Consider the following 113496-nt stretch of genomic DNA (forward strand, 5'->3'; position numbering starts at 1 on the left):
CGATGCCGCTGGCCGGGTTGTCGAGCGACGCAAGATCCGGCTGTCGCGGAAGCCCGACGTGTGGCGGTACTCGTGGGATGCCGAGGACCGTTTGACCTCCGTGGTCACACCGGACGGGACTGTGTGGCGCAATGAGTACGACCCTCTCGGCCGTCGCATCGCCAAAGAGCGCCTTGGGGAAGACGGTCGTACCGTCACGGAGCGGACGGACTTCACGTGGGACGGTCCGGTACTCGCCGAACAGACCGTGGTCGACCCTGGGTTGCCGCATCCTGTCACGCTCACCTGGGACTACGACGAACTGAGGCCGATCAGTCAGACTGAGCGATTGAGGGACTCCGCGACGCAGGAGGAGATCGACTCCCGGTTCTTTGCGATCATCACCGACTTGGTCGGTGCGCCCACCGAACTGGTGGACCCTCAAGGCGACGTGGCCTGGCGAGCCCGGCGGACCGTTTGGGGGGCCACCTCGTGGTCCAAGCAGAGCCAGGCGTATACGCCGCTGCGTTTCCCTGGCCAATACCACGACCTCGAATCCGGCCTGCACTACAACTATCACCGTCACTACGACCCGGAGACGGCGCGCTACACCTCTCTCGACCCGCTCGGTCTGGCGCCCGCTCCCGACCCCTACGGCTATGTCACCAATCCGCTGCGCCAGGTGGATCCCTTCGGCCTCATGGCATGCGATGAGGAATCGGTCGTCCTCTACCATGGGTCGCGTAACTGGAGCGGGAACGAATTCTCGTTGGGCCGTTCCAATGATCTGCAGCGTGATTACACCCCGGACGCCGGGGTGTATCTGACGGACGACTTCAACCGGGCTGCGACGCAGTATGCAGGTCCAGACGGTGTGGTGGTGCGGACCGAAGTGCCGCGGTCTTTCGCCGACTCTGTGCTGCGGGAGCACAGCGGCCCTGCGGGGAGACAGCCCGAATACTTCGTGGACACGCAAACGGGAGTGGACGTCCTCAACGCAGGATCTCCCCGCGCCCTGCCGCAACGGGACGCGGTTATTCAGCACATGATGGGACAGTTCTAGACGGATGCGAGGCACAAGGTAGTGGCAGGTCAGGTTGTTCCCGTTCCGGAAAGTGTGCTGGCACGCGAGATCTTCGGCCCGCTCGGCGGGGTCGTGGAGATCGGGGCCGTGTCGGCGACCGGTACGTGGAGTGTCGGGGAGGCCTCCGTCGGTGAGTTGGTGAACCGTCGGCGTGGAGAGGTCGATCGGCTTCTCGAACTCGTGCGAGGCATCGGCGGCTTCTCTTCAGCCACGATGGCTATCGCCGATGAACTGGGCTATCTGCGCGAGCATGAGGTGACGGCACCTTCGTTGCTGCTGTGGTCGGGTGCGGTCGAGGGGATTCCGTCGCGGCTCGACGAGCTCGAACGACCGGATGTCGTTCGCCGCATGTGCCACATGGCCGCCGACCTCCAACTGACGTACTTCCTGCAGGCTCTGGTCACAGCCGCCGTCGCGGCTGAGACGGAAGCCCGGCAGGGTGCCGACGAAATCGCCGAGGTTCTGGCGATCGCGGCAGCCCTCGCGGACACGACGGGCAGAAGCGCTCCGGCTACGGTCTTCCGGATGTGGCGAGTTGCTCATCTCCCGCGCCTTCTCCGCCCGGAGGCGGACACGCCCGAGTACGGGAAGGCAGGTTTCCGGGCTTACGAGCGCGCGCTCGAAGCCGTGGTCGCCTGAGCCTGATGCTGTGTTCCGGCTCAGGCTTCCGTCAGCGGTTGATCGACTGGATCTCCTGGACGTTCATGTCCTGAGTCGTCTCGAAGGTGCCGTCGGGCAGGTCACCGCCGGTGCCGCCCGAGCCTTCCCAGCTGATCTGCCAGGTGATGCTGGCGGAGAGTTGGTAGGGGGTGCCGTTCGTGGCGCGGAGGTAGCGGATGCCGCAGGGTGGGGTCTTGTCGGCGTTGCCCTTGGTGTACGGGGTGCCGATGGAGTCGTCGTCGTTGATCTGGCAGTCGCCGGAGGCGGGGTAGACCTCGGCGTCGTCCGTGCCCGGCTCCAGGTGCAGGGCGACGGGCTTGGCGGTCGTCTCCGCCCAGAGGCCTGTGCCGGGGAGTTCGGCGCGGACCTTGACGTCCTGGAAGGTGCCCTTGTCCAGCCACACCCACGTGGGCAGGTTCACCGTCGACCTGGCCGCCGGCTTCAACTCAACCTTGGTCTCGGGAACCTTGACCTTGTCGTAGGCGTAGTCGGCGAGGGTCTCGGGCGTGGGGGCGTTCGGCACGTCGGGTATCTCGCCGGCGTCCTGCCAGAACATGAGGCGGCTGCACAGCGAAGTGTCATCGATCTCGGTCACGTCCGGAGCCACTCCGCGCCAGAAGTAGCCGTCCTTGCCCAGGTTGTAGTTCTTATACCCCTTCACGGTGCCGGGCTTCGTGAAGATGGTGATGGCGTCCTTCTCGTCCCTGAAGTGGTCGGTCCAGAGCTCCGAGCCGTACCAGCCGTCGCGCAGACCGGCGTCGCCGCTGCCGTCGTTCTCCGAGAAGTTCTTCAGCTGCTCGGGGGTGAAGACGGGCTCGTACCAGCACGGTGGAGGTTTCCAGTTCGCATCCGTCGACGCGACGGTGCCCTGCTTGCCGCCGGTGGGGCCGCTCACTTGGCTGACCTTGATCCGGGACTGCGAGGCGGAAGCGGAGATCTCGTTGTTCTTGGCTCCGCCGCCGTAATTGCCTTCGCCGCCGAGGGCGACGGCAGGCACGGGTGCGAGGAGAGCGGCGGTGAGCGAGAAGACCGTGAGGGGCCGGGAGACGTGTGAGGACCTCACTTGGCGCAGCCACCCCTCTCCGAATGGGCGGACACTGCCTGCCACACACCATGGGCGTTCTTGCCCATGGAGATCACGTACAGGACCTCGGGGTCCGTGCCCGCCGGGTTCCCCTTGACCTCGCCGGTCTTGCGGTTCTTCGTGGAGGCCTTGCTCTCGTCGGTGCAGTAGGAAAGGGACGCCGCTGCCTTGTCCTTGGCGAGGGTGACCTTGGGGTCGAACACGGGCAGCTTGCCGATGACGGTGAGGTTCTTGTCCGTGTAGGTCCTGATCCACTGCTGGCTCTGCAAGAAGCCGTTCTTCGTGTCGTAGAACGCGCGGTCCTTGCTGTCGGGGTCGTTCTCGATGATCGCCTCGTACCCCGCCCGGAGCTGTTCCTTGCCGTCGTTGAGGACCGCCTGCTCCACCGGGTCGCTGCTCGTCCAGTTCTCGAAGGGCAGCTGGAAGCTGCTGGGGAGCTTGATCTCCGGGCGCTTGACCCCGGGTGCCGCGGACGACGCCGAGGCTGATGGGCTGCTCGACGCGTTGCCCGCTCCCTTGATGTCGTCCGATGACAAATCGTCGCTCCCGCCGCAGGCGGTCAGGAGCAGCGCCGCCGTCGTGGCGAACGCTGCGGCAGTGGTGGTCAGTGCGCGGCGGGCCACAGTTGATCTCCCCCGTAGTTTCGGTGTACGCGACAGAGAACGAAGCTATCAGGGGAGGGGATTCGGCCCTTGAGAGGCAGGAGTGGATTGTGTGGGGAAGGTGAGGAGTGTGGCGTGGCGGTTGCGAACGACTTGGGATCCGGTGGTCAGCGGTTGATCGACTGGATCTCCTGGACGTTCATGTCCTGAGTCGTCTCGAAGGTGCCGTCGGGGAGGTCGCCGCGGGATCCGTCGGAGCCCTCCCAGCTGATCTGCCAGGTGATGCTGGCGGAGAGTTGGTAGGGGGTGCCGTTGGTGGCGCGGAGGTAGCGGATGCCGCAGGGTGGGGTCTTGTCGGCGTTGCCCTTGGTGTACGGGGTGCCGATGCTGCCGTCGTCGTTGATCTGGCAGTCGCCGGAGGCGGGGTAGACCTCGGCGTCGTCCGTGCCCGGCTCCAGGTGCAGGGCGACCGGCTTGGCGGTCGTCTCGGCCCACAGGTCCGTGTTGGGAAGTTCGGCGCGGACCTTGACGTCCTTGAAGGTGCCCTTGTCCAGCCACACCCAAGTGGGCAGATTGACCGTGGACTTGCCTTCCGGCTTCAGCTCGACCTTGGTGTCCGGAACCTCGACCTTGTTGTAGGCGTACTCGGCGAGCGTCTTCGGGGTGGGTGAATTCGGGTCGTCCGGGACCTCGCCGGCGTCGACCCAGAACATGATGCGGCCGCAGTCCCAAGAGTCGGAGGCCATGGGGTCGGGCGCCACACCACGCCAGAAGTAACCGTCCTTGCCGAGGTTGTAGTTCTTGTACCCCTCGGCCGTGCTGTTCTTCGGGCTGTGCATGTCGAAGTTCTCGGCCGGCTTGCCGTCGCGGTAGTGATCGGTCCAAAGTCCCTTGCCCCACCAGGACTCGTGAATGCCGACATCACCGCCGCTGTCCGTGTCCACGAACCTCTTCAACTGCTCGGGACTGAGGGCGGGCTCGTACCAACAGGCCGGCGGCTTCCAGTTGGGGTCGACCGTACCGAGGTTGCCCTTCTTGCCGCCGCCACCTCCACCGCTCGGGTACGAGAGCTGGATGTTGGAGACGGAAGCCGACAGTCCGCCCTGGTCATCGGCTCCGCCCTGCGGGCCGTTGGCGGGCTTCGCCTCGCCAGGGACCGGCTTGTTGGCGTAAGCGGGGCCGGCGGTGCAGACGAGGGATCCCGCGGCCAGGGCCACGATCAGCTTCGCTCGCCCGGATGCGGTCAGCCCCGGCATTCCTCCGCCTTCCCCTCGACGGTGACCTGCTGGGCACGCCACACCGGCTTGCCCTGGACGGACGCCATGAGGATGGTGAACTTCTGGTAGCTGTCCAGGCTTTCCTTCGTACGGTGGATCTTCTCCGACTTGACTTCCTTGCCGTAGACCTTGGACTGGTCCTCACAGAAGGTGACGTTGACCGTCTTGACCTTCTCCGACTCGTCAACCGGGTTGGTTTCGGCCTGGTAGTACCGGTCCTTGCCCGTGAGGGTCCAGCCGCCGTCCACGTACTCCTTGATCTGCGAGTTCGCGTACTGGGCGGCCTGGCCCGACGAATAGAACTGGAAGGCGGGGTCTGCCGGATCCTGCTTCGTGATGCCGTGGTTCAGCGCGCGGATGTAGTTCGCGGCGTCCTCGAGAGCTGCCGCGCTGTCCTGGTCCGACGGCTTCTCGAAGTCGAAAGCCAGGTCCAGATCCTTGGGGAGACTCACGTCGGGCCGGTCGACATCGGTCGGCGTCGAGCCGGAGGCCGAGGCGGAAGGACTGCTTGCTCCCTTGTCCGCTCCCTCGATGTCGTCTGACGAATCGCCGCCCCCGCCGCATGCGGTGAGCAGAAGTGCCGCCGTCGTGGCGAACACGGCAGCTGTGGTGGTCAGAGCGCGGCGGGCCACGGTTTCTCCCCCGAGGTTGGCGTGTGCGACAGGGAACGAAGCTATCAGGGGGTGGGTGTGCCCCCCTGGGTGGCCATGGGGGATTGTGTGGAGTGCGTGAGGGGTGTGCGTGGCAGTTGCGAAGAGGGCTGTGTCCGTGATCCGCCCGCCCGTGCCACCTCAAGCAGCAACAGGGGCAAATCGGATGTCAACCAGGTTCCTCCCGGCCGCCCTTCGACGACCTCCATACGAGTCCATAAGATCTCTGTAGGCTCAGCACACCCCTTACTTCACAGCTCTGCCTCACGGCACTCCACACACGACCCCAGGACACCCGCCATGCCGCGACGCCGCACCTCAAGCTCGTCAAGCTCGACGGGAAGTACGACGGGAGCGACGGGCCCTGCGACCGCCCCGACCACGGCCCCGAGGAATCGGACGCCGCAGCCGGTGAGGATCCGGCGGCGGTCGTTCGGGGACTTCGTCAAGGCGTTCTTCGCCTTTGTCGCCCTGGCCGTGCTGCTCGTCGGCGTGCCGGGTGCGCTGGCCACGCAGATCGGGTGGCCGTTGCCGAACGGGGTGCCGAGCCTCGACTGGCTGCAGCAAGAGATCACCGTTCAGACGTTTCTGAACATCCTCACCGTCGTGGTGTGGCTGGCGTGGGCCCAGTTCACGGCCTGCGTGCTCGTCGAGATGAAGGCCGCGCTGTCCGGTGTCGGCGTGCCGGGGCGCGTGCCGGGCGCCGGGCCCAGCCAGTTGCTCGCGCGGCAGCTCGTCGCCGCGCTGCTGCTCGTCGGCGCCACGGCCGCCAGCTTCGCGCCCGGACTGTCGCAGCTCGGGCAGACGTACGACGCCAACCAGAAGCCCACCGTCGCCTCGGCCCAGCAGACCCCGGGCGGTCTCTTCGCCCAGCAGCAGGAGCAGGCCGCCGACACCGCGTCCGCCCTCGCCGAGCAGGCCTCGCACGCCGCCTCGCACGCCGAGGCCGGCGGCAGCACCGCCAAGCAGGGCGACACGAAGTACTACCGGATCCAGCCGCCCGAGGGGCGTCACCACGACTCCCTCTGGGAGATAGCCGACCGGCACCTCGGTGACGGGCGTCGCTACAAGGAGATCTTCGAGCTCAACAAGGACCGGGTCCAGCCGGACGGGTCCAAGCTCTCCGAGGCCAGCCTCATCCGGCCCGGCTGGATCATGGAGATGCCGGGCGATGCCCGCGGCGGCGACCTCGTCGAGATGCCCGACGAGGCTCCCAACGTGTCGCCCGATGTGCAGCAGCAGATCAGCGACTACGCCCAGAGCGGCGATCACGCCCAAGGCGGAGGGGGGTCCGGCGCACAGGGCGGTGGGAATGAACACGCCGGCGGTGGTGCCTCCCAGGTCTCGCTGCCCGAGCAGCGGCCCGCCCCGGACACCGGTCACCAGCAGGCCACCAGCGTCGACGCCGAGTCCGACAGCTCCTTCGGCCTTCCCGAAGCCCTTCTCACCGCGCCCCTCCTCGCCGCCGGTCTCCTCGGCGCCCTGGGCCGGCGGCGCCGGCAGGCGCTGTGGCAGTCGGCGTTCGGGGCCGTCGGCGGGCGGCGCGGTATGGAGCCGCCCACGCCGACCGGTGACGCCCAGGACGTCCAGGACGCGCTGCTCGTCGGCGCCGACCCCGAGGGCGTACGGCTGCTCGACCGGAGTCTGAGGGGGCTCGCCGCTTCCCTCGCCGAGGAGTCGCGCGCGCTGCCGGTCGTCTACGCGGCCTGGCTGAGCAACGGCGACCTGCACCTCCAGCTCGCCCAGCCCGCCGGGAAGCCGCCCGCGCCCTGGCAGCAGGGTCAGGACCAGACCTTCTGGATGCTGGCCAGGACCGACGCCGAGCGCTACGAGGACGTGGACACGGCCGCTCCGTACCCGGGGCTCGTCAGCCTCGGCACCATGGACGACTCGCGGCTGCTGCTCAACCTGGAGGCGGTGCCCGGCATCGTCTCGCTGAGCGGCCGGGAGGCCGACCGGGCCGCCGTCTTCTCCTCCGTCGCCGCCGAGTTGGCGACCAACGGGTGGTCCGACCGCATGACCATCACGCTCGTCGGCTTCGGCGAGGACCTGACGCCGCTCGCCCCGAACCGGATCCGGCACCTCGAAGACATCGAGGCGCTCGTCGAGACCATGGAGGCCGAGACGCGGCAGCGCCGCGGCGCCCTGGGCGCGGCCGGGCACGACTCCGTGCTCACCGGCCGCACCGGCCCGGCCCAGCACACCCGTTGGGCCCCGCACCTCGTCCTCCTCGCCGCCCAGCCGTCCGCCGAGGACGCCGTCAAGCTCGCCGAACTCGCCGCCGACGCCGGCCGCCTCGGCATCGGCTACCTCGTCGGCACCGAGACCGGCGATCTGCCGGGCGCCGCCTGGGAGATGGAGATCACCGGCCAGGGCAAGCTCCTCGCGCCCCTCCTCGGGCTCGAACTCGACGCCCAGCTGCTGCCCGCCGCCCAACAGCGCGCCGTGGTCGAGCTGTTCACCGACGCCGACCCCGAGCGTGAGACGAACGGGCCCGTGACCACCCCGCCGTTCCTCGTCGACATCAGCGAGCACGGGCGGCCGGCGGTCTACGCCCGTCTCGTCGGGCCGTACGAGATCATCGGTCTGGACACCCCGGACGGGGAGCGCAGCCCGCTCCTGCACGAGGCGCTCGCCATGCTGCTCCTGCACCGCGAGGGCGTCCACCCGCGCGTGCTGGCCTCGGCGCTGTGGCCGCGCGGCGTCACCGACGACGTACGGGAAGCGCTCCTGGACCGGCTGAGGGTGTGGCTCGGCGCCGACCCGGACGGCACGCCCCGCCTCGGCCGGGACGGAACGGGGCGGCTCACGCTCGCCAAGTCCGTCGTCTCCGACCTGGACGTGCTGCGCTCGCTCTACCACGAGGCCACGCAGGGCAAGGGCGTAGACAGCCGGGCCGTGCGCGGGCGGCTGCTCACCGACGCGCTCGTGCTGGTGCGCGGGCCGCTGCTCGCCGACCGGCCCGAGGGCCGCTACCGGTGGCTCACCCACGAGATCGTCGACGCCCAGCTGCCCCTGCTGGTCGCGGACACCGGGCTCGCGCTGTGCGAGTTCCACATGGAGAAGAACCGCGCGGAGAAGGCCATCGAGGCCCTGAACGCGGCCCTGCGCACCGCCCCTGCCGACGAGCGCCTGTGGCACGAGCTGCTGCGCGCCACCCACGCCACCGGCGACACGTCCCAGCTCACCGCGCTCGCCACCGACCTCATCGGTCGCAGCGGGGCCCGGGGCCTGCCGCCGCGCACCGAGGCACTGCTCGACGAGCTGCTGCCGACCTGGCGCGACGCGATCGCCGCGGTGGGATGAACACCGGGCTGCTGATCATCGCCGCCGCGCTCTGGGGCGCGGCGGCGGGGTCGTTCCTGCCGCGCGCGGCCTATCGCTTCTCGGCCCCGGCGGGCGAGCCGTGGCGGGACAGCTGCCCCGGGGAGCATGCCCTCAAGGGCTGGCTGGGACGTGCCTCGTGCCCGGAGTGCGAGGAGCGCGAGGAGCGCGAGGAGGCGGCGGCCGAAGCGGCCGCATACGGGCCACGCACCGCCCCCCTGGTGATCGCCACCGCCCTCGTCTGCGCCGCCCTCGCCGCCGCCACCGGCACCCGCCCCGAGCTCGGCGTCTGGCTGCTGCTCGCCCCCGTCGGGGTCCTGCTGACGGCCGTCGACTTCCGGGTGCGGCGGCTGCCCGACCCGCTCACACTCCCGTTCGCCGGGGCCGCGCTCGCCCTGCTCGGCCTCACCGCGCTGGTGCCCGAGCACGCGGGGGAGTGGACGACCGCCCTGCTCGGCTCGCTCGCCCTCGGCGGCGGCTACTTCGTGCTGTTCCTCATCAACCCCGCGGGCATGGGCTTCGGCGACGTCAAGCTCGCCCTGGGCACGGGGGCGGTCCTCGGCTGGTACGGCTGGCCGACCGTGATGCTCGGCACCTTCGCCGGGTTTCTGCTGGGCGCACTGTACGGCGGTGCCCTCGTCGTCGCACGGCGGGCCTCGCGCAAGACGGCGATCGCGTTCGGGCCGTTCCTGATCACGGGCGCCCTGCTGGGACTGCTCGTGGGTGCCTACACGGCCTGACGTCCTGCTCTCAAGAGCCCTGGCGTACGCTGGGCTGGTCCGTCCACAACCCTTACGAAAGGGACGCCCGGTGACCGAGAAGGCCGACCTTCAGCCCATCCTCGACCGCGCAGCCGCCGGTGGGCGGATCACCCCGGACGAGGCGCTCGTGCTGTACCGGGACGCCCCGCTGCACGCGCTGGGCGCCGCCGCCGACGCCGTACGCCGCCGCCGGTACGCCGGGACCGAGCACATCGCGACGTACATCATCGAGCGCAACATCAACTACACGAACGTGTGCGTGACGGCGTGCCGGTTCTGCGCCTTCTACGCCGCCCCCAAGGACACCGCCAAGGGCTGGACGCGCGACCTCGACGACATCCTGCGCCGGTGCGCGGAGACCGTCGAGCTGGGCGGCACGCAGATCATGTTCCAGGGCGGGCACCACCCGGACTACGGCGTCGAGTACTACGAGAAGCACTTCTCCGCCATCAAGCAGGCCTTCCCGCAGCTGGTCATCCACAGCCTGGGGGCGTCCGAGGTCGAGCACATGGCCCGGATCTCCAAGGTGAGCGTCGAGGAGGCGATCCAGCGCATCCACGCCGCCGGGCTCGACTCCTTCGCCGGTGCCGGTGCCGAGCTGCTGCCCGAGCGGCCCCGCAAGGCCATCGCCCCGCTGAAGGAGTCCGGCGAGCGCTGGCTGGAGATCATGGAGATCGCGCACGGGCTGGGCGTGGAGTCGACGTCCACCATGCTGATGGGCACCGGCGAGACCAACGCCGAGCGCATCGAGCACCTGCGGATGATCCGGGACGTCCAGGACCGCACGGGCGGCTTCCGCGCCTTCATCCCGTACACCTACCAGCCCGAGAACAACCACCTGAAGGGCCGCACGCAGGCCACGCTCTTCGAGTACCTGCGGATGATCGCGATCGCGCGGCTCTTCATGGACAACATCGCCCACATCCAGGGCTCCTGGCTGACCACGGGCAAGGAGGTCGGCCAGCTCTCCCTGCACTACGGCGCGGACGACCTCGGCTCGATCATGCTGGAGGAGAACGTGGTGTCGTCGGCCGGCGCCAAGCACCGCTCCAACCGGCTGGAGATCATCGACCTGATCCGCAAGGCCGGGCGGGTGCCCGCCCAGCGGGCGACCACGTACGAGCACCTCGTCGTGCACGACGACCCGGCGAACGACCCCGCCGACGACCGCGTGGCCTCGCACATCTCGTCCACGGCCATCGAGGGCGGCACGGCTCACCCCGAGCTCAAGCTGCTCGCCCCCAACTAAGGCGCTGCGGGGAAGAGTTGGAGACGATCCACACGGCGGACGCGGTCCGTGTCACCTGGGACTCCGATCCCGTCAAGAACGGCGCCGTGGTCGTCGGGCGGGACCGGATCGGTGCCGTCGGGAAACTCGACGACGTGCGCGAGGCGTTCCCGAAGGCCCGGGTGCGCAGCTGGCCCGGGACCCTCGGCCCCGCCCACGTCCACGAGGGCCCGCTCCCGGACGCCCCGAGCCCGCGCGAGCGTGTCCACGCGGTGCTGAAGCTCGGCGCGGTGGCGGTCCTTGAGGAGTACGTCGACTCGGCGGAACTCCGGTCCGCCGCCGAGCGCAACGACGTCGTCGTCCTGCCGCGTACGCGCCGCACCGTCCTCGTCCCGACCGGCCGGGCCGACCTCGCCGTCTTCGACGAGGCGGGGGAGTGCGTCGCGACGGTGTGCGCGGGGCGGCTGGTGCACCGGCGGCGCTGAGCCGACCGCCCTTGACACCGCGTCAGCCGGCGAACTCCTCGGCGAACGCCCCCGAACTCTGCTTCACCCCGCTGCAGTCGGTCGCCGGCTTGTCGGTCTTCGACCCGTCCGCGCACTGCCGGTCCCGGGCCGCCGACCACATCGACACCCACCCGATGCCCTTGCCCTCGGCGAAGGTTCGGACCTCGGCGGCGTCGGCGAGTGTGAAGGTCTCGTTGGCGACGTCGTTGACACCGATCATCGAGGTGAGCGCCATGCCCCGCCAGGCGGCCGTGTCCGATGTGCCGAAGACCTTCTTCAACTGGGTGTGCGAGGCTTTCGCGGCCGCGAGGGCGTAACCGCCCATGTCGCCGTCGAACGAGCTGCCGTAGTTCATCGTCATCAGGTTGACGGTGGCGACCTGCACGCCGTTGTCGTTGGCGGAGGCGAGGAGCGCCAGGCTGTCCTTGCCGAAGCCCGAGGGCATCACCGGCAGCGTGAAGGAGACCTCCAGGCCGTCTCGCTCCTGCTGCAACCGGGCGATCGCCTTCGAACGCAGGGCGATGGAGGCGGAGTCGGCCAGTTCGTCGCCCTCGATGTCGAAGTCGGCCCGGGTGGCACCGGCCGCGTCGAGGGCCTTGCCGTACGCCGCCGCCAGCTCCGAGGCGCTGTCGCAGGCCGTCGCGAGTTCCTTGCCGGAGGCGCCGCCGAAGGAGACCCGGACCTGGGCGCCGTCCTTCTTGAGCGCTTCGATACGGGACTTCACCGCCGGGTCGCCGAGGGCGTCCGTGCCGTTCCAGCGCGGAGTGCAGCCGCTGCCGCCGGCCAGCACGAAGGCCAGGTTGTACGTCGTGGGAGAGCCCGCGGAGTCGGTGGCGGCGGAGTCCTTGGCGTCGACGTACGGGGCGTACGCGGTGCCGGTGCCGGTGCCGGACTCGGAATCGGAGTCGGACTCGGCAGGGGACGAGGCGCTGGGCGCGGCTGACGCCGGGGGCGCCGGGCGGGCCGCCTCGCCCTGCTCGGAGCAGGCCGTACCGGCCAGGGCGAGCAGACAGCTCAGCCCGACCGCCGCCCGCTTCCGGTGACTCCTCATAGCGCACGCTCCCGTTCTCGTGAGGTCATAAAGGTCCAAACCCCCAGTACGTTTCCCGGCAGCAAACGTCTCACGATGATGGGCGCTCAGAACGAGTTCCGCAGGAGTTCCCGACAACTCTCAGAGAAAGGACAGCTTCGGTCGTTTCTCATGGGTCTCTCACATCAAAACCCAAGTTTAGGGCACATAAAGCCCGCCTAATGTCCTGGGAATGCATTCCGAGCCTGCCATCGAAAGCCGCGTCACCCGCGGTCGCCGCCGCAAACGCGGCAACGAGTCCGCCGAAGGGCCCGTGTTCGTTGACAACTCCGGACGCCGGGCCCGGCTGCTGCGCCGGATCGGTCTCCTCCTGGGAGTCGTCTGCCTCGGGTACGCGGCCGTGCTCGGCGCGGCCTTCATGGGCTGGGGCACCTCGCTCACACCGTCGCAGCTGCTGCCGTTCGCGGGCGCGGGTCCCGGCGGCGGCCGGCCGCAGGGCGGAGGGCCGCAGGGCGACGGGCTGGGGGGCAACGGGCTGGGGGGCCCGGGCGCCGCGCCGCCGAGCGGTGTCCCGTCGGCTCCGCCCCAGGTCACCGAAGACGGCGCCGCAGGTGCCACCACCTCCCCGTCCACCACGTCCCCGTCCACCGCATCCCCGTCCACCGCATTCCCGTCCACCGCATCCCCGTCCGCCTCGGCCTCCGCTGCCGCGGGCGCGGGCACCGACTGACCGGGGGCCGCCGAATGACCACGACCACCCCCTCACGCGGCCGCCGCCGCGCCCCCTCCCGTATGGAGCGGGCCGCCGGCAAGGCCGCCGCGCTGCAGAAGCCGCGCGTCATCCTCGCCCTGCTGCTCCTGCTCGCGCTGATCTGCGTGATGCTCCTCGACGGCTATCTGCGCGCCGAGGTCGGAGGCGACCAGCGCGTGCGCACCGGGGCCAGCTCCAGCGACGTACCGGACGACGTCCTGGACGGCGGGCCGATCGTCACCTTCCGCGGCGGACAGGCCACGACCGTCTCCGTCCCCGACAAGACGATCGCGCTCACCTTCGACGACGGACCCAACCCGACCTGGACGCCCCAGGTGCTGGCGATCCTCGAGAAGTACGACGTGCCCGCCACGTTCTTCCTGGTCGGCTCGATGGTGTCGCGCTACCCGGGCATCGTGCGGGACATGGTCGAGCAGGGCCACGAGGTGGGGATCCACACCTTCACGCACGTCGACCTGTCGTACCAGAGCGACGCCCGCGTCCGGCGCGAGATGGAGCAGACCCAGCTCGCGCTGGCGGGCGCGGCCGGCATCACGACCACCCTGTTCCGGGCGCCGTACTCCTCGGAGACGGACGCCATCGACAACTACAGCTGGCCCGTCTACAAGAAGCTCGGCCAGGACGGCTACACCAGTGTCTTCGTCGACACCGACAGCGACGACTGGAAGCGGCCGGGCGCCTCGAAGATCGTCCAGTGGGCCACGCCGAAGAAGAACAAGGGCGCGTCGGTCCTCTTCCACGACGCGGGCGGCGAGCGCTCGCAGACGATCAAGGCGCTGCCGGTGTACATCGAGAAGATGCGGGCGAAGGGGTACACCTTCACCACCATCAGCGGCGTCATGGAGCAGGGGCGCGGCACCGGGCAGCAGCCCGGAACCGGAGGCCCCCAGAGCACCGCGAACGGCCCCCAGGGCACCGCGAACTCCCTCCAGGCCGCCCACCGCGAGGCCACCGGCGCGATCCTCTACGAGGGCAAGGCCCTGGTCGCGGCCGTGGCCGTCGCCGAGTGGGCCGTGCCGGCGCTGTCCGTCGGTCTGATGGTGGTCGGCGTGGCCGTCATGGGCCGCTTCGGGATGATGCTCGTCCTCGCCCGCCGCCACCACCGCCTGCGCAACAGGCGCCGCTTCAGCTGGGGGCCGACGGTCACCCGGCCGGTGAGCGTGGTCGTCCCGGCGTACAACGAGAAGGAGTGCATCGCCAACACCCTCGACTCGCTGGCGCGGAGCACGCATCCGATCGAGATCATCGTCGTGGACGACGGCTCCACGGACGGCACGGCCGACATCGCCGAGTCCCTCGGCATGCCCAACGTGCGCGTCATCCGCCAGACCAACGCGGGCAAGCCGGCCGCCCTCAACAACGGTGTACGGAACGCGGCCCACGACATCGTCGTGATGATGGACGGCGACACCGTCTTCGAGCCGGACACCGTACGGCACCTCGTCCAGCCCTTCGCCGACCCGGAGGTCGGCGCGGTCGCGGGCAACGCCAAGGTCGGCAACCGCACCACCGTCATCGGCGCCTGGCAGCACATCGAGTACGTGATGGGCTTCAACCTGGACCGGCGCATGTACGACCTGCTGCGCTGCATGCCGACCATCCCCGGCGCGATCGGCGCGTTCCGCCGCGAGGCGGTGCTCCAGGTCGGCGGCATGAGCGAGGACACCCTCGCCGAGGACACCGACATCACCATCGCGATGCACCGCGCGGGCCGGCGGGTCGTCTACCAGGAGCACGCGCGCGCCTGGACCGAGGCGCCTGGCTCGCTCAAGCAGCTCTGGTCCCAGCGCTACCGCTGGTCGTACGGCACGATGCAGGCGCTGTGGAAGCACCGCAAGTCCCTCACGGACAAGGGGCCTTCGGGGCGCTTCGGGCGGGTCGGCATGCCGCTGGTGGTGCTGTTCCAGATCGTCACACCGGTCTTCGCCCCGCTCATCGACGTCTTCACGGCCTACTCGATGATCTTCATCGACTTCAAGGCGGCACTGCTGGCCTGGCTCGCCGTACTCGGAATCCAGCTGGTGTGCGCGGCGTACGCCTTCCGCCTGGACCGCGAGAAGTACCGCTACCTGCTGATGATGCCGCTCCAGCAACTCGCCTACCGGCAGATGATGTACCTCGTCCTCATCCACTCCTGCGTCACCGCCCTCACCGGCGGCCGGCTGCGCTGGCAGAAGCTGAAACGGACCGGCGAGGTCGGCACCCCGGCGGGGGCGGGCTGATGGGGGCGCACAGCAGAACGGCCGAGCGAGCACTCCCGGAAGCCGCCGTCGCCCGCCCGGTGCGGGACCGCTATTTCGACACCCTGCGGGCCGTCGCCCTCGTCCGCGTCGTCAGCTACCACACCTTCGGCTGGGCCTGGGCCGGGCTGATCTTCCCCTCCATGGGGGTGATGTTCGGCCTGGCCGGCACCCTCATGGCGAGGTCCCTGCAGCGCCCCGCGCTCACGGTGATCAGAAGCCGCGTCCGCCGGCTGCTGCCGCCCTTCTGGTTCTGGGGCGTGTTCGTGGTCGGCGCGATGCTGGTGCACGGCTGGATGCCGGGCTGGCAGATCGTCTACTGGGTGGTGCCGCTCGGCGACCCGCCCGGCAACGCCTGGGGCGAGCAGGCCTGGGAGATCCTCTGGTACCTGCGGACGTACCTCTGGTTCGTACTGCTCTCCCCGCTCCTGCTGCGGGTCTTCCGGCTCGCCCCCGTCCCGGTCCTGGTGCTGTCGCTGACACCCGTCCTGGCCCTCCAGTTCGTGTGGCAGCCGCCGGACGACCGGCTCGGTGCCGCGCTGTGGGACCTGGCGACGTTCCTGTTCTGCTGGCTCCTGGGCTTCGCGCACCACGACGGCGTCCTGGCCCGGCTGAAGCCCGCCGCGGTCGTCCCGCTCGCGCTCGGCGCCCTCGCGTACGGCGGCTGGTACGCCCTCGCGCACCAGGCCGAGTACGGCACGTACGACCTCGACGAGAACCCGCTCGCGCAGGCCTTCTGGTCGGCCGGGTTCGTGACGCTCCTGATGTACGCCAAGGCCCGCTTCCGGACCGACTTCGCGGGACTCGCCCGGTTCCGGCGGCTGGACCGGCTCGTCACGGTGTTCAACGCCCGGGCCGTGACGCTCTACCTCTGGCACGAGATCGCCCTGATCCTCGCCGTACCGCTGATCGACCGGTTCTGGGACGTGCCGGCCTTCGAGGCGTACCTGCCGCTGGACAGCCAGTGGTTCATGTTCGGTGTGGGCTGGGTGCTGATCGCGGTGTTCGTGCTGCTGTGCGGGTGGGTGGAGGACGTGGCGGCACGGAAGAAGCCGAGGCTCCTGCCGTGAGGACCCTCCGGGGCCCTGCGCGGGGGTACTGCAAGAATGGGCGCGTGACCCGCGCATCCCTGGACAAGCAGCCGCACGAAGTCGCCTCGATGTTCGACGACGTGGCGGAACGGTACGACCTGACCAACGACGTGCTGTCCCTCGGCCAGGACCGGCGATGGCGCAAGGAGGTCGCCAAGGCGGTCGACGCGCGCCCCGCGCAGAAGGTCCTCGACCTGGCGGCGGGCACGGGCACCTCCTCGCTGCCCTTCGCGCAGACCGGTGCCTACGTCGTCCCGTGCGACTTCTCCCAGGGCATGCTCCAGGTCGGCAAGCAGCGCCGGCCCTGGCTGCCCTACACCGCCGGCGACGCCACGCGGCTCCCCTTCAAGGACGACACCTTCGACGCCGTCACCATCTCCTTCGGGCTGCGCAACGTGCAGGACACGGACGCGGCCCTGCGGGAGATGCAGCGCGTGACCCGGCCCGGCGGGCGGATCGTGATCTGCGAGTTCTCGCACCCGACGTGGGCGCCGTTCCGCACGGTCTACACCGAGTACCTGATGCGCGCCCTGCCGCCGGTCGCCCGGGCCGTGTCCTCCAACCCCGACGCCTACGTCTACCTCGCCGAGTCCATCCGCGCCTGGCCCGACCAGCCCGCGCTGGCGGAGCGGCTGGGCAAGGCCGGCTGGTCGCGGGTGGCCTGGCGCAACCTGAGCGGCGGGATCGTGGCCCTGCACCGGGGCTTCAAGGAGAGCTGAACCGGCAAGCGCCCGCTACGGGGAGCTGAGGACCATGTAGGGGTCGCCCGGCTCGTCCAGCTCCCGTTGGAGTCCGCCCCTGGGCGGTCTCGGGATCCGCGGCTCGTGCACGCCTCCGCCGCCCTCGCCGGGGCCGAAGTCGAACCACACGTAGACCATCGAGTCCCGCGGCACCTCGGCCTCGGGCTGCGGGTACTGGCGTACGACGTAGTCGACGACGGCGAGATGGAAATCGGGCCGGTCCGGCGCGTTGAGCAACAGGCCCCGCGCCCTGGCCGTCTCGCGCGCGTCCACGGCCATCAGACCGACCAGACGCGGTACGCGCACTTCGGGTGCTTTGCGGGATATCTGCACAGATGTCACCCCCAGCGGTACAGGAAGGGTAACTCCGGTCTCACGCCGCCCGGAAGCGACGGGTGTCTTTCTGTGACAGTCGACTACGCTCCGTCAACAGGGGCTCGGTTCGCGTAGGCAGCCCTTCAGCGGGGTGATCAACACCGCTGCATAGACTGCCCGTGTCCTGTGCCCGCCGGCACACAGATCCCGAAGCTTGGGGAGATCCCGCCGTGACCGTCGTGACCGAGCCTCTCTCCGAGAACACCGCCGATGTGATCGTCGTGGGCGCGGGGCCGGCCGGCTCCACGACCGCCTACCACCTCGCCAAGGCGGGACTCGACGTCCTCCTGCTGGAGAAGACCGCGTTCCCGCGCGAGAAGGTCTGCGGCGACGGCCTCACCCCGCGCGCCGTCAAACAACTGGTGGCGATGGGCATCGACATCTCGGAGGAGGCCGGCTGGCTGCGCAACAAGGGCCTGCGGATCATCGGCGGCGGAGTACGGCTCCAGCTCGACTGGCCGGATCTCGCCTCCTTCCCCGACTACGGCCTCGTCCGTAAGCGCGACGACTTCGACGACCAGCTCGCCCGGCAGGCCCAGAAGGCGGGCGCCCGGCTGTTCGAGCGCTGCAACGTGGGCGCGCCGATCCTGGACGACCGCACGGGCCGGATCACCGGCGTGCACGCCAAGCTCGGTGAGGACAAGCGCGAGGTCACCTTCCACGCGCCGCTCGTCGTCGCCGCCGACGGCAACTCCACCCGCCTCTCCCTCGCGATGGGCCTGCACCGCCGCGAGGACCGCCCGATGGGCGTGGCCGTACGGACGTACTTCGAGAGCCCCCGCCACGAGGACGACTACCTGGAGTCCTGGCTGGAGCTCTGGGACCGCCGCGGCCCTGGGGAGGACCGGCTCCTGCCCGGCTACGGCTGGATCTTCGGCATGGGCGACGGCACCTCGAACGTCGGCCTGGGCGTGCTCAACACCTCCGACTCCTTCAAGGAACTGGACTGGCGCGAGGTCCTGAAGGCCTGGTGCGCGTCCATGCCGGAGGACTGGGGCTACACCCCCGACCACATGACCGGGCCGATCCGCGGCGCCGCCCTGCCCATGGCCTTCAACCGCCAGCCGCACTACACCAAGGGCCTGCTGCTCGTCGGTGACGCCGGCGGCCTGGTGAACCCCTTCAACGGCGAAGGCATCGCCTACGCCATGGAGTCCGGCCAGATCGCCGCCGACGTCATCGTCCAGGCCCACGCCCGCTCCACCCCGGCCCGGCGCGAGCTGGCGCTCCAGCACTACCCGCGCGTGCTCAAGGACACCTACGGCGGCTACTACACGCTCGGCCGTGCCTTCGTGAAGCTCATCGGCAACCCGAAGGTCATGCAGATCGCCACCCAGCGCGGTCTCACGCACCCGATGCTGATGAAGTTCACGCTGAAGCTCCTCGCGAACCTCACGGACCCGACCGGGGGCGACGCGATGGACCGCATCATCAACGGACTGAGCAAGGTGGCCCCGAAGGCCTGATCACGCGCGCGGCGCTCTGCCTGAATCAGGCACTCAGCGCCTCGACGTTGGCGGCCCGGCGCGCGAGCACCTCGTCCCGCCGGTCCGCCACCTGCCGCAGCGCGTCCTTCCGCTCCCGCGTGGAGAGCCGGTCCAGATAGAGCTGCCCGGCGCAGTGGTCGGCCTCGTGGGCGAGGCAGCGGGCGAAGTACCCCGTGCCCTCGATCACGACCGGCTCGCCGTCCCTGTCGAACCCGCGCACGACGGCCCGGTCCGGCCGCGGTACGTCCATCGTGGCGCCCGGCACCGACAGGCACCCCTCGCCCTCGTCGAGCAGCCTCCGGTGGGCGGCGTCGAGCGGCTCCAGGACCGGGTTGACGATGTGCCCGACGTGCCGCACCCCGTCGTCGTCCGGGCAGTCGTACACGAACAGCCGCAGGTCGACACCGACCTGGTTCGCGGCGAGTCCGGCTCCGTCCGCGATGTACATCGTCAGGAACATGTCGTCGATGAGCGCGGCGAGGTCCGGGCCGAACTCGGTGACGTCCCGGCACGGCTTGTGCAGGACCTCCTCGCCGACCTCGGTGATGCGCCGGACCTTGCCCTGCCGGGCCTCGGGCGCGAGCCGCGGGTAGGAGTCGACGGGCCGTCCTTGCACGAAGACGCTGGGCATGTGGCTCTCCTCGGGTGTCGGTTGTGGTGACCGGCACTCATCACAGCAGAGCCCGGGTGCTCGTCCCAGGAGGAGTCCGGCCACAGCGGACCGCCGGGCGCGGGGACGACCGTAGGGGCCAGAGGGCCGTCTGAGCTCCGCGCCACGGCTCGGCCCGCCCCGGGCACACCGCGACCCCGAAAGGCCGGGAGACGGCCCGTGAGGGCGGCAGGAGGGGGTGCGGACACGCCGGGAGGGCCGCTGCCATCAGTGGCAGCGGCCCTCAAACCCGTGTGCGTGACGTCAGAGGACGCGCACCGCGCCCGACGCCGGGTAGCCCGACAGGTCCTGGATGACGACGCCCTTGGACGGGTTGGCCGCGTCCAGGTACTGGCCGTCTCCGATGTAGACACCCACGTGGTACGCCGAGCCCTTGCCACCCCAGTAGAGGATGTCGCCGACCTGGACGTTGGACAGCGACACGTCCGTGCCGGCCATCGACTGGTCCTGCGAGACGCGCGGCAGGTCCACACCAACCTGCTTGTACGCGGCCTGCACGAGGGAGGAGCAGTCCCAGGCGCTGGGACCGGTGGCGCCCATGACGTAGGCGTCGCCCACCTGTGCCTTGAGGAAGGCGATGACGGTCGCGACGCTGCCGCTGGCGGGCGCGGTCGTCGAGGTGGACGTCGACGCGGAGGCGGAGGCGGAGAGGGTGGCGCGCTCGGCGCTGCGCGTGGCGCGCTCGGCGGCGGCCTTGCGGGCTTCCTCGGCGGCCTTCTTCTTGGCCTCCGCCTTCTTCTTCGCCTCGGCGAGGTCCTTCTTGGCCTCGGTGGCGGCCTTGGCGGCGGCGGCGTCACGCTCGGCGCGCAGCTCGTAGTTCGCGGCCGCCTGCTGGGTGGCGTCCGCGGACTGGGCGACCTGAGTGGCCATATCGGCCGTCAGGGTGGGCAGTTCGATGGTCTGCGTCACCGGCTCGGCGGCGCTCGCCGAGGCCGACGCACCCGCCGCTGCCAGGCTGAGGATGCCACCGGTGACTCCGGCACGCACGGCGATCGTCGAGGTCGCACTGCGGCGGGGTTTCCGGTGGCTGCGTATGTGAGCGGTGTGGGACATGGGAACAACCGGTACCAGGGGCTCCTTCATATCTTCAAGAAACGTGTGCTGCGCCACAGTTGTTCAATCGAGCCCTCAAAATCCCCGCTCGAGACCCTTTATTGACGCCGTAACGGACATTGCGGGCGCACCGTGATCGGCCTGTGATCACGGTCTTTGATCAATACGCCCGAATTGCCCCGCACCTACCACCGGTTGGGTTGGTTGGCCAAGCCCCGTTCTCATGGGCTTCTCATCCATGTGACGGAGGTCACGGAACGGTCGGCCCGGCGGTCGCGTCGCGCGCCGTAGATCACGACCCGGTCACGGCCTCGCGAAGATCGTGAACGCATGCACGTGTCCACACTCCGCTCCACACGCCCTCTGATGTGTGAACGCGGCCTCTATCAAGAGATCGAGTCCACCACCAATTTGCATGCAAGGGAACCCTCTTGATATTGAGACGGCCCTTCTGGCCTGCGCTGACTAGGTAAAATGTCACGTCTGGTGATCGCCCGGACGCTTCGCGTGTGAAGATCACCGCTCATCCGACTTCATGATCCTTCGTCAGGTGGTGGAGATCACAAAGGTTGAGTAATACCCCGTGTCGCAGATCACAGAGCGACAGGCATAAGATGCACGCGGTTGGGCTTGTGACCTGCTTCACATGTTCCCGATCTTCGCCGGGGCGGGCGGGGTTCGCGGGACGGACGGGGCGGAAGTGAGCCCGATGCAAACCGCCAGCAGTCAGTGCCGACTGAGAGGAGCGAGGAGCGGTGAACGCGTATGCGCCCATCCTCGTACTGGGAGCCCTCGGGGCAGGCTTTGCGATCTTCTCCGTGGTCATGGCCACGTTGATCGGGCCGAAGCGGTACAACCGGGCCAAGCTCGAGGCCTACGAGTGCGGGATCGAGCCGACCCCCACGCCGGCCGGCGGCGGGCGCTTCCCCATCAAGTACTACCTGACGGCGATGCTCTTCATCATTTTCGATATCGAGATCGTCTTCCTCTACCCCTGGGCCGTCACCTTCGACGCCCTGGGGATCTTCGGGCTCGTGGAGATGCTGCTCTTCGTGCTCACCGTCTTCGTCGCGTACGCGTACGTATGGCGGCGCGGCGGCCTGGAATGGGACTGAGGGGCCACACGTCATGGGACTCGAAGAAAAGCTGCCGAGCGGCTTCCTGCTGACCACCGTCGAGCAGGCCGCGGGCTGGGTGCGCAAGTCGTCCGTCTTTCCCGCCACGTTCGGCCTCGCCTGCTGTGCCATCGAGATGATGACCACCGGCGCCGGCCGCTACGACCTGGCGCGCTTCGGCATGGAGGTCTTCCGGGGCTCGCCCCGGCAGGCGGACCTGATGATCGTCGCCGGCCGGGTCAGCCAGAAGATGGCGCCGGTGCTCAGGCAGGTCTACGACCAGATGCCGAACCCCAAGTGGGTGATCTCCATGGGGGTCTGCGCCTCCTCGGGCGGCATGTTCAACAACTACGCCATCGTCCAGGGCGTCGACCACATCGTGCCGGTCGACATCTACCTCCCCGGCTGCCCGCCACGGCCGGAGATGCTGATGGACGCCATCCTCAAGCTCCACCAGAAGATCCAGACCTCCAAGCTCGGCGTGAACGCCGAGGAGGCGGCCCGCGAGGCGGAGGAGGCGGCGCTCAAGGCCCTGCCCACGATCGAGATGAAGGGGCTGCTGCGATGAGCGACGCGAACGGCACGGGCGGCGCCAACCCCGAGAAGGACCTGTCGGCCTCCAACCTCCCCGGCCAGCGCGGCCAGGGCGGCGAGGAGATCCGCGTCCAGCGCGGCATGTTCGGCGCGAACAACGGCGGCGACACCTCCGGCTACGGCGGCCTGGTCCGCTCGGTCCGGCTCCCGGGCCCGGCGAACCGTCCCTACGGCGGCTGGTTCGACGAGGTCGCCGACGAACTGGAGGGAGCCCTGGAGGAACAAGGGCTGCTCCCGGAGAACGCCATCGAGAAGACGGTCGTCGACCGCGACGAGCTGACCTTCCACATCGAGCGCGAGCACCTGGTCCGCGTCGCCCGCACCCTGCGCGACGACCCGGCCCTGCGCTTCGAGCTGTGCACCGGCGTCAGCGGCGTCCACTACCCGAACGACAAGGGCCGCGAGCTGCACGCCGTCTACCACCTGCGCTCGATCACCCACAACAGGCTGATCCGCCTGGAGGTCAGCGCCCCCGACAGCGACCCGCACATCCCGTCGCTGTTCTCCGTCTATCCGACGAACGACTGGCACGAGCGCGAGACGTACGACTTCTTCGGCATCGTCTTCGACGGTCACCCGGCCCTGACGCGGATCATGATGCCGGACGACTGGCAGGGCTTCCCACAGCGCAAGGACTACCCCCTCGGCGGCATCCCCGTCGAGTACAAGGGCGCCCAGATCCCGGCTCCGGACCAGCGGAGGTCGTACTCATGAGCACTTCGCACGCCTCCCCTCGCGAGACCACCGAGGGCACCGTCTACACCGTCACCGGCGGCGACTGGGACGAGGTCGTCGAGTCGGCGGCCCGCGCCGACGACGAGCGCATCGTCGTCAACATGGGCCCGCAGCACCCGTCCACGCACGGCGTGCTCCGTCTGATCCTGGAGATCGACGGCGAGACCGTCACCGAGGCCCGCTGCGGCATCGGCTACCTGCACACCGGCATCGAGAAGAATCTCGAGTACCGGACGTGGACGCAGGGCACGACGTTCGTGACGCGCATGGACTACCTGACGCCGTTCTTCAACGAGACGGCGTACTGCCTCGGCGTCGAGAAGCTCCTCGGCATCGAGGACCAGATCCCGGACCGGGCCTCGATCATCCGTGTGCTCCTGATGGAGCTCAACCGGCTGTCGTCGCACCTGGTGTGCATCGCCACCGGCGGCATGGAACTGGGCGCCACCACGGTCATGATCTACGGATTCCGTGATCGTGAACTCATTCTCGATATCTACGAGCTGATCACCGGCCTGCGGATGAACCACGCGTACATCCGCCCCGGCGGACTCGCCCAGGACCTGCCGCCCGGCGCGGTGGACCACATCCGCGAGTTCGTGAAGAAGATGAAGAAGAACCTCCCGGAGTACGACAAGCTCGCCACCGGGAACCCCATCTTCAAGGCCCGCATGCAGGACGTCGGCTATCTGGACCTGGCCGGCTGCATGGCCCTCGGCGCGACGGGCCCGATCCTGCGCTCCACCGGCCTGCCGCACGACCTGCGCAAGACGCAGCCGTACTGCGGCTACGAGACGTACGACTTCGACGTCCCGACCGCCGACACCTGCGACTCCTACGGCCGCTTCCTCATCCGGCTCGAGGAGATGCGCCAGTCGCTGAGGATCGTCGAGCAGTGCCTGGACCGGCTCCAGCCCGGCCCGGTCATGGTCGCCGACAAGAAGATCGCCTGGCCCGCCCAGCTCGCCCTCGGGCCCGACGGCCTCGGCAACTCCCTCGACCACATCAAGAAGATCATGGGCACCTCCATGGAGGCCCTGATCCACCACTTCAAGCTGGTCACCGAGGGCTTCCGCGTCCCGCCGGGACAGGCGTACGCGGCGGTCGAGTCGCCCAAGGGCGAACTCGGGGTGCACGTCGTGTCCGACGGCGGCACCCGCCCCTACCGGGTCCACTTCCGCGACCCGTCCTTCACCAACCTGCAGGCCATGGCGGCGATGTGCGAGGGCGGCCAGGTCGCCGACGTCATCGTCGCCGTCGCGTCCATCGACCCCGTGATGGGAGGCGTCGACCGGTGACCACCTCTTCTTCCGAGCGGGGCGTCAGCCTGGGCATGCCCGAACTGCCCGCGCCCGCCTACCCGGACGACGTCCGAGCCCGTCTGGAGACGGACGCGCGCGAGGTCATCGCCCGCTACCCGGACTCCCGGTCCGCCCTTCTGCCGCTGCTGCACCTCGTGCAGTCGGAGGAGGGACACGTCACGCGCACGGGAATGCGGTTCTGCGCGGACATCCTCGGCCTGACCACGGCCGAGGTCACCGCGGTCGCCACCTTCTACACCATGTACCGGCGCCGGCCGAGCGGTGACTACCAGGTCGGGGTGTGCACCAACACCCTGTGTGCCGTGATGGGCGGGGACGCGATCTTCGAGGAGCTCCAGGAGCACCTCGGCGTCGGCAACGGCGAGACCACCGACGACGGCAAGGTCACCCTGGAGCACATCGAGTGCAACGCGGCCTGCGACTTCGCGCCGGTCATGATGGTCAACTGGGAGTTCTTCGACAACCAGACCCCGGGCAGCGCCAAGCGCCTCGTCGACGACCTGCGCGCGGGACGGCCGGTCACGCCCACGCGCGGGGCGCCGCTGTGCACCTTCAAGGAGACCGCCCGGGTCCTGGCCGGTTTCCCCGACGAGCGGGACGGGGCCGTCGAGTCCGGAGGAAGCGCGGGACACGCTTCCCTGGTCGGCCTGAAGCTCGCCAAGGGGGAGGCCGCACCCGCGCGCGTGGTGCATCCGCGCGGTGAGGCCGCCCGGACCGAGGCACCCCACGACCCGTCACCGACGGAGCACTTGAGCTCGCACGACGCGCCGCAGGACACGTCGGCCTCCGACCCGGCACACCCGGCCGGGCCCGCCGCCGAGGAGGGGGAGTGATGACCTTGGCACCCGAGCTGAAAGACATGAGCCCCGAGAAGCTGCTCGCACCGGTGCTGTCGGCCTTCTGGGACGAGGACAAGTCCTGGACGCTGGACGTGTACCGAAGGCACGAGGGGTACGAAGGGCTGCGCAAGGCGCTCGCCATGTCGCCGGACGACGTGATCGCGTACGTCAAGGAGTCCGGACTGCGCGGCCGCGGCGGCGCGGGATTCCCCACGGGGATGAAGTGGCAGTTCATTCCCCAGGGGGACGGAAAGCCGCACTATCTGGTTGTCAACGCCGACGAGTCGGAGCCCGGGACGTGCAAGGACATCCCGCTCCTCTTCGCGAACCCGCACAGCCTCATCGAGGGCATGATCATCGCGTGTTACGCCATCAGGTCTTCGCATGCCTTCATCTATCTGCGTGGTGAAGTCGTCCCAGTGCTGCGGCGGTTGCACTCCGCTGTGCGCGAGGCGTACGAGGCGGGCTTCCTGGGCGAGAACATCCAGGGCAGCGGACTCGACCTCGACATCACCGTGCACGCGGGCGCGGGCGCGTACATCTGCGGTGAGGAGACCGCGCTGCTGGACTCGCTCGAAGGCCGCCGGGGCCAACCGCGGCTTCGTCCCCCCTTCCCCGCTGTCGCGGGCCTCTACGCGTGCCCGACTGTGGTGAACAACGTCGAGTCCATCGCGTCGGTTCCCGCGATCATGACCCGGGGCAAGGACTGGTTCCGGTCGATGGGGAGTGAGAAGTCGCCAGGCTTCACGCTCTACTCCCTGTCCGGCCATGTCGCGGGCCCCGGCCAGTACGAGGCGCCGCTCGGGATCACGCTCCGCCAGCTCCTCGACATGAGCGGCGGCATGCGCCCCGGGCACCGCCTCAAGTTCTGGACGCCGGGGGGCTCCTCGACCCCGATGTTCACCGACGAGCATCTCGACGTCCCTCTTGATTACGAAGGAGTGGGCGCCGCGGGTTCCATGCTCGGCACAAAGGCTCTCCAGTGCTTCGACGAGACGACCTGCGTGGTGCGGGCCGTCACGCGCTGGACCGAGTTCTACGCCCACGAGTCCTGCGGCAAGTGCACGCCCTGCCGCGAAGGCACCTACTGGCTCGTGCAGCTGCTGCGCGACATCGAGGCCGGCAAGGGACGGATGTCCGACCTCGACAAGCTGAACGACATCGCCGACAACATCAACGGCAAGTCCTTCTGCGCCCTCGGCGACGGCGCCGCCTCGCCGATCTTCTCCTCGCTCAAGTACTTCCGCGAGGAGTACGAGCAGCACATCACGGGCCGGGGCTGCCCCTTCGACCCGGCCAGGTCGACGGCCTGGGCCGACCGCACGGAGGTGAACGCATGACCGTGACCACCAGCTCTCCCTCCGGCGGGGGAGAGGCGGCGGTCCCGCCGGAGGACCTCGTGTCGCTGACGATCGACGGCGCCGAGATCAGCGTGCCCAAGGGCACCCTGGTCATCCGGGCCGCCGAGCAGCTCGGCATCGAGATCCCCCGGTTCTGCGACCACCCGCTCCTCGATCCGGCCGGCGCCTGCCGCCAGTGCATCGTCGAGGTCGAGGGCCAGCGCAAGCCCATGGCGTCCTGCACCATCACCTGCACCGACGGGATGGTGGTGAAGACCCACCTCACCTCGCCGGTCGCGGAGAAGGCCCAGAAGGGTGTGATGGAGCTCCTGCTCATCAACCACCCGCTGGACTGCCCGGTCTGCGACAAGGGCGGCGAGTGCCCGCTGCAGAACCAGGCCATGTCGCACGGCGACGCCGACTCCCGCTTCGAGGGCCGCAAGCGCACCTACGAGAAGCCCGTGCCGATCTCCACGCAGGTGCTGCTCGACCGTGAGCGCTGCGTGCTGTGCGCCCGCTGCACCCGATTCTCCAACCAGGTCGCGGGCGACCCGATGATCGAGCTGGTCGAGCGGGGCGCGCTCCAGCAGGTCGGCACCGGCGAGGGCGACCCCTTCGAGTCGTACTTCTCCGGCAACACCATCCAGATCTGCCCGGTGGGCGCGCTGACCTCGGCGGCGTACCGATTCCGCTCCCGCCCCTTCGACCTGGTCTCCTCCCCGTCGGTCTGCGAGCACTGCTCCGGCGGCTGCGCCACGCGCACCGACCACCGGCGCGGCAAGGTCATGCGGCGGCTCGCCGCCGACGACCCCGAGGTCAACGAGGAGTGGATCTGCGACAAGGGGCGGTTCGGGTTCCGGTACGCGCAGCAGCGGGACCGGCTCGAGACGCCGCTCGTGCGCAACGCCGAGGGCGAGCTGGAACCGGCCTCCTGGCCCGAGGCGCTGCAGATCGCGGCCCAGGGGCTGCTGGCCTCCCGGGGCCGCACCGGTGTCCTCACCGGCGGCCGGCTCACCATCGAGGACGCCTACGCGTACAGCAAGTTCGCGCGCGTGGCGCTCGACACCAACGACATCGACTTCCGCGCGCGCGTGCACAGCGGCGAGGAGGCCGACTTCCTCGCCGCCCAGGTCGCAGGCCGCGGCCGGGACCTCGACGGTACGGGCGTCACGTACACCGCGCTGGAGAAGGCGCCCGCCGTCCTGCTGGTCGGGTTCGAGGCGGAGGAGGAGGCGCCCGGCGTCTTCCTGCGGCTGCGCAAGGCCTGGCGGAAGCACGGGCAGCGGGTCTTCTCGCTGGCCACGCACGCCACCCGCGGTCTGGAGAAGGCCGGTGGCACGCTGCTGCCCGCGGCTCCCGGCACCGAGACCGAGTGGCTGGACGCGCTCGGCAGCGGCGCCGGCCTGGAGGACGACGGTGCGACGGCAGCCGAGGCGCTGCGCGCCGACGGCGCTGTGATCGTCGTCGGTGAGCGGCTGGCCGCGGTGGCCGGTGGACTCACCGCCGCCATGCGCACCGCGACCGCCACCGGGGCCCGGCTGGTGTGGATCCCGCGCCGGGCCGGGGAGCGAGGCGCCATCGAGGCGGGCGCGCTGCCGTCGCTGCTGCCGGGCGGACGCCCGGCCACCGACCCACGCGCGCGCGACGAGGTCGCCGGCGTCTGGGGCGTGGCCGGCCTCCCGCACCGCTACGGCCGCGACACCGGCGAGATCGTCGAGGCCGCCGCGACCGGCGAGCTGCAGGCCCTGCTGGTGGCGGGCGTCGAGATCGCCGACCTGCCCGACCCGGCACGCGCGCGTGCGGCACTGGACGAGGTCGGCTTCCTGGTCTCTCTCGAACTGCGGCCCAGCGAGGTCAGCCGCGAGGCCGATGTCGTCCTGCCCGTCGGCGCGGTCGCCGAGAAGGCCGGCACCTTCCTCAACTGGGAAGGCCGGGTCCGCTTCTTCGAGGCCGCGCTCAAGCCCGACCAGATGACCCGCCGCCTCGCGCCGTCCGACGCGCGTGTGCTGCAGATGCTCGCCGACGCCATGGACGTCCACCTCGGACTGCCGGATCTGCGCACCGTGCGCGCGGAGATCGACCGGCTCGGCGCCTGGGACGGCCCGCGGGCCGGCGAACCCCTGGAGACCGCGGCGGCGCTGCCCCGCCCGGCCGTCGGCGAGGCCGTCCTCGCCGGGCACCGGCTGCTGCTCGACCAGGGCCTCCTCCAGCACGGTGACGAAGCGCTCGCCGGGACCCGGCACGCCGCACGCGCGCGTGTGTCGGCCGCGACCGCAGCCGAGGCGGGCGTCAAGGACGGCGACCTCCTCGCCGTGACCGGCCCCCAGGGCGCCGTGGAACTCCCGCTCCAGATCAGTGAGATGCCCGACCGGGTGGTGTGGCTGCCGCTGAACTCCACCGGCGGCGGCGTCGCCTCCGACACCGGGGCGCGGCCCGGCTCCCTCGTCCGCATCGGCCCGGCGACGCTCGCCGGCGAGGCCCCCAAGGAGGTGGAGGCATGAGCCCGTACCTCGCCGCTGAAGACCTCTCGATGTTCGGCCAGGACCCGTGGTGGCTGGTCGTCATCAAGGCGGTGTTCTGCTTCGCCTTCCTGATGGTGACCGTGCTGATCTCCATCGTGATGGAGCGCAAGGTCGTCGCCTGGATGCAGCTGCGCATCGGCCCCAACCGGCACGGCCCCTGGGGCATGCTCCAGTCGCTCGCCGACGGCATCAAGCTCATGCTCAAGGAGGACGTCGTCGTCAAGCGCGCGGACAAGGCGGTCTACGTCCTCGCGCCGATCATCGCGGCCATCCCGGCCTTCATGGCGATCGCGGTGATCCCCTTCGGCCCGGCCGGCAACGAGATCTCGATCTTCGGCCAGCGCACCACGATGCAGCTCACCGACCTGCCGATCGCGATGCTCTACATCCTCGCGGTCGCCTCGGTCGGCATCTACGGCATCGTCCTCGCGGGCTGGAGCTCCGGCTCGACCTACCCGCTGCTGGGCGGTCTGCGCTCCTGCGCGCAGATGATCTCCTACGAGATCGCGATGGGCGCCGCCTTCGCCTCCGTGTTCCTCTACTCGGGGTCGATGTCGACGTCGACGATCGTCGAGCAGCAGGCCGACCGCTGGTACATCCTGCTGCTGCCGCTCTCCTTCATCCTCTACATCGTCACGATGGTCGGCGAGACCAACCGCGCCCCCTTCGACATGCCGGAGTCCGAGGGCGACCTGGTCGGCGGCTTCAACACCGAGTACTCGTCGATCAAGTTCGCGATGTTCATGCTCGCCGAGTACGTCAACATGGTGACCGTCTCGGCCGTCGCCACCACGCTGTTCCTCGGCGGCTGGCGGGCCCCGTGGCCGATCAGCACCTTCTGGGAGGGCGCGAACCACGGCTGGTGGCCGATGCTCTGGTTCACCGTCAAGGTCCAGCTGCTGCTGTTCATGTTCATCTGGATCCGCGGCACGCTCCCGCGCGTCCGCTACGACCAGCTGATGAAGCTCGGCTGGAAGGTCCTCATCCCGGTCTCACTGGTGTGGCTGATGCTCGTCGCCACCGTGCGGGCCCTGCGGAACGAGAACTACGACTTCGCCGACATCGTGCTCTACGTCGGCGGCGGTGTGCTGGCCCTGCTGCTGCTCTCCTTCGTCGTCGACATGTTCCGCGAGAAGTCCAAGCGGGCCGAGCGGCCGGCCGAGACCCCGGCCGCCTTCGACCCCATGGCGGGCGGATACCCCGTGCCGCCGCTGCCCGGACAGGAGCTTCCGCCGGCTCCCAGGCGCCGCTCGCGCCGTGAGCGGGAGCTGATTGTCAGTGGTGGGCCCGATACTCAGAGTGACGAATCTCTGGGCGGATCTACGGATGGAAAGGAGGCGTCCGATGACTGAGGAACCGAAGGACACCAAGCCCGGTTTCCAGAACCCGGTGGCCGGCTTCGGCGTGACCTTCAAGGCCATGTTCAAGAAGCGGCTGACCGAGCAGTACCCGGAGCAGCAGAAGACCACGGCTCCGCGCTTCCACGGACGGCACCAGCTCAACCGCCATCCGGACGGCTTGGAGAAGTGCGTCGGCTGTGAACTGTGCGCGTGGGCCTGCCCCGCCGACGCCATCTATGTGGAGGGCGCCGACAACACCGACGAGGAGCGCTACTCGCCGGGTGAGCGGTACGGCCGCGTCTACCAGATCAACTACGCCCGCTGCATCCTGTGCGGCCTGTGCATCGAGGCGTGCCCCACGCGCGCGCTCACGATGACGAACGAGTTCGAGCTGGCCGACTCCAGCCGGGCCAACCTCATCTACACCAAGGAGCAGCTGCTCGCCGGTCTCGAGGACGGCATGGTCGACTCGCCCCACGCCATCTACCCGGGGACGGACGAACAGGACTACTACCGGGGCCTGGTCACCGAGGCCGCACCCGGCACCGAGCAGCAGGTCGCCCACTCCAAGGGTGAGGTGGTGCAGGAGTCCGACTCCACCTTCGGCGGGACCGAACCGGCGTCGGAGAAGGTGATCGGCCGATGACCGCCCAGCTCGCCGCCTACTCCACCTCCACCGGAGAGGCCGTCCAGTTCTGGATCCTCGGCACGATCGCGGTGATCGGCGCCCTGTGCACCATCCTCATGAAGAGGGCCGTGCACAGCGCCCTCTGCCTCGCCGGGACCATGATCATCCTGGCGGTGTTCTACCTCGCCAACGGCGCCTACTTCCTGGGCGTCGTGCAGATCGTCGTCTACACCGGCGCGATCATGATGCTGTTCCTGTTCGTGGTGATGCTCGTCGGCGTGACCGCGGCGGACTCCCTGAAGGAGACCATCAAGGGTCAGCGCTGGCTGGCCCTGCTGTGCGGTCTCGGCTTCGGCGTCCTGCTGATCGGCGGCATCGGCAACGCCTCCCTCACGGAGTTCAACGGCATCGGCCAGGCGAACGCCGGGGGCAATGTGGAGGGCATCGCCGCCCTCATCTTCACCAAGTACGTCTTCGCCTTCGAGATCACCGGCGCCCTGCTCATCACGGCCGCCGTCGGCGCCATGGTGCTCACGCACCGCGAGCGCACCGAGCGTGCCAAGACGCAGCGTGAGCTCTCCGAGGAGCGGGTGCGCGAAGGCAAGCAACTGCCGCCCCTGCCGGCCCCCGGTGTGTACGCCCGGCACAACGCGGTCGACATCGCCGGCCTGCTCCCCGACGGCACGCCCTCCGACCTCACCGTCAGCAAGACGCTGCGCGAGCGCGGCCAGATCCGCGATGTGTCGCAGGAGGCGCTCAACGACCTCAAGGCCCTGGAGCAGCGGGCCGAGGACCGTCTGGAGCGCGGGGCGATCGGGCCGGCGAAGTTCAAGCGGTCCGAGGAGGCGTCGAAGTGAACCCCGTCAACTACCTCTATCTCGCGGCCCTGTTGTTCACGATCGGCGCCACCGGCGTGCTGATCAGGCGCAACGCGATCGTCGTGTTCATGTGCATCGAGCTCATGCTCAACGCCTGCAACCTCGCGTTCGTCGCCTTCTCCCGGATGCACGGCAACCTCGACGGCCAGATCATCGCGTTCTTCACGATGGTCGTCGCCGCCGCCGAGGTCGTGGTCGGGCTCGCGATCATCGTGTCCCTGTTCCGTGCCCGTCACTCGGCCTCGGTCGACGACGCCAGCCTGATGAAGCTGTAAGGGGTCGGAAGAATCGTGGAGAACCTGATTGCGCTGCTGGTGGCGGCGCCCCTGCTCGGAGCGGCGGTCCTGCTGTGCGGCGGACGCCGGCTGGACGCCGTCGGCCACTGGATCGGCACGGCCCTCGCCGCCTCCTCCTTCGTGCTCGGCCTGGTGCTGTTCGCCGACATGCTGGGCAAGGACCCGGACCACCGCGAGATGGGCCAGCACCTGTTCAGCTGGATCCCGGTCGAGGGCTTCCAGGCGGACGTCGCCTTCCAGCTCGACCAGCTGTCGATGACGTTCGTCCTGCTGATCTCGGGCGTCGGCTCGCTGATCCATCTCTACTCCGTCGGGTACATGGAGCACGACGAGCGGCGCCGCCGCTTCTTCGGCTATCTGAACCTGTTCCTCGCGGCGATGCTGCTGCTCGTCCTCGCCGACAACTACCTGCTGCTGTACGTCGGCTGGGAGGGCGTCGGTCTCGCCTCCTATCTGCTGATCGGCTTCTGGCAGCACAAGCCCAGCGCCGCCACGGCGGCGAAGAAGGCCTTCCTGGTCAACCGCGTCGGCGACATGGGCCTGTCCATCGCGATCATGCTGATGTTCCTGTGGTTCGGCACCTTCGCCTTCGGGCCGGTGCTCGGCAGCCACGAGGAGGCCGGGCTCGCCGGTGCCGCCGGTGAGGACAAGCTGACCGTCATCGCCCTGATGCTGCTGCTCGCGGCCTGCGGCAAGTCCGCCCAGGTGCCGCTGCAGTCCTGGCTCGGGGACGCGATGGAGGGCCCGACCCCGGTCTCGGCCCTCATCCACGCCGCGACGATGGTGACGGCGGGCGTGTACCTGATCGTCCGCTCCGCGGCCGTCTTCAACGGCGCCCCGGACGCGCAGCTGGTCGTCACCGTCGTCGGTGCCGTGACGCTCCTCTTCGGTGCGATCGTCGGTTGTGCGAAGGACGACATCAAGAAGGCACTGGCCGGCTCGACCATGTCGCAGATCGGCTACATGGTGCTCGCCGCGGGCCTCGGCCCCATCGGTTACGTCTTCGCGATCATGCACCTGGTGACGCACGGCTTCTTCAAGGCGGGGCTGTTCCTCGGCGCCGGTTCGGTCATGCACGGCATGAACGACGAGGTGGACATGAGGAAGTACGGCGGTCTCAGGAAGTACATGCCGATCACCTTCGTCACCTTCGGCCTCGGCTACCTGGCGATCATCGGCTTCCCGGGCCTGTCCGGCTTCTTCTCCAAGGACATGATCATCGAGTCGGCGTTCGCCAAGGGCGGCACCGAGGGCTGGATCCTCGGCGGCGTGGCCCTGCTGGGCGCGGCCATCACGGCGTTCTACATGACGCGCGTGATGCTGATGACGTTCTTCGGCGAGAAGCGCTGGCAGCCCGACGAGAAAGGCAACGAACCGCATCCGCACGAGTCGCCCAAGGTCATGACGATCCCGATGATCGTGCTGGCCGTCGGGTCGGTGGCCGCCGGTGGGTTCTTCAGCATCGGCGACCGCTTCGTGCACTGGCTGGAGCCGATCACCGGGCACAGCCACGGCGACTCGCCGATCAGCGCGGGCGCGGTCACCGGCGCGACCGTCACCTGCATGGTCATCGGCGTCGCCCTCGCCTGGGCGCAGTACGGACGGCGTCCGGTCCCGGCCGTCGCCCCACGCGGATCGCTGCTCACCCGGGCCGCCCGGCGTGACCTGCTCCAGGACGACTTCAACCACGTCGTCCTGGTCCGCGGCGGCGAACACCTCACGCGGTCCCTGGTCTACGTCGACCACACCCTGGTCGACGGCGTCGTCAACGGCACGGCGGCCTCGGTCGGCGGCCTCTCCGGGCGGATGCGCAAGCTGCAGAACGGCTTCGCCCGCTCCTACGCGGTCTCGATGTTCGGGGGTGCGGCGGTCCTGGTCGCCGTGACCCTGCTGATGAGGGCGGTCTGATACCGATGTCCTTTCCTCTGCTGACAGCGACAGCGGTGCTCCCGGCCGTCGGGGCGATCGCCACGGCCGCCGTACCGGCCGCGCGGCGCACCGTCGCCAAATGGCTGGCGCTGCTCTTCTCGCTCGCCACGCTCGTCCTCGCGATCGTCGTCCTGGTGCGCTTCGACCCGGGCGGCGACCGCTACCAGCTCACCGAGTCCCACTCCTGGATCGCGGACTTCGGCGTCCGCTACGAACTGGGCGTGGACGGCATCGCGGTGGCGCTGATCGCGCTCACGGCGCTGCTGATCCCGTTCATCATCCTCGCGGGCTGGCACGACGCCGACCCGCTGGAGACCGGGTCCACGCGGTGGCGGCCGACGCAGGGCTTCTTCGCTCTGATCCTGGCCGTCGAGGCGATGGTGATCATCTCCTTCGAGGCCACCGACGTCTTCCTCTTCTACATCTTCTTCGAAGCGATGCTGATCCCGATGTACTTCCTCATCGGTGGCTTCGGGGACCGTGCCCACGAGCACGGCGAGAAGGCGGCGGCGACGCAACGGTCGTACGCGGCGGTGAAGTTCCTGCTCTACAACCTGGTCGGCGGTCTGATCATGCTGGCCGCGGTGATCGGCCTGTACGTGGTCGCCGGGAACTTCTCGCTCACGGAGATCGCCGAGGCCCGGGCCAACGGCTCGCTCGACATGGCGACCAACACCGAACGGTGGCTGTTCCTGGGCTTCTTCTTCGCCTTCGCGGTGAAGGCGCCGCTGTGGCCGCTGCACACCTGGCTGCCCAACGCGATGCAGGAGTCCACCGCCCCGGTCGCCGTGCTCATCACGGCCGTCGTCGACAAGGTCGGCACCTTCGCGATGCTCCGCTTCTGCCTCCAGCTCTTCCCGGAGGCGAGCAAGTGGGCGACGCCCGCGATCCTCGTGCTGGCGCTCATCAGCATCATCTACGGCGCCCTGCTCGCCGTGGGCCAGCGCGACATCAAGCGGCTGGTGGCGTACGCGTCGATCTCCCACTTCGGCTTCATCATCATGGGCATCTTCGCGATGACCAGCCAGGGCCAGTCCGGGGCGACGCTCTACATGGTCAACCACGGCATCTCGACCGCCGCGCTGATGCTGGTGGCGGGCTTCCTGATCTCCCGGCGGGGCTCGCGGCTCATCGCCGACTACGGCGGAGTGCAGAAGGTCGCACCGGTGCTCGCCGGCACGTTCCTGATCGGCGGCCTCGCGACCCTGTCGCTGCCCGGCCTGGCACCGTTCGTCAGCGAGTTCCTCGTCCTGGTCGGCACGTTCACGCGGTATCCGGTGGTCGGCATCATCGCCACCTTCGGCATCGTCCTGGCCGCGCTGTACACCCTCGTCCTCTACCAGCGGACGATGACGGGCCCGGTGAAACCCGAGCTCGCGAAGATGCCGGACCTCAGGGTGCGTGAACTCGTGGTCGTCGCCCCGCTGGTCGTGCTGCTGATCTTCCTGGGCGTCTACCCGAAGCCCGTCACCGAGATCATCGACCCGGCGGTCAAACAGACCATGTCCGACGTACAGCAGAAGGACCCCAAGCCCGAGGTGGAGGCGGCCAAGTGAGCGCAACAGCCGTCCACAGCCTGTGGACAACGGCGGCCGAACCGATCACGAAGATCGACGCGCCGAAGATCGAGTACGGGCAGCTCGCCCCCACCCTGATCATCGTCGGTGCGGCGATCGTCGGGATCCTGGTCGAGGCGTTCGTACCGCGCAAGTCCCGTTACTACGTCCAGATGTTCGTGTCCGTCGTCGCGATCGCGGCCGCCTTCGCGGCGGTCGTGGCGCTCGCGGCCGACGGGTACGGCACGACCAAGGCGCACATCGCGGCGATGGGCGCCATCGCCGTCGACGGACCGGCCCTCTTCCTGCAGGGCACGATCCTGCTGGCGGCCCTGGTCGGCCTGTTCACCTTCGCCGAGCGGCGCCTCGACCCGGAGGCGCACGGCAACCGCGTCGACTCCTTCGCCGCGCAGGCCGCGTCCGTGCCGGGCAGCGAGAGCGAGAAGGCAGCGGTCAAGGCCGGGTTCACCACCACCGAGGTGTTCCCGCTGCTGCTGTTCGCCGTCGCCGGCATGCTGATCTTCCCGGCGGCCAACGACCTGCTGACGCTGTTCGTGGCGCTGGAGGTCTTCTCCCTCCCGCTCTACCTGCTGTGCGCGCTGGCCCGCCGCAAGCGGATGATGTCGCAGGAGGCCGCGGTCAAGTACTTCCTGCTCGGCGCCTTCGCCTCCGCGTTCTCGCTGTTCGGCATTGCACTGCTCTACGGCTACGCGGGCTCGATGTCGTACGCGACGATCGCGCAGGTCGTCGACGGCACGGTGCAGGACGTCAACCCGGCGCTCGCCGGCACCATGGGCAACGACGCGCTGCTGCTGATCGGTGCCGCGCTGCTGGTGATGGGGCTGCTGTTCAAGGTGGGCGCGGTGCCGTTCCACATGTGGACGCCGGACGTGTACCAGGGCGCTCCGACGCCGGTGACCGGTTTCATGGCGGCGGCGACGAAGGTGGCGGCGTTCGGCGCGCTGCTGCGCGTGCTGTACGTCGTCCTGCCCGGCCTGCGCTGGGACTGGCGGCCGGTGATGTGGGCCGTGGCGATCATCACGATGCTGGGCGGTGCGATCGTCGCGATCACGCAGACCGACATCAAGCGGCTGCTGGCGTACTCGTCGATCGCGCACGCCGGGTTCATCCTCGCGGGTGTCATCGCGACCACGCCTGACGGCGTCTCCTCCGTCCTCTTCTACCTGGCGGCGTACTCGTTCGTGACGATCGGCGCCTTCGCGGTGGTCACCCTCGTCCGGGACGCGGGCGGCGAGGCGACGCACCTGTCCAAGTGGGCCGGGCTCGGCCGGCGCTCGCCGCTGGTGGCGGCCGTGTTCGCGGTGTTCCTGCTGGCCTTCGCGGGCATCCCGCTGACCTCCGGCTTCGCCGGGAAGTTCGCCGTGTTCAAGGCGGCGGCGGAGGGCGGGGCGGCCCCGCTGGTCGTGGTCGGTGTGATCTCGTCGGCGATCGCGGCGTTCTTCTACATCCGCGTCATCGTGCTGATGTTCTTCAGCGAGCCGAGGCCGGAGGGGCCGACGGTGGCCGTGCCGTCGCCGCTGACCATGACGGCGATCGGGGTGGGCGTGGCGGTCACGCTGGTGCTCGGTGTGGCGCCGCAGTACTTCCTGGATCTGGCGGGTCAGGCGGGTGTGTTCGTGCGCTGACGGTGCGCTTGCCGGTGGGCTGCGGCCCGGCGTCCCTTTCGGGGTGCCGGGCCGTCGGCCTTGAAAGGGGTGGTCGCCCAGCCTGTGGATAACTTCGGGGCTGTCGGTGGTGACCCCTATCGTGGATGCAGTGGTCGAGGGACGACGTACGGGGGACAGGACGATGGGTGGGACGGGCGGTATCGCTGAGATGTCAGTGACGCAGAGCGAGGCGCTGGCCACGCTGCACCGGGTCTTCGGGTACGAGGCCTTCCGGGGCGAGCAGGAAGCGGTCATCGAGCACGTGGTCGCGGGCGGTGACTCCGTCGTGCTCATGCCGACCGGCGCCGGCAAGTCCCTGTGCTACCAGGTCCCGGCCCTGGTCAGGCCCGGTACGGGGGTCGTCGTCTCTCCGCTCATCGCCCTGATGCAGGACCAGGTCGACGCGCTGCGGGCGCTGGGCGTGCGGGCCGGGTTCATGAACTCCACACAGGACTTCGACGAGCGGCGGCTGGTGGAGGCCGAGTTCCTCGCCGGCGAGCTGGACCTGCTGTACCTGGCGCCCGAGCGGCTTCGGCTGGACAGCTCCCTGAATCTGCTCTCTCGCGGCAAGATCTCCCTCTTCGCGATCGACGAGGCGCACTGCGTCTCCCAGTGGGGCCACGACTTCCGGCCCGACTACCTGACCCTGTCGCTGCTCGGCGAGCGCTGGCCGGACGTGCCGCGGATCGCGCTCACCGCGACGGCCACGCACGCCACGCACCAGGAGATCACCGAGCGGCTGAACATGCCGGCGGCCCGCCACTTCGTGGCGAGCTTCGACCGGCCCAACATCCAGTACCGGGTCGTGCCGAAGGCGGACCCGAAGAAGCAGCTGCTGAGCTTCCTGCGCGAGGAGCACGCGGGCGACGCGGGCATCGTCTACTGCCTGTCGCGCAACTCGGTGGAGAAGACCGCCGAATTCCTGAGCCGCAACGGCGTCGAGGCGGTGCCGTACCACGCGGGCCTGGACGCGGGCACACGCGCGGCCCACCAGTCCCGCTTCCTGCGGGAGGACGGCCTGGTCGTGGTGGCGACCATCGCCTTCGGCATGGGCATCGACAAGCCGGACGTCCGATTCGTCGCCCACCTCGATCTGCCCAAGTCGGTCGAGGGCTACTACCAGGAGACGGGCCGGGCCGGGCGTGACGGGCTGCCGTCGACGGCCTGGATGGCCTACGGGCTCAACGACGTCATACAGCAGCGCAAGCTGATCCAGTCCGGCGAGGGCGACGAGGCCTTCCGGAGACGGGCCCAGTCCCACCTGGACTCGATGCTGGCGCTGTGCGAGACCGTCCAGTGCCGCCGAGGCCAGCTCCTCGCCTACTTCGGCCAGGAACCGGACCCGGCGGGCTGCGGCAACTGTGACACCTGCCTCACCCCGCCGGAGACCTGGGACGGCACGGTCGCGGCGCAGAAGGTGCTGTCGACGGTGGTGCGGCTGCAGCGCGAGCGCGGCCAGAAGTTCGGCGCGGTGCAGATCGTCGACATCCTGCTGGGGAAGCGCACCGGCAAGGTGATCCAGTTCGACCACGACCAGCTGTCCGTGTTCGGCATCGGCGATGAGCTGACCGAGGCCGAATGGCGGGGTGTCATCCGGCAGCTGCTGGCCCAGGGACTGCTCGCCGTGGAGGGCGAGTACGGCACGCTGGTGCTGACCGAGGGCAGCGGGACGGTGCTGCGGCGGGAGCAGAAGGTGCCGCTGCGCAAGGAGCCGAGGAAGCCGGTGACCTCCCGGTCGGGGTCGTCGTCCTCGGGCTCCGGGCGGGGCGAGCGCAAGGGCAGGGCGGCTGCCGCCGAGCTGTCCGAGGAACTGATGCCGGCCTTCGAGGCACTGCGCGCATGGCGGGCCGAGCAGGCACGCGAGCAGGGCGTACCGGCCTATGTCATCTTCCACGACGCCACGCTGCGGGAGATCGCGACGGTGTGGCCGGCGTCGGTGGCCGAGCTCGGTGGGATCGGCGGAGTGGGCGAGAAGAAGCTCGCGACATACGGGGAGGGCGTGCTGGAGGTGCTCGAGTCACTGGGCGGGCAGCCCGGCCCGACCCCGGACCGGGTGCCCGACCGGGCTCCGGCCCAGGCGTCCGGCCCGCAGATGGGCGGGCCGGACGACTGGCCCGAGATGACGGAGCCGGAACCCGACTGGATATGAGGCCGGGCTCCGGCCAGGTCACGTAGCTCCGGGGTACGGACCGGTCACAGTGCCCGTGCCGCGTACGCCCTGACATCCGCGTCGGAGTCCGTCGTCGCCGTGGCCAGGGCCGCGCGGGCCTCCTCGGCGGTGCGGTGCCGGGTCAGTGCCAGGACGGCGGCCTTGCGGACGTCGGCGTTGGCGTCCGCGAGGGCCTTGGCGAGGGCGGGGACCGCCACCTCCGGGTCGGCGACGGACAGGGCCGTGGCGGCTCCGGCCCGTACCTGCCAGGCCGATTCCGACAGGGCGGCCACGGCACGTGCGGTGAGGGTCGCCGGGCAGCCGGTGGTGCCCAGCGCACCGTAGGCCGCCGCACGCACCAGGGCGTCGGGGTCGTCGAGGAGGCCGGTGAGGGCCGCTTCGATCGAGCCGGCGGTGGAATCGGAGCGGGCGGCGGAATCGGAGTCGGCAGGAAGGCCACCGGACAGTCGCTCGGCACCCACCGTGGCCAGTCCCTTGGCGATCGCCACCCGGACCTCGCGGGACGGGTCGGCGACCGCCGAGCGGGCCAGTTCTCCGGCGGCGTCGACCGACACCAGGGCGCGTACGGCCTCGATACGGACGGCGATGTCGGCGTCGGCCAGGGCGTCCGCGAACAGGCCGGCGTCTCCGAGGCGCAGGGCCCGCAGGACGTCCAGCGCGGCGGCGCGGACCACCGGGTCGGGCTCGGCCAGGGCGGCGGCGAGGCCGTCGCGCAGGTCGGGCTCGGGCGGGAGCGTCTCGACGAGCTCCCGCAGTGACGCGGCCGCGGCGGCCCGTACCTCGGCGGCGGTGTCGCGCAGGGCGGAGGCGAGCGCGCGGCCGGTTCCCGGCGGCAGCGTCTCGGTGAGCACGGCGACCGCCTCACGCCGGACGGCGGGCGCGGGGTCGGTCAGGTACGGCTGAAGGGCCTCGAGTTCGGGCTCCTCATCGGCCAGGGCGACGAGTTCGAGGAGGCGGGCGGAGGACTGCTCGGGGGCGGGAGCGGGGGACGGGGACGGCGCGGTCTGCCGCGACTGCTCAGCCTCGGCTGCCTCCACCTGGGCCCCGGCCGCCCCCACCTGGGCCGCCACCGGAGCCACATCCCGCGGCCCCGCCATCGCCACGTCCTCGGCGTGGACCTCGCCGATCAGACGCGACGGGCCGCCGACGGGGGCGAAGCCGTCGACCGGAACGAGATAGGGAGCCACGGGACGGGCCGTGAACTCCATCGCACCAGAGGGGGACTTGTGCAGATCGAGGTGGTGGAACCAGGACGCGTCGTCGCGCCGGGGGTGGTCGAGACGGTCGTGGTAGAGGCCCCAGCGGGACTCCGTGCGGGCCAGGGAGGACCGGGCGGCCATCTCCGCGCAGTCACGGATGAAGGTGACCTCCGCGCAGCGCATCAGCTCGTGCGCGGTGTGGGCACCCATCTCGGCGATGTCGGCGTGCATCCGCTCGAACGCCTCCAAAGCGAGCGACAGCCGGGCGCCGGACTTCGGCGGGGCCACATAGTCGTTCACGAAGCGGCGCAGCTTGTACTCGACCTGGGGCTGCGGCGGGCCGTCGGGGTTGCGCAGCGGGCGGTAGATCAGCTCGTGCGCCTCCCGGAGCTGCTGCGCCGGCAACTCGCCCGCGTAGGCCTGGTACTGGGAGGCGTCCGCACCCGCGAGGTCGCCGTAGACGAACGCGCCGATCATGTAGTTGTGCGGGACGCAGGCCAGGTCGCCGGCCGCGTACAGCCGGGGCACCGTCGTCCGGGCGTGGTCGTCCACCCGGACGCCGGAGGCGGAGTGGCCGCCGCACAGGCCGATCTCGGAGATGTGCATCTCGATGTCGTGGGTGCGGTAGTCGTGGCCGCGCCCGGAGTGGAAGGTGCCGCGGGTCGGGCGTTCGGTGGAGTGGAGGATCGTCTCCAGGGCCGAGACCGACTCCTCGGGGAGGTGGCTCAGCTTCAGATAGACCGGTCCTCGGTCGGACGCGACCTCCGCGGCGAACTCGGCCATCATCTGCCCCGACCAGTAGTCGGAGTCGACGAAGCGCTCGCCGTGCCGGTTGACCTGGTAGCCGCCGAAGGGGTTGGCGACATAGGCGCAGGCCGGGCCGTTGTAGTCCTTGATCAGCGGGTTGATCTGGAAGCACTCGATGCCGGTGAGTTCGGCGCCCGCGTGGTAGGCCATGGCGTAGCCGTCGCCCGCGTTGGTGGGGTTCTCGTAGGTGCCGTACAGATAGCCGGAGGCGGGCAGGCCGAGGCGGCCGCAGGCGCCGGTCGCGAGGATCACCGCGCCCGCGCGGACCTGGACGAACTGCCCCGTGCGGGTGTTGAAGCCCGCCGCTCCGACGGCGCGGCCCTCGGCGGTGAGGACACGCACCGGCATCACCCGGTTCTCGATGCGGATCCGTTCCCGCATCTCGCGCCGCCGCAGCTGCCGGTACAGGACCTTCTTGACGTCCTTGCCCTCCGGCATCGGCAGCACATAGGAGCCGGAGCGGTGGACCTGGCGGACCGCGTAGTCGCCGTGCTCGTCCTTCTCGAACTTCACGCCGTACGACTCCAGCCGCTGCACCATGCCGAAGCCACGGGTGGCGGTCTGGCGGACGGTGGACTGGTCGACGATGCCGTCGTTGGCGCGGGTGATCTCGGCGACGTAGTCGTCGGGTTCGGCGCGGCCCGGGATGACCGCGTTGTTGACGCCGTCCATGCCCATGGCGAGCGCGCCGGAGTGGCGGACGTGGGCCTTCTCCAGCAGCAGCACGTTCGCGCCGTGCTCGGCGGCTGTCAGTGCCGCCATGGTGCCGGCGGTGCCGCCGCCGATGACGAGGACGTCGCAGGTCAGTTCCTCGGCGTCGGCGAGGGACGGGACGGCCAGGGAGGTGTCCGCAGGGGGGTTCACGGAGGTGGTCACCGGGGTGCCTTTCACGTACCGAGCGAGGTGAGGACGTCGCGCCGCAGGGCCACGCGCGCCGGGTCGTCGTGCGCGCCCCGGTCACGCGGGCGGGGCACGTCCCGTACGGCGGCGAGGCCGCCCGCGCCGAGCAGGGCGACACGGTCGCCGAGGAAGAGGGCCTCGTCCACGTCGTGGGTGACGAAGACGACGGTCGCGCCCGTGCCGTGCAGCACCTCCACCAGCAGGTCCTGCATGCCCGCCCGGGTCTGGGCGTCGAGCGCGCCGAACGGCTCGTCCATCAGAACGGCGCGCGGGCGTGCGGCCAGGGCGCGGGCCAGCTGGACGCGCTGGCGCTGTCCGCCGGAGACCCGGTGCGGCAACTGCCGTGCCCGTGTGCCGAGTCCGACCCGCTCCAGCCAGGCCTGGGCCTGTTCCCTGCGCTCGGCTCGGGACACGCCGCTGATGGCGAGGGGCAGTTCGACGTTGGCGCGCAGGGTGCGCCAGGGGAGCAGGGCGTCCTCCTGGAAGACCAGGGCGCGATCGGCCCCGGGGCCGGTCAGCGGGTGCCCGTCCTGGGTGATCTCCCCGGAGAGCGGGGACAGCAGGCCGGCCAGGGTGCGCAGCAGGGTCGACTTGCCGCAGCCGGACGGGCCGACGACGGTGAGGATCTCGCCGGGGGCGATGTCCAGGTCGACGTCGTCCAGGGCGGGGGCGCCGGGGCGGCCGAGGGACGCGCCCGACAGGGTGAGCCGGGTGCCGCGCACCGGCGTCGCGGTGCCATCGGCCTCGGGCGAGGTGCCACGGACGGCCTCGGACGAGGTGTTCGGGACGGTCTCGGACGAGGTGTTCGGGACGGTCTCGGACGAGGTGTTCGGGACGGTCTCAGACGAGGTGCTCATCGCGTGCCTCCTCGGATGCGGGGCCGCCGGATGCGGGGCCGCCGGACACGGGGCCGCCGGATGCGGCGGCGGGGGCGGCCGGCGCGGGCTTCGCGGACCGGGCGGGCCGGGGCGGCCGGGTGCCGGGGACATAGGCGGTGCGGGGCAGCCAGCGGGTGAGGCGGCGGCCCAGCAGTTCCACGGCGGTGGAGGTGAGCCAGCCGAGCACGCCGATGGTGACCATGCCGACGAACACGCCCGGATAGTCGACGACGGTGTAGTCCTGCCAGGTGCGGTAGCCCACCCCGTACTGGCCGGAGATCATCTCGGCGGAGATCACGCAGATCCAGGACACGCCGATGCCGACAGACAGGCCGCCGAACACGCCGGGCAGTGCGCCCGGCAGGACGACGGAGCCGAGGATCCGCCACCGGCCGCCGCCCATGGTGCGCACCGCCTCCTCCCACATGGGGGTCAGGGCGCGCACCGCGTGCCGGGTGGAGACCATCACCGGGAAGAAGGCGGCGGTGCAGGTGATGAAGACGATGCCCTGTTCGTTGGAGGGGAAGAGCAGGATCGCCACGGGCACGAGCGCGATGGCCGGGATCGGCCGGATCACCTCCAGTACCGGGCCGAGCAGGTCCTCGGCGAGCCGCGAGCGCGCCACGAGCACGCCCGTGGCGACGCCCAGGACGGCGGCCAGCAGGAAGCCCGTGAGGATCCGGGTCAGGCTGTCGGTCAGGTCCGTCCAGTAGTCCGGCCCGGACAGCCGGGCGGCGAAGGCCCGGCCCACGTCGGTGACCGTCGGGAACTGCGAGAAGCGCAGCCACAGGTCGACCTTCAGGCTGGTCAGCGCCTGCCACAGGCCGAGGGCGGCGGCCAGGGAGGCCACGCGGAGCACATAACGCGTCACGACGCCTGCTCCAGAGCGTCGGCGTAGGAGACGACCCGCGCCCCGCCGTGCCCGGCGATGTACGCCTGCGCGGTCTCGGGCGCGACGAACGGCAGCAGCTTGGAGCCGTCGGCCACCCACACCGCCTTGTCGGCGAACCACAGGGTGCCGGTAGTGGTGTCGGGGACGTAGGACGCGCGGACGCCGTCGCGGTGCCCGGCCACGTAACGCAGCAGTTGGGAGGGGGAGGTGAAGGTGACGGTCTTCGAGGCGCCCTTGGGCCAGGCCTCGCTCGCGGCCGGCGCGGGCTTCGTGGCGAGATGCTTGGCGTACGCCGTCGGGCCGAGGGCCTTCTTCACGTACTGGTCGTCGACGAAGGAGTCGACGTCCACGTCGCCGGTGAGCTTGGCCGACTTCAGGATCGAGACGTCCTTCTTCAGGGCGGAGACGAGCTGGGGCTTGATCGCCTGGTCGAAGGTGGCGATGCCGTGAGCGCCGTTGTAGAGGTAGACGACCTCGGCGGGCAGGCCGGTCGCCTTCGCGACCTTCTCGGCGGCGTCCACCGGGTGGTCGTTCAGATAGTCCGTCGCCTGCGCCTGCGCCTTCAGGAACGCGTCCAGCACGGCCGGGCGCTCCTTGGCGAAGTCCTCGCGGGCGGTGACGCCGTGGAAGGTGGGCAGATCCAGCCGGGCCCCGTCGTACAGGGCCTTCGCCTTGCCCTGGTAGGCGAGCAGGCCCGGCCAGGCGACGAACTGGGACAGCGCGTCCGCGCTGCCCGCCGTGAGGGCGGAGGCGCCGACGGAGGGCTGCTGGTTGAGCTTCTCGATGCCGCTGTTCGGGTCGACGCCGGCGCGCTGCAGGGCCCGTACGAGGGTGCCGTCGGCGGCCGAGCCGACGCTAGTGGAGACCTTCTTGCCCTTCAGGTCCTTCAGGGTGGCGAGCTTGGAACCGGGGGCCGTGACGATGGTGTTGAGGCCGCCGCGGAGGTTGTAGCCGGTGACCGAGACCAGACGGGTGGGGCTGTTCAGCTGCTTGCCCCGGGCCGCGTTGATGAGCAGCGGGAAGTCGCCCATCGAGCCGATGTCGATCTTCCCGGCTGTCATCTGGGCGGTGATGGGGGCGCCGGTGGCGTAGTCCTGCCAGTTCACCTTGTACTTGACGCCGTCGTTGCGGGCGTTCAGCTGCTTCTCGAAGTAGCCGAGGGAGCGGAGCAGGGTGCCCGCCGTGACGGTGTTGATCGTCCTGGACTGGTAGCCGACGGTGACGGTGACCGTGGAGCCGCTGCCGGCCTCGGCGTCACCGCCGCAGGCGCTGAGCGGGAGCAGGAGGACGACGGCGGACACCGCGACCGCTGTGCGTTTCGGTGTGGTTCGGGACGTGCTGGTTCGGGACGTGCTGGTTCGGGACGTGCTGGTTCGGGACATGACGGTTCGGTCCATGACGGTTCGGGCCTCTCACCGGAGCAGATAGGGCATGTTGACCGTGACGGCACCGGTGGGGCATCGGGCCGCGCACGGGCCGCAGTACCAGCACTCGTCGACGTGCATGTACGCCTTGCCGTTGCTCTCGTCGATGGCGAGGGAGTCCAGCGGGCACATGTCCACGCAGAGCGTGCAGCCGTCGATGCACTTCGACTCGTCGATGGTCACGGGCACGTCGGCCCGCTGGTGCGCCAAGGGCATGGCTGTCTCCAGGGATCTGCGCGAGCGGGGTGGTTACCGGGACCGGTGCAGCTGGCCGCTCATGGTGATGCGGTCGCCGCGGAAGCGGATGAACTCCAGGTCGACCGGGCGGCCGTCCGCGAGGTGGGTGAGGCGTTCCAGCATGAGGACGGCGGCGCCGCGCGGGGCCTCGAGCACGGCGGCCGAGTGGGTGTCCGCGCTGACCGCTTCCAGTGTGATCTCGGCATGGCCGAGGGGCTGGCCGGTGACGGCTTCCAGGAGGCGGAAGACGTCGGTGTTCTCCAGGTCGGCGCCGAGCAGTTCGGTGCCGAGGTCGAGCGGGATGTAGGTGAGGTCGAGGGACAGGGGGAGGCCGTTGAGACGGCGCAGGCGTTCGATGTAGAGGACGTCGGTGCCTGGCGCGAGGTGGAGGCGTTCGGCGACCGGCGCGGGTGCCGGGGCGGGGCCCATGGTGCGGACCTCGTTGGTGACCCGGCCGTGTTCGCGGAGGGTTTCCGCGAGGCCCATCAGACGGTCGAGGCCGTGGGGGTACTTGTGGGCCACGACCACGGTGCCGACGCCGGGCCGGCGTTCCACGAGGCCCTCGGCCCGCAGCAGGTCGAGCGCCTCGCGGACCGTGTTGCGGCCGGCGCCGTAGTCGGCGGCGAGGGTCGACTCGTGGGGGAGGGTGCCGTCGGGGAAGGCGCCGGTGAGCGTCTGCTGGCGGAGCAGGTCCGCCAGTTGCCTGGCCCGGTCGGCGCGCAGCCGTCGCCGCGCGCGGTGGGCGGCGACGGTGGTCGCGGCTCCCTGTCCGGCGTGGTCTCGGCTGCGGTCGATGGGCATGGCTCGGACCATACCTATCCGGTAGGAAAAGTAGTGTTGCGGGAGTGTTGCGCCACCGGGAATGTGACCGGTTCGACTGTTGAGCTGCGGTTTCGGCGGGCCCGTGGGGAGATCTGCCACCACGGCAGCGGCCGTTCCACGGCCGGATCCGCCCCCTTGGCTTCCGGCAGGTACGGCTACGACAGCGCCGTCAGGCCCGGGGCGAAGGCGATCAGCAGGGGCAGCAGCGGTACGAGCGCGGCCGTGGTGGTCGTCAGGGCCCGGTGTCTGCGGCCCAGCCGGGGCGGCGGTTCCAGGAGCCGGTCGACCCGTTCGCCCAGGAGACGGTGGCTGGAGGCGCAGGACAGGACGCCGCGGTGCTGGTTGAGCTCGATCAGGGCCAGCGCGGTGGTCAGATGGCCGCAGCGGCGGGAGGCGGTGTCGTCGGCGGCCAGTTCGACCAGGCGGTGGGTCTGGTCGCAGAAGTGGGCGAACAGCGGGATGCGGGGGAAGCCGGTGGCCAGGGCCGTGGAAAGGTGCAGCAGCCAGTCGTGGCGGGCGCGGGCGTGGCCGCGCTCGTGGGTGAGGACGGCGTCGAGCTGGTGGCCGGTGAGACGGTGCAGGGCGCCCGTGGTGACGATCAGCTGGGACGGACTGCCGGGCATCCACCAGGCGTCGGGGTACTCGTCCTCGAGAACGAGCAGGGGCCCGCGGGCGGCGGGCAGGCCGGCCGGCAGATCGGGGGCGCGCTCGCGCAGATGGGCGCGGGCCTGGGCGCGGCGCCGGCGCGCCTCGACGAGTTCGCGAGCGAGCATCGCGGTCGTCCAGGCGGCGCCGCAGGCCAGTAGCAGGGTGAGGGTGGCGGCCCACGGAGGGGCGGTGGAGAGGTCGTACGCCGCGGTCACGGCGGGCGGCGCCGGAGCGAAGAGCTGGGCGCGGACCGTGCCGAAGACGGCGGCGGCGCCCAGGGCGAGAGCCGTCACACAGCACAGCAGGACGGTGGCGACCAGGCACTGCCACACCCACAGCGCGACCACCGGTTCCCGCTCGGGCCACGCGGACCGGGTCAGCGCCCGGGGCGCGGGCACGGCGGCCGTCACGGCGACAACGCTCAGCAGGAGCAGGCAGACGGTCATTGCCACGGGCTCCGGTTCCTGGTCGGAAGAGGGGCGGCTACGGGTGGTGCGGGGGAGAGCGGCTGCTGTGCGCGCCGGTGCCACGGCCGAAGTGCTCGCCGAACGTGCCGTGTACCGCGCACGGGCGGACACACCGCCCGACGCCCAGTATGACGGGCCGGGCGGTGTGAGTCAGGAGTCGAACGCCATCGGAAGAGCCGGAAGGGGCGACTGTCGGCCAGACTCGCCCCTGCCGCCTGGGTTCACTCCGCTCCCGGTGTCACCCGCCCCGTCACCTCGCCGAGCCCCACCCGTACACCGTCCGGCCCCGGGGCCCAGGCCGAGAGGGTCACCACGTCGCCGTCCTCAAGGAACGCCCGCTTGCCGTCCGGGAGTTCGAGGGGCTCCTGGCCGTTCCAGGTCAGCTCCAGCAGGGAGCCGCGCTCCCGGTCCGCCGGGCCGCTGACCGTGCCCGAGCCGTACAGGTCGCCGGTGCGCAGGGAGGCGCCGTTCACGGTCATGTGGGCCAGCTGCTGGGCGGCCGTCCAGTACATGGTGGAGAAGGGCGGCTCGGAGACGACGTGGCCGTTGACGGCGACGCTGATCCGCAGGTCGTAGCCGGCGGGTTCCTCGTCGCTGTCGTCCAGGTACGGCAGCAGCTCGTGCGTCCGGGCCGGCGGGGCCACCCGGGCGTCCTCCAGGGCGTCCAGCGGGGTGATCCACGCCGACACCGAAGTGGCGAAGGACTTGCCGAGGAACGGGCCGAGGGGGACGTACTCCCAGGCCTGGATGTCGCGTGCGGACCAGTCGTTGAGGAGGCAGAGGCCGAAGACGTGCTCGCGGAAGCCGTCGAGGGACACCGGCTCGCCCATGGAGGACGGCGCGCCGACCACGAAGCCGACCTCCGCCTCGATGTCCAGGCGGACGGACGGGCCGAACACGGGAGCGGTGTCGGTGGGCGCCTTGCGCTGGCCGGAGGGGCGCACGACGTCCGTGCCGGAGACGACGACCGTGCCGGAGCGGCCGTGGTAGCCGATCGGCAGATGCTTCCAGTTGGGGGTCAGGGAGTCGGCGGCGTCGGGGCGGAAGATCTGGCCGACGTTCCGGGCGTGGTTCTCGGAGGCGTAGAAGTCGACGTAGTCCGCGACCTCGAAGGGGAGGTGCAGGGTCACCGAGGACAGGGGGTGGAACAGCGGTTCGACGGTCTCGCGGTGGGACGGCACGGTCACCCAGGCGGTCAGCGCCCGGCGCACGTCCGACCAGGCCGTGCGCCCCGCCGCCAGCAGCGGGTTGAGGCTCGGCCGGGCCAGCAGGGCGGCGTACGGGGAGCCGAGCGCGTGGGCCGCGGCACCGGCGTCCAGCACATGGTCGCCGAGCCGGACTCCCACGGACCGGTGGGACGAACCGGGGAGGGAGAACACGCCGTACGGCAGATTGTGCGGGCCGAAGGGGTCGCCCTCGGGGACATCGAAGGGGGGCATCGGGTGCTGCCTCGCTTTCGGGTGTGCCATGTCGTCGCCACGTGTTCGTGGTCATGCCACACGTTACGGGTGGCACCCCGGTCGTGGGCAGAGTCCGAGGAGGCGGACACGGGCGAACGGGGCAGGTGGGTGTGGGGGTGACCGGACGGTGCGACTCCGGCGCGGCGGACGGGACGCCTTATTCGTACGTGCCGGAAGTTATCCACAGGACGCGACGCAATCTTGACGGAGCGGTGCGAACGGGGCGACTCTGGGCGGGTGCCGGAAGGCCTCGGGGAGGGGGCGTTCCTACGGCACATCAGGGGGGCGGATGGCCATAGGGGAGGCCGGTCCGGGCTCGGTACGGCGTGGTCCACAGCCGAAGCGGCTGGAAGAGACCATGCGCGTCCGGCTCGGCCGGGAATGTGTGTATGTACCGTCGTGCCGTTTCGGGCTGTACGTGGCGCTGCGCCACTGGTGCCCGCCCGGCGGACGGGTGCTGATGTCGCCGGTCAACGACGACGTGATCTTCTTCGTCGTGCTCGCGGCCGGACTGCGTCCGGTGCAGGCGCCGTTGAACCCGCTCGACGCGTCCATCGACGTCGATGCCGTGCCCGAGGAGACATGGCGCTCGGTGTCGGCCGTGCTCACGACGAACCTGTACGGGAACCCGGACCCGGCGCCGCGCCTCAGACAGAAGTGCGACGCGCTGGGGATCCCGCTGTTCGAGGACGCGGCGCACGCCATCGGCAGCAGGGTGGGCGACCGGCCGGTCGGAGCATGGGGGGAGGCATCCGCGTTCAGCCTGTCCAAGCATGTGGGCGCCAAGGCCGGAGGCATGCTCTCGCTCGCCGATCCGGGACTGCGGGAGGCGGTGGAGAAGACCTGCGCGGGGCTGCTCGTCCCACGCCGGATGAGCTCCGAACTGGCTTACGCGGTCCGGCCGTACGCGGAGGCGACGGTGCGCGGGCTGCGGCTGCGGCGCGCCGCCTGGGCAGCGATCCGGCTGCTGGGTCTCGCGGACCGCGAGGAGATCCGGATGCCGCTGCGCCCGGACGAACTCGCCCAGGCCGAGCGCCGGGCGCCCGGGCTCGAGGCGCACCACCCTTGGGTGCGGGTCGACATGCACGACTACCGCCAGGAGTCCGGCCTGCTGCGGCTGCGGCGCATCGGACGCAAGCTCGACCGGCTCGACGAGGTGCTGGACGCCTGCCGTGCGGGCACCGAGCTGCTGCTGTCCACGCCCTGGGCCAAGCCGCGCGACGCGTACGGGACACAGCCGCTGTTCCGCGTCCCGCTGTTCGTGGCGGACCGGGACGCGGCGATCGCGGCACTGGCACGCCGGGGCATCGTCGTCGGCTACCTCTACGACCCGCCCCTGGACGACTACGCCGGTGCGGAGTTCACCGACCCCTCACCGGCCCCCGAGGCGGCCCGCTGGTTCGCGCGGCACGCGCTGCCCGTGGACCCGCTGCGGGCGCGGACGGTCGTCGAGGTGCTGGAGCGGTCCGGGGTACGACCGGCCGAAGCACCGGGAGACCTGTCCAGGGCCAGGCCGACACCGGGAGGGCTGGGTTAGTCCCGTGGCTGAGATCCAGGTACACGAGCCCGCCCCCACGCGCGCCGGAGGGGGCGGGCTCGAGCCTGCCGACAGCGAACACACGCACGACTCGCTGTTCAAGAACGCCTACTTCCTCATGCTCAGCACCGGCGTGTCCGCGGTGCTGGGCCTGGGATTCTGGCTGGTGGCCGCCCGCTACTACTCCGAGGAGGCCGTCGGCCAGGGCTCCGCCGCGATCGCCGCGATGCGGCTGCTCGCCAGCATCACGGCGACGACGATGATCGGGGCCGTCGTGCGCTTCGTCCCGCGCGCGGGACGGGAGACCGGGCGCCTGGTGTGGGGCACGTACGTGGCCAGTTCGCTGGTCGTGGCGCTCGCCGCCGCCGTCTTCCTGCTCACGCTCGACGCCTGGGGAGCCTCGTACGCCCCCCTGGGCACACCCATGGCGGGGGCGGTGTTCGTCGCGGCGTGCGTGGCCTGGGCGCTCCTCACCCTCCAGGACGGCGTGCTCACCGGACTGCGCAAGGCGGAGTGGGTGCCGGCCGGGAACGCGGTGTTCTCGGTCGGGAAACTGGCCCTGCTGGCCGTCTTCGCCGGCACGCTGCCCGTCCTCGGCATCTTCGTCTCCTGGGCGGTGGCGATCGCCTTCTCCACCTTGCCGCTCGGCTGGCTGATCTTCCGCAAGCTCATCCCGCGCCAGGCGGACCACGACCGGGAGAAGGAGCCTCCGAGACTCCGCGACATGGGCCGCTTCCTGGCCGGGGACTCGCTGGGCGCGCTGTTCAGCCTGGCCATGATCAACCTGTTGCCGGTGATGGTCGCGGTCCGCTTCAGCGCGGCGGAGAACGGCTACTTCTACGTGGCGTACACCGTCGGCGGCACGATGGAGTTCATGGCCATCAACATGGCCTCGTCCCTCACCGCGCACGCCTCGCACGATCCCCGCCAGCTCGCCGACGGCGTCCGGGGAGCACTGCGGCGCATGACGCTGCTGCTGATCCCGGTCGTGCTGGTGCTGGTCCTCTTCGCCCCGTACATCCTCACGCCCTTCAGCCCGGACTACGCCGAGCACGGCTCGACCGTGCTGCGGCTGCTCGCCCTCGGCGCACTGCCGCGGGTCGTGGTGGAGCTGTACATCGGCGTGCTGCGCGTCCAGGGGCGCACGGGTGTGCTGGCCGCGCTCCAAGGCGCCATGTGCGCCCTGGTGCTGGGCAGCGCGGCCGTGCTGTTCACCCCGGCCGGGATCGCGGGCGCCGGCTGGGCGGTGCTGCTGAGCATGACGCTGATCGCCGTCGTCTCCACGGTCGGGCTCCGGGCGGCACTGCGCCACGACGACACAGCGCCCGCCGTCCGCACCCCCGCCGACCCCTCCTACGGCACCCGCTGGGCCAAACTCAACGCCACCGCCGGCTACGGCACGACCTGGGCGCGCCGGGCCGCGTACCAGCCCAAGGACGGTGACCAGGACACGGTCATGCTGTTCATCGGCCGGCCGGGATACGAGCGTGAGGCGCTGCAGGCGGACACGCTGGCGCTGATCGTGCGGCCGGAGGGGCCGTCCCGGGAAGCACCGCGCGAGCCCGGAGCGCCACCGCGCGAGCCGGGAGCACTACCGCGCGAGCCGGGAGCACTACCGCGCGAGCCCGGAACCCCATCGCACGATTCAGCGGCACCACCGCACGATTCAGCGGCACCACCGCACGATTCAGCGGCACCACCGCACCATTCAGCGGCACCACCGCACGAACCGGCAGGACCGCTCACGGACCAGGAGCCACAGGAGCGGCGGCTGAGAGGCGCCCTCTGGAGCCTGCTCGGTGTCGCCGCCGTCTTCTTCCTGGCTCCGCTGCGCGACCTGCCCTGGCTCGACGACGCCTCCGAAGCGGCACTGACCGGGCGTCAGCTGCTGGAGGGGCTGCCGTTGCCCTCGCTCACCGCGGGGGGCCTGCTGCTCGTGGTGTTCGTCGCCGCCCTCACCCTGTGCACCCGGCGCGACCCGTGGCTGCCCGGCACGGCGCTGTACGCCGCGCTGCTCGCCCTGTACACCGCACCGGTCGCCCTCGGGCGGGAACCGCGGCCGGTGGACGGGGCGTTGTATGAGAAGACGGCCGGCTTCCTCGCGGACACACTGGGGCTCGACGGGCCCGAGCCGCTGCTGCGCTGGGCGCCGCCGGTCTGCCAGCTGCTGTGCCTCGTGCCGCTGTGGCTGCTGCTCGCGAGCGCGGGCGGCCGGCTGACGTGGCCGGGGCGCTGGGGGGTTCTGTATCTCGTCGCGGTCGGCGGCTGGGTGTGGCGCGACGCGCTCGCACCCGTCGCGCCGCCCCTGCTCGCCGTCCTCGTCCTGCTTCTGCTGCTCCGCCGCGCCGCGTCGGCGTGGACGCGCTCCCGCTCCATATCCAACCGACCGGTCGGCGGACCACCGAGCCGCCGGCCCAGCGACTGATCACGATCCAGCGCCGAACCGACACGATCCGGCGCCGAACAGAGTCGAACAGAGCCGATTCGCCAGGGGGGAACCACCGTGCGTCCGCCAGCAACTCCACGGGAGAGATCCACGCCAGAACCCACACCTGCCCGGGATGAAGCGGACTCGTCGGCTCCCCACCCCGAGACCTCCAGCCAGTCCTCCAGCCCCTCTTCCTCGGAGTCGTCGAGCCCCGCCCATGAGCCCGTGACGGACCTGTCCGATCTGCCTCCCGTCTGGCCCGGGCGCCGCGCCCTCGCCTGGCCCGGCGTGCCGCTGTTCGCCGCACTCGCCCTCTGGGCGTACGCCGTACGGCACACCGATGTCTCGCGGCTCGACGACTACGGCCTGGTCACCGCGCTGCACCCCACCTTCTGGGCCGGCCTCGCGGTGCTCACCACGGGCTTCTGGTTCACCGTCCGCGATCCGCGCCGGCGGGGCGGCTGGGCGGCGGCGTACGTCCTCGGGCTGCTGGTGATGGAGCGGGCCACCCAGGCCGTGGTCTATCCGACCCCGCTGTACGCCTGGGCGTGGAAGCACGAGGCGGTCATCGACCATCTGCTGACGGCCGGCGGTCTGCAAACGGCCGACCAGGTCGGCGACATGGCGGTGTACGACCAGTGGCCGGGCTTCTTCGCCGCGCAGGCCGCCCTGGAGCGGCTGCTGGGTGTGGACTCGGCGGCGATGTTCATGGCCTGGTGGCCCCTGGCCTCCAGTCTGATGCTGCTGCTCCCGCTGCTGCTGATCTACCGCACCTTCACCGAGGACCGGCGGCTGATCTGGACCGCCGTCTGGCTCTTCTACGTCGCCAACTGGGTGGGACAGGACTACTTCTCGCCCCAGTCCGTGGCCTACGCGCTGCACGTCGGCGTCCTGGCCGTCGTCCTGCGCCGCTTCGGCCGGTCCGCGGTGCGGCGCGGGCAGCCCCGGCAGGCCGTGTGGACGGTGGTGATCACCGTCATGCTCGTGGCGATCGTCATCTCCCACCAGCTCACCCCGGGCATGCTGGTCGTCTGCCTGCTCGCCCTGTGCCTCAGCCGCCGCTACCGCGACTGGGTCCCGGTGGTCACCACCGTCGTGATCTTCCTGGCCTGGTGTCTCACGGCGGCACTGCCCTTCCTGTCCGCCGCGATGCCGGACATGATCCGCTCCATCGGCGACGTCGGCGCCAACGTCGAGACGGGGTACGGCGCCACCCCGACCGGCACCGGAGCGATCGCGACCTCCTGGGCGGCCCGGCTGCTGTCCGGCTCCGTCCTGCTGCTGGCGGCCCTCGGCGTGCTGCGCCAACGGGTGCTGCGGCACCGGGCCCGGCCGCTGCTGCTGATCGCGGCGGCCCCGCTGCCGATGTTCGCGGCCAGCAGCTACGGCAGCGAGATGATCTTCCGGGTCCTGCTCTTCATGCTGCCCGGCGCCGCGTTCTTCGCGGCCGCGGCGCTGCTGCCCAAGGTCCGCACGCTCGCCGCCGACGCCGCGGCGCGGGAAGCCGGCGGCCGGCAGGCCGCCCCCGCCCGGGGCGGGCGACGGTGGCTCGGCGTCTGGGTGCCGCTGGCCGCACTGCTCGGCGGAACCCTGGCCTTCGTCCCGGCCTACTCCGGCAAGGACCGGATCAACTACTTCCCGCCGCAGGAAGTGGCCCTCGTACGGCAGCTGTTCGACCAGGCGCCCGACGGCTCGCTGGTCGTCGCCGCCAACCGCAACTACCCGCTCGCGTACGCCTCCTACTGGAGCGTCGACCACTACTGGTTCCTCGACGACGCCCGCAGTCACGTCGACCAGATCGTCCAGAAGCCGGCCGCCACCCTCGCCAGCGACATGGCCGGGGTGGAGCGACCGGCCCGGGCCTACTTCCTGCTCACCCAGGGGCAGTTGGCCAACTCCGAGATGAACGGCCAGCTCACCGAGGCACAGCTGGACCGCGTCCGGAAGTCCGTCGCCGCCTCACCGCGGTTCCGGCTGGTGGCGGAGAACAGCGCGGGATGGCTCTACGTACTGAAGCAGGCTGGGGGAGCGGAGCGATGACACCGCAGGAACTCGTGATCCGGATGCTGCCGCCGTTCGGCGGCTGGCTCGCGCTCGCCGCGCTCGCCCTGCCCGGCGGCTCGCCGCTGCGGGGCGCCGCGGTCGTCCTCTTCCTGGCCGCGGGCCCGGGCGCGGCGATGGTCAGAGTCTGCGCCCCCGCGCTGGGGGCACGGCCCGCCGAAGGCCCGGTCGAGCGCCGGGACCCGGACTTCGCACGCCACTCCGACCTGCTGGAGCGGCTGATGCTGGTGCTGTTCATGAGCATCGGTGCCGTGATGCTCGTCGCGACCGTCCTGATCGCCACACACACCTTCAGCGCGCAGCGGGTGCTGCTGACACTGACTCTGCTGACCACGCTCGCCGCGTTCTGTCCGCCGCTGCGCGCCTCCCCGCAGCCGAGGACGACGCCGAGTACACCGAAGGGTTCCGCTCAGTGAGGTTCAACCGTCCCCACCGTCCCCACCGACGTCACCGTCCCTTTCGCCGCGACCCGAACACGACCGGGCAGCCGGCCGCCGGCCCGTTCGCATCGAGCCGGCGCCGACTGCTGATCACGTCCGCCACGGTCGTCAGCGCGGTCCTGGTCGGCGTACTCGCCCTCCGGGACGCCTCCGGACCGGACCCCCAGGGCGCCGGTGCCAAGGCGGACTGCCGTCCCACGGCACTCCTGGAACCGCCCTGCGGCGCCTGGTTCGGCGCGTTCGTGCCGCACGAGCGCGGCGACCTGCCCGAGAAGGTGCGCGCCTACGAGAAACGCGTGGGCCGCGAGCTGGACATCGTGTACACGTACCACGACATGTCGCTGCCCCAGGGCACCCGCCGCGAGGGCCAGCTGCTCACCCCGGAGGAACGCCGCGTCGGCGAGGACCACCTGCTGCTGCTGTCCTGGGAGAGCAAGTGGTGGGGCGGCACGAAGAAGCAGCAGCCGACCTGGAAGCAGATCGCGTCCGGCGAGCTGGACGACAAGGTCATCGACGTCCAGGCCGAGCGCATCAAGGACTACGGCAAGAAGGTCTTCCTCTCCTTCGACCTGGAGATGGACACCCGCACCCCGGACAACGGCACCCCCGCCGAGTACGTGAAGGCGTACCGGCACATCCACGACCGGTTCCGCGAACTGGGCGTCGACAACGTGGTGTGGACGTGGATCACCACCGGCTACCTCGACCACGCCGACGAGATGAAGCGGATGTATCCCGGCGACGAGTACGTCGACTGGATCGGCTACAACCAGTACAACTACTACCGCTGCCACGACACGCGCTGGATGACCTTCGCGCAGACCCAGAACACCGCCCACGACTGGATCCGCGGGAACATCTCCGACGACAAGCCGCTGATGCTCTCCGAGTTCGGCACCGCCGTGGACTCGGCCCGCCCGCAGCGGCAGGCCGAGTGGTACGCGCAGGTGCCCGGGGTGCTGAAGGGCCTGGAGGGCGTCAAGGCCGCCCTCCAGTGGAACTACCGCGACCCCGGACCGCACTGCAACCTGGCGCTGGCGAACGACGCGGCCTGGGACAGCCTGCGCAAGGCGGCCGCCGACCCGTACCTGAACCAGCCGCTCAAGTAGCCCACCGGGTCGGCCAGGGTCAGCCCGCGAACTCGGGCCCGTGCACCACCGCACGGGCCCGCCGGTACCACCGCCACCCGATCGTCTTCGGCCCGTCGCGGTACGGCGCGACCCGCGCGCCCGCCCCCGCCAGCCAGCCCTCGACGTCGGCGACGGTGTGGGTACGCCGGACGATGAGCCGCGCGATGCGGTACCGCTCGTCGTGGTCGGAGCTGAGCGCGTGCCGTACGGCGGTCGCCGTCTCGTAGCCGGCCCGGGCCGACATGGCCCGTACCCGAGGGCTGTTGTAGCCGTGCGGATAGGCGAGGTGGCGGACCTCGTGGCCGAGGGCGTCCTCCAGCACGGCCTTCGACGTGCGCAGTTCGTACGCCAGGTCCTTGCCGGACAGCGTGTCGAGCTGTGCGTGGGTGACGGTGTGGCTGCCGATCTCCATGCCGGAACGTTCCAGCTCCGCCGCCCGGTCCAGGGTCATCATCGGGGCGGGCGGCAGCAGACTGCGGCCGCCCGGGGTGATGGCGCCGGTGGTGAGATAGGCGGTGGCGGGCAGCCCGCGGCCGGCCAGCGTCTCGGCCGTCGGGCCGGGCAGATCGGCGAAGCCGTCGTCGAAGGTGAGCAGCACGGGCCGGGGCGGCAGGGGCGCCCGCCCGGCCAGATGGTCGGCGATCGTGCTGATGGTGACGGGTGTCCGGCCGCTGTCGGCGAGGGCGTCGAGATGGGCCGCGAACTGCTGTGGCGTGACCGTGAACTCGGCGATCCAGCCGGGCGGGTCGTCCATCACGGCGTGGTACAGGAAGACGGGGATGGCCGGGGTCCCCGAGGGCGATATCGGCCCCTCACCACGCGTACGCGCCGACGTTCTCATCTCGCCCCCCGAGCAGTCTCCCGAACAGTCCCCGGAGCAGTCTCCCGAGCAGTCTCCCGAGCAGTCGCGCCAACCGTCGCGCGCAGTGCCCGCCGTGCCCGCACATAGCCGAGGGGCCCGTACAGCATCCCCCTGCGCTGCAACCGCGACAGCCGCCGCGGCCAGGGATGCGTCCGCACATCGTGGTCACCCGGCGCCGCCCCGCCCCCCTCCGTCTCGCGTACGGCCGTCAGCGTCCGGGCGTGGGCGAGGCCGCGGGGCAGCCGCGCGAGGAACGCCGGCAGCAGCGCGGGGCGGTTCACCAGCACCGCGGTCAGATAGGCGGTGAGCCCGGCGCCGTAGCCGTACGCCTGGGTCTCCAGGTCCCGCCAGGTCTCCCGGTGGTGGTGCCACACCAGTGCGGACGGCGTGTAGCGCAGCCGGTGGCCCTGGGCCAGGACACGGACGAAGCCGTAGAGGTCGTCGCCGCCCCGGGCGGCCGTACCGGCACCGGTGGCCGGGTCGAAACCGCCGACGGAACGCAGCACGGCCGTACGGAACGCCATGTTGGCGCCGGAGCCGAACCGCCCCGCAGTGAACGGGAACAGCGGTTCGTCGCCCGGCGGACGCGCCGGGTCGTACGTCCTTGGAGTGAAGCCTTTCGCGAAGCCGCCGTGGCTCTCCAGCAGCACCTGGGCCGGAGTGGTCAGCCGCGCGGGCAGGATCAGCCCGGTGGCGCAGCCGAGTCCGGCGTCGGCGGCGAAGGGCGCGGTCAGTTCGGTCAGCCAGCGCGGGTCGGCGACCACGTCGTCGTCGGTGAAGGCGACCACCTCGCCCCGTACGGCCGCGAGGCCCGCGTTGTGCGCGACCGCGAGCCCGGGCACCCGCTCGCACACGTACCGCACGCGCTCCGCGTACTTCCGCTCGACCAGCTCCCGCGTCTCGTCCGTCACGGGCGCGTTGTCCACGACGACGATCTCGAACCGCGGATGGTCCTGGGCCAGCAGCGAGTCCAGCGCACGGGCCAGTTGCCCGGCCCGCTCCCGGGTCGCGACGACGACACTGGTGTACGGAGGCTCACCAAGCCCACTGGGCTCACCGGTGTCCGCGCGCGCGGACGGAAGAGGCGCACACTCCGCCCGTGCCCGCCCCTCCAGCACAACCCGCGCGTCCGCCCCCTCCGGCACCCGTCCGAGCAGTGTGCCCACGGGCCGCCCACCCCTGCGGACGAGCACGAACACCTCGCCGTGTGTCACCGGCGGGCTCCCCGGACCGGGTCTGAGCACCGCCTCGTCACCGTCGAGGTCCAACTCGGCGACCTGAACCGCCCCGATGTCCAGGAACCGCCGTATCTCCTCCCGGGCACGCGCCGAACGAGCCATGCGCCCCTCACCCCCCACTCGTGTCAGGTAAGAACTCGTGTTCAGGTACGGCGCAGCCGAGCCGCGCCCTTCAGGGTCCGCGCGGCCAGCGCCGCGAGCCGCGGCCTGGCGCGGACGAAACTGTGCGCGCGGCGCGCCGGCTCGCGGCTCAGCCAGTGCAGTGCCGCGCCCGCCCCCGGCCGCGTCACCGCCCCCTCGTACACGGGCAGTTCGCCCGTCTTCAGCGCGTCCTTGTACTCCGCCGCGCCCCGCCCCAGGTCGAGCACGCCGATGCCCTCGGCGGCCGCCGCCTCGGCCATGCGCAGATGCAGCACCAGACCCGGCGAGTACTTCGCGAACTCCGGGTCGTAGGCCGGGAACCAGCAGGCCAGCACGGATGCCGAGCGCAGTCCGAAGTGCGCGGCGACGGGCCGCTCTCCGGCGTACAGCACGGACAGGGTGCCGCTGCACTCCGGTGCCCGGGTCCGGGCCAGCCGTCCCACGAGCCGGGTGATCCACTCCCGTGCGAAGCGGTCCTGCCGGCCTGTCCTGCGGTACTGCGCCGACTTCCACTCCATGAGGGTGCGCAGTGCGGCCGGGTCGCGTTCGTCGAACACGAACCGGGGCCCGCCGGCCTGCCGGCCCAGCCTGCGCTCCTTGGCCAGGGTGGTCTTCAGGAACTTCGGCGACTGGGCGCGCAGCACCGACTCGTACGTCTCGTAGCCCTTCTCCACGTCGATGACGTAGGTGGCGTGCTCCTCGGCCGCGTACCGGACGAACAGCCGCTGCTCGGCCTCCAGGTTGTCGAAGGCGAAGCTCGACACCGAGCAGGCCTTGAGGAGCCGGCCCGTGTCCAGGTCCAGGCCCGGCCGCAGGATCGCCCCCTGCGCGTCCGAGACGCCGAGCCCGATCGCCCGGCCCTGGCCCAACGGGCCCCGTTCATAGGGCAGGAAGCCGGCCGGCTCCTCCCCTTCGTACACCACCGCGACCCGTGCCTGCGGCCTCACCAGGCCGACGGCTTCGGTGAACTCCGGTTCCATGAAAGGGTTGCGCGGTGCCTCGGAGGCAGCGCGCAGCGCGCGCCAGCGCTCCTTTTCCCCTTCGCCGAGCTCCCCGGGCCCAGCCACGCGAATGCGCCCACTGCTCAACCTGACCCCCCGATCAAGTCCCCCCTGGACACTTGGAAGGTACCGCCCGAGACGGCCTCGCCGGTAGGTAGCGGACCATGTTGTTGCCAACTGGTACAGAGGCCTTCAACCGGGCAATCGGTGTCCACGGCGCGATGAAACGAAGGGGCGCGCTGTCCGTATTCTCAGATCATGGCCGCACCCATCGCATATTCACTCATCGCCACCGACCTGGACGGAACGCTGCTGCGCGGCGACGACACCCTCTCCGACCGGTCGCTCGCCGTGCTCGAACGGGTGGCGGAGGCCGGTGCCCAGCACCTCGTGGTGACGGGCCGGCCGGCGCCGCGTGTGCGACCGCTCCTCGACGACCTCCGCTGCACGGGGCTCGCGGTGTGCGGGCAGGGCGCGCAGGTGTACGACGCCGGCGCGGACCGGCTGCTGTGGTCCATCACCCTGGACCGGGAACTGGCGGAGACCGCGCTCGGCAAGATCGAGGCCGAGGTGGGGCAGGTGTACGCCGCGGTCGACCAGGACGGGGTCGACGGGCTCACGCTCATCGAGCCGGGCTATCTCATGCCGCACCCGACGCTGCCGGCCGTACGGGTCGACCGGCGCGACGACCTGTGGTGCGAGCCGATCAGCAAGGTGCTGCTGCGCCATCCCTACCTGTCGGACGACGAGTTGGCGGCGACGGCCCGTTCGGTGGTCGGCTCACTGGCGACGGTGACGATGTCGGGGCCCGGCACGGTCGAGCTCCAGCCGTGCGGCGTCACCAAGGCGACGGGCCTGGCGCTGGCCGCCGAGCATCTGGGGCTGCGGCCGTCGGACACCATCGCCTTCGGTGACATGCCCAATGACATCCCGATGTTCGACTGGGCCGCCCACGGCGTCGCGATGGCGAACGCCCATCCCGAACTCAAGGCCGTGGCCGACGAGATCACGCTGTCGAACGAGGACGACGGCATCGCCGTCGTCCTCGAGCGACTGCTGGGCGGGACGGCTCAGTACGGGCCGTTGACGTTGTCGATCGAGCCGTAGCGGTCGGCCGCGTAGTTGCAGGCCGCGGTGATGTTGGCGACCGGGTCGTACGGGTCCCACGACGTGCCGTCCACGTGGTAGGCCTGGAAGGTCGGGTCGATGGTCTGGAGCAGGCCCTTGGACGGGGTGCCCTTGACGGCGTTGGAGTCCCAGTTGTTGATCGCCTGGGGGTTGCCGGACGACTCGCGCATGACGTTGCGGTAGATGCCGTCGTACGACCCCGGAATGCCCTTCTGCGCCATGACGTCCAGCGCCTCGCGGATCCATCCGTCGAGGTTGTCGGCGTAGGTCTTCGCGGAGGCCTGGGTGGCCTTGGCGACGCCACCGGCGGGCTTCGCGGCCGGCTTGGCGGACGACTTGGTCGCCTTCTTCGCGGTGGTCGCCTTGGTCGTCGACACCTTCAGCTTCAGGCCCGGGTGGATCAGCTTCGGGTCGTCGCCGATGGCGGAGCGGTTGTCCTTGTAGAGCTTCTTCCAGCCGCCCGATACGTCGTACTTGTCCGCGATGCGGTAGAGCGTGTCGCCCTTGGCCACGGTGTACGTGAGCGACTTGGGCTGGGCCGCCTGGGGCACGGACTGTGCGACGGCGGGTGCGCTCTGCGGCGCCTCGGCGGCGCTCGCGTAGGTGGCTCCGAGGAGCGGGAGGGTCAGTGCCGCTCCGCCGGTGCCGGCGATCGCGACACCTCGGGAGAGCGGGTTGGTTCTGGGGCGACGGTGCTTGCCTCGTCCGGCCATGGCGAAATTCCTCTCCGGCGCCTGCGAGGTGAGCTGTCGGGTTCGGGCCGGGAGGTGCCCGGCCGCGTACGGCGGTGTACTGCCGTGCGCGGCTTCACCCCGAGCCGTGCCGCTGTGCGGACCGGCGACTTACCTGGGTCCCCCGCTCCTGCCCTGCGTGAGTGAGTCGGTTCGTGTGGGGGTCCGGGCGGCGGCAGGATTCGGCGTCCGCCGGACTGGCCGGGAACGTATGCGAGAGCACATGTCGGGAACAAGCGCCGGAGTCACATATTGCGCGGTTGACCTTGGTCGGGGGTGTTTGGTCCACTTGATCCTTTGCGAGAGCCAAGGCTCAACTCGCGTTCGACTGAAGGGGGTACGGGTCGATGTCGGGGTGGCGCGACAAAGGGGTTAACGTGATTCAACTCACTGATCACAAGCCCGTGGGGCAATTACCGTCAAAGGGAATTTGCTCAATCGTCATGGCAAATCGTGAATATCTGACTATCGACTGGTAAGTCGACAAATGTCTGTTCTTATGGCCCGATCGAAAACATAACGGTCGTGATCAGATACCACCCGGCCTGTAACCATGGGCGCTGGCGGTGATCGAAACGTGACCGGATACGCTGACTCGAGTGATGGCAGCGACCTATCGACAATCCGCGTAATCACCGGCAGACACAGCAGACAGGAGACCCCTCGTGACCGACGTCGGGCCGTTCGGGCTGAGCGTGCGGGACCAGGCTCTGGAAGCCGATGTCCAGGCCGGGTTGGCGGCTGTCGAGGAAGGCTTGTTCGAGGCCACCAAGAGTGAGGTGCCCTTCATCACGGAGGCCGCCCAGCATCTGGTGCGGGCCGGCGGCAAGCGGTTCCGTCCGCTGCTCGTGATGCTCTCCGCCCAGTTCGGCGACCCGTACGCGCCCGGGATCGTGCCGTCGGCCGTCGTCGTGGAGCTGACCCACCTCGCCACGCTGTACCACGACGACGTGATGGACGAGGCGACGGTGCGCCGCGGGGTCGCGAGCGCGAACACCCGCTGGGACAACTCGGTCGCGGTCCTCACCGGCGACTTCCTCTTCGCCCGTGCCTCGCACACCCTGGCCGACCTCGGTCCGGAGGCGGTGCGGGTGCAGGCCGAGGCGTTCGAACGGCTGGTGACCGGGCAGATCCTGGAGACGGCCGGACCGCAGGACGGCCGCGACCCCGTCGAGCACTACCTGGACGTGCTGGGCGGCAAGACCGGTTCGCTGGTGGCGGTGTCGTGCCGGTTCGGCGCGATGATGTCCGGCGCCGACGAGACGACCGTGGACGTGCTGACCCAGTACGGCGAGCGGCTCGGCGTCGCCTTCCAGCTCGCGGACGACTTCCTGGACATCGCCTCCGACTCGCACGAGTCCGGCAAGACGCCCGGCACCGATCTGCGCGAGGGCATCCCCACGATGCCGGTGCTGCGGCTGCGCGAGCGGGCGGCCCGGCTCGGGCTCGCCGACGACATCGCCCTGTGCGAGCTGCTGGACTCCGACCTCACGGACGACGAACGGCACGCCGAGGCCCTGCGCCTGCTGCGCGCCCACCCGGCGCTGGAGCAGGCCCGGAAGGACACCGTCCGCTACGCCCAGGACGCCCGCTCGGCGCTGGCCCCCCTGCCCGAGTGCGCCGCGAAGACGGCCCTCGTGGAGCTGTGCGACGCGGTGGTGCACCGGGCCGGCTGACCGGCAACCCCTACGGGTCGGGGGAGAAGCCGCCCCTCCGTGTCATACCCCAGCAGTACGTGGAGTTGAGTCCGGGGTCTGACGTATTTCCCTGGCCGATTTGGTCAGATGGAAACCACGGAAAACACCAAACCTCACCTGTTCGGGTGAGAATGGCGGCCAGGGACGAGTGCGTGGACGACACGGACAGCCGCCGCCGACCACGGAGGTAGGGCACACATGGCACCGTACGCATCCGACGACAGCACGACCGCCGGGGAGGCCGACGAGCAGCGTTCCGGACGGCGCAAGGCCGCGCGGTACGTCGTACCGGTCACGGTGATGGGGGTGGCGGCCGCGACGATCGGGCTGGTCCCCGCGCTCGCCGACTCCGGTGATCCCGACCTCCCGAAGATCACCGCACAGCAGCTCATCGAGAAGATCGCCAAGTCGGACGTCCAGCAGCTGTCCGGCACCGTGAAGATCAGCACGGACCTCGGGCTGCCGGACCTCGGCGGGCTGGAGAGCAGCCTGATGTCCGGAGCCGCGAGCCAGGGCGAGGGCGGCTCCTCCGCCGACCCGACCGCCAAGCTCACGGAACTGGCCTCCGGCACGCACACCCTGCGCGTCGCGGCCGACGGCCCGGACAAGCAGAAGCTGTCGCTGCTGGAGAACGCCGCCGAGTACAGCATCGTCCACAACGGCAAGGACGTCTGGGCCTACGACAGCAAGTCCAACGAGGTCCACCACGGCACGGCCTCCGAGAGCGGCAAGGACCAGCGGCAGCAGCCGCCTGCCACGCCGAAGGACTTCGCCGAGGAGGCCCTCAAGGCCGCCGACGAGACGACCTCCGTGACCGTGGACGGCACCGCCCAGGTCGCCGGCCGGGACGCCTACAAGCTGCTCATCAAGCCGAAGCAGTCCGGCTCGACGGTCGGCGCGATCACGGTGGCCGTGGACGCGAAGACGGGCACACCGCTGAAGTTCACGCTGACCCCGGCGGGCGGTGGCTCCGCGGTCGTCGACGCGGGCTTCACCCAGGTCGACTTCGCCAAGCCGGCCGCGTCGACCTTCGACTTCACCCCGCCGAAGGGGGCGAAGGTCACGGAGGAGAAGGCGCCCGAGAAGGGCCTTGAGAAGGGCTTCGACAAGGGGGAGGCCCCCCGGCCCGCCCCGGAGTCCCTCCCGAAGTCCGAGGAGGACCTCGGCAAGGGCCTCGACGGCATGAAGACCATCGGCGAGGGCTGGAACTCCATAGCCACCTTCGACACCGGAGGCGAGGGCGTGCCCTCCGGCGAGGCCGGCGGCGACCTCGGCGGCTTCATGAACTCGCTCGGCGACAAGGTCACCGGCAAGTTCGGCTCGGGCACGGTCTTCTCGACCCGACTGGTCAACGCCCTGATCACGGACGACGGCAAGGTCTATGTCGGCCTGGTCACCAAGGACGCCCTCGTGAAGGCGGCCGACGCCGGCAAGTAAGTCCCGTACCGCTACAGGACGTCGAGAGACCACGGGACGTCGAAAGACCACGGGACGTCGAGAGAACGAGGAAGCCGATGGGCGAACCGTCCGCCACGGAGCCGGAGTCGAGTGGCGCGGATGACGCGGCCGGGGAACCGGTCATCGCCACCCGCGCGCTCACCAAGCGCTACCGCGGCGGACAGCTCGCCGTCGACGGTCTCGACCTGACCGTCCCGGCGGGCAGCGTCTTCGGCTTCCTCGGCCCCAACGGCTCCGGCAAGACCACCACCATCCGCATGCTGATGGGCCTCATCGAGGCCACCTCCGGCACGGCGCGGGTCCTCGGGCAGCCCATGCCCCGGGCCACCCGCGCCGTGCTGCCGCACGTCGGCGCCCTCATCGAGGGCCCGGCCCTCTACGGCTTCCTCTCCGGCCGCGACAACCTCATCCGGTACGACTCGGCCGACCCGGCCGCCGATCCGCGCACCCGGCGGGCCCGGGTCGCCGCCGCCCTGGACCGGGTGGGCCTGACGGCCGCGGGGGGCAAGAAGGCCAAGGCGTACTCACTGGGCATGAAACAGCGCCTGGGCCTGGCCGCCGCGCTGCTCCAGCCGCGCCGGCTGCTCGTGCTCGACGAGCCGACCAACGGCCTCGACCCGCAGGGCATGCGCGAGATCCGCACCCTGATACGGGAGCTGGCCTCGGACGGCACGACGGTCTTCCTCTCCTCCCATCTGCTCGACGAGATCGAGCAGGTCTGCACGCACGCGGCCGTGATGGCCCAGGGCCGACTGATCACACAGGGCCCGGTCGCCGAGCTGTCAGCGGGGGCACGCGGGCGGCTCGTGGTGACCACGCCGGACCCGGCGGAGGCGGCCCGGGTGCTGAAGGAACAGGGCGTCGGCGACCTCGTCGTCACGGACGACCGGGTGACCGGCGAACCGCCGGACCGCGACCTCGCCGAGGTGAACGCCGCGCTGGTGACGGCCGGGGTACGGGTGCGGGGCTTCACGGTCGAACGGGCCTCGCTGGAGGACGCGTTCGTGGCGCTGACGGGGGAGGGCTTCGATGTCGCAGGCTGACACGGCGAAGGCTGCCGTACGCCCGGTGAGCCCGCTGTGGACCTTCGGGCTGCTGCGCAGCGAACTCACCACGACCTTCCGGCGCTGGCGCACCCTCGCGCTGCTGGCCGTACTGGCGGGCGTGCCCGTCCTGGTCGGCATCGCCGTCAAGATAGAGACGGGTGACGGGTCGTCGCCCGGCGGCGGAGGGCCGGCCTTCATCTCGCAGATCACCAACAACGGCCTGTTCCTCGTCTTCACCGCCCTGGCCGCCACCCTCCCGTTCTTCCTGCCGATGGCGATCGGGGTCGTCGCGGGCGACGCGATCGCGGGCGAGTCGAACTCCGGCACGCTCCGCTATCTGCTGGTCGCCCCGGCCGGCCGCAGCCGCCTGCTCCTCACCAAGTACGCGACCGTCGTCATCTTCTGCCTGGCGGCCACCCTGGTGGTCGCCGTCTCGGCGCTGACGGTCGGCGCGCTGCTGTTCCCGCTGGGCGACCTGACGACCATCTCTGGTACGCGCATCGGCTTCGCCGAGGGGCTGGGCAGAGCCCTGCTGATCGCCCTCGCCGTCGCCGCGTCACTGATCGGCGTCGCGGCGCTCGGCCTGTTCGTCTCGACGCTCACGGGCAGCGGCATCGCGGCGATGGCGACCACCGTCGGCCTGCTGATCACGGTCCAGATCCTCGACCAGATCCCGCAACTGCACGCCCTCCAGCCGTACTTCTTCTCGCACTACTGGCTGTCCTTCGCCGACCTCATGCGCGAGCCCGTCTACTGGGACGACCTGGCGAAGAACCTCGGCCTCCAGGCCCTGTACGCGGCGGTGTTCGGTTCGGCGGCCTGGGCCCGCTTCACGACGAAGGACATCACGGCCTAGGACTCACTCGCCGTCCGGGTTCACTTCTCGTAGAGGAACCGGGCGGGCGGGGCCTCCTGGGTGAAGAACGTCTTCGCCCGGGTCAGCGCCTCGGTGTCGTTCAGCACGTCACCGGGCTTGCTGCCGTTGCCGAGCAGCACCCCGCCGAAGCGCATCCCCATGTACGCGGCCGAGTTGTGGAGCGTCCCGATCAGCGGGTCGGCGACGACCTCCTCCCGGTGCGCGAGGGCGGTGACGCCCCACAGGGTGCGTCCGGCCAGGGTCGCCTTGAAGTCGAGGCCGGGCGTGCGCAGCCAGCCCGACCAGTAGTCCAGGTAGCGCTTGGTCTGCGCGGAGACCGAGTACCAGTACAGGGGCGAGACGATCACGATGTCCGTCGCCGCGAGCGTGGCGTCGAGCAGCAGGGCGAGGTTGCCCTCGGTCGGGCGGACATGGTCGCTGTCGTGCCGCAGGTCCTCGAAGTCGGGGATCGGGTGCTCGGTGAGGTCGATCCACTGCTGTTCGACGTCCGGGGGCAGTTGCTCGGCGGCCCGGCGGGCCAGCAGCTCGGTGTTGCCCTCGGCGCGGGCGCTGCCCAGGACGAAAAGGAAACGGCGGGTCATGGTGTCCCCCAGAAGAAAGGCGTACGGCGATTACACGCGCATGCATCATATGCGTGCGCATTCAATTCCGCCAGGGGTGCCTGTCAGGCAGGGACGTCTGTCGGACGGGCGTGCCCGTCAGCTCCCGATACGCGCCTCCGCCTCCCGCGCCACGGCCAGCAGCAGCGTTTCCCGCCCGTGCGGCGCCACCAGTTGCAGCCCGGCCGGGCAGCCGTCCTCGCCGAAGCCCGCCGGGAGGCTCAGGGCCGGATGCCCGCTGAGGTTGAACGCCCAGGTGAGCGAGGTGGAGTAGCGGTCGCCCGGTCCTTCGTGGCCGTGCGGCGCGGTGGGTGCCGTGGGCGTCAGCAGCAGCTCGGCATCCTCGAACAGCCCGGCCAGCCGCCGGTCGTTCTCCGCCCGGACGCGGTGGGCCCCGGCCAGGTCGGCGCCGGGTGCGCGCAGGGCGAGCCACGCGGGCCCGGGGTCCGTGAGGCACAGCGGCACCCGCGGTCGTACGAGCCGTACGACATCCGCCGCCACGAGTCGTTCCACCGCGGCCCGGGCGAGTGCGACGGGTTCCGGATCGGGCCCGGCGAAACCGAGGTCGGGGGACCAGGCGGCGGCGACGGGAAGGGGCGGGAGGACGGGCTCGGGCTCGCCGGACACCACCTGCCACCAGCAGGCCGCGTCCGACGCCGAGCGGGCGAGCACGCCGGGGACGGCCAGTCCCGTGCGGTCGGCGGAGGGCAGCCGCCCGACCGTGGCCTTCAGGCCGACGACCCCGCACCACGCCGCCGGGATCCGCACCGACCCGGCCCCGTCGCTGCCCGTCGCCAGCGGCGCCAGTCCGGCCGCGACCGCCACCGCCGACCCGGCCGAGGAACCGCCCGGCGTACGGTCGGCCCGCCATGGGTTGACGGTCCGGCCGCGCGCACCGAGCCCCCAGGTCTGCCACGGCGTCCCCGGCCCGGGCACGGAGGTCGCCCCCACGACCACCCCTCCGGCCGCGAGCAGCGGCCCCGCCGCCCGCATCCCGTGCCGCCCCTTCACGGCGATGGGCACACCGGCGAGCGGCAGCCCCCCGCCCGCTGTCATGAGGCTGTCGGCCTCACTCGTGTGGGGGACACCACCGGGCCTGTCGGCACTACTCGTACGAAGGGCGCGCCCGGGGCTGTCGGCTGCGCTCGCGCGAGGGACGCCTCCGTGCGGGTCGGCTGCGCTCGTGCGAGGGACACCCCCTGGCCTGTCGGCTGCACTGGCGCCAGGGACACCGCCTGGCCTGTCGGCGCCACTCGTGCGAGGGGTGTCCCCGGAAATGCCGGCATCACTCGTGCGAGGGACACCCCGGCGCCCGGCCGCTGCGCTCCTGCGCGGGACATCCCCCGCCCCGTCGGAGTTGTCAGCTCCGCTCAAGCCGGGTGCACCCCCGGCCCTGCGTTCGAGCAGCGCGTCCACCTCGCCCGCCCGTCGCAACGCCTCCTCGTGCCACACCTCGACGAACGCGCACAGTTGGGGATCGGCCCGGTCGATCCGCTCCAGCGCCGCCGCGACCACCTCGACCGCGCGCAGCTCCCGGGCCCGTACGCCCGCCGCGATCTCCCGGGCCGACAGAGGGAAGGCCGTCAGCGTGCCGCTCCCGTCAGCCTCGCCAGGGGCGCCGTCTCGCGCGGCGGGTGGCCCAGTTCGCCGAGCCGCCAGGACGGTACCCACGGCACGCGGTACACGTCGATGACCGTCTCCAGGGACTTGACCCGCTGGGCGAGCGGGCGGGGCAGGCGGCCCGGGGCGTCCGCCACCAGGACGACGCCGTCGAGGTCGAGCCCCTGCGGAGCCTGACCGCGCCGGAAGATCTCCACCGCACCGGCGACCGTGTCCAGCCCGGCCGCGTGCGTCCGGGCGACCAGCAGCACCGACGGCGGGTCGCCCGGCCCGGGCCACGCGCGGCCGCTGTCATGACCGCCGTAGACCGCGGTGAGCGTGGAGACGCCCGCGCCGCCGTGCGTGCCGACCCAGGAGAAGCGCCGGGCCGCGGCATGGGCGTGGGCCGGCTCCGGCGGTCCCGGCTCCGGGGTGTTCACCGGGCCGCGGATCCAGATCTCCGGGCCTTGTCGCACGCCTGTCTGCATGCACCTCTCCTCCCTCGTACTCCCGATCTTCATGCCAACCGGAACAACGCGCGCCGGGGCCTACAGTCCTTGGGACGAGCCTGTGACACCGCGGTGACGTGAGAAACGGGAGCGAGCGGACACACTCGACAGTAGGTGTACGACGCCGAGTGAGGGGACGATGTCGCGACTCAGCCGCGAGAAGAAGCGGGAACAGAAGCAGGCCGCACACGCGGCGACCCCGGCGGCGCCGGTCGACGTCCATGTCCCCAGGACAGGGCACGGTGCCGGACCGGGAGCCGGGGCCGGAGCACCGGGCGTGTCCGACGGCGCGTCCGTCGGCGGCGTCCCGGTCTTCGCCGCCCCCGGCGAGGAGATCCACAAGGCCGTCCTGAACCGCCTCCACCACATCGCCCTCGCCACCGGCCACGCGGTCCTCGCCACGATCCACGACGAGCGCATCGGCTACGTCGTCCCCCTCCGGGTCGACCCGGACGGCTCCAGCCACTTCACGGCCGAGCCGGTTCGTACGGCACCGCCGGAGGAAGCGGTCGCCGGACGCCCGCCGGAACCGCCCACGACCGGCACGGCGACGGCCCCGCCCAGTTCCGGTCCGGCCACGGAGTGGCCCCCGGCGGGCGCGGCTTCGGAACGGCCGACGGCCAGCGCCGCCACGGAACCTCCGATGGCCGGTGCGGCGACGGAGTGGCCCCCGGCGGGCGCGGCTTCGGAACGGCCGACGGCCAGCGCCGCCACGGGATCTCCCATGGCCGGTGCGGCGACGGAGTGGCCCCCGGCGGGCGCGGCTTCGGAACGGCCGACGGCCAGCGCCGCCACGGGATCTCCCATGGCCGGATCGGCGACGGAGTGGCCCCCGGCAGGCGCGGCTTCGGAACGGCCGACGGCCGGCGCAGCCACGGAACCTCCCAGGTCCGGCGCCGCCACGGAGTGGCCCCCGGCCGGCGCTGCCGCCGAGCCGCCCGCGGTCGGCACGCCCGCGGAACCGCCCACGCCGGGCACGCCCGGACCGATGCCACCCGCTGCGGCGGAGCAGGAGCCCCCGCGGAAGCCCCCGCACAGCGACAGCGCCACACACGTCCTGCGCCCCGTCCCGGAGTCCGGCGATCTCGGCGCGTCCCCGACGTTCCGGCTGCGGGCCGTGCAGGAGCCGCCGCAGCCCGCACCCGAAGACGCGCCTCCGGGCCCGGCCACCGCGCCCGGCACCGTCGCGCCCCCGACCGGTGAGTTCGGGCCGCCTCCGCCCATGGACGCGAGGCCGCTCCCGCTCCCCGAAAGCGGTCCCGCCGCCGCGCCCCGGCGTAGGGGGAAGCCCGACCCGGTGCTCGAAGCGGAGCTGCTCGCCGACCTCGACGCCAAGCCCACCCCCGCCCGCGGCTTCGACGCGGTCGCGGAGGCCATGTTCGGTGACGAACCCTCCGGCGCCCCGGGCGACTCCGGAGCCCCCGACCACCTCGTCGCGGAGCCGATCACGCGGATCAACGAGGCCGTGAAGGAGGGCAGGATCGACGCCGCGGCCGCGCTGGCGGACCAGACCGTCACGCAGGCGTCGGCGACGCTGGGGCCGGAGCACCCCGAGGTGCTCCGGCTGGGTGAACTCAGCGCGTACATCGCCTACTTGGCGGGCGACCCGCTCCGCGCCTTCCGGCTGTCGCTCGACCTGGCCGGTGCCCGCCGCCGTACGGGCGACGCGGAGGCCGCGTACGGCAATGTGCAGAGCGCGGCCACCGCCTGGCGGGCCGTGCGCGACCCGGCGCTGGGGCTGGAGCTGGGGCGCGACCTGATCGGGCTGTGGACCGAGCTCGCCGCCGAGGACGGCCCGGCCGCCGAGGAGATCGAGCAACTGGAGTCGGCCCGGGCCCGCATGGGCCGCCTCACGGAACGCGCCCGCAACCAATAGAGAAAGCGAACGGAACTACTCCGACAGCTCCCACACCGCGTACGCGACCGCGTCGCTGTTGCGGTCGAGGGCCGTGTCGTTGATGTTGGCGGTGGTGTCGCAGGAGGAGTGGTAGCAGCGGTCGAAGGCCTGCCCGGCCGTACCGCCCCACTTGGCCGCCTGCGCCGCCGTCTTCGCGCGGCTAGCCCCGGTGAACAGGCCGCCCACCGGCACGCCCGCGCTCTTGAACGGCGCGTGGTCGGAGCGGCCGTCGCCCTCGGTCTCGATCTCGGTCGGGACGCCGAGGCCGCTGAAGTACTCCTTGAAGGTCTTCTCGACCGCCGGGTCGTCGTCGTAGACGAAGTAGCCCGGGTTCGAGGAGCCGATCATGTCGAAGTTGAGGTAGGCGCTGATCCTCGAACGGTCCCCGGTCGCCAGCCGGTTGACGTAGTAGCGGGAGCCGACCAGGCCGAGTTCCTCCGCGCCCCACCAGGCGAACCGCAGATGCTTGGTGGGCTTGTACTGCGCCCGTGCCACGGCGAGGGCGGTCTCCAGGACGGCGGCCGAGCCGGAACCGTTGTCGTTGATGCCGGGCCCGGAGGAGACGCTGTCGAGGTGTGAGCCGGCCATCACGACCTGGCTCGTGTCACCGCCGGGCCAGTCGGCGATCAGGTTGTAGCCGGTGCGTCCCGAGGCGGTGAACTGCTGGAGCGTGGTGGTGAATCCGGCGGCATCCAGCTTGGCCTTCACATAGTCGATCGAGGCCTTGTAGCCGGTCCTGCCGTGCGCGCGGTTGCCGCCGTTGGCGGTGGCTATGGACTGCAGCTGGGTCAGATGGGCCTTGACGCCCGACAGGGGGATGTCGGGCGCAGCCGCCGGTCTCGGGGGAGCGGACGCGGCATCGGCCACGGCACCGCCGGTCAGGAGCATGACAGTCGCTATGCCGCCTGCTGCCACGGCACGCGCGGAAACGGAGAGCTTCATGTGGGGACTCCGAGTTCCTACGGGCAGCCCGTGGGGTGTCCGCAGGCCGCCCACGCTGAATGGGGTGCCTGGATGGTGGAGCTGGCACTGACTTTCCGTCAAGAGATGTATTCGGCCAGGGCGTTGTGATGGCCTGATGCTACGCCGGGGAAGACTCGCATCCCGTGACGGCGACGGGCGCCCAGGAGACCGGACGCCGCAAGGCTGGCCGCAGGGCCGAAGAAGCGAACGCGTGTGCCCGTGATCGCTGGTTGTGGTGGCCCCATCGCGATGACGGTACGGGTGTGTGCATGTCGCACGTACGGTCCAGTCGTTGAGGTCGGGATGAGCGGGCGGGGGAGGAGTGCCGGTGGTGAAGGAGGGTGGGCTGGCCCGGTACGCGTACCGGCTTCGCGTGTCGTCGACGGCCTGCACGGCGCTGCTGGCGGAGTGGGACCGCTGCCGGTGGATCTGGAACGAATGCATCGCACGCTCGAAGAAGGCTCACCAAGAGGGGGAGAAGTGCGGTCCTGCCAGGCTGGACAGGATGCTGACCGAGGCCCGTGCCGTGACGCCGTGGCTGGCCGAGGGCTCGTCGGTGCCGCAGCAGCAGCTCATCCGCGACTTCGGCAAGTCCCGCGCGAAGGCGCTCAAGGACATCAAAGACCGTCTTCCACAGCGGCAGCGGGCCGGTATGCCGACATACAAGAAGAAACGTGAGGCCGACCCCACCCTCAACTACACGCGGCGCGGTTTCCGGCTCAAGGACGGGCGCCTGCACCTGGCCGGGAACATCGTGCTGACAGTGGTGTGGACCCGCGCGCTGCCCGCCGAACCGTCCAGTGTGCGCGTGTACCGGGACAGCGTCGGCCACTGGTACGCATCGTTCGTCGTTCCCGCTGCTGCCCAGCCGCTGCCCGCCACCGGCCGCGTCATCGGGATCGACTGGGGTGTGAAGGAGACCGCCACCACCACCTCGGACGCCCACGACCTCCCGCACGCCGGACACGGCAGGAAAGCCAGGGCGAAGCTGATGCGGTACGACCGGATGATGGACCGCCGCAGACCCGCCAAGGGGCAAGCGGCGTCGAAGGGCTACCGCGAGGCGAAGAAGCGGCGCGCCAAGGCGTGCAAGAAGGTCGCCCGTCAGCGGCAGGACACCGCACGCAAGTGGGCCAAACGCGTCGTGACCGACCACGATGCCATCGCGGTGGAGGACTTCCGCCCGAAGTTCCTCGCCAGGACATCGATGGCCCGCAAGGCAGCGGACGCCGCGATCGGAGCCACCAAGAAGGCCCTGATCGAGATGGGCCGCAGACACGGGCGCGACGTGCGCCTGGTGCATCCCGCGCACACCACCATGGACTGCGCGCAGTGCGGAGCGAGAACCAAGCACGCACTGCCGCTGTCGGAACGTACCTACACCTGCACCGCGTGCGAAGCGGTATTCCCCAGGGACAAGAACTCCGCACGCGTGATGCTGATCCGGGCAGGTCTGAACCCGGCTGGTGTCGAGGGCACAAGACCTCCTGGAGCAATGCTCCAGGAGGCAGCCTGAGCCAGGAATCCCCTCCCTTCAGGGGGGAGCATTCAATGCACGCAGAACTCGTTCCCCTCCGGGTCCGCCATCAGGGCCCACTCGCCGCCCTGCTCCGCCACGCGCCGCAGCACCCTCGCCCCGAGCCCTTCCAGCCGCGCGACCTCCTCCTCGCGCCGCCCCTCGCCCGGGTGCAGATCGAGGTGGAGCCGGTTCTTGACCGTCTTGGTCTCCGGCACCCGCTGGAACAGCAGCCGCCGCCCCAGCCCGGTCCCGCTCTCCTCCTCGAACGGGTCCTCGGGGTGCCGTACGGCGATCAGGTCGCGGAAGGCGTGACGGCCGTGCGACTCGACGATCAGCTCCTCCGGCACGACACCGGCGCCGAGCAGCTTCCCGATGAGGACGCTGTTGTCCTCGACCTCGTAGTGGAGCGCGGCGGCCCAGAAGTCGGCCTGCGCGTGCGGGTCGTTCGCGTCGATGACGACCTTCCAGTGCACGGGGGCGGGGCGTGCCGGTGTCTGTGTCATGTACCAGTTATACGGGCCGGGTGTCGTACGCGGTCCGGGCCGCGGCGATCTCGTCCTGGTGTTCCTCCGTCCAGGTCACCAGGGACTGGATCGTGGTGTGCAGGGTCCTGCCGAGGGAGGTCAGTTCGTACTCGACCCGCGGCGGCACCACCGGGTGCACGGTCCGCTTCACCAGCCCGTCCCGCTCCAGCGAGCGCAGGGTCACCGTCAGCATCCGCTGGCTGACCCCGTCGATCTCCCGGCGCAGCTCGGTGAAGCGCAGCCGCCGGTTCTCCAGCAGCGCGATGACCAGCAGCGACCACTTGTCGGCGATCCGGTCGAGGATCTGCCGGACCTGGCAGTCCTCCCGGGTGTCCCACTGGAAGGGATCGGCGTCGCCGTAGTCCACGGTGCTCTCGCAGTTACTCGGTGACTTCGAAGTGCCTTCTTCCATGCCACTCGATGCTGCCGCAGGCTGGTCATGGTTACAAGAGGGAACCGACCCTCAGTTGCGTAACCGACTGACGGTGGAGGAGTGTGGACTGATGGGCACCCGTGCCTGGGCGCTGTTGTTCGTTCTGTGCGGAACGATCTTCCTCGAAGGCATCGACGTCGCGATGATGGCGGTGGCGATCCCGGCCATCCGCTCCGACCTGGGGCTGGGCACCGACACCGCGGCGTGGGTGATGAGCGCCTACGTGCTCGGCTACGCCGGCTTCACGCTCCTGGGCGGCCGTGCCGCCGACCTGCTCGGCAGGCGCCGGATGTTCCTGCTCTGGCTCACCGTCTTCCTCGGCTTCTCGGGGCTCGGCGGCTTCGCGACCGAGGGCTGGATGCTGGTCGTAGCCCGGTTCGTGACGGGTGTCGCCGCCGCGTTCATGACGCCCGCCGCGCTCTCCCTGATCACCACGTCGTACGAGCAGGGCCCGCAGCGCAACAAGGCCCTGCTGATCTTCGCCGGGACGGGCGCGGCCGGCTTTTCCCTCGGCCTGATGATCGGCGGTCTGCTCACCGAGCTCGGCTGGCGCTGGGTGTTCTTCGCGCCCGTGCTGCTGGCCGCGGCCCTGCTCGTCGCGGCCGTACGGCTGATCCCCGGGCGCGGCACGCCACCGGCCCGCCGGGGCACCTTCGACCTGCCCGGCGCGATCACCGCCGCCGGCGCGATGCTGCTGGCCGCCTACACCGTCGTACGCCTGGAGCACGGCCTGAACGGCTGGCCGCTCACCGTGGCCTCGGGGCTGGCGGCGCTGCTGCTGGCCGGTGCCTTCGTCGCGGCCGAACGCCGCTGCCCGGACCCGCTCGTCCGCCTCGGCATCCTGCGTCAGGGCCCGGTCGTGCGCGCCGACCTGGGGGCGCTGCTCTTCCTCGGCGCCTTCTTCGGCTTCCAGTTCATCGTCACGCTCTATCTGCAGGAACTGCGCGGCTGGTCGTCCCTCGAGACGGCGCTGGCCCTGATTCCCATGGGCATCGACGCAGTCCTCGCCCCGACGCTCACGCCGCGGCTGGTCGCCCGCTGGGGCAACGCCCGCGTGATCGTCGGCGGTTTCGTCCTGGCCGTGGCCGCGTACGCGCTGTTCCTGCCGGTCGGCATGGACTGGGTCTACGCCGCGATGTTCCCCACGCTGTTCCTGGCGGGCTTCGCCTTCGCCCTGGCCTACGGGCCGCTGACCATCGCGGCCACGGACGGGGTCGCCGAGTCCGAGCAGGGGCTGGCCGGCGGGCTGCTGACCACCGCCACGCAGTTCGGCTCGGCGATCGGCATCTCGGCGGTGACCGCGGTCTACGGCCTGGCGTCCACCGGGTCCGGCCCCGAGGCCACGCTCTCGGCGTTCCGGGCGGCGCTGGTCGTGCCGGTCGTCCTGGTGGTGCTGGGCACGCTGATCTCGTCGGTGAGCGCGCGGGCGGCGCGGCGGGCGGTGCGCAGCGCGTCCCAGGTGAGCAGCGTCAGCGCCAGCCACACCAGCGCGAACCCGGCCCAGCGCTCCGGCGGCATCTCCTCGTGGAAGTAGAGGATGCCGAGCAGGAACTGGATGACCGGAGTCGAGTACTGCAGCAGGCCGATGGTGGACAGGGGCACGCGGATGGCGGCCGCGCCGAAGCAGATCAGGGGCAGCGCGGTGACGATGCCGGCCGAGGCGAGCAGGGCCGCGTGTCCCGCGCCCTCGGTGGTGAAGGTGGAATCGCCCCGCGCGGTCAGCCACACGAGGAAGCCGAGCGCGGGCAGGAACTGGATCGCGGTCTCGGCGGCCAGCGACTCGAGGCCGCCGAGGCCCACCTTCTTCTTCACCAGCCCGTAGGCGGCGAAGGAGAAGGCGAGGCAGAGGGAGATCCACGGGGGCCGGCCGTAGCCGATGGTCAGCACGACGACCGCCACGCAGCCGGTCCCGACCGCCGCCCACTGCACCGGCCGCAGCCGCTCCTTCAGCAGCAGCACGCCGATCCCGATGGTGACCAGCGGGTTGATGAAGTACCCGAGCGAGGCCTCGACGACGTGCCCGGAGTTCACGGACCAGATGTACAGGCCCCAGTTGACGGTGATGACCGCCGCGGCGACCGTGATCAGCGCCAGCTTGCGCGGCTGCCGCAGCAGCTCACCGGCCCAGGCCCAGCGGCGCAGCACGAGCAGGGCGGCGCCCACGAAGACCAGCGACCACACCATCCGGTGGGCCAGGATCTCCACCGCCCCCGCCGGCTTCAGCAGGGGCCAGAACAGGGGGACGAGCCCCCACATCCCATAGGCCGCGAAGCCGTTCAGCAGCCCTATTCGCCCCTCGCCCCTCGGCTTGCCGGTCACGGCCCCCTCCTTCGCACGTGGTGTTCCGCGACCACGAAGGTAACGCCGAGCACCCCCGGCTGTCATGGCCGTATCGGCATACGGTCATGACAGCCCGGGGGTGAGGTGGCTCATGGGCCCGTCGGACTGAGGTTCAGCCCTTGAGCGCGGCGGCGATGGCCTCGGAGAACGGCGTGGTCGGACGGCCGGCCAGGCGGGACAGGTCGCCGGTGGAGACGACCAGCTCACCCTTCTCGATGGAGGCGTCGACCCCGGCCAGGATCTGGGCGAACTGCTCGGGCAGGCCGGCGCCGGCCAGGATGCCGGTGAGCACCTCGGGGGTGACCGCGTTGTAGGTGATCTCCTTGCCGGTCTGCCGGCTCAGCTCGGCCGCGTACTCGGCGAAGCTCCACGCGGAGTCGCCGCCCAGCTCGTACGTCTTGTTCTCGTGCCCCTCACCGGTCAGCACGGCGACGGCGGCAGCGGCGTAGTCGGCGCGGGAGGCGGAGGAGACCCTGCCCTCGCCGGCGGCGGCGACGACCGCGTTGTGCTCCAGCGTCGGGGCGAGGTTCTCGGTGTAGTTCTCGTGGTACCAGCCGTTGCGCAGCAGCGCGTAGGGCACGCCCGAGTCCAGCAGGGCCTCCTCGGTGCCGCGGTGGTCGTCGGCGAGCGCGGCGGTCAGGCTGCCCGGGGCGCTGGTGTACGCGAGCAGGGCGACCCCGGCCGCCTTGGCGGCGTCGATGACGACCTTGTGCTGCCGCACACGGCCCTTGTCGAACTCGTTGCCCGAGACCAGGAGGACCTTGTCACCGGCGGAGAAGAGGCCGTCGAAGGACGCGGGGGTGTTGTAGTCGGCCAGTGCGATCCTCACCCCGCGGTCCGCGAAGTCGGCGGCCTTCTCGGCGTTGCGGACTACCGCGGTGATCTGCTCGGCTGGAACCTTCTCCAGCAGCTGCTCCACGACGTGGCGGCCGAGCTGTCCGGTGGCTCCGGTGACGACGATGCTCATGGTGATGACTCTCCTTGTGGGGTGCGGTGGCACTAACCCTAGGAGGAGCGCTAACTGTTCGAAAGTACCCACTTTGAAGTAAGGTACTGGCATGGCAGTAAGTGATGGCGAGGCCCTGTGCCCGTACCGGCTCGTCCTGGAACACGTCACCAGCCGCTGGGGCGTGCTCGTCCTGATCGAGCTGCTGAACCGCCCGCACCGGTTCAGCGAGCTGCGCCGGGCGATCAGTCAGTACAACGGCCGGGGCGTCAGCGAGAAGATGCTCACGCAGACGCTCCAGACCCTGGAGCGCGACGGCCTCGTCGACCGCGACGCCAAGCCGGTGATCCCGCCCCGCGTCGACTACTCCCTCACCGACCTCGGCCGTGAGGCCGCCGAGCAGGTCAAGGCCCTCGCTCAGTGGACCCACCAGCGCATGGACGACGTGGAGAAGGCCCGCCTGGCCTACGACGAGACCCGGGCCGCGTCGTAGCGGTCCCGGGCCTGATCGCCGTACGGCGTGGTCGTGCTCAGCCGACGACCGTCCAGGTGTCCCCGCCCGCCAGCAGCGCGCCCAGGTCGCCCTTGCCGTGCTGCTCGATCGCGGTGTCGAGCTGGTCGGACATCTGCGTGTCGTAGACCGGCCGGTCGACCGAGCGGAGGACACCGATCGGCGTGTGGTGCAGGGTGTCCGGGTCGGCCAGGCGGGACAGCGCGAACGCCGTGGTCGGGGACGGGGAGTGCGCGTCGTGGACGAGCACCTGGTCCTCGTTGTCCGGCGTCACCGCGACCACCTTCAGGTCCCCGGTCAGCGGGTCCCGTACGACCCCCTTGGACAGGTCGCTGCCGAAGCGGATCGGCCGGCCGTGCTCCAGCCGGATCACGGCCTCCTCGGCCTGCTGCTTGTCCTTGAGGGCCTCGAAGGCGTTGTCGTTGAAGATGTTGCAGTTCTGGTAGATCTCGATCAGGGCCGTGCCCTGGTGGGCGGCGGCCTGGCGCAGCACCTCCGTCAGGTGCTTGCGGTCGGAGTCGACCGTCCGCGCCACGAACGACGCCTCCGCGCCGATCGCCAGCGACACCGGGTTGAAGGGCGCGTCCAGCGAGCCCATCGGCGTCGACTTGGTGATCTTCCCGACCTCGGAGGTCGGCGAGTACTGGCCCTTGGTCAGACCGTAGATCCGGTTGTTGAACAGCAGGATCTTGAGGTTCACATTGCGGCGCAGCGCGTGGATCAGGTGGTTGCCGCCGATGGACAGCGCGTCGCCGTCACCGGTGACGACCCACACCGACAGATCGCGGCGCGAACTCGCCAGACCGGTGGCGATGGCCGGGGCGCGGCCGTGGATGGAGTGCATCCCGTACGTGTTCATGTAGTACGGGAACCGGGAGGAGCAGCCGATGCCCGAGACGAAGACGATGTTCTCCTTCGCCAGGCCCAGCTCGGGCATGAAGCCCTGCACCGCCGCGAGGATGGCGTAGTCGCCGCAGCCGGGGCACCAGCGGACTTCCTGGTCGGACTTGAAGTCCTTCATCGACTGCTTCGCCTCGGCCTTGGGGACGAGGGAGAGCGCTTCGATGGTGCCCGTGCCGTGCGTGGACGTCTCAGCCATCGATGGCCTCCTTCAGAACCGTGGCGAGTTGCTCCGCCTTGAACGGCATGCCGTTGACCTGGTTGTACGACTGGGCGTCGACCAGGTACTTCGCCCGGATGAGCGTGGCGAGCTGCCCGAGGTTCATCTCGGGGACCACCACCTTGTCGTAACGCTCCAGCACCGCGCCCAGATTCCGCGGGAAGGGGTTGAGATGGCGCAGATGCGCCTGCGCGACGGACTCCCCGGCTCTGCGCAGCCGCCGCACCGCCGCCGTGATCGGCCCGTACGTCGAACCCCAGCCCAGCACCAGCGTCCGCGCCTCGTGCGGATCGTCCACCTCGAGGTCCGGGACGTCGATGCCGTCGATCTTGGCCTGCCGGGTGCGGACCATGAAGTCGTGGTTGGCCGGCGAGTAGGAGATGTTGCCCGTTCCGTCCTCCTTCTCGATGCCGCCGATCCGGTGCTCCAGACCCGGCGTGCCCGGGACCGCCCACGGCCGGGCCAGGGTCTGCGGGTCGCGCTTGTAGGGCCAGAACACCTCGGAGCCGTCGTCCAGGGTGTGGTTCGGGCCCTGCGCGAACTGCACCCGCAGGTCGGGCAGCTCGTCCAGGTCCGGGATCCGCCAGGGCTCGGAGCCGTTGGCCAGATAACCGTCGGAGAGGAGGAAGACCGGCGTGCGGTACGTCAGCGCGATCCGCGCCGCCTCCAGGGCCGCGTCGAAGCAGTCCCCCGGGGTGCACGGCGCGACGATCGGCACCGGAGCCTCGCCGTTGCGCCCGTACATCGCCTGGAGCAGGTCCGCCTGCTCGGTCTTGGTGGGCAGACCGGTCGACGGCCCGCCGCGCTGGATGTCCACGACCAGCAGCGGCAGCTCCAGCGAGACCGCGAGGCCGATGGTCTCCGACTTCAGCGCCACACCGGGACCGCTCGTCGTGGTCACGGCCAGCGCACCGCCGAAGGCCGCGCCCAGCGCGGCCCCGATACCGGCGATCTCGTCCTCGGCCTGGAAGGTCCGCACGCCGAAGTTCTTGTGTTTGGAGAGCTCGTGCAGGATGTCCGACGCCGGAGTGATCGGATACGACCCCAGGTACAGCGGCAGATCCGCCTGCCGGCTCGCGGCGACCAGGCCGTACGACAGGGCGAGGTTGCCGGAGATGTTGCGGTAGACACCCGGCGGGAACGCCGTGGCCGCCGGGGCCACCTCGTAGGAGACGGCGAAGTCCTCGGTGGTCTCGCCGAAGTTCCAGCCCGCCCGGAACGCGGCGATGTTGGCCGCCGCGATATCGGGCTTCTTGGCGAACTTGGACTTGAGGAACTTCTCCGTGCCCTCGGTGGGCCGGTGGTACATCCAGCTCAGCAGGCCCAGCGCGAACATGTTCTTGCTGCGCTCGGCCTCCTTGCGGCTGAGGTCGAACTCCTTCAGCGCCTCCACGGTGAGCGTGGTCAGCGGCACCGGGTGCAGGTGGTAGCCGTCCAGCGACCCGTCCTCCAGCGGACTGGTGCCGTAGCCGACCTTCTGCATCGCCCGTTTGGTGAACTCGTCCGTGTTGACGATCACCTCGGCGCCGCGCGGCAGGTCGCCGATGTTCGCCTTCAGCGCGGCCGGGTTCATCGCCACCAGCACGTTCGGCGCGTCACCGGGCGTGAGGATGTCGTGGTCGGCGAAGTGCAGCTGGAAGGACGACACACCCGGCAGGGTCCCGGCGGGCGCCCGGATCTCGGCCGGGAAGTTCGGCAGCGTCGACAGGTCGTTGCCGAACGACGCGGTCTCCGAGGTGAAGCGGTCGCCGGTGAGCTGCATACCGTCACCCGAGTCCCCCGCGAACCTGATGATCACCCGGTCGAGACGACGGACGCCCTTGGCGCCCGACGCTTTGCGCTGCTCTCCTACGACTGGTCCGTCGGCCTGCTCCGCTGGGCTACTGACCTGGCTGGTCACTGAACTGGACCTCCCTCGAGGCGGCTGTCCCGGACAGGCCTTCCCGCAGGCCTCCCAGGATCAACCCTACGACCGTAAGGGTCGCCTTCTTTGTGTCATTCGCATCTTGGACGCGACTTTGGGGTGATCACACGCTCCTGCCGCGCATGTCAGGAATTGAGGTACGTGAGCACGGCCAGGACCCTGCGGTGGTCCCCGTCGCTCGGCGACAGCCCCAGCTTCAGGAAGATATTGCTGACGTGCTTCTCGACCGCTCCGTCGCTGACCACCAGCTGCCGGGCGATCGCCGAGTTCGTCCGCCCCTCGGCCATCAGCCCCAGGACCTCCCGCTCCCGCGGCGTGAGCCCCGCGAGCACGTCCTGCTTACGGCTGCGGCCCAGCAGCTGCGCGACCACCTCCGGGTCGAGGGCCGTACCGCCGTCGGCCACCCGCACCACCGCGTCCACGAACTCACGCACCTCGGCCACCCGGTCCTTCAGCAGATAGCCGACGCCCCGGCTGGACCCCGCGAGCAGCTCCGTGGCGTAGCGCTCCTCCACGTACTGCGACAGCACCAGCACACCGAGCCCCGGGTGCGCCTTGCGCAACCGCACCGCCGCCCGCACCCCCTCGTCGGTGTGCGTCGGCGGCATCCGCACATCGGCCACCACGACATCGGGCAGCTCGCCCTGCGCGTCCAGCTCGGTGATGGTCTTGATCAGTGCCTCGCCGTCACCCACCCCGGCGACGACCTCGTGCCCGCGGTCGGTCAGCAGCCGGGTCAGGCCCTCCCTGAGCAGCACTGAATCCTCGGCGATGACCACCCGCACCCTGTCCTCCACGATGTTCCGGCCCCCCACAGCCCGATGCCGCCCGTCCGCGGCCCACAACGGCCCCGCGCCCACCCGTGCGACGGGTCCAGCATTTCAGGATCGGGGGGTGGATGGGGGGCAGGACCGGCTTCTTGTCCGACCGAATCGGGGAGGGGGGCTCACTTTGTGATCCGGGCGGCGGAAGGGCGAAGGCCGTGGCCGGCGGGCGGAGCCCCCTGCCACGGCCCCGGCCGGAGGTCACCTCACGTACGCGCCCCGCCACGGCAACTCCGCGGTCACCCGGGTCGGACCGCCCGCCGGCGAGTCCACCACCAGGATCCCGTCCACCGCGTCGAGCCGGTCCGCCAGCCCCGCGAGGCCGGAGCCCTGGGACACGTCGGCCCCGCCCGCACCGTTGTCCACGACCTGCAGCATCAGCCGGTTCTCGGTCCGCCAGACCTCCACGCCCGCCCAGGTCGCCCGCGCGTGCTTGCTGACGTTCTGCAGCAGCTCCGACACCGTGAAGTACGCGATCCCCTCGATCGCCGGCGCCGGCCGCTCCGCCAGATCGACCTCGACCCGCACCGGCACCGTGCAGCGCGAGGCCACCGCCGACAGCGCCGCGTCAAGACCCCGGTCCGTCAGCACCGCGGGATGGATCCCCCGGGCCAGGTCCCGCAGCTCCTGCAGCGCCGTCTTCACCTCGCCGTGCGCCTCGTCCACCATCCGCGCGGCCGCCTCCGGATCCTCCTGGAGCTTCTCCTTCGCCAGCCCCAGATCCATGGCCAGTGCCACCAGCCGGGCCTGCGCCCCGTCGTGCAGATCCCGCTCGATGCGCCGCAGGTCGGCCGCCGCCGTGTCGACCACGACCCCCCGGTCCGACTCCAGCTCCACCACCCGCGAGGCCAGCCGCGACGGCCCCAGCAGCCCGTGCACCAGCAGCCGGTCCACCATCGTCAGCGCCCGCAGGATCCAGGGCATGGCGATCGTGAACAGCAGACCCACCAGCGCGGTCATCGTGATCTCGAAGGGGTTGTCGAGGTAGACCCGGTGCGTCTCGTCGCCGTACAACTGGACCCCGTCCTGGCCGGCGTACACCGGGAACACCCAGAACCACAGCGGATACGTCAGCAGCCCCCAGCCCAGCAGCCACACGTTCACGGCGACGGCGAACGAGAACACCGCCCAGGGCAGCTGCAGCAGCGCGTACAGCAGGGCCCGCCAGGAGGCGCCGCTCTTGAGGACGGCCCCCATCCACGCCATGGCGCCCGGCTTCCGCATCCGCAGCGGCTCCGGCTCCTCCACCTCCAGGTCCAGCAGCGCCCGCGCCCGGAACCGCTCCACCGCCCCGAAGCCGCGGCACCCGGCGAGCGCCGCCGCCAGCACCGGTACGCCGAGGAACGTCACCAGCAGCCCCGCCCCCAGCGACACCATCGTCACCGCGTAGACGAACAGCACGATGCTGATCGGCAGGCTGAGCAGCACATGGCCGAGTTCCCGCCAGGTGCGGCCCTCGACCGGCGCCCGCAGCGCGACGGGCAGCCGGTGCCGCCGTCGTTCGGTGCTCCCGGGGTACCCGGGCCCGCCGTCGAGCCCGTATCCCTGTCCGTACTCCGTGGCCATCGGCGTCGTCCTTCTCCTCGTCCTGCGGCTGTGCTCTCGATACCTCCACCCTGCTCCGCCGCAGGTCGGCGGACCATGGAGTCCGTCGGCGTCTTGGACGGGGGGTTTTCCCCACCTCCGGCCCAGCGGATTCCCGGCCCAGCGGTTTCCCGGCCTAGCGGTCGGTGCCCGCGGCGGAGGCGTCCGTGCGGTCGCGCCACGGCAGCTCCGCCGTGACCGTCGTCGGGCCGCCCTCGGGCGATTCCAGGACGAACAGGCCGTCCACCGCGCCCAGTCGGTCGGCCAGGCCCTTCATCCCCGTACCGCCGTCGAGACTCGCGCCGCCGCGGCCGTCGTCCCACACCTGGATGAGCAGCCGGTCGGCCGTCCGCCAGACATCCACCGACGCCGACTTCGCCCGGCTGTGCTTGCTGACGTTCTGCAGCAGCTCCGAGACGGTGAAGTAGGCGATGCCCTCGATGGCCGCCGCCGGCCGCGCGGGCAGGTCGGCCGTCACCTTCACCGGGACCGTGCAACGCGAGGCGACCGACGACAGGGCCGCGTCCAGGCCGCGGTCGGTCAGCACCGCGGGATGGATCCCGCGGGCCAGGTCCCGCAGCTCCTGGAGCGCCAGCTTCACCTCGCCGTGCGCCTCCTCGACCATCGCCGCCGCCGCGTCGGGGTCCTCCAGCACCTTCTCCTTGGCCAGGCCGAGACCCATGGCCAGTGCCACCAGCCGGGCCTGCGCCCCGTCGTGCAGATCCCGCTCGATGCGCCGCAGGTCGGCTGCCGCCGTGTCGACCACGACCCCCCGGTCCGACTCCAGCTCGGCGATGCGCCGCTCCAGCTCGTCCGAGGGCGACAGCAGCCCGCGCACCATGGCCCGGTCGGCGTTGGCCAGCCCCCGCGCGATGTACGGCAGCACCGGCCACAGCACGAACAGCGAGGTCAGCGTGATGGTGAAGGTGAGGACGCCCCACGGCAGCCGTATGAACTCGTACAGCACCGCACGCCAGCCCACCGGGTCCTTCAGCGACATCCACACCTGGGCGAGGAAACCGCCCGAGCCGCGCAGCGGCAGCCGGCTCGGCTCGTCCACCCGCACCCCGAGCAGCGCCCTGGCCCGCGCTCGCTCCAGCTTGCCCAACTGCCGCGCGCCCATGAGTCCGGCGGCGAGCAGCGGGAACCCGATCACCGTGACGGTCAGCCAGAAGCTGGTGAACAGCACCGTCATGACGTAGGTGAATCCGAGCAGGGAGAGAGGAAGGTTCGCCAGGAGGTGCGCGATCTCCTTCCAGGTGTGCCGGTCGTAGGCGAACCGGGGCGGCGGCGGGCGGTCGTCCTGCCCGGCCGTCGTCGCGGCCGCCTTGGTGCCGGTGGACGGGAAGCGTTCGGTCATACGCGTTAGCGTGCCCGGCCGTGGGCAGCCGCGCCATGAGGTGGACCGCCAGGATCGACTGAGGAAAACCCCACCCCCGCATGCCAGGGCGTGACGGGCTGCTTACCCTGCCTTTATCAGGGCCTAGACTCCCGTGCGTACAGATCGTCGAACAGCGGCGTCCGGGTGAACCGGGGGATCGTCGCGGGACCAGGTCCGATTTTCAAGGGAGCGAGGGACGGACGTGCCGGAACCGACCGTCGTCACCACGACCGTCGTCGCGGCGGACTACTTCCAGTCCTATTCGGTCGTCGGACTGCTCGCCGCCGTCGGCGTGCTGTTCGTCGCCGTCGCCTTCGGGGCCGGCCGCCTGCTGCGGCCCGTGGTCCCCACGCCCGAGAAGCTCCTGACGTACGAATGCGGCGTCGACCCCGTCGGCGAGGGCTGGGCCCACACCCAGGTCCGCTACTACGTCTACGCCTTCCTCTACGTGATCTTCGCCGTCGACTCGATCTTCCTGTTCCCCTGGGCGACCGTCTTCGCCGCCCCCGGCTACGGCGCGACGACCCTGGTCGAGATGTTCATCTTCCTCGGCTTCCTGGCCGTGGGCCTGCTCTACGCATACAAGAAGGGCGTCCTGGCATGGACGTGACCCCCGACGTGACCCCCGCCGGCCCTGAACCTGTGCTGCTTCCGGAACCGAAGCGGCTCGGCGCCCTCGCGCGCCTCGCACCCGAGCCGATGAAGGTGATCCTCAACTGGGGCCGCCGCTATTCGCTCTGGGTCTTCAACTTCGGCCTCGCCTGCTGTGCGATCGAGTTCATCGCCGCGTCGATGGCCCGCCACGACTTCATCCGGCTCGGCGTCATCCCGTTCGCCCCTGGCCCGCGCCAGGCCGACCTGATGGTCGTCTCCGGCACCGTCACGGACAAGATGGCCCCGGCGGTGAAGCGCCTCTACGAGCAGATGCCGGAGCCCAAGTACGTCATCTCCTTCGGCGCGTGCAGCAACTGCGGCGGCCCGTACTGGGACTCGTACTCCGTCACCAAGGGCGTCGACCAGATCATCCCCGTCGACGTCTACGTCCCCGGCTGCCCGCCCCGCCCCGAGGCGCTGCTCCAGGGCATCCTCAAGCTCCAGGAGAAGATCGCCCGCGAGTCGCTGGGGGAGCGGTACGGCACGGGGCGCCCCTCCGCGGCGGCGCTGCAGAGCGGCCTGGTGCGACCGCCGTCCTCGGGCTCGGCGTCGGGGGAGGGACGATGACCGCGGTCGGCTGGCTGCCCGCCGCCCCCGAGGAACTCTTCGGCCCGGACGCCACGGCCGAGGAGTCGTACGAGGTCCTGACGGTCGACGTCCCCCCGGCGACCTGGATCTCCGCCCTGGAGACCGCCCGTGACCGGCTCGGCTGCACCTATTTCGACTGGCTGAGCGCGGTCGACGAGCCGGGCACGGGCTTCCGCGTCACGGCCCACATCGCGGCCCTGTCCCCCCTCCGCCGCCTCCTCCTGCGTACGACGGTCCCGCACGAGACCCCCGCCCTGCCCTCCGCGGTCGGTGTCTACGCGGGTGCCGCCTGGCACGAACGCGAGACGCACGAGATGTTCGGCATCGCCTTCGAAGGCCACCCGGCACTCGACCACCTGCTCCTGCCCGACAGCTTCGAAGGCCACCCCCTGCGCAAGGACTTCGTCCTGGCCGCCCGCGTCGCCAAGGCCTGGCCCGGCGCGAAGGAACCCGGCGAGTCCGAACACGGCGGCCCCAAACGCCGCCAGATGCTCCCACCCGGCGTCCCCGACCCCAACGAATGGGGCCCCCTGAAGGGCCAACTCCCCCCGGCCCCGTCCCGCCCGACCCGAGCCGCAACACCCCGCACGGCAGGAGAACGCCCCGTACGGCGTGCACGTTCGGCGGGGGAGGGCTCAGCGAGCCAGGCGGCTGCCGGTGACTCGGCTACTCCGGCTCCGGCTGCTCCACGCCGCGCACGTTCGGCGGGGGAGGGCTCGGCGAGCCAGGCGGCTGCCGGTGACTCGGCTACTCCGGCTCCGGCTGCTCCACGCCGCGCACGTTCGGCGGCGGAGGGTTCTGCGAGCCAGGCTGCCGCGGGGGTCCCGGAAGCTCCGGCTCCGGTTGCGGGTGCGCCGCGTCGTGCGCGTTCGGCTGCGGAGGGTTCGGCGAGCCAGGCTGCTGCTGGTGAGGCGGCGGCTCCGGTTGCGGGTGCCCCGCGTGGTGCGCGTTCGGCGGCGGAGGGCTCGGCCAGTCAGTCCCCGCCCGGGGAGTCGACTGCTTCGGCTCCGACGGGGCCACGGCGTAGCCGCACGGCGGCGGAGGGTTCGGCGAGTCAGGCTGCCGCGGGGGTCCCGGAAGCTCCGGCTCCGGCTACGGGTGCCCCGCGTCGTGCGCGTTCGGCCGCGGAAGGCTCGGCCAGCCAGACCCCGCCCGGGGACACGGCACCCTCGTCCCCGGCCGCCGCCCCGCGTCGCACCCGTACCGCTGCGGACGGCTCGGCGAGCCAGACGCCCAGCGAATCGGAATCCCCGGCGACCGGCCCTGAGCCCTCGACGCCCGGGTCCGAATCCCCGGCGACCGGGTCCGAAGCAGTGGCGCCCGGGTCCGAAGCAGTGGCGCCCGGCACCGAGACGCCGACCGCCGCGCAGCCGGAGTCCCCCGACACCGAGGCCCAATCCCCGACCCCGTCGGCGGGACCGCGCCGCGCGCGCAGCGCGGCGGAGGGCAGCTCGAGCCAACGCGCCGAGTCCGACCAGGGGGACAGCCGGCCGGGCAGGTCCGCCCCCACTCCGCGCAGCTCGGACGCCCCCTGGCACCACGCCCGCCCGGCCTTCGACGAACCGGAACCGGAACCCGAACCGTCGCCCGAGACCGCGCCATCGTCGGCCCCCGAGCCCTCGGACGACTCGGAGACCCCCGAGCCCTCAAAGCCCACAGAGGCCACAGAGGCCACCGAGCCCACGGACAACCCCGACGAACCCACAGGAGGCCCGCGGTGAACGACGCCCTCGACGTCACCCTGCGACTCCTGGTCGTCTTCGTCGTCTTCCTCACCTTCCCCCTGATCATCGGCCAGACCGAACACAAGGTCATGGCCCACATGCAGGGCCGCCTCGGCCCCATGTACGCCGGCGGCTTCCACGGCTGGGCCCAGCTGATCGCCGACGGTGTGAAGTTCGCGCAGAAGGAGGACGTCGTCCCCGCGGGCGCGGACCGCCGTATCTTCCAACTGGCCCCCGCCGTCGCCCTGCTGCCCTACCTCCTCGTCCTGCTCGCCATTCCCATCGGCCCGGACGAGGGAGCCGTCGGCCAGGTCATCGACGCGGGTGTCTTCTTCGTCCTGGCCGTCATGGGCGTCGGCGTCCTCGGCTCGCTCATGGCCGGCTGGGCGTCCGCGAACAAGTTCTCCCTCCTCGGCGGCCTCCGCACCGCCGCCCAGCTCCTCGCCTACGAACTCCCGATGCTCCTGACCGCCGCCTCGGTCGCGATGGCGGCCGGCACGGTCTCCCTCCCCGGTATCCTCGACGCCTTCGAGTGGTGGTGGCTGCCCTGGCAGATCGTCGGCGCGATCGTCTTCTTCGTGGCCGGCCTCGCCGAACTCCAGCGCCCTCCCTTCGACATGCCCGTCGCCGACTCGGAGATCATCTTCGGCGCGTACACCGAATACACCGGCCTCCGCTTCGCCCTCTTCCTCCTCGCCGAGTACGCCGGAATCGTCGTCCTGTGCGGCCTGACCACCGTCCTCTTCCTTGGCGGCTGGCACGGCCCCTGGGGCGCCGACGGCCTCGGCTGGGTCTGGACCCTGCTGAAGACCGCCGTCCTCGCCTTCCTCGTGATCTGGCTGCGCGTCACCTACCCACGCCTGCGCGAGGACCAGCTCCAAAAGTTCGCCTGGACCCTCCTCGTCCCCCTGTCCCTCGCCCAGATCGCCCTCACCGGCGTCGTCAAGGTGGTGATCCAGTAACCATGGCCCCCATCCCCGGCTCCGGCCTCGCCAAGGGCCTGGCCGTCACCCTCCGCACGATGACGAAGAAGTCCGTCACCGCGCAGTACCCGGACGCCCAGCCCGACCTCCCGCCCCGCACCCGCGGTGTGATCGGCCTGTTCGAGGAGAACTGCACGGTCTGCATGCTCTGCGCCCGCGAGTGCCCGGACTGGTGCATCTACATCGACTCCCACAAGGAGACGGTCCCGGCGGCGACCCCCGGCGGCCGCGAACGCAGCCGCAACGTCCTCGACCGCTTCGCCATCGACTTCGCCCTGTGCATGTACTGCGGTATCTGCATCGAGGTCTGTCCTTTCGACGCCCTGTTCTGGTCACCGGAGTTCGAGTACGCCGAGACCGACATCCACGACCTCACCCACGAGCGCGACAAGCTCCGCGAGTGGATGTGGACCGTCCCGGCCCCGCCGGCCCTCGACCCCGCCGCGGAGGAGCCGAAGGAAGTCGCCACCGCCCGCAAGACCGCCGAGAAGCTCGCGGCCCAGCAGCAGCCCGCACCCACCGAGTCCGCCGCCGACGAGCAGGCCCGCGCGGCGGAGGCCCCCACCCGCCCGGCAGGCGAGTCCCGGCAGCAGACCGACCAGCCGAGGCAGCGGCCCGCGGACCGGCAGGAGGGACAGGAATGACCCTGGCCGCAGCCGCCACGACAGCGGCACAAGCCACCACCAGAGCAGCGCATGCCACCACCACGGCCGCCGAGAGCCACGGCTTCCTCTCCCCGACCGGCGTCGAGATCGCATTCCTCCTCGTCGGCCTGGTCACCTTCGGCGCCGCGATCGTCACCGTCACCACCCGGCAGCTGGTGCACGCGGCCCTATGGCTGGTGGTGACCCTCGGCGGCCTGGCCGTCGAGTACCTCCTGCTCACCGCCGAGTTCATCGCCTGGGTGCAGGTCCTCATCTACGTCGGATCCGTCGTCGTCCTCCTCCTGTTCGGACTGATGCTCACCAGGGCCCCGATCGGCCGCTCCCCGGACGCCGACTCCGGCAACCGCTGGGCCGCCCTCACCGTGGCCCTCGCCGCGGCCGCCGCCCTGGTCTGGGTCGTCGTCGACGCCTTCCGCACGACCTGGATCGACCTGGACGGCCCCGCCGCCGGTTCCACCGAGGCCACCGGCGCCAGCCTCTTCCAGAACTGGGTCCTCCCCTTCGAGGCCCTCTCCGTCCTCCTCCTCGCCGCCCTGGTCGGTGCGATCGTCCTGTCCCGCAAGGCGAAGGCCGACGCGGCACCCGCGCCCGACAGCGCCCCGGCCGAGGGCACCTCGGCCGGCCACAGCGAAAAGGACCGGAGCGAAAAGGGCCGCAGCCAGAGGGAGAGCACCCGCTGATGCACCTCGCCTACCCCGCCGTCCTCTCCGCCCTCCTCTTCTGCACGGGCCTCTACGGCGTCCTCGCCCGACGCAACGCGATCCTGGTACTGATGTCGGTCGAGCTGATGCTCAACGCCGTCAACCTCAACCTGGTCGCCTTCGACGTCTGGCTCAGCAAGACCGCCGAGGAGACCCTGCACTCCGGCCAGGCCCTGACCCTGTTCACCATCGCCATCGCCGCCGCCGAGATCGGCATCGGCCTGGCGATCGTCCTCGCCGTCCACCGCAACCGCGGCACCGCGGACATCGACAAGCTCCGCGACACCGCCGAACGGCACGGCCCAGACGACGACAGCGACCACGACGCCCTCACGGCCGAGCAGTCCGACGAGGCCCAGAAGGCTGAGGCCACCGCGTGACCACGACCACCCTCGCCGTCCTCGTCCCCCTCCTTCCGTTCCTCGGCGCCGCCGCCGGCCTGCTCCTGGGCCGCACGGCACCCGGCTTCGTCCGCCCGCTCGCCGTCCTGCCGACCCTCGCCTCCCTGGTGCTCGCCGCGCTGGTCGCCGCACGGCAGGGCGGTGACACGGCCGTCAACGCGGCCACGGAACTCACCCCGACCGGCTCGGTCCCGATCGAACTCGCCCTGCACATCGACGGCTTCGCCGCCCTCGTCGCCGTCGTGGTCGGTTTCGTCGCCACCTGCGTGCAGATCTACTCGACGGGCTATCTGCGCGAGGACCCGCGCTACCCCTCGTACGCCGCTCTCGTCTCCCTGTTCACCTCCGCGATGTTCCTGGTCGTCTACTCCGGCGACCTGATCGTGCTCCTGGTCGGCTGGGAAGTCATGGGCATCTGCTCCTACTTCCTGGTCGGCCACTACTGGGAGACCCCCGAAGCCCGCGCCGCCTCCCTCAAGGCCTTCCTGGTCACCAAGCTCGGCGACGTCCCCTTCCTCATCGGCCTGTTCGCCCTCGCCACCGACGCCGGCTCCTTCCGCATCACGAAGGTCCTCGGCGCCGTCGCCAGCGGCTCACTCGACCACCCGACGCTGATCGCGCTGCTGCTGCTCGCGGGCGTCGCGGGCAAGTCGGCGCAGTTCCCGCTGCACACCTGGCTCCCCGACGCGATGGCGGGCCCGACCCCCGTCTCCGCGCTGATCCACGCCGCGACGATGGTCGCCGCCGGTGTCTACTTCATCGCCCGTCTCCTCCCGGTCTTCGAGGCCTCCCAGGCCGCGATGGTCGTCCTCGCCGTCATGGCCGCAGTCACGATGGCCGGCTCGGCGCTCGCCGCGCTCGCCCAGGACGACATCAAGCGCGTCCTCGCCTACTCGACGATCGGCCAGCTCGGCTACATGACCGGCGCCCTCGCCGTCGGCGACCGCGGAGCCGCCGTCTTCCACCTCCTGTCCCACGGCGCCTTCAAGGCGCTGCTGTTCCTCGCGGCCGGCGTGATCATCCACGCCGCCGGCACCAACTCGCTCGCCGCGATGTCCCGCATGCGGAACCTGCGCGACCGCGTCCCCGACGCCTACTGGACGATGACCGTGGCGCTGCTCGCGCTCGCCGCGATCCCGCCCTTCAGCGGCTTCTTCTCCAAGGAGGCCGTCCTCGGCGTCGCCGAACACGTCGTCACCGGACACACCGAGCACGCCCCCGCCGCCGCGGGCTGGATCGTCCTCGTCGCCGGCCTGCTCACGGCCCTGCTCACCGCCGCCTACGCGATGCGCCTGTGGCTGCTCGCCTTCCGGGGCCGGGGCACCGAAGCCCCCGACCACGGCAAGGAGCCGCTGACGATGACCGTCGTGCTGTGGGTCCTGGCCGTCCCGTCCCTGGCCCTCGGCGGATTCGCGTTCCGCCTGCTGCCCGACTGGTTCGACGGCCGTGACCTCGGCCCGACCCTCACCACCTCCGTGCTCGGCACGGGCGTGGCCCTGGTCGGCGGCATCGTCACCTACGGCGCCTGGCGGCACACCACCGCGCTCGCGGCCCGTGTCCCGCTCGGCGCGGTCGCCGCCCACCCCGAGGGCGACGCCGCCCGGGTAGAGGCGGAAGCCATCGCCACCCACGAGCCGGCCTACGGCGACATCGCCTACGCGCCCGACCCCTCCGACCCGGGACGGCTCCTGCTCGGCCCCCTGCACCGGCACGCGGCCGCCGGCTTCCACCTGGACGCCGTGTACACGGCACTCTTCGTCCGCCCGGTCCAGGCCGGAGCGAGCCTCGTCCGGTTCCTCGACCGCGAGGTCGTCGAGACCTACGTACGCGGTGCGGGTGCGCTGCCCCGCTGGCTCGGCGCCGCCGTACGACGCGCCCAGACCGGCAACGTCCAGACCTATGTGAGCGCGCTGCTCGCCGGCACCGTCGTCCTCGCGGTCGCCGCCGTCCTCGTCGCCACGGGAGCGTGAGCAGGCGTGATCGATATCAACGAGTCCGTGATGCAGGTCCTTCTGGCGTTCATCGTCGTCGGCCCGCTCCTCGGCGCCGCCGCGGCTCTCCTGCCGGCTCCGCCCGGGCTGAAGGGGAAGTCACCCGAGCAGGCGGTGCTCCGGCACGGCGTCACCGTCACCGGCGCGGTCCTCATCGCGGCCATCGTCCTCGCGCTCGGCTTCGACCACGACCAGCCGTCGAAGATGCAGGCCAGCACGGACATCAGCTGGATCCCCGCACTCGACGTACGCATCCACCTCGGCATCGACGGCATCTCCCTCCCCCTTCTGGTCCTGACCGCGCTGCTGACCTTCCTCTGCGCGCTCTACTCGTACTTCAAGATGCCGGAAGGCCCGACCCCGAAGGCCTTCGTCGCCCTGCTGCTCGTCCTCGAGTCCGGCACCCTCGCGACCTTCGCCGTCCTCGACCTGCTGCTGTTCTTCCTCGCCTTCGAGATGGTCCTCATCCCGATGTACTTCCTCATCGCCCGCTGGGGCGGTGAGGGCCGGAGCCAGGCCGCCTGGCGGTTCATCCTCTACACGCTGCTCGGCTCCGTGGTCATGCTGCTCGGCCTGCTCCTGATCGGGCTCAAGGCGGGCACGTTCGACATGATGGCACTCGCCACTGACAACGGCCGGTCGCTGAGCACATCAGTGCAGGTCATCGCCGTTTTGTCGATCGGGATCGGCCTCGCGGTCAAGACGCCGATGTGGCCGCTGCACAGCTGGCTGCCCGACGCCCACACCGCCGCGCCGACCGTTGGCTCGGTCCTGCTGGCCGGTGTCCTGCTGAAGATGGGTACGTACGGATTCGTCCGGATTCTGCTGCCCATCACGCCCGACGGCTTCCGCACCTTCGCGCCCTACCTCGCGGCGCTCGCCGTCGTCGGCATCATCTACGGATCCCTGGCCTGCCTGGCCCTCGCCAAGCAGGGCGCGAAGGGCGATCTCAAGCGCCTCATCGCCTACTCGTCCGTCGGTCACATGGGCTTCGTCCTGCTCGGCATCGCGACCATGACCCCGACCGGCGTGAACGGCGCCCTCTTCGCCAACATCGCCCACGGCCTCATCACCGGCCTCCTCTTCTTCCTGGTCGGAGCGCTGAAGGACCGCACCGGCACCACCGACCTCGACACCCTCGCCGAGGAGACCGGAGCCGCCCTCTATGGCAAGGCCCCGCGCCTCGGCGGCCTGCTCGCCTTCGCCGCGGTCGCCTCGCTCGGCCTGCCGGGCCTGGCCGGATTCTGGGGCGAGATGCTGGCCCTGTTCGGAGCGTTCCAGCCCGCCGCAGGCCTCAGCCGTCCCGCCTTCCTCACTTTCATGGTGATCGCCGCGTTCGGCACCCTGCTGACGGCCGCGTACCTGCTGATCGTGGTCCGCCGCGTCTGCATGGGTGCCCTGCCTCAGGACGCTCCGAAGCTGACCGACGTGCGCTCGTACGAGTTCGCGGCCTGGACCCCGCTCGTCGCCCTCACCGTCGTCGCGGGCCTGTGGCCCAAGGCCCTCCTCGGCCTGAGCGATCCGGCCGTCCAGCAGCTCCTCGCAGGAGGCAACCGATGAGCTCCCCGGCCCAGCCCCTGGCCGCGTCGCTGGTCCAGTCCGTCGACTGGCTCGCGATCGCGCCGCCCACCATCGCCGCGGTCGTCGGCCTCGTCGTCCTGGTCGCCGACCTGTTCGTCGCCGAGCACCGGAAGACGCTGCTCGGCTGGACATCGGTGGCGGGCCTGGCCGCCGCCACCCTGATGCTGCTGCCCCTCCTGGACGGCGACCGCAGCACCTTCTGCCTGACCAGCGACGCCGCTGTCTGCAGCTACACCGCCGACCGCTTCACCCTGGTCATCCAGTTCCTGGTCCTCGGCGGAGCACTCCTCACCGCCCTTCTGTCGGTCACCGCCCTGAAGGACGGCCGCAAGGAGCTCCCCGAAGGGGAGTACTGGTTCCTGCTGCTCTCCTCCGCGGCCGGCGCCGCCCTCCTGCCCGCCTCCCGCGACCTGGCGACCCTGATCGTCGCCCTAGAGGTCGCCTCCCTGCCCGCCTTCGCGCTGGTCGGCCTGAAGTACGGCGACCGGAAGTCCTCCGAAGCGGCCCTGAAGTTCTTCCTGTCCTCGGTCACCGCGACCGCGGTCAGCCTCATGGGCATCAGCTTCCTGTACGCCTCCACGGGCACCCTCTACCTCACCCAGGTCGCCGACCGCATCCAGAACGTCGACGGACAGCTCCACACACTCGCCCAGACCGGCGTCGTCCTCACCCTCGTCGGCTTCGCCTTCAAGACTGCCGCCGTGCCCTTCCACTTCTGGGTGCCCGACACCTACGTGGGGGCGCCGCTGCCCATCGCCGCCTACCTGTCGGTCATCGGCAAGGCGGTCGGCTTCAGCGGCCTGATCCTCGTCACGGTCGTGGCCCTCCCGTCGTACGCCGACCTCTGGGGCCCGGCCCTGGCGGTCCTGGCCGCGCTCACCATGACCGTGGGCAACGTCGGAGCCCTGCGCCAGCAGGCCACGCGCGCGTACAGCGCGGTCCGCCTGCTCGCCTGGTCGTCCGTCGGCCAGGCCGGCTACCTGCTCGTACCGATCGCCGCCGCCGCGTACTCCGGGGACGCCGAGAAGTCGGTCGGCTCCACCGTCGCCTACGCCCTGATGTACGGCGCCGTGAACCTCGGTGCCTTCGCCGTGGCCGCGCTCGTCGGCCGGACGAGGCTCCTCAACCGCGTCGCCGACTACCGCGGCCTGTACGCGTCGAGCCCCCTGTCCGCCCTGCTCCTCGCGTTCTTCCTGCTCTGCCTCGCCGGACTGCCGCCGGGCATCATCGGCCTCTTCGCCAAGGTCACCGTCTTCGCGGCGGCCGTCGACGCGGGCCTCGGCTGGCTGGCCGTGATCATGGCCGTCAACGTCGTCATCGCGCTGTTCTACTACCTCCAGTGGACGACCCTGCTCTTCCGCGCTCCCGAGGGCGAGCCCGTAAAGCACCGAGTCCCGGCCCCTCTCACCGCCGCGATCGCCCTGACCGGCGTCCTCGGCATCGCCCTGTCCGGGGCACCCCAGCTCGTCCTGCGGTTCACCGACACCGCCCTCTTCTGAAGGATCAGCCGCTTTCGCCACGCGCGCGTGGGGCACCCGCCTCCCCACGCGCGCGTGCCGCTTCCCGCGCCGTTCACCCGGACGGCCCATACGCGCCGCCGCACGCACAAGGGAACTAGTGCCCCCCGCCTGGCGTTGACCAGTACGGGAGGGTCCACTGGACGTGACACCACGGCACCAGTGGCACCGCAGATCACCGAGCAAGGGTCCCCCTGCCGCACCACTTGGAGGGCGTACCGTGCACCGCCGGCACAACGGGCTCAGGACCGCAGTCCTCCTCGGGGGACTGTCCGCCCTCATCATCGTCATCGGCAGCTTTTTCGGCCGCATGGGGCTCGTCATCGCCGTCCTGGTAGCGCTGGCCACCAACGCGTACGCCTACTGGAACAGCGACAAGCTGGCACTGCGCGCGATGCGGGCCCGCCCGGTGAGCGAGTTCGAGGCCCCGGGGCTCTACCGCATGGTCCGCGAGCTCTCCACCCAGGCCCGCCAGCCCATGCCGCGTCTGTACATCTCCCCGACGGAGGCGCCCAACGCATTCGCCACGGGCCGCAACCCGCGCAACGCCGCCGTGTGCTGCACCGAAGGAATCCTGCGCCTCCTGGACGAGCGCGAGCTGCGCGGCGTCATCGGCCACGAGCTCAGCCATGTCTACAACCGCGACATCCTCATCTCGTCGGTCGCCGGTGCCCTCGCCTCCGTGATCATGTTCCTGGTCAACTTCGCCTGGCTGATCCCGATCGGGCGCTCGGACGACGACGACGGCCCCGGCCTGCTCGGCATGCTGCTGATCATGATCCTGGGCCCGCTCGCCGCCTCGCTCATCCAACTGGCCATCAGCCGCTCCCGGGAGTACCAGGCGGACGCCTCCGGCTCCCAGCTCACCGGCGACCCACTCGCCCTGGCCAGCGCCCTGCGCAAGCTCGAACTCGGCACGAAGCAGCTCCCGCTGCCCCCCGAGCCGCGCATCGAGACCGCCAGTCACATGATGATCGCGAACCCGTTTCGCCCCGGCCAGGGCCTCTCGAAGATGTTCTCCACGCATCCGCCGATGGCGGAACGCATCGCCCGGCTAGAGAAGATGGCAGGTGGAAACCAATGAGGACCATTCTCAACGTCATATGGCTCGTCCTGAGCGGCTTCTGGCTGTTCCTCGCCTACATGCTCGCGGGCCTGCTCCTCTGTATCACCATCATCGGCATCCCGTTCGGCATAGCGGCCTTCCGCATCGGCGTCTACGCCCTGTGGCCCTTCGGGTACACGACGGTCGAGCGCCATGACGCGGGCGCGCCGTCCTGCGTGGGCAACGTGCTGTGGCTGGTGCTCGCGGGCTGGTGGCTGACCCTCGGCCACATCGCCACCGGCATCGCCCTGTGCGTCACGATCATCGGCATCCCGCTCGGCATCGCCAACTTCAAGCTCATCCCGGTCTCGCTGCTCCCGCTCGGCCGCGACATCGTCCGGACCGACGAGCCGTTCACGGCACGCTGACGGCGGGGTTGCGCAGCCCGCTTTCCACAGGCCAGGGGTTATCCACAGGCCCGCCCGGCTGTCAGCGGCGGCCTGCATGATGAACCCATGACCGCGATCGAGCAGTTGCCGACCCGAGTGACGGCCAAGAGAGCCTGACCAGCAACAGCTGCGAAGCGCCTGCTCCCAACCGCCCCGCAGCCCTACGCCCTCCCCGCCCGAGCCCCCGCCCACCGCCGCACTCCGTACACAACCGCGCCCACCACCAGCACACCCGCTCCCACGGCCACCGACACCGCCGGCAGCGAGAACGCCAGCACCACGCACCCGGCCAGCCCGACTCCCGCCACCACCCGAGCCGCGAGCCCCGCCGAAGTCGATGCCGAACCCAGCGTCCAGGCCGACGCGTTGGCCACGGCGTAGTACGCCAGCACACCGAAGGAGGAGAACCCGATCGCGCCCCGGACATCCACCGTGGCGGCCAGGACCGCGACCACCGCACCCACCGCCAGCTCCGCCCGGTGCGGCACCTGGAACCGCGGATGCACGGCCGCCAGCGCCCCCGGCAGATGCCGGTCCCGGGCCATGGCCAGCGTCGTCCGCGAGACCCCGAGGATCAAAGCCAGCAGGGAGCCCAGCGCGGCCACGGCCGCACCCACCCGCACCACCGGCACGAGCCAGGGCTGCCCGGCCGCCCGCACCGCGTCGGCCAGTGGCGCCGCCGCGTCCACGAGACCGTCCGACCCGAGCACCGAAAGGACAGCCACCGCCACACACGCGTACACCACCAGCGTGATGCCCAACGCCAGCGGAATCGCGCGCGGAATGGTGCGCGCCGGGTCGCGTACCTCCTCACCGAGGGTCGCGATACGGGCGTACCCGGCGAACGCGAAGAACAGCAGGCCGGCCGCCTGAAGCACGCCGCCCACACCGCCCGAGGCCCCGACGTCCAGCCGCCCGGCGTCCGCCGCACCGGACACCAGACACCCGACCACCACGGAAGCGAGGACAGCCAGGACCACCGCCACGATCACCCGCGTCAGCCACGCGGACTTCTGGATCCCGCCGTAGTTCACCGCGGTCAGCGCCACCACGGCCGCGACCGCCACCGCATGCGCCTGCCCCGGCCAGACGTACGTGCCCACGGTGAGCGCCATCGCCGCACAGGAGGCCGTCTTCCCGACCACGAACGACCAGCCCGCGAGATACCCCCAGAACTCCCCGAGCCGCTCACGCCCGTAGACGTACGTACCGCCCGAGGCGGGATACCGGGCGGCGAGGCGAGCCGACGACGTGGCGTTGCAGTAGGCGACCACGGCGGCGACGGCGAGTCCGAGGAGCAGCCCGGACCCGGCAGCATGCGCCGCCGGCGCGAGGGCGGCGAAGATCCCGGCTCCGATCATCGAGCCGAGTCCGATGACCACTGCGTCCCCCACGCCGAGGCTACGGCGCAGTCCGGAACCGGAGACTGTCATGCACCGCACCCTACTGATCAGCGCAACCGGTGGGTGCCGTCAGGGCGTCCTCCCCACCAACACGGCGTGAAAGCGCGCGGCAAGGACGACGCGCGCGGTACGCCCGACGTACGACGCACGGGCACGGCCTGCCGGGAGCAAGATCACATGGCCGGGACAGTGCGGGCACAGCGTGAAAGGGCAGGTTCACGGCATGACCATTATCAGCTGGATCATCCTGGGACTGTTGGCCGGAGCCATCGCGAAGTTCCTGCTGCCGGGGCGCGACCCGGGCGGCTTTATCGGCACGACCCTGATCGGCATCGCGGGCGCGTTCATCGGCGGCTGGATATCGGCCCGCTGGATGGACCACCCGATCACCAAGGACTTCTATGACGGCACGACCTGGGCCGCGGCGATCGGCGGATCGCTCGTCCTCCTGGTCGCCTACCGCCTGCTGTTCGGCAACTCGCGCAGCTGAACGCGCCCACCGACCGCGGCAGGCAGACGAGAAGGGTGGACACCGGCAGGTGCCCACCCTCTCTCGTACCTGTGCAGACCGTGAGCCCCGAGGACCGGACCGGACCTACCGGTAGTTCACGAACTGCAGGGCGAAGTCGTAGTCCTTGTCCTTGAGCAGGGCGATGACGGCCTGCAGATCGTCACGGCTCTTGGAGCTCACCCGCAGCTCCTCGCCCTGCACCTGCGCCTTCACGCCCTTCGGGCCCTCGTCGCGGATGGCCTTCGCCACCTTCTTCGCGTTGTCCTGGGAGATGCCCTCCTTGATCGAAGCGAAGATCTTGTACTCCTTGCCGGAGAGCTGGGGCTCGCCCGCGTCCAGAGCCTTCAGCGAGATGCCGCGCTTGATCAGCTTGGACTGGAAGACGTCGAGGATCGCCTTCACCCGGTCCTCGGAGTTCGCCTCCATGAGGATCTGCTCACCGGACCACGAGATCGAGGCGCCCACGCCCTTGAAGTCGTAGCGCTGCGAGATCTCCTTGGCGGCCTGGTTGAGTGCGTTGTCGACCTCCTGCCGCTCGACCTTCGAGACGATGTCGAAACTGGAGTCGGCCATGTCCTGTGGCTCCTTGTATCGGGGTGCGTATCGTGCGTACCGGCGTACGTGGGCGGCCGCCGGTCCCGTTCAGGTCCCGGGCCGCATCCGGACAAGCCTAGCCACCCCCCGCCCTTCGGGCGCCGATCAATCGGGTGGCGAAGCACCCCTCCACATCAGGTAATGTTTACGTCGTTGCCACGGAGCGCCGCCGAAAAGCGGCTCGAAGGGCAGCTACCCCAGGCGGTGTGCCCGAGCGGCCAAAGGGAGCAGACTGTAAATCTGCCGGCTCAGCCTTCCCAGGTTCGAATCCTGGCGCCGCCACACGGGAACGAAGGGCCCGTGACCTGCGAACACAGCAGGTCACGGGCCCTTCGTCATGCCCGGCCGTAAGGTGGCCAACCCGCTCGGTGGCAACATCAGGCCCCGCATCGGAGCCAAGCCCCATGTGGACGCTGCAGAGCGCCGAAGATCACATGAAGCTGTGACCACGGCTGAAAGCGGCCCGATGGCGGCTCTGCCTCCGACGCACCTCGTGCAGGGGACTGGTGTTGCCCACCGTCCGTCCGTCAGCCGGCGGTGGCCTTCCGGAAGCTGAGCCCAAGGAAGACGGGGATGGTGCTCCACCATCTCTCGAAGTCGGTCCACTCATCCGGCTTCCCGTTCCCCGCGGTGTCCGGGTGCTGCGGCGGCTCCCGCATGTCGTCCAGGTGCATCCCGTGCTGGGCAAAGGCCTTGATGTACCAGCTGACGGGGCGGTGGAAGTACCGGTGCCCGCCGAAGTCCGGATGGATTCGGATCTCGTGCTCGAGGTGGCCGGTGACCTTTCGGTAGCGCTCCTCGGAGACCGGATCCTCCACCCGCTCACGCATGTAGAAAGCGGGATGCGGTATGGAGGCGAGGAAGAGTCCTCCTGGGCGCAGGGCGACGATCGGGTCCCTCAGCAGCCCGTCGAGATCCACGATGCATCGCAGGGAGAACCTGGCGACCACGGCGTCGTATCGGGCATCGACTTGCTCCCGTCGACTCCGACGACCTCTGCACCCTGGTCTGCCAGGGATTGGGCGAGCCAGCCGTGACCGCAGCCGACGTCCAGCACGGACTTGCCGGACAGCGGCCGTAGGCGTTCGTGGAAAGAGTCCGTCAGGTGATGGAAGCTGGACGTGGCGCGATGATCCGCGAGTTCGATGTAGCGGTCGGAGATCCGATCCCAGATCGTGAGGTCCTGCGAGCCCGGGCCGTCGTGCGTGGCGTCTTCCATGGACCCCACCCTTCGCCGTCCCATCCTCATCCGCACGGCTTATCCGGCGGTGCCGACATCGATCTGTCGCAGGGCCCGGTACTGAGCCCGCAGGTCGTGGTGGGTGAGCCAGCTCCCGGTGCTCTCGCGATAGCTGTAGCTGTGATCGGTGACCGGGGCGCCCTGGACCAGCAGGGTGAGGGTTTCGCTCTGGATCTCGGCGAGCCGGTGCACTTCCGAGGGGTGCATCGCGAGGACGTCGCCAGGCCGCAATGTTCACGAGTCCAGCGGTTCCGGCGGACACGCCGGCAGTTTCAGTCCGCGCAGGGAACGGTAACTGTCGTTGCGATAAACGCCGTTCAGCACGATCGACACGAAGGGATAGCGGTGGTTGTGCGGCACCTGGGCGTAGCGCGCACACCTAGTTCCCCCGGCGGGCGGTACTGGTGCAGCCATACCCGTACGTGATGCCCCTGGCCGGCAGTCAGGTTGGCGAGCTTCCACTTGAAGTGAGTGAGGGTCTCGTGCGATCGCCGCTCGACCTCGCCTAACGGTCGGCTCCCCAAGCGAAGATATGGCTCAGAAGTGTGTCGCGGCGGCTGAACGTCTCGTGGAGCAGCCCTTCGAGTGCTCTCATCCATGACCGCCTGCCGTTCCCAGAGATTTCAGGTGGGGCAGGCCCTGCTGGAGCCCGCTGGTCACTCCCGGTGCCGTTGGACGGAGCCCGGTCCGCGCCGGCGCCGGGCTCCCATGCTGCTGCGGACGTTCCACGGAGGGGAGAGGTTGGTCAGGCTTTTACCGGAACGACCGAAAACCGACTCTCCGGACACCGCGAATGATCCGAGGAGCGATGCCCGCGCCGGATCTTGATCATTCGGGACTACTCCCTGCCGTGGGCCAGTTCGATGTCATGGTCGTCCACGCCGGTGCCCGAGACCGACACCGATGCCGCCCGCGGCGGATACCCGGTCGCGATGACCGTGTACGCGCCGGTGTCCAGGTCGGAGAAGGCGTACGCCCCGTCGAGACCGGTCCGGGTCGTGGCGAGCACGTTGCCCGCAGCGTCCACCAGCGTCACCCGCGCGTCGCTCAACGGCGCGCCCCCTCCGCGCACCGTGCCCCGCACCTGCGCGCCGGGCCGCAGCTCGAGCTCCACCCGCGTGGTCCCGGCCCCGCCGATCTCGACGATCTGGGCCAGCGGCCGGTGCTTGGGGGAGTTGACCGCGAGGGTCACCGGGCCCGGGACCAGGTCGGTGACGGTGAACTCGCCCAGCACATCCGTCCGTCCGGTGGCCAGTACGTCCCCGCGGACGTCCGTAACGATGACCACGGCGTCGGCGACGGGCGTCCCGCTGTCCGCCGACCGCACCACACCGGCGAGCCCGCTGGTGCCGCTCAGCAGCACGTCGTACGCCACCGGTTCACCGGCCACGACGATTGTGGAGGCCTGCGGCTGGTAGCCCTCCGCCGAGGCGATCAGGACGTAGGTACCGGCGCCGGGTGCGTCCACGCCGTACGCCCCGTCGCTCCGCGAGACCGACCGCCCGAGCTGCTTGCCGCCGAGCGAGATCAACGTCACCGCGGCCCCGCCGACCGGCACCCGCTCGGCACCCAGGACCCGCCCCCGCACCGGGATCCCGGCACCGGCGGACCCAACCGTCCCAACCTCCGCGGCAACAGGCCTCTCGACGGCCGGTCCCTCGACAGCCGGTCCCTCGACAGCCGGTCCTTCGGCAGCCGGTTCCCCGACAGCCGGCTCAACCAGAGTCGGCCCACCGGCCCCCGGCTTTTCACCGGCCCCCGGCTCCTCACCCTCCCCCAACTCCTCACCCTCCGACGGTTCCACCGCCACCTCCCCCACCCGCTGCCGCGGAATGAACGACGCGACCACGAAGGCGAGCAGCGCGGCCCCGGCCCCGATGGCCAGGACGACCTTGAAACCGTTCTGGGACGGCAGGGCGGTCGGCCCGAAGGGCGTCGTCATCTGGGCCAGGATCACCCCGGCCACCGCGCTGGCCGTCGACGTACCGATGGACCGCATCAGCGTGTTGAGGCTGTTCGCCGCCCCCGTCTCGGAGGCCGGTACCGCGCTCATGATGAGCGCGGGCATCGAACCGTAGGTGAAGCCGATGCCCGCCCCGATGACGCAGGTGACGAGCACGAAGTGCCAGAGCTCGGACATCAGCGCGATGTTCAGCCCGTAACCGGCGGCCACGATGAGGGCGCCGACCATCAGGGTGATCTTCGGGCCCTTGGCCTTGGACAGGGCGGCGGAGACCGGGGCCGTGGCCATCATGACCAGGCCGGACGGAGCCATCGTCAGGCCGGCGACGAGCAGTGACTCACCGAGGCCGTAGCCGGTCGCCTCAGGCAACTGCAAGAGCTGCGGAATGACGAGGGACATCGCGAACATCGCGAACCCGACGGCGATCGAGGCGAGGTTGGTGACCAGCACCTGACGGCGGGCGGTGGTACGCAGGTCGACCAGCGGCTCCCTGACGCGCAGCTCCCACCAGCCCCACACCAGCAGCACGACGACGGCCGCCGCGAACAGACCGAGCGTGGTGCCGCTGCCCCAGCCCCAGTCCGCGCCCTTGGAGATCGCCAGCAGCAGGGACACCAGCCCCGCCGCCATGCCGATGCCGCCGACCAGGTCGAAGCGCCCGCCGGTGCGCACCTGCGACTCCGGCACGATGGCCGGCACCAGCACGAGGGCGACGGCGCCCAGCCCGGCCGAGGCCCAGAACAGGGTGTGCCAGTCGAAGTTGTCCGCGATCAGCGCGGCGGCGGGCAGTCCGAGGGCGCCGCCGACGCCGAGGGATGCGCTCATCAACGCCGTGGCGGAACCGAGTCGTTCGGTGGGCAGCTCGTCCCGCATGATGCTGATGCCGAGGGGGATCACGCCGGACGCGAGGCCCTGCAGTGCCCGTCCGACGATCATCGGGCCGAGCGTGTCGCTCAGCGCGGCGGTCACCGAGCCGGCCACCAGCATGACGAGGCTGATCAGGAGCATCCGGCGTTTGCCGTACATGTCGCCGAGCCGGCCCGTCACCGGGGTGGCGACGGCCGCGGCGAGCAGCGTGGCGGTGACGGCCCAGGCGGTGTCCGACGCAGGGGCGTTCAGCAGCCGGGGGAGCTCCGGGACGATCGGGATGACCAGGGTCTGCATCAGCGAGACCACGATCCCGCCGAAGGCCAGGGCCGCGACGACGCCGTTGGCCCGTGGCGCCCCGGGCTTCCCGTCGTCGGCGGGTCGGGGAAGGGCGTGGGACATGGCCGGGCCTCCGTAGGGGCGTCAGTCAGGGACAGCGCGACCCGCCAAAGCTAAGTCCATTGATTGACTTAAGCAACCGGAATCGGGTGAGGGTGCGGTGAGCGAAGGAAGAACGCGCGGGGCAGGGGAGGGGGAACGCGCGGACCAAGGGGAGGGGGAGGGGGAGGCGGAGCAGGGGAGGGCAGGCATACACGGGCCGCCCGCGCGGCACACTGGCCCCATGTCCTCCCGCCGCAGAATGTGCCCCGAGTGCCGCCGCGAGATCGCCGTCGTCGCGGGGCGGTACGCGCGCCACGACCCGCCGGGCGCCCGGGAACACGGCGAACTCACCTCGTGCCCCGGCTCCCGTCGTCACGCCCTGCCCGGCGCGGAGCAGCCGTCCCTTGACGGCTACGCGGTGCCCGATTTCCCCGGCCAACTGCCCCTGTTCTAGGGAAACTCCGCCTCGGAAGCGTCAGTTCCCCGCCACCGACTTCACCGCCACGGACACCGGCGCCGGTCCGCTGATCAGCTCCAGGGTGAGTCCGGCCGTCGCGGCGGTGTCCACCAACTCCGCCAGTACGGCGGCCACGTCGTCACGCGGAATCGGCCCGCGGCCCGTGCGCGCCTCCAGGCGGACGAGGCCGGTGCCGGCGTCGTCGGTGAGCTGACCGGGCCGCAGGATCGTCGAGTCCAGGGCGTTCAGGCCGCGCACGTACGCGTCCGCCTCGCCCTTGGCGCGCAGGTACACGTCGAAGATCTCGTCACCCTCGTGCCGCGGGTCGGCGCCCATGGACGACACGACCACGAGGCGCCGTACGCCCGCCTTCACCGCCGCGTCCGCGAAGAGGACCGCCGCGGCCTTGTCCACCGTGTCCTTGCGGGCCGCCCCGCTGCCCGGGCCCGCGCCCGCCGCGAAGACCGCCGCGTCGGCACCCCGCAGCCGCTCCGCGACCTCGTCCACGGACGCCGACTCCAGGTCGAGCACGACCGGTTCGGCACCGGCCTCCCGCAGATCGTCGGCCTGTTCGGCCTTACGGATGATCCCCGCTACCTCGTCCCCGCGCGCGGCGAGCAGCCGCTCCAGCCGCAACGCGATCTGACCATGACCACCAGCGATGACAATGCGCATGCCTTCGACCGTACGCCCGGACGCCCCCATCCGCCGCACGACTTCAGCCACGCCCCCACCGACTCACGCCCCCGCCGACCCACGCCTCCACCGACCTAGACCCCACGACAGGCCCCCGGCCCCACGACAGGCCCCCGGCCCTACGACAGGCCCCCGGCCCTACGACCGGCCCCCGGCCCTACGACCGGCCCCCGGCCCCAAGACCCGCCCCCGGCCCCAAGACCCGCCCCCGGCCCCAAGACCCGCCCCCGGCCCTACGACACCTCACCCCGCCCCTGCCGCGGCAGCCCCAGTTCCGCCGAAGCCGCCGAATCGCAGTACTCCCGGACCGCGCTGGTCCGCGCCACCACACGCCCCCGGTGCACCACCACCCGGCTGTACGCCAGCGAGAGCGCCCCCGCCAGCCGGTCCCCGCGTACCGCGAGCAGTTCGGCCGGGAAGCCCGCCTCCACGCGCACCTCGGGCAGCCCCAGCACCGCCCGCGCCGACCCGCTCACCGCGTCGTACGCCTCCTCGGGCGCCAGCCCGTAGCGGGAGGCCAGCAGGAACGCCGCCTCCAGCGGGTCGCCGCGCCCCACGGGGTTCGACTCGTCCCGCAGCGCCCCGCTCCCGGCGGCCACTCGCACCCCGGCCGCGCGCAGCAGCCGCACCGGAGCCGCTCCCCGCCGGTCCACGCCGCCGCAGCCGCCCTGCGGCAGGCACACCACCGCCACCCCCGCCGCCGCGAGCTGGTCGGCGGTCCGCGAAGCCACCTCGGTGGGCAGCCGCCCGAGGTCGCCGCACGGGCTCAGGGTCACGCCGGGACGCAGCCCGCCGGCCATCGCGGCGAGCCGGGCCAGCCGCGCCGGATCCCCGGCGTCCGTGTGCAGGTCGACGGGGCAGCCGTGTTCGGAGGCCACCTCCAGGACCGCCTCCACGTACCCCGTCGGATCCGGATCGAGGTCGGGCCGGCCGCCCACCACCGAGGCGCCCATCTTCACCGCGTCCCGCAGCACCGCGAGCCCGTCCGCCCCGGCCACTCCGGTCAGCACCCGGGGCATCGCCACCGTCGTCAGTTCGGCCAGCCCTCGCAGCGCCCGCCGCGCCTGCAACACGGCCTCCAGCGCGCCCAGTCCCTGGACGTCCCCCACGCGCACGTGGGCCCGCAGCGCGGTCGCCCCGTGCCCGAGCTGGAGCAGCGCGGCCTCGGTCGCCCGGCGCTGCACGTCCTGCGGCTCGTACGGGACCGGTCCCTCGGTGTCGGCCGACAGGGCCGTGTCGGCGTGGGCGTGCGGTTCGGCCGGGGCCGGCAGGAGCAGATAGCCGCCGAGGTCCACCCGCGCCCCGCACGCGCGGGTGCCGCCCGCCGCCAGGCTGCCGGCCGTCCCGACCGCCTCGATGTGCCCGCCGCCCAGCCGTACGTCCACGGTCCGGCCGTCGGTGAGCCGCGCCCCGCACAGCAGCAGCGGCGACGGGTCGGCCGGACCCGGCGAGGACGACGGGGGCGGTGGCGGCTGCGGCCGGCTGTCGGGCATCGCGCTCCAGGGGCTCGGGCTTGCGCACGGGAGGACGCATGATCACGCAGAGTGAGTCGAGCCTAGGACGGCCTCCCGCCCATGGCGGGGAGGAGCGCAATAGTCGTACCGGTGTGGCCCGCTGTGCGGAAGGGAAGCGGGAAGGGAAGCACGAAGGGAAGCGGGAGGGCAGGCACTTGCGAGGCCGCCGACAGGACGGTCCGCGCGCCCGTGACGGGTACCCCGAAACGGATTTGGGTGAACGGCTTCCGACCGTGTAATGTCTTCATCGCTCGCCCCAATAGCTCAGTCGGCAGAGCGTCTCCATGGTAAGGAGAAGGTCAACGGTTCGATTCCGTTTTGGGGCTCTGGTGTGTGAGGTTCCCGTCGCGAGGCGGGACCCGATCGCATCACAGCGGTGTAGCTCAGTCGGTAGAGCAAGCGGCTCATAATCGCTGTGTCACCGGTTCAAGTCCGGTCACCGCTACTGACAGTAGCCGATTGCGGGGTCGGTCCTTCGATCGGCTACTCTTTTATGCGTTAAACCATCCCATCCGTTCGTCAAGGAGCACTCACGTGGCTGCCACCGACGTCCGCCCGAAGATCACGCTGGCCTGCGTGGAGTGCAAGGAGCGGAACTACATCACCAAGAAGAACCGGCGTAACAACCCGGACCGTCTTGAGATGAAGAAGCACTGCCCGCGTTGCAACGCGCACACCGCGCACCGCGAAACGCGATAAAACAGGCTCGTACACGAGGCCGCTCCCGAGTGATCGGGGGCGGCCTCGCGTCGTTGAATGACCCCGTACCGGTCAGTAGAGCAACCAGGAGGTGCCGAGCCATGGCGCTCGACCAGTCCTTCGTGGGGCGGACGTACCCGCCCACCGCGCCCTACGAGGTGGGCCGGGAGAAGATCCGTGAGTTCGCCGAGGCGGTCGGGGACGCCAACCCGGCGTACACGGACGCGGAGGCGGCCAAGGAACTCGGCCACCCCGACGTGATCGCACCGCCGACCTTCGTCTTCTCGATCACCTTCAAGGCCGCGGGCCAGGTCGTCCAGGACCCCCAGCTCGGCCTGGACTACAGCCGGGTGGTGCACGGCGACCAGAAGTTCGCCTACCGCCGCCCGGTCCGCGCCGGCGACCGGCTCACGGTCACCTCGACCATCGAGGCCGTCAAGTCCCTCGCGGGCAACGACATCCTGGACATCCGCGGCGAGGTCCACGACGAGGCAGGCGAGCACGTCGTGACCGCCTGGACCAAGCTTGTGGCCCGCGCGGCCGAGGAGGCGTGAGCGATCCCATGACGGCGAAGATCTCCTACTCCGACGTCGAGGTCGGCACCGAACTGCCCGCGCAGACCTTCCCCGTGACCCGCGCGAACCTCGTCCAGTACGCGGGCGCCTCCGGCGACTTCAACCCGATCCACTGGAACGAGAAGTTCGCCAAGGAGGTCGGCCTGCCGGACGTCATCGCGCACGGCATGTTCACCATGGCCGAGGCGATCCGCGTGGTCACCGACTGGGCCGGCGACCCGGGCGCGGTCGTCGAGTACGGCGTCCGCTTCACCAAGCCGGTCGTCGTCCCGAACGACGACGAGGGCGCCCTGATCGAGGTCGCGGGCAAGATCGCGGCCAAGCTCGACGACAACACCGTCCGCGTGGACCTGACGGCGACCAGCGCGGGACAGAAGGTGCTGGGCATGTCGCGGGCGGTCGTGCGACTGGCCTGAGCCGGCGAAGACGAGTGACGGGTAAGGGGCGCTCTCCATTGCGGGGCGCCCCTTACGCGTATGAAGGCACGGGCACCCCCTTGACGTAGTTAGTGATTGAGTACTAACTTACTTCCATGGCCAGGATGAGTGCGGAGGAGAGGCGCGAGAGCGTCATTCGTGCGGCGACGATCGAGTTCGCCCGCGGCGGCTATCACGGCACGTCGACCGAGGCGATCGCCCGGCGGGTCGGCGTCTCGCAGCCGTATCTCTTCCGGCTCTTCCCCGGCAAGAAGGCGATCTTCCTGGCGGCGGCGCAGCGGTGCGTGGAGGACACGATCCGCACCTTCGCGGAGGCCTCCGAAGGGCTGGAGGGCGAAGAGGCCCTGCACGCCATGGGAAACGCGTACACCAAGGTCATCGCGGAGCGGCCCGAGCGGCTCATGATGCAGATGCAGATGTACGTCGCCGTGAAGGCCGCCGAGGAAGAGGGCGACCACGAATTCGGCGAGTCGGTGCGCGCCGGCTGGATGCGGCTGTGGGACACCGTCCACGTGCCGCTGGGGGCCGACATCGGCGAAACGACGACCTTCATGGCCTACGGGATGCTCATCAACTGCCTGGCGGCCATGGGCTTCCCTCCCGAGCACCGTGTCTGGGAGGGGCTGTACCCGTCGGCGCGGCTCAAGGGCCGGCTGGAGAGCTGACAAGGGAAGGCGAGGATGCCGCGCTTTTTCATGACCTCGAAAGTTAGTAATCAATAACTAATCGATCAAGCGCATCACCCTTGGGGGAGCGATGTCACAGCAGACCGCACGTCGCGGGGGAGCCGCCTGGGCCCTCGTCATCACCAGCGTCGCCGGATTCATGGCGGCTCTCGACAACCTCGTCGTCACCACCGCCCTGCCCTCCATCCGCGAGGACCTCGGCGGCGCCCTGCACGACTTGGAATGGACCGTGAGCGCCTACACGCTCACCTTCGCCGTCCTGCTGATGTTCGGCGCGGCCCTCGGCGACCGCTTCGGCCGCCGCCGGCTCTTCATAGTGGGACTCGCCGTCTTCACCGGGGCCTCCGCCGCGGCGGCCATGGCACCCGGCATCGACTCCCTCATCGCCGCCCGCGCGGTCCAGGGCGCCGGCGCGGCCGTCATGATGCCGCTGACGCTCACCCTGCTGACCGCCGCCGTACCCGAGGCCAAACGGGGCATGGCGTACGGCATCTGGGGCGCCGTCAACGGACTGGCCGTCGCCTCCGGGCCGCTGGTCGGCGGCACCCTCACCGAACACATCTCCTGGCAGTGGATCTTCTGGCTGAACGTCCCGCTGGGCCTGGCCCTGCTGCCGCTCGCCCGCCTGCGCCTCGCCGAGTCACGCGGCACCGGCTCCCCGCTCGACGTCCCCGGCACCCTGCTCGCCAGCGGCGGTCTCTTCGGGATCGTCTACGGCCTGGTCCGCGGCCCCGTCGACGGCTGGACCGGCTCGCTGGTCCTGACGGGCCTGTTCGCGGGCACCGCACTGCTCGCGGGCTTCGTCCTCTACAGCACCCGCGCCAAGAACCCCATGCTCCCGATGCGGCTCTTCCGCTCCCGGGCGTTCTCCGGCATCAACGCGGCGAGCCTGCTGATGTTCCTCGGTATGTTCGGCTCGATCTTCCTGCTCAGCCAGTACATGCAGGGCGTCCTCGGCTACTCGCCCACCGAGGCGGGCCTCAGGATGCTGCCCTGGACCGGTATGCCGATGCTGGTCGCCCCGATCGCCGGCATCCTCGCCGACCGCATCGGCGGCCGCCCGGTCGTCGCCGCCGGTCTGTTCCTGCAGGCCCTGGGCCTCGGCTACATGTCGGTCGTGGCCACGGCGGACGCCTCCTACACCGCGCAGCTGCCCGCCCTGATCGTCAGCGGCATCGGCATGGCCCTGTACTTCGCCCCCGCCGCGCACCTGGTGATGTCCAGCGTCCGGCCCCAGGAGCAGGGCATCGCCTCCGGCGCGAACAACGCCCTGCGCGAGGTGGGCGGAGCGCTCGGCATCGCCGTCATGGCGTCGATCTTCGCGGCCCAGGGCGGCTACGAATCCGGCCAGGCCTTCGTCGACGGCATGAAGCCGGCCCTGGTGACGGGCTCGGCGGTGGTCGGCCTCGCGGGCATCGCGGCCCTGTTGATCCCGACCCGGCGGCACACCGAGCGGCAGGCGGCCCCGGCCGAACCGGCGCCCGTCCTGGAGACCGCTTCCCACTGACACTCATGGATCTGGCGACCAGATCTGACGACCCGAAGGAGGAACGGCCATGCCCACCCTTCCCTGGACCGTCCCGAACACCCCGCCCCACGACGCCGAGGTGCTTGTCTTCGCCTCCCGGTTCGAGACCCGCACCCTGTGGGGAGCGCTCAAGTTCTTCGCCGGAACCCCCGCCGTCTGGCGGCAGGTGTGCAGCAGCCCGGGCGCCTACGGGGCCACCCTGATGGCGAAGCCCCTCAAGCGGACCTTCTGGACGCTGTCCGCCTGGGAGTCGAAGGCCGCGCTCGACGACTTCGTCCGCTCGGGCGCCCACCGGCCGGCTGCCCGGGGCCTCGCCCCGCAGATGAGGGACGCGACGTTCACCACCTGGCAGGCGAGAAGCGACGAGCTCCCGCTCTCCTGGTCCGAGGCGCTACGGCGTCTGTCCTGACAGCCACGCGCGCGTGCGGCCCACTTCCTGGCGAAGGGGCCGCACGCACGCGTGCCCGAGCCTGTCAGCGCCGTCTCGTACTCTTGAGCCCGTGCAGGAACTCCACGACGCCCCCCTCGCCCCGCTGACCACCTTCAGGCTGGGCGGTCCCGCGACCCGGCTGATCACCGCCACGACGGACGACGAGGTGATCGCCGCCGTCCGCGAAGCCGACGAGGCGGGCACCCCCCTGCTGCTCATCGGCGGCGGCTCGAACCTGGTCATCGGCGACAAGGGCTTCGAGGGCACCGCCCTCGTCATCGCCACCCAGGGCTTCTCCCTCGACGGCACCCGGCTTGAGCTGGCCGCCGGCGAGGTGTGGACCGACGCCGTCGCCCGCACGGTCGAGGCGGGCCTCGCCGGCATCGAGTGTCTGGCCGGCATCCCCGGCTCGGCGGGCGCGACCCCCATCCAGAACGTCGGGGCGTACGGCCAGGAGGTCTCCTCGACGATCACCGAGGTCGTCGCGTACGACCGCCGGACCGGCGAGACGATCACCCTGGCCAACGAGGACTGCGCGTTCTCCTACCGCCACAGCCGCTTCAAGTCCGACCCGGAGCGATTCGTGGTGCTGCGCGTGCGCTTCGCCCTGGAGGACGCGGGCGGCCTCTCCGCCCCCCTCAGGTACGCCGAGACGGCCCGCGCCCTCGGAGTCGAGGCCGGCGACCGCGTCCCGCTCGCATCGGCCCGCGAGACGGTGCTCAAGCTGCGCGCCGGCAAGGGCATGGTCCTGGACGCCGAGGACCACGACACCTGGTCGGCCGGCTCCTTCTTCACCAACCCGATCCTCACGGACACCGACTTCGCGACGTTCCGCGCGCGCGTGAAGCAGCGCCTGGGCGAAGACGCCGAAGCCCCCGCCTACCCGGCGGGAGAGGGCCACACCAAGACCTCCGCCGCCTGGCTGATCGACAAGGCGGGCTTCACCAAGGGCTACGGCGACGGCCCCGCCCGCATCTCCACGAAGCACACCCTGGCCCTCACCAACCGGGGGAGCGCGACCACGGAGGACCTCCTCACCCTTGCCCGTGAGGTCGTGGCCGGGGTCCACGAGGCCTTCGGCATCACACTGGTCAACGAGCCGGTGACGGTCGGAGTCAGCCTCCAGTAGGAGGTCGGCCGCCGGTAGGAGAGGCCGGGCGCTAGGACAGCAGCCAGCCGTCCACCCCCGCCAGCAGCTTCTCCTTCACATCCTCCGGTGCCGCCGACCCGCGGACCGACTGCCGGGCCACCTCCGCCAGCTCCGCGTCCGTGAACCCGTGATGCTGCCGCGCGATCTCGTACTGCGCCGCCAGCCGGGACCCGAACAACAGTGGGTCGTCCGCGCCCAGAGCCATCGGGACACCCGCCTCGAACAGAGTCCGCAGAGGGACGTCCTCCGGCTTCTCGTAAACACCGAGCGCCACGTTCGACGCCGGGCACACCTCACACGTCACACCCCGGTCGGCCAGACGCTTCAGCAGCCGCGGGTC

General features: G+C 70.8%; 102 protein-coding genes, 3 tRNA genes, 1 pseudogene and 1 riboswitch (2 of these 107 only partly in view). Of the genes and pseudogenes, 64 read left to right on the forward strand and 42 right to left on the reverse strand.

Translation table 11 applies throughout. From position 1 onward, the window contains the following. Both ACFT32_RS15185 and ACFT32_RS15190 read left to right on the forward strand, forming a co-directional pair. On the forward strand, nt 1-1042 hold the 3' end of the coding sequence (locus ACFT32_RS15185) for a DUF6531 domain-containing protein (RefSeq protein ID WP_382489160.1). Its footprint begins 3470 nt before the window's first position; only the last 1042 of its 4512 coding nucleotides appear in the window; its start codon lies beyond the left edge, outside the window; its stop codon occupies nt 1040-1042. Between the two features lie 21 nt (nt 1043-1063). After that, nucleotides 1064-1702 (forward strand): hypothetical protein, encoded by a 639-nt coding sequence (locus ACFT32_RS15190; RefSeq protein ID WP_382489161.1) that lies wholly within the window; start codon nt 1064-1066, stop codon nt 1700-1702. A gap of 31 nt (nt 1703-1733) precedes the next feature. Here the strand turns inward: ACFT32_RS15190 and ACFT32_RS15195 are convergent, their stop codons facing one another. The 4 genes from ACFT32_RS15195 to ACFT32_RS15210 all read right to left on the reverse strand — a co-directional run bounded on the left by ACFT32_RS15195 (nt 1734) and on the right by ACFT32_RS15210 (nt 5318). Further along, a complete protein-coding gene (locus tag ACFT32_RS15195; RefSeq protein WP_382489163.1) occupies nt 1734-2786 on the reverse strand; it encodes a hypothetical protein in 1053 nt (350 codons plus the stop codon). Next, nucleotides 2783-3430 carry a hypothetical protein gene (locus tag ACFT32_RS15200; protein ID WP_382489164.1) on the reverse strand — a complete coding sequence of 216 codons (648 nt, stop codon included), beginning with the start codon at nt 3428-3430 and terminating at the stop codon, nt 2783-2785. Before ACFT32_RS15200 ends, ACFT32_RS15195 begins: the two co-directional genes overlap by 4 nt. A 146-nt stretch (nt 3431-3576) precedes the next feature. Next, nucleotides 3577-4665, reverse strand: a complete 1089-nt coding sequence (locus ACFT32_RS15205; protein ID WP_382489166.1) for a hypothetical protein — start codon at nt 4663-4665, stop codon at nt 3577-3579. Continuing rightward, nucleotides 4653-5318 (reverse strand): hypothetical protein, encoded by a 666-nt coding sequence (locus tag ACFT32_RS15210; RefSeq protein ID WP_382489168.1) that lies wholly within the window; start codon nt 5316-5318, stop codon nt 4653-4655. The genes ACFT32_RS15205 and ACFT32_RS15210 overlap by 13 nt, the downstream gene beginning before the upstream one ends. Nucleotides 5319-5747: 429 nt before the next feature. Between ACFT32_RS15210 and ACFT32_RS15215 the strand changes: the two genes are divergently transcribed. The 4 genes from ACFT32_RS15215 to ACFT32_RS15230 all read left to right on the forward strand — a co-directional run bounded on the left by ACFT32_RS15215 (nt 5748) and on the right by ACFT32_RS15230 (nt 11134). Further along, on the forward strand, nt 5748-8642 hold the full coding sequence (locus ACFT32_RS15215; RefSeq protein WP_382489169.1) for a BTAD domain-containing putative transcriptional regulator: 2895 nt from the start codon (nt 5748-5750) through the stop codon (nt 8640-8642). Beyond that, the gene (locus tag ACFT32_RS15220) at nt 8639-9400 is read left to right on the forward strand and encodes a prepilin peptidase (protein WP_382489171.1); all 762 of its coding nucleotides are present in this window, start codon (nt 8639-8641) and stop codon (nt 9398-9400) included. Before ACFT32_RS15215 ends, ACFT32_RS15220 begins: the two co-directional genes overlap by 4 nt. Before the next feature lie 70 nt (nt 9401-9470). Further along, nucleotides 9471-10670 (forward strand): cyclic dehypoxanthinyl futalosine synthase, encoded by a 1200-nt coding sequence (mqnC, locus tag ACFT32_RS15225; RefSeq protein ID WP_382489173.1) that lies wholly within the window; start codon nt 9471-9473, stop codon nt 10668-10670. A 17-nt stretch (nt 10671-10687) separates the two neighbouring features. Further along, a complete protein-coding gene (locus tag ACFT32_RS15230) occupies nt 10688-11134 on the forward strand; it encodes a hypothetical protein (protein WP_382489174.1) in 447 nt (148 codons plus the stop codon). Nucleotides 11135-11156: 22 nt separating this feature from the next. Here ACFT32_RS15230 and ACFT32_RS15235 read toward each other — a convergent pair whose 3' ends face one another. Further along, on the reverse strand, nt 11157-12206 hold the full coding sequence (locus ACFT32_RS15235; RefSeq protein WP_382489176.1) for a chitinase: 1050 nt from the start codon (nt 12204-12206) through the stop codon (nt 11157-11159). 211 nt (nt 12207-12417) lie between these two features. On the opposite strand from ACFT32_RS15235, the gene ACFT32_RS15240 reads away from it, so the two are divergent. The 4 genes from ACFT32_RS15240 to ACFT32_RS15255 are packed head-to-tail and all read left to right on the forward strand — an operon-like array spanning nt 12418 to nt 17007. Further along, a complete protein-coding gene (locus tag ACFT32_RS15240; protein ID WP_382489178.1) occupies nt 12418-12915 on the forward strand; it encodes a hypothetical protein in 498 nt (165 codons plus the stop codon). Between the two features lie 14 nt (nt 12916-12929). Then, nucleotides 12930-15179, forward strand: a complete 2250-nt coding sequence (locus ACFT32_RS15245) for a bifunctional polysaccharide deacetylase/glycosyltransferase family 2 protein (RefSeq protein ID WP_382489179.1) — start codon at nt 12930-12932, stop codon at nt 15177-15179. Further along, nucleotides 15179-16267, forward strand: coding sequence for an acyltransferase (locus tag ACFT32_RS15250; RefSeq protein WP_382489181.1), 1089 nt, complete (start codon nt 15179-15181; stop codon nt 16265-16267). The genes ACFT32_RS15245 and ACFT32_RS15250 overlap by 1 nt, the downstream gene beginning before the upstream one ends. A 44-nt stretch (nt 16268-16311) precedes the next feature. Further along, nucleotides 16312-17007, forward strand: a complete 696-nt coding sequence (locus ACFT32_RS15255; protein WP_184591590.1) for a demethylmenaquinone methyltransferase — start codon at nt 16312-16314, stop codon at nt 17005-17007. 15 nt (nt 17008-17022) lie between these two features. Here ACFT32_RS15255 and ACFT32_RS15260 read toward each other — a convergent pair whose 3' ends face one another. Beyond that, nucleotides 17023-17334: a PASTA domain-containing protein gene (locus tag ACFT32_RS15260; RefSeq protein ID WP_382489183.1), complete on the reverse strand. Its 312-nt coding sequence runs from the start codon at nt 17332-17334 to the stop codon at nt 17023-17025. 239 nt (nt 17335-17573) lie between these two features. Here ACFT32_RS15260 and ACFT32_RS15265 point away from each other — a divergent pair, with 239 nt between their 5' ends. Continuing rightward, the gene (locus tag ACFT32_RS15265; RefSeq protein WP_382489185.1) at nt 17574-18869 is read left to right on the forward strand and encodes a geranylgeranyl reductase family protein; all 1296 of its coding nucleotides are present in this window, start codon (nt 17574-17576) and stop codon (nt 18867-18869) included. A gap of 25 nt (nt 18870-18894) precedes the next feature. On the opposite strand, the gene def is transcribed toward ACFT32_RS15265, so the two are convergent. Both def and ACFT32_RS15275 read right to left on the reverse strand, forming a co-directional pair. Continuing rightward, nucleotides 18895-19521: a peptide deformylase gene (def, locus tag ACFT32_RS15270; RefSeq protein WP_382489186.1), complete on the reverse strand. Its 627-nt coding sequence runs from the start codon at nt 19519-19521 to the stop codon at nt 18895-18897. A gap of 282 nt (nt 19522-19803) precedes the next feature. Beyond that, a complete protein-coding gene (locus ACFT32_RS15275) occupies nt 19804-20643 on the reverse strand; it encodes a C40 family peptidase (protein WP_382489187.1) in 840 nt (279 codons plus the stop codon). Nucleotides 20644-21368: 725 nt separating this feature from the next. Here ACFT32_RS15275 and ACFT32_RS15280 point away from each other — a divergent pair. From ACFT32_RS15280 to recQ, 15 genes are all read left to right on the forward strand, one after another. Continuing rightward, nucleotides 21369-21728: an NADH-quinone oxidoreductase subunit A gene (locus ACFT32_RS15280; protein WP_003974383.1), complete on the forward strand. Its 360-nt coding sequence runs from the start codon at nt 21369-21371 to the stop codon at nt 21726-21728. Between the two features lie 13 nt (nt 21729-21741). Continuing rightward, complete coding sequence (locus ACFT32_RS15285) at nt 21742-22296, forward strand: NADH-quinone oxidoreductase subunit B family protein (protein ID WP_010041554.1); 555 nt, start codon at nt 21742-21744, stop codon at nt 22294-22296. Beyond that, nucleotides 22293-23036: an NADH-quinone oxidoreductase subunit C gene (locus ACFT32_RS15290; protein WP_382489189.1), complete on the forward strand. Its 744-nt coding sequence runs from the start codon at nt 22293-22295 to the stop codon at nt 23034-23036. The genes ACFT32_RS15285 and ACFT32_RS15290 overlap by 4 nt, the downstream gene beginning before the upstream one ends. Next, nucleotides 23033-24355 carry an NADH-quinone oxidoreductase subunit D gene (locus ACFT32_RS15295; RefSeq protein ID WP_382489191.1) on the forward strand — a complete coding sequence of 441 codons (1323 nt, stop codon included), beginning with the start codon at nt 23033-23035 and terminating at the stop codon, nt 24353-24355. The genes ACFT32_RS15290 and ACFT32_RS15295 overlap by 4 nt, the downstream gene beginning before the upstream one ends. Next, complete coding sequence (nuoE, locus tag ACFT32_RS15300) at nt 24352-25212, forward strand: NADH-quinone oxidoreductase subunit NuoE (protein ID WP_382489193.1); 861 nt, start codon at nt 24352-24354, stop codon at nt 25210-25212. The genes ACFT32_RS15295 and nuoE overlap by 4 nt, the downstream gene beginning before the upstream one ends. Further along, nucleotides 25212-26558, forward strand: a complete 1347-nt coding sequence (gene nuoF / locus ACFT32_RS15305) for an NADH-quinone oxidoreductase subunit NuoF (protein WP_382489194.1) — start codon at nt 25212-25214, stop codon at nt 26556-26558. The genes nuoE and nuoF overlap by 1 nt, the downstream gene beginning before the upstream one ends. Continuing rightward, nucleotides 26555-29059: an NADH-quinone oxidoreductase subunit G gene (locus ACFT32_RS15310; protein ID WP_382489196.1), complete on the forward strand. Its 2505-nt coding sequence runs from the start codon at nt 26555-26557 to the stop codon at nt 29057-29059. The genes nuoF and ACFT32_RS15310 overlap by 4 nt, the downstream gene beginning before the upstream one ends. Next, entirely contained in the window at nt 29056-30432 is a 1377-nt protein-coding gene (gene nuoH / locus ACFT32_RS15315; RefSeq protein WP_382489198.1) for an NADH-quinone oxidoreductase subunit NuoH, read from the forward strand. Before ACFT32_RS15310 ends, nuoH begins: the two co-directional genes overlap by 4 nt. Next, complete coding sequence (nuoI, locus tag ACFT32_RS15320) at nt 30425-31066, forward strand: NADH-quinone oxidoreductase subunit NuoI (protein ID WP_382489200.1); 642 nt, start codon at nt 30425-30427, stop codon at nt 31064-31066. Before nuoH ends, nuoI begins: the two co-directional genes overlap by 8 nt. Next, on the forward strand, nt 31063-31905 hold the full coding sequence (locus ACFT32_RS15325; protein ID WP_382489201.1) for an NADH-quinone oxidoreductase subunit J: 843 nt from the start codon (nt 31063-31065) through the stop codon (nt 31903-31905). The genes nuoI and ACFT32_RS15325 overlap by 4 nt, the downstream gene beginning before the upstream one ends. Continuing rightward, on the forward strand, nt 31902-32201 hold the full coding sequence (nuoK, locus tag ACFT32_RS15330; protein WP_003992252.1) for an NADH-quinone oxidoreductase subunit NuoK: 300 nt from the start codon (nt 31902-31904) through the stop codon (nt 32199-32201). Before ACFT32_RS15325 ends, nuoK (ACFT32_RS15330) begins: the two co-directional genes overlap by 4 nt. Before the next feature lie 15 nt (nt 32202-32216). Then, nucleotides 32217-34130 (forward strand): NADH-quinone oxidoreductase subunit L, encoded by a 1914-nt coding sequence (nuoL, locus tag ACFT32_RS15335; RefSeq protein ID WP_382489203.1) that lies wholly within the window; start codon nt 32217-32219, stop codon nt 34128-34130. A 5-nt stretch (nt 34131-34135) separates the two neighbouring features. After that, nucleotides 34136-35707 carry an NADH-quinone oxidoreductase subunit M gene (locus ACFT32_RS15340; protein ID WP_382489204.1) on the forward strand — a complete coding sequence of 524 codons (1572 nt, stop codon included), beginning with the start codon at nt 34136-34138 and terminating at the stop codon, nt 35705-35707. Continuing rightward, a complete protein-coding gene (gene nuoN, locus ACFT32_RS15345) occupies nt 35704-37353 on the forward strand; it encodes an NADH-quinone oxidoreductase subunit NuoN (RefSeq protein ID WP_382489205.1) in 1650 nt (549 codons plus the stop codon). The genes ACFT32_RS15340 and nuoN overlap by 4 nt, the downstream gene beginning before the upstream one ends. 163 nt (nt 37354-37516) lie before the next feature. Continuing rightward, nucleotides 37517-39523 (forward strand): DNA helicase RecQ, encoded by a 2007-nt coding sequence (recQ, locus tag ACFT32_RS15350; protein WP_382489207.1) that lies wholly within the window; start codon nt 37517-37519, stop codon nt 39521-39523. A gap of 44 nt (nt 39524-39567) precedes the next feature. On the opposite strand, the gene ACFT32_RS15355 is transcribed toward recQ, so the two are convergent. The 8 genes from ACFT32_RS15355 to fahA all read right to left on the reverse strand — a co-directional run bounded on the left by ACFT32_RS15355 (nt 39568) and on the right by fahA (nt 49257). After that, complete coding sequence (locus ACFT32_RS15355; RefSeq protein WP_382489209.1) at nt 39568-42426, reverse strand: fumarate reductase/succinate dehydrogenase flavoprotein subunit; 2859 nt, start codon at nt 42424-42426, stop codon at nt 39568-39570. 11 nt (nt 42427-42437) lie between these two features. Beyond that, a complete protein-coding gene (locus ACFT32_RS15360; RefSeq protein ID WP_382489211.1) occupies nt 42438-43307 on the reverse strand; it encodes an ABC transporter ATP-binding protein in 870 nt (289 codons plus the stop codon). Beyond that, on the reverse strand, nt 43291-44199 hold the full coding sequence (locus ACFT32_RS15365; protein WP_382489213.1) for an ABC transporter permease: 909 nt from the start codon (nt 44197-44199) through the stop codon (nt 43291-43293). The genes ACFT32_RS15360 and ACFT32_RS15365 overlap by 17 nt, the downstream gene beginning before the upstream one ends. Then, nucleotides 44196-45521 (reverse strand): ABC transporter substrate-binding protein, encoded by a 1326-nt coding sequence (locus ACFT32_RS15370; RefSeq protein WP_382489215.1) that lies wholly within the window; start codon nt 45519-45521, stop codon nt 44196-44198. The genes ACFT32_RS15365 and ACFT32_RS15370 overlap by 4 nt, the downstream gene beginning before the upstream one ends. 111 nt (nt 45522-45632) lie before the next feature. Continuing rightward, on the reverse strand, nt 45633-45860 hold the full coding sequence (locus ACFT32_RS15375) for a ferredoxin family protein (RefSeq protein ID WP_382489217.1): 228 nt from the start codon (nt 45858-45860) through the stop codon (nt 45633-45635). Between the two features lie 33 nt (nt 45861-45893). After that, the gene (locus ACFT32_RS15380; protein WP_382489219.1) at nt 45894-46694 is read right to left on the reverse strand and encodes a GntR family transcriptional regulator; all 801 of its coding nucleotides are present in this window, start codon (nt 46692-46694) and stop codon (nt 45894-45896) included. A gap of 164 nt (nt 46695-46858) precedes the next feature. Further along, nucleotides 46859-47797: a M56 family metallopeptidase gene (locus ACFT32_RS15385; protein ID WP_382490684.1), complete on the reverse strand. Its 939-nt coding sequence runs from the start codon at nt 47795-47797 to the stop codon at nt 46859-46861. 242 nt (nt 47798-48039) lie between these two features. Further along, on the reverse strand, nt 48040-49257 hold the full coding sequence (gene fahA / locus ACFT32_RS15390) for a fumarylacetoacetase (protein ID WP_382489221.1): 1218 nt from the start codon (nt 49255-49257) through the stop codon (nt 48040-48042). Between the two features lie 379 nt (nt 49258-49636). Between fahA and ACFT32_RS15395 the strand changes: the two genes are divergently transcribed. The 5 genes from ACFT32_RS15395 to ACFT32_RS15415 all read left to right on the forward strand — a co-directional run bounded on the left by ACFT32_RS15395 (nt 49637) and on the right by ACFT32_RS15415 (nt 56853). Continuing rightward, a complete protein-coding gene (locus tag ACFT32_RS15395; protein ID WP_382490686.1) occupies nt 49637-50815 on the forward strand; it encodes a DegT/DnrJ/EryC1/StrS family aminotransferase in 1179 nt (392 codons plus the stop codon). 4 nt (nt 50816-50819) lie between these two features. Then, nucleotides 50820-53240, forward strand: coding sequence for an oligosaccharide flippase family protein (locus ACFT32_RS15400; protein WP_382489223.1), 2421 nt, complete (start codon nt 50820-50822; stop codon nt 53238-53240). 228 nt (nt 53241-53468) lie between these two features. After that, on the forward strand, nt 53469-55283 hold the full coding sequence (locus tag ACFT32_RS15405) for a glycosyltransferase (RefSeq protein ID WP_382489225.1): 1815 nt from the start codon (nt 53469-53471) through the stop codon (nt 55281-55283). Next, the gene (locus ACFT32_RS15410) at nt 55280-55720 is read left to right on the forward strand and encodes a hypothetical protein (RefSeq protein WP_382489227.1); all 441 of its coding nucleotides are present in this window, start codon (nt 55280-55282) and stop codon (nt 55718-55720) included. The genes ACFT32_RS15405 and ACFT32_RS15410 overlap by 4 nt, the downstream gene beginning before the upstream one ends. Next, nucleotides 55717-56853, forward strand: coding sequence for a glycosyl hydrolase (locus tag ACFT32_RS15415; RefSeq protein ID WP_382489228.1), 1137 nt, complete (start codon nt 55717-55719; stop codon nt 56851-56853). The genes ACFT32_RS15410 and ACFT32_RS15415 overlap by 4 nt, the downstream gene beginning before the upstream one ends. Before the next feature lie 19 nt (nt 56854-56872). On the opposite strand, the gene ACFT32_RS15420 is transcribed toward ACFT32_RS15415, so the two are convergent. The 3 genes from ACFT32_RS15420 to ACFT32_RS15430 form a co-directional block, all read right to left on the reverse strand. After that, nucleotides 56873-57628: a polysaccharide deacetylase family protein gene (locus tag ACFT32_RS15420; RefSeq protein WP_382489230.1), complete on the reverse strand. Its 756-nt coding sequence runs from the start codon at nt 57626-57628 to the stop codon at nt 56873-56875. An 83-nt stretch (nt 57629-57711) separates the two neighbouring features. Next, entirely contained in the window at nt 57712-59076 is a 1365-nt protein-coding gene (locus ACFT32_RS15425; RefSeq protein WP_382489231.1) for a glycosyltransferase, read from the reverse strand. A gap of 41 nt (nt 59077-59117) precedes the next feature. Then, nucleotides 59118-60188 (reverse strand): GNAT family N-acetyltransferase, encoded by a 1071-nt coding sequence (locus ACFT32_RS15430; protein WP_382490689.1) that lies wholly within the window; start codon nt 60186-60188, stop codon nt 59118-59120. A gap of 186 nt (nt 60189-60374) precedes the next feature. Here ACFT32_RS15430 and ACFT32_RS15435 point away from each other — a divergent pair, with 186 nt between their 5' ends. Further along, nucleotides 60375-61223 carry an HAD family hydrolase gene (locus ACFT32_RS15435; RefSeq protein WP_382489233.1) on the forward strand — a complete coding sequence of 283 codons (849 nt, stop codon included), beginning with the start codon at nt 60375-60377 and terminating at the stop codon, nt 61221-61223. On the opposite strand, the gene ACFT32_RS15440 is transcribed toward ACFT32_RS15435, so the two are convergent. Then, on the reverse strand, nt 61187-61957 hold the full coding sequence (locus ACFT32_RS15440; protein WP_382489235.1) for a LysM peptidoglycan-binding domain-containing protein: 771 nt from the start codon (nt 61955-61957) through the stop codon (nt 61187-61189). The two genes, ACFT32_RS15435 and ACFT32_RS15440, sit on opposite strands and share 37 nt — an antisense overlap. A gap of 5 nt (nt 61958-61962) precedes the next feature. After that, nucleotides 61963-62139, reverse strand: a riboswitch (cyclic di-AMP (ydaO/yuaA leader). Nucleotides 62140-62640: 501 nt separating this feature from the next. Here ACFT32_RS15440 and ACFT32_RS15445 point away from each other — a divergent pair. The 4 genes from ACFT32_RS15445 (at nt 62641) to ACFT32_RS15460 (ending at nt 67032) form a co-directional block, all read left to right on the forward strand. Next, entirely contained in the window at nt 62641-63651 is a 1011-nt protein-coding gene (locus ACFT32_RS15445) for a polyprenyl synthetase family protein (protein ID WP_382489237.1), read from the forward strand. A gap of 219 nt (nt 63652-63870) precedes the next feature. Continuing rightward, entirely contained in the window at nt 63871-65109 is a 1239-nt protein-coding gene (locus ACFT32_RS15450; RefSeq protein WP_382489239.1) for an outer membrane lipoprotein carrier protein LolA, read from the forward strand. Nucleotides 65110-65186: 77 nt separating this feature from the next. Beyond that, nucleotides 65187-66173 (forward strand): ATP-binding cassette domain-containing protein, encoded by a 987-nt coding sequence (locus ACFT32_RS15455; RefSeq protein WP_382489241.1) that lies wholly within the window; start codon nt 65187-65189, stop codon nt 66171-66173. After that, nucleotides 66160-67032 carry an ABC transporter permease gene (locus tag ACFT32_RS15460; RefSeq protein ID WP_382489242.1) on the forward strand — a complete coding sequence of 291 codons (873 nt, stop codon included), beginning with the start codon at nt 66160-66162 and terminating at the stop codon, nt 67030-67032. Before ACFT32_RS15455 ends, ACFT32_RS15460 begins: the two co-directional genes overlap by 14 nt. A gap of 20 nt (nt 67033-67052) precedes the next feature. Here ACFT32_RS15460 and ACFT32_RS15465 read toward each other — a convergent pair whose 3' ends face one another. The 3 genes from ACFT32_RS15465 to ACFT32_RS15475 all read right to left on the reverse strand — a co-directional run bounded on the left by ACFT32_RS15465 (nt 67053) and on the right by ACFT32_RS15475 (nt 69739). Next, nucleotides 67053-67634: a flavodoxin family protein gene (locus ACFT32_RS15465; RefSeq protein ID WP_382489244.1), complete on the reverse strand. Its 582-nt coding sequence runs from the start codon at nt 67632-67634 to the stop codon at nt 67053-67055. A gap of 117 nt (nt 67635-67751) precedes the next feature. After that, nucleotides 67752-68708 carry an amidase family protein gene (locus ACFT32_RS15470; RefSeq protein WP_382489245.1) on the reverse strand — a complete coding sequence of 319 codons (957 nt, stop codon included), beginning with the start codon at nt 68706-68708 and terminating at the stop codon, nt 67752-67754. Nucleotides 68709-69235: 527 nt separating this feature from the next. Further along, the gene (locus tag ACFT32_RS15475; protein WP_382489247.1) at nt 69236-69739 is read right to left on the reverse strand and encodes a DUF6668 family protein; all 504 of its coding nucleotides are present in this window, start codon (nt 69737-69739) and stop codon (nt 69236-69238) included. A 160-nt stretch (nt 69740-69899) separates the two neighbouring features. On the opposite strand from ACFT32_RS15475, the gene ACFT32_RS15480 reads away from it, so the two are divergent. Further along, a complete protein-coding gene (locus ACFT32_RS15480; RefSeq protein WP_382489248.1) occupies nt 69900-71636 on the forward strand; it encodes a tetratricopeptide repeat protein in 1737 nt (578 codons plus the stop codon). A 15-nt stretch (nt 71637-71651) separates the two neighbouring features. Here the strand turns inward: ACFT32_RS15480 and ACFT32_RS15485 are convergent, their stop codons facing one another. Continuing rightward, nucleotides 71652-72599, reverse strand: coding sequence for a M28 family metallopeptidase (locus ACFT32_RS15485; RefSeq protein WP_382489250.1), 948 nt, complete (start codon nt 72597-72599; stop codon nt 71652-71654). A 349-nt stretch (nt 72600-72948) separates the two neighbouring features. Between ACFT32_RS15485 and ACFT32_RS15490 the strand changes: the two genes are divergently transcribed. Beyond that, entirely contained in the window at nt 72949-74136 is a 1188-nt protein-coding gene (locus ACFT32_RS15490; protein ID WP_382489252.1) for an RNA-guided endonuclease InsQ/TnpB family protein, read from the forward strand. Between the two features lie 32 nt (nt 74137-74168). Here the strand turns inward: ACFT32_RS15490 and ACFT32_RS15495 are convergent, their stop codons facing one another. Both ACFT32_RS15495 and ACFT32_RS15500 read right to left on the reverse strand, forming a co-directional pair. Then, nucleotides 74169-74642: a VOC family protein gene (locus tag ACFT32_RS15495; protein ID WP_382489254.1), complete on the reverse strand. Its 474-nt coding sequence runs from the start codon at nt 74640-74642 to the stop codon at nt 74169-74171. 7 nt (nt 74643-74649) lie between these two features. Next, on the reverse strand, nt 74650-75075 hold the full coding sequence (locus tag ACFT32_RS15500; RefSeq protein ID WP_382489256.1) for a winged helix-turn-helix transcriptional regulator: 426 nt from the start codon (nt 75073-75075) through the stop codon (nt 74650-74652). Between the two features lie 166 nt (nt 75076-75241). On the opposite strand from ACFT32_RS15500, the pseudogene ACFT32_RS15505 reads away from it, so the two are divergent. Then, a pseudogene (locus ACFT32_RS15505) lies at nt 75242-76321 on the forward strand (MFS transporter); the annotation flags it as partial. A gap of 80 nt (nt 76322-76401) precedes the next feature. On the opposite strand, the gene rarD reads toward ACFT32_RS15505, so the two are convergent. Together rarD and ACFT32_RS15515 are read right to left on the reverse strand one after the other, a co-directional pair. Beyond that, the gene (gene rarD, locus ACFT32_RS15510) at nt 76402-77352 is read right to left on the reverse strand and encodes an EamA family transporter RarD (protein WP_382490691.1); all 951 of its coding nucleotides are present in this window, start codon (nt 77350-77352) and stop codon (nt 76402-76404) included. A gap of 196 nt (nt 77353-77548) precedes the next feature. Beyond that, a complete protein-coding gene (locus ACFT32_RS15515) occupies nt 77549-78403 on the reverse strand; it encodes an SDR family oxidoreductase (RefSeq protein ID WP_382489258.1) in 855 nt (284 codons plus the stop codon). Nucleotides 78404-78494: 91 nt separating this feature from the next. On the opposite strand from ACFT32_RS15515, the gene ACFT32_RS15520 reads away from it, so the two are divergent. Then, entirely contained in the window at nt 78495-78875 is a 381-nt protein-coding gene (locus ACFT32_RS15520; protein ID WP_382489260.1) for a winged helix-turn-helix transcriptional regulator, read from the forward strand. Between the two features lie 37 nt (nt 78876-78912). Here the strand turns inward: ACFT32_RS15520 and ACFT32_RS15525 are convergent, their stop codons facing one another. From ACFT32_RS15525 to ACFT32_RS15545, 5 genes are all read right to left on the reverse strand, one after another. Beyond that, nucleotides 78913-79992: a 2-oxoacid:ferredoxin oxidoreductase subunit beta gene (locus ACFT32_RS15525; RefSeq protein WP_382489262.1), complete on the reverse strand. Its 1080-nt coding sequence runs from the start codon at nt 79990-79992 to the stop codon at nt 78913-78915. After that, entirely contained in the window at nt 79985-81913 is a 1929-nt protein-coding gene (locus tag ACFT32_RS15530; protein WP_382489263.1) for a 2-oxoacid:acceptor oxidoreductase subunit alpha, read from the reverse strand. Before ACFT32_RS15530 ends, ACFT32_RS15525 begins: the two co-directional genes overlap by 8 nt. Nucleotides 81914-82062: 149 nt before the next feature. After that, on the reverse strand, nt 82063-82722 hold the full coding sequence (locus ACFT32_RS15535) for a LuxR C-terminal-related transcriptional regulator (RefSeq protein WP_382490693.1): 660 nt from the start codon (nt 82720-82722) through the stop codon (nt 82063-82065). 240 nt (nt 82723-82962) lie between these two features. Then, entirely contained in the window at nt 82963-84327 is a 1365-nt protein-coding gene (locus tag ACFT32_RS15540) for a sensor histidine kinase (protein ID WP_382489265.1), read from the reverse strand. A gap of 154 nt (nt 84328-84481) precedes the next feature. Continuing rightward, the gene (locus ACFT32_RS15545; RefSeq protein ID WP_382489267.1) at nt 84482-85705 is read right to left on the reverse strand and encodes a sensor histidine kinase; all 1224 of its coding nucleotides are present in this window, start codon (nt 85703-85705) and stop codon (nt 84482-84484) included. 223 nt (nt 85706-85928) lie between these two features. On the opposite strand from ACFT32_RS15545, the gene ACFT32_RS15550 reads away from it, so the two are divergent. The 12 genes from ACFT32_RS15550 (at nt 85929) to ACFT32_RS15605 (ending at nt 98004) form a co-directional block, all read left to right on the forward strand. Continuing rightward, nucleotides 85929-86336 (forward strand): NADH-quinone oxidoreductase subunit A, encoded by a 408-nt coding sequence (locus ACFT32_RS15550; RefSeq protein ID WP_382489269.1) that lies wholly within the window; start codon nt 85929-85931, stop codon nt 86334-86336. Further along, nucleotides 86327-86947: an NADH-quinone oxidoreductase subunit B gene (locus ACFT32_RS15555; protein WP_382489271.1), complete on the forward strand. Its 621-nt coding sequence runs from the start codon at nt 86327-86329 to the stop codon at nt 86945-86947. The genes ACFT32_RS15550 and ACFT32_RS15555 overlap by 10 nt, the downstream gene beginning before the upstream one ends. Then, on the forward strand, nt 86944-88689 hold the full coding sequence (locus ACFT32_RS15560) for an NADH-quinone oxidoreductase subunit C (RefSeq protein ID WP_382489272.1): 1746 nt from the start codon (nt 86944-86946) through the stop codon (nt 88687-88689). Before ACFT32_RS15555 ends, ACFT32_RS15560 begins: the two co-directional genes overlap by 4 nt. Further along, nucleotides 88686-89654 (forward strand): NADH-quinone oxidoreductase subunit H, encoded by a 969-nt coding sequence (locus ACFT32_RS15565; RefSeq protein WP_382489274.1) that lies wholly within the window; start codon nt 88686-88688, stop codon nt 89652-89654. Before ACFT32_RS15560 ends, ACFT32_RS15565 begins: the two co-directional genes overlap by 4 nt. 2 nt (nt 89655-89656) lie before the next feature. Continuing rightward, entirely contained in the window at nt 89657-90319 is a 663-nt protein-coding gene (locus ACFT32_RS15570) for a NuoI/complex I 23 kDa subunit family protein (protein ID WP_382489276.1), read from the forward strand. Continuing rightward, nucleotides 90316-91020 carry an NADH-quinone oxidoreductase subunit J gene (locus ACFT32_RS15575; RefSeq protein ID WP_382489277.1) on the forward strand — a complete coding sequence of 235 codons (705 nt, stop codon included), beginning with the start codon at nt 90316-90318 and terminating at the stop codon, nt 91018-91020. Before ACFT32_RS15570 ends, ACFT32_RS15575 begins: the two co-directional genes overlap by 4 nt. Further along, a complete protein-coding gene (gene nuoK, locus ACFT32_RS15580) occupies nt 91020-91421 on the forward strand; it encodes an NADH-quinone oxidoreductase subunit NuoK (RefSeq protein ID WP_382489279.1) in 402 nt (133 codons plus the stop codon). The genes ACFT32_RS15575 and nuoK (ACFT32_RS15580) overlap by 1 nt, the downstream gene beginning before the upstream one ends. Next, entirely contained in the window at nt 91418-93412 is a 1995-nt protein-coding gene (locus ACFT32_RS15585; protein ID WP_382489281.1) for an NADH-quinone oxidoreductase subunit L, read from the forward strand. The genes nuoK (ACFT32_RS15580) and ACFT32_RS15585 overlap by 4 nt, the downstream gene beginning before the upstream one ends. 6 nt (nt 93413-93418) lie before the next feature. Next, the gene (locus tag ACFT32_RS15590; RefSeq protein ID WP_382489283.1) at nt 93419-94993 is read left to right on the forward strand and encodes a NuoM family protein; all 1575 of its coding nucleotides are present in this window, start codon (nt 93419-93421) and stop codon (nt 94991-94993) included. Beyond that, the gene (locus ACFT32_RS15595; RefSeq protein WP_382489285.1) at nt 94990-96513 is read left to right on the forward strand and encodes an NADH-quinone oxidoreductase subunit N; all 1524 of its coding nucleotides are present in this window, start codon (nt 94990-94992) and stop codon (nt 96511-96513) included. The genes ACFT32_RS15590 and ACFT32_RS15595 overlap by 4 nt, the downstream gene beginning before the upstream one ends. A gap of 238 nt (nt 96514-96751) precedes the next feature. Beyond that, nucleotides 96752-97615 carry a zinc metalloprotease HtpX gene (gene htpX / locus ACFT32_RS15600; protein WP_382489286.1) on the forward strand — a complete coding sequence of 288 codons (864 nt, stop codon included), beginning with the start codon at nt 96752-96754 and terminating at the stop codon, nt 97613-97615. Further along, nucleotides 97612-98004, forward strand: coding sequence for a YccF domain-containing protein (locus tag ACFT32_RS15605; RefSeq protein ID WP_376386682.1), 393 nt, complete (start codon nt 97612-97614; stop codon nt 98002-98004). The genes htpX and ACFT32_RS15605 overlap by 4 nt, the downstream gene beginning before the upstream one ends. A gap of 182 nt (nt 98005-98186) precedes the next feature. On the opposite strand, the gene ACFT32_RS15610 is transcribed toward ACFT32_RS15605, so the two are convergent. Next, entirely contained in the window at nt 98187-99458 is a 1272-nt protein-coding gene (locus ACFT32_RS15610; protein ID WP_382489289.1) for an APC family permease, read from the reverse strand. A 193-nt stretch (nt 99459-99651) separates the two neighbouring features. Here ACFT32_RS15610 and ACFT32_RS15615 point away from each other — a divergent pair, with 193 nt between their 5' ends. Continuing rightward, the gene (locus ACFT32_RS15615; RefSeq protein WP_382489290.1) at nt 99652-99918 is read left to right on the forward strand and encodes a GlsB/YeaQ/YmgE family stress response membrane protein; all 267 of its coding nucleotides are present in this window, start codon (nt 99652-99654) and stop codon (nt 99916-99918) included. A 105-nt stretch (nt 99919-100023) separates the two neighbouring features. Here the strand turns inward: ACFT32_RS15615 and ACFT32_RS15620 are convergent, their stop codons facing one another. Then, entirely contained in the window at nt 100024-100512 is a 489-nt protein-coding gene (locus ACFT32_RS15620; RefSeq protein WP_382489292.1) for a YajQ family cyclic di-GMP-binding protein, read from the reverse strand. A 221-nt stretch (nt 100513-100733) separates the two neighbouring features. Here ACFT32_RS15620 and ACFT32_RS15625 point away from each other — a divergent pair. Further along, nucleotides 100734-100815 (forward strand) — tRNA-Tyr (locus tag ACFT32_RS15625). 245 nt (nt 100816-101060) lie between these two features. On the opposite strand, the gene ACFT32_RS15630 is transcribed toward ACFT32_RS15625, so the two are convergent. From ACFT32_RS15630 to ACFT32_RS15645, 4 genes are all read right to left on the reverse strand, one after another. Further along, nucleotides 101061-101453 (reverse strand): hypothetical protein, encoded by a 393-nt coding sequence (locus tag ACFT32_RS15630; protein WP_382489294.1) that lies wholly within the window; start codon nt 101451-101453, stop codon nt 101061-101063. After that, nucleotides 101432-101752, reverse strand: coding sequence for a class I SAM-dependent methyltransferase (locus ACFT32_RS15635; protein WP_382489295.1), 321 nt, complete (start codon nt 101750-101752; stop codon nt 101432-101434). The genes ACFT32_RS15630 and ACFT32_RS15635 overlap by 22 nt, the downstream gene beginning before the upstream one ends. Before the next feature lie 39 nt (nt 101753-101791). Continuing rightward, a complete protein-coding gene (locus tag ACFT32_RS15640) occupies nt 101792-101980 on the reverse strand; it encodes a hypothetical protein (protein WP_382489297.1) in 189 nt (62 codons plus the stop codon). Between the two features lie 631 nt (nt 101981-102611). Then, nucleotides 102612-105005, reverse strand: a complete 2394-nt coding sequence (locus tag ACFT32_RS15645; protein WP_382489299.1) for an MFS transporter — start codon at nt 105003-105005, stop codon at nt 102612-102614. 220 nt (nt 105006-105225) lie between these two features. Between ACFT32_RS15645 and ACFT32_RS15650 the strand changes: the two genes are divergently transcribed. Further along, nucleotides 105226-105438 (forward strand): hypothetical protein, encoded by a 213-nt coding sequence (locus ACFT32_RS15650; protein WP_382489301.1) that lies wholly within the window; start codon nt 105226-105228, stop codon nt 105436-105438. A 21-nt stretch (nt 105439-105459) separates the two neighbouring features. On the opposite strand, the gene ACFT32_RS15655 is transcribed toward ACFT32_RS15650, so the two are convergent. After that, complete coding sequence (locus tag ACFT32_RS15655) at nt 105460-106116, reverse strand: NAD(P)H-binding protein (RefSeq protein WP_382489302.1); 657 nt, start codon at nt 106114-106116, stop codon at nt 105460-105462. Between the two features lie 254 nt (nt 106117-106370). Continuing rightward, nucleotides 106371-107630, reverse strand: a complete 1260-nt coding sequence (locus tag ACFT32_RS15660) for an amidohydrolase family protein (protein WP_382489304.1) — start codon at nt 107628-107630, stop codon at nt 106371-106373. A 274-nt stretch (nt 107631-107904) separates the two neighbouring features. Here ACFT32_RS15660 and ACFT32_RS15665 point away from each other — a divergent pair. From ACFT32_RS15665 to ACFT32_RS15705, 9 genes are all read left to right on the forward strand, one after another. After that, a tRNA-Thr gene (locus tag ACFT32_RS15665) sits at nt 107905-107977 on the forward strand. A gap of 46 nt (nt 107978-108023) precedes the next feature. After that, a tRNA-Met gene (locus tag ACFT32_RS15670) sits at nt 108024-108096 on the forward strand. A gap of 89 nt (nt 108097-108185) precedes the next feature. Next, a complete protein-coding gene (rpmG, locus tag ACFT32_RS15675; protein ID WP_003948671.1) occupies nt 108186-108350 on the forward strand; it encodes a 50S ribosomal protein L33 in 165 nt (54 codons plus the stop codon). A 101-nt stretch (nt 108351-108451) separates the two neighbouring features. Beyond that, nucleotides 108452-108904: a MaoC family dehydratase N-terminal domain-containing protein gene (locus ACFT32_RS15680; protein ID WP_215119497.1), complete on the forward strand. Its 453-nt coding sequence runs from the start codon at nt 108452-108454 to the stop codon at nt 108902-108904. 8 nt (nt 108905-108912) lie between these two features. Continuing rightward, nucleotides 108913-109341 (forward strand): MaoC family dehydratase, encoded by a 429-nt coding sequence (locus tag ACFT32_RS15685; protein ID WP_382490696.1) that lies wholly within the window; start codon nt 108913-108915, stop codon nt 109339-109341. Between the two features lie 116 nt (nt 109342-109457). Beyond that, nucleotides 109458-110027 (forward strand): TetR/AcrR family transcriptional regulator, encoded by a 570-nt coding sequence (locus ACFT32_RS15690; RefSeq protein ID WP_382489305.1) that lies wholly within the window; start codon nt 109458-109460, stop codon nt 110025-110027. Nucleotides 110028-110118: 91 nt separating this feature from the next. Next, on the forward strand, nt 110119-111555 hold the full coding sequence (locus ACFT32_RS15695) for an MFS transporter (RefSeq protein WP_382489307.1): 1437 nt from the start codon (nt 110119-110121) through the stop codon (nt 111553-111555). A gap of 49 nt (nt 111556-111604) precedes the next feature. Then, a complete protein-coding gene (locus ACFT32_RS15700; protein ID WP_382489308.1) occupies nt 111605-111985 on the forward strand; it encodes a DUF3291 domain-containing protein in 381 nt (126 codons plus the stop codon). A 91-nt stretch (nt 111986-112076) separates the two neighbouring features. Beyond that, the gene (locus tag ACFT32_RS15705) at nt 112077-113135 is read left to right on the forward strand and encodes a UDP-N-acetylmuramate dehydrogenase (protein ID WP_382489310.1); all 1059 of its coding nucleotides are present in this window, start codon (nt 112077-112079) and stop codon (nt 113133-113135) included. A 31-nt stretch (nt 113136-113166) separates the two neighbouring features. On the opposite strand, the gene ACFT32_RS15710 is transcribed toward ACFT32_RS15705, so the two are convergent. Beyond that, a protein-coding gene (locus tag ACFT32_RS15710; protein ID WP_382489311.1) for an adenosine deaminase crosses the window boundary here: on the reverse strand, nt 113167-113496 show its 3' end. 702 nt of this gene lie beyond the right edge of the window; the window shows 330 of its 1032 coding nt (coding positions 703-1032); the start codon falls outside the window, past its right edge — the gene reads right to left on this strand; the stop codon is at nt 113167-113169.

It is taken from the genome of Streptomyces sp. NPDC057002, assembly GCF_042673825.1.
GTDB lineage: Bacteria > Actinomycetota > Actinomycetes > Streptomycetales > Streptomycetaceae > Streptomyces.

Excerpts from the sequence above, each read along its gene's own strand:
- ACFT32_RS15555 (WP_382489271.1), top strand. The coding sequence starts at position 86,327 with ATGGACGTGACCCCCGACGTGACCCCCGCCGGCCCTGAACCTGTGCTG.
- ACFT32_RS15680 (WP_215119497.1), top strand. The coding sequence starts at position 108,452 with ATGGCGCTCGACCAGTCCTTCGTGGGGCGGACGTACCCGCCCACCGCG.
- ACFT32_RS15575 (WP_382489277.1), top strand. The coding sequence starts at position 90,316 with ATGACCCTGGCCGCAGCCGCCACGACAGCGGCACAAGCCACCACCAGA.
- ACFT32_RS15685 (WP_382490696.1), top strand. The coding sequence starts at position 108,913 with ATGACGGCGAAGATCTCCTACTCCGACGTCGAGGTCGGCACCGAACTG.
- ACFT32_RS15645 (WP_382489299.1), bottom strand. The coding sequence starts at position 105,005 with ATGTCCCACGCCCTTCCCCGACCCGCCGACGACGGGAAGCCCGGGGCG.
- ACFT32_RS15660 (WP_382489304.1), bottom strand. The coding sequence starts at position 107,630 with ATGCCCGACAGCCGGCCGCAGCCGCCACCGCCCCCGTCGTCCTCGCCG.
- ACFT32_RS15695 (WP_382489307.1), top strand. The coding sequence starts at position 110,119 with ATGTCACAGCAGACCGCACGTCGCGGGGGAGCCGCCTGGGCCCTCGTC.
- nuoH (WP_382489198.1), top strand. The coding sequence starts at position 29,056 with ATGAGCCCGTACCTCGCCGCTGAAGACCTCTCGATGTTCGGCCAGGAC.
- nuoK (WP_382489279.1), top strand. The coding sequence starts at position 91,020 with ATGCACCTCGCCTACCCCGCCGTCCTCTCCGCCCTCCTCTTCTGCACG.
- ACFT32_RS15310 (WP_382489196.1), top strand. The coding sequence starts at position 26,555 with ATGACCGTGACCACCAGCTCTCCCTCCGGCGGGGGAGAGGCGGCGGTC.
- ACFT32_RS15395 (WP_382490686.1), top strand. The coding sequence starts at position 49,637 with ATGCGCGTCCGGCTCGGCCGGGAATGTGTGTATGTACCGTCGTGCCGT.
- ACFT32_RS15485 (WP_382489250.1), bottom strand. The coding sequence starts at position 72,599 with ATGAAGCTCTCCGTTTCCGCGCGTGCCGTGGCAGCAGGCGGCATAGCG.
- ACFT32_RS15470 (WP_382489245.1), bottom strand. The coding sequence starts at position 68,708 with ATGACAGCGGGCGGGGGGCTGCCGCTCGCCGGTGTGCCCATCGCCGTG.
- ACFT32_RS15515 (WP_382489258.1), bottom strand. The coding sequence starts at position 78,403 with ATGAGCATCGTCGTCACCGGAGCCACCGGACAGCTCGGCCGCCACGTC.
- nuoF (WP_382489194.1), top strand. The coding sequence starts at position 25,212 with ATGACCTTGGCACCCGAGCTGAAAGACATGAGCCCCGAGAAGCTGCTC.
- ACFT32_RS15610 (WP_382489289.1), bottom strand. The coding sequence starts at position 99,458 with ATGACAGTCTCCGGTTCCGGACTGCGCCGTAGCCTCGGCGTGGGGGAC.
- ACFT32_RS15235 (WP_382489176.1), bottom strand. The coding sequence starts at position 12,206 with ATGAGGAGTCACCGGAAGCGGGCGGCGGTCGGGCTGAGCTGTCTGCTC.
- ACFT32_RS15540 (WP_382489265.1), bottom strand. The coding sequence starts at position 84,327 with ATGGCCACGGAGTACGGACAGGGATACGGGCTCGACGGCGGGCCCGGG.
- ACFT32_RS15655 (WP_382489302.1), bottom strand. The coding sequence starts at position 106,116 with ATGCGCATTGTCATCGCTGGTGGTCATGGTCAGATCGCGTTGCGGCTG.
- ACFT32_RS15340 (WP_382489204.1), top strand. The coding sequence starts at position 34,136 with ATGTCCTTTCCTCTGCTGACAGCGACAGCGGTGCTCCCGGCCGTCGGG.
- ACFT32_RS15700 (WP_382489308.1), top strand. The coding sequence starts at position 111,605 with ATGCCCACCCTTCCCTGGACCGTCCCGAACACCCCGCCCCACGACGCC.
- ACFT32_RS15615 (WP_382489290.1), top strand. The coding sequence starts at position 99,652 with ATGACCATTATCAGCTGGATCATCCTGGGACTGTTGGCCGGAGCCATC.
- ACFT32_RS15650 (WP_382489301.1), top strand. The coding sequence starts at position 105,226 with ATGTCCTCCCGCCGCAGAATGTGCCCCGAGTGCCGCCGCGAGATCGCC.
- ACFT32_RS15285 (WP_010041554.1), top strand. The coding sequence starts at position 21,742 with ATGGGACTCGAAGAAAAGCTGCCGAGCGGCTTCCTGCTGACCACCGTC.
- ACFT32_RS15480 (WP_382489248.1), top strand. The coding sequence starts at position 69,900 with ATGTCGCGACTCAGCCGCGAGAAGAAGCGGGAACAGAAGCAGGCCGCA.
- ACFT32_RS15220 (WP_382489171.1), top strand. The coding sequence starts at position 8,639 with ATGAACACCGGGCTGCTGATCATCGCCGCCGCGCTCTGGGGCGCGGCG.
- ACFT32_RS15250 (WP_382489181.1), top strand. The coding sequence starts at position 15,179 with ATGGGGGCGCACAGCAGAACGGCCGAGCGAGCACTCCCGGAAGCCGCC.
- rarD (WP_382490691.1), bottom strand. The coding sequence starts at position 77,352 with ATGTGGGGGCTCGTCCCCCTGTTCTGGCCCCTGCTGAAGCCGGCGGGG.
- ACFT32_RS15375 (WP_382489217.1), bottom strand. The coding sequence starts at position 45,860 with ATGCCCTTGGCGCACCAGCGGGCCGACGTGCCCGTGACCATCGACGAG.
- ACFT32_RS15385 (WP_382490684.1), bottom strand. The coding sequence starts at position 47,797 with ATGACCGTCTGCCTGCTCCTGCTGAGCGTTGTCGCCGTGACGGCCGCC.
- ACFT32_RS15325 (WP_382489201.1), top strand. The coding sequence starts at position 31,063 with ATGACCGCCCAGCTCGCCGCCTACTCCACCTCCACCGGAGAGGCCGTC.
- ACFT32_RS15520 (WP_382489260.1), top strand. The coding sequence starts at position 78,495 with ATGGCAGTAAGTGATGGCGAGGCCCTGTGCCCGTACCGGCTCGTCCTG.
- ACFT32_RS15240 (WP_382489178.1), top strand. The coding sequence starts at position 12,418 with ATGCATTCCGAGCCTGCCATCGAAAGCCGCGTCACCCGCGGTCGCCGC.
- ACFT32_RS15475 (WP_382489247.1), bottom strand. The coding sequence starts at position 69,739 with ATGCAGACAGGCGTGCGACAAGGCCCGGAGATCTGGATCCGCGGCCCG.
- ACFT32_RS15275 (WP_382489187.1), bottom strand. The coding sequence starts at position 20,643 with ATGAAGGAGCCCCTGGTACCGGTTGTTCCCATGTCCCACACCGCTCAC.
- ACFT32_RS15460 (WP_382489242.1), top strand. The coding sequence starts at position 66,160 with ATGTCGCAGGCTGACACGGCGAAGGCTGCCGTACGCCCGGTGAGCCCG.
- ACFT32_RS15545 (WP_382489267.1), bottom strand. The coding sequence starts at position 85,705 with ATGACCGAACGCTTCCCGTCCACCGGCACCAAGGCGGCCGCGACGACG.
- ACFT32_RS15380 (WP_382489219.1), bottom strand. The coding sequence starts at position 46,694 with ATGGTCCGAGCCATGCCCATCGACCGCAGCCGAGACCACGCCGGACAG.
- nuoI (WP_382489200.1), top strand. The coding sequence starts at position 30,425 with ATGACTGAGGAACCGAAGGACACCAAGCCCGGTTTCCAGAACCCGGTG.
- ACFT32_RS15560 (WP_382489272.1), top strand. The coding sequence starts at position 86,944 with ATGACCGCGGTCGGCTGGCTGCCCGCCGCCCCCGAGGAACTCTTCGGC.
- ACFT32_RS15435 (WP_382489233.1), top strand. The coding sequence starts at position 60,375 with ATGGCCGCACCCATCGCATATTCACTCATCGCCACCGACCTGGACGGA.
- ACFT32_RS15205 (WP_382489166.1), bottom strand. The coding sequence starts at position 4,665 with ATGCCGGGGCTGACCGCATCCGGGCGAGCGAAGCTGATCGTGGCCCTG.
- ACFT32_RS15465 (WP_382489244.1), bottom strand. The coding sequence starts at position 67,634 with ATGACCCGCCGTTTCCTTTTCGTCCTGGGCAGCGCCCGCGCCGAGGGC.
- ACFT32_RS15410 (WP_382489227.1), top strand. The coding sequence starts at position 55,280 with ATGACACCGCAGGAACTCGTGATCCGGATGCTGCCGCCGTTCGGCGGC.
- ACFT32_RS15620 (WP_382489292.1), bottom strand. The coding sequence starts at position 100,512 with ATGGCCGACTCCAGTTTCGACATCGTCTCGAAGGTCGAGCGGCAGGAG.
- recQ (WP_382489207.1), top strand. The coding sequence starts at position 37,517 with ATGGGTGGGACGGGCGGTATCGCTGAGATGTCAGTGACGCAGAGCGAG.
- ACFT32_RS15360 (WP_382489211.1), bottom strand. The coding sequence starts at position 43,307 with ATGAGCACCTCGTCTGAGACCGTCCCGAACACCTCGTCCGAGACCGTC.
- ACFT32_RS15440 (WP_382489235.1), bottom strand. The coding sequence starts at position 61,957 with ATGGCCGGACGAGGCAAGCACCGTCGCCCCAGAACCAACCCGCTCTCC.
- ACFT32_RS15450 (WP_382489239.1), top strand. The coding sequence starts at position 63,871 with ATGGCACCGTACGCATCCGACGACAGCACGACCGCCGGGGAGGCCGAC.
- ACFT32_RS15455 (WP_382489241.1), top strand. The coding sequence starts at position 65,187 with ATGGGCGAACCGTCCGCCACGGAGCCGGAGTCGAGTGGCGCGGATGAC.
- ACFT32_RS15425 (WP_382489231.1), bottom strand. The coding sequence starts at position 59,076 with ATGGCTCGTTCGGCGCGTGCCCGGGAGGAGATACGGCGGTTCCTGGAC.
- ACFT32_RS15570 (WP_382489276.1), top strand. The coding sequence starts at position 89,657 with ATGGCCCCCATCCCCGGCTCCGGCCTCGCCAAGGGCCTGGCCGTCACC.
- ACFT32_RS15495 (WP_382489254.1), bottom strand. The coding sequence starts at position 74,642 with ATGACACAGACACCGGCACGCCCCGCCCCCGTGCACTGGAAGGTCGTC.
- ACFT32_RS15635 (WP_382489295.1), bottom strand. The coding sequence starts at position 101,752 with ATGGAAGACGCCACGCACGACGGCCCGGGCTCGCAGGACCTCACGATC.
- ACFT32_RS15500 (WP_382489256.1), bottom strand. The coding sequence starts at position 75,075 with ATGGAAGAAGGCACTTCGAAGTCACCGAGTAACTGCGAGAGCACCGTG.
- ACFT32_RS15525 (WP_382489262.1), bottom strand. The coding sequence starts at position 79,992 with ATGGCTGAGACGTCCACGCACGGCACGGGCACCATCGAAGCGCTCTCC.
- ACFT32_RS15640 (WP_382489297.1), bottom strand. The coding sequence starts at position 101,980 with ATGCACCCCTCGGAAGTGCACCGGCTCGCCGAGATCCAGAGCGAAACC.
- def (WP_382489186.1), bottom strand. The coding sequence starts at position 19,521 with ATGCCCAGCGTCTTCGTGCAAGGACGGCCCGTCGACTCCTACCCGCGG.
- ACFT32_RS15420 (WP_382489230.1), bottom strand. The coding sequence starts at position 57,628 with ATGGACGACCCGCCCGGCTGGATCGCCGAGTTCACGGTCACGCCACAG.
- ACFT32_RS15605 (WP_376386682.1), top strand. The coding sequence starts at position 97,612 with ATGAGGACCATTCTCAACGTCATATGGCTCGTCCTGAGCGGCTTCTGG.
- ACFT32_RS15595 (WP_382489285.1), top strand. The coding sequence starts at position 94,990 with ATGAGCTCCCCGGCCCAGCCCCTGGCCGCGTCGCTGGTCCAGTCCGTC.
- fahA (WP_382489221.1), bottom strand. The coding sequence starts at position 49,257 with ATGCCCCCCTTCGATGTCCCCGAGGGCGACCCCTTCGGCCCGCACAAT.
- ACFT32_RS15690 (WP_382489305.1), top strand. The coding sequence starts at position 109,458 with ATGGCCAGGATGAGTGCGGAGGAGAGGCGCGAGAGCGTCATTCGTGCG.
- ACFT32_RS15295 (WP_382489191.1), top strand. The coding sequence starts at position 23,033 with ATGAGCACTTCGCACGCCTCCCCTCGCGAGACCACCGAGGGCACCGTC.
- ACFT32_RS15245 (WP_382489179.1), top strand. The coding sequence starts at position 12,930 with ATGACCACGACCACCCCCTCACGCGGCCGCCGCCGCGCCCCCTCCCGT.
- ACFT32_RS15290 (WP_382489189.1), top strand. The coding sequence starts at position 22,293 with ATGAGCGACGCGAACGGCACGGGCGGCGCCAACCCCGAGAAGGACCTG.